The sequence below is a fragment of the Flavobacterium sp. HBTb2-11-1 genome, assembly GCF_009826975.1.
GTDB lineage: Bacteria > Bacteroidota > Bacteroidia > Flavobacteriales > Flavobacteriaceae > Flavobacterium.
In genome coordinates, this window is the sequence record NZ_WUMO01000003.1 from 461,374 (window position 1) to 576,716 (window position 115,343).

Genomic DNA, 115,343 nt, shown 5'->3' on the forward strand with positions numbered 1-115,343 from the left:
GTTTTATATTCTTTAAGTTGCGTTGCATTTTTTCCTAAAACTTTGCCTAGATAAATAGCAGAGTTTAAGGCATCATAATACAAAGATGAAGTATTAAGATTGGCTTTTCCTGCTGGAAGACGACCTTCCAATTCATCAGAATCTGAAGCAACAACGCCATCGGAGTTTATTTTTCTGTGGCAGTATTCTAAACACCATTCGATCAATGGCCATAATTGTTTTGCTTCATCTGCATTTCCTCTCGAAAGTGCATATCGAGCAGCTCCATAAGCAATCATAGCGCCATCACCACGATCACCTGCGCCAGCCCAAATATCTGTTCCTTCAGCAACAATCGAACTCGGAATAGGTTTGTATTCTTTGTTCATGAATTTTGCAAATTGTAGATAGGCATTTAAAGAAGCTTTATTTCCATATTCATATCCTAAATAAGGAAAAAATGGGCCAATATATTCTGCTTGATCGTTTGCCCAAATGGCTGCGTAATACGATTCTCCTCCCGGACCGTGCATTGGACCTCCTTTGGTTTCAAAAATACTTTCAGCCGCTCTGATTTTCGCGAAAGCAAATTCAGTATTTAGAACTTGATCAGGTGTTTCTAGAATCAATTTGCTCCATATTTCGCTAATCAATTCTAAACGTTTGTTTTTTTCCTGCTCAGCATTTACAGTAGGAACAGTTTCGTTTGCTTTAACGCCCGAATAGATAACAGAAAAGCTTACTGTTTCATTAGGTTTCAGATTAAAGCTTCCATTATTAGTAAGATCTGCATGTACGGCATAACTGCCTTCAGTTCCTTTTGCAGGATCTGTAGCATAAACAGTATTCGATTTTGGAATTTCTACAATGCAGTTTTTTTCTGAGCTGTTTTTAATGGTGTAAATTTCATTATAAACCGCCAAAGCTGTAGAAGGGAAAAATTGCCTTGTAAGCTCTAGATTGTCTGTTTTGCTTTTAACGAATAATGTACCGTTAAGTGTTAGTGAAACTGTTTTTTCAGCAGGAATTGGTTTGTAATTTACGGTTACCAAATCAAATGCATCTTGCGCAAACTGACGTGTTAAACTAGCATGTGTATTATTAGGAATGGTTCTCAGCATTGGCCAAACCAAGCTGCGTGTTGCATGAAATGAACCATCTGCTGCAACGCCATATCTTAGAACACATGAGATTCTTTTACCGCTCATTTCGATATGATCATCATGCGGAATGCTATTGTTTATTTGCCAAGAAATAGAACCGTCGGTATTAATTTGCCAACGCTGGTCGTTTTGCGAAAATGCTGTATTTGCTATAAAGCATAAAGCAATAAGGACAAATAAAATGGATTTAAGTTTTTTTCTAGAAGATATCTTCATAGCGTTTTAATTTTAAATTGTGTCCATTGTATTAGTAGTACATTGAACGAGTTGTTTTAGCGACAGGCCGCCGTTATTTTCTGTCCAGGATTAACACGAATTGTAATAGCAGTGTAGGGATTTCCCTTGTTGTCCTTTTCATGAATTACGGCAGCTTTTTTATTATTTATAAAGATAGAAGTATAATTCCCAGAGAACATAGCTTTCCACTCTATAAATTTTTCGCCTTTGTTGTGTAGTGTTGTAATGGTTTGTTTTTCGTGTTTTACAGCTAATGTTGTCTGTAACACAGGTAAATTGTCGACCTCAGAAATGCTGTCTTTTTTTCCTCGATGTATTGTTGTTATTATTCTTTTTGATGCATCTGGTTCTATTCCCATGCAGCCGTGTACGATGCCTTCAATTACGCCGTATGAAACTTCTGGATATTTTCTTCTTTTGGTTTCAGGAGCGGTTAAGTGCAAAATGTATTCGTAGGCTTTGTCTTCATGTCCATATTTATACAAAAGAAAAGGAAGATAAGAGGCATTTTCGACATTGCTTTTTTCTGAAAGAATGTGTTTAATTGTCTTTTCAGTTCTGTCTGCATCTATCAAAGCATCAAACCATAATAAAAATAGTTCGCCAAGATCTTTGCTGAATTTACCATCGGCGGTATAAATTACATTGTAAGCTGATGCATTTTGATCCCACCAGATTTGTTCGATCTGTTCTTGATATCTAATTGCCTTTTTTTCGAAAAAAGCGGCTTTTTCAAATTGCCCTTTTTCTTTTAAAATAGAAGAGTAGGTAAGCAATCCCCTGTAAATGGCTGCAACCAAATCGACTCCCATTTTTAAACCCGGAATGCCTTCAGAATAAGAAGCTAATCCTCGACATTTATGAAAATCGTCTTTAATATTGAAAGGAACAGGAATGTTTACAAATTCTGGTCTGGTTAATAGCGAATCGGCTTCTAAAATCCAGCGCTCAATATAAGCTGTTGATGATTTTTCGAAGAAATTTTCAAACTCAGGATTTTTGATATAATCTTCATCGCCTGTCCATAAGTACAATCTCCAACAAGCAAATATGACATCAAAATTGCTATTCAGGTTGTACCAAAATTCTTTATCATTTCTATAATCTTCAGGAGCTGGTTTCCCGTATTTATTGATTTCCCAATACGAACACCAATCTTTGCTTTCTGAAATATTTTTCGCAAAAAGCGAAAGCATGTTTTTGTTTTCCTTACTCAATCCAAGGATTTCTGCGCCAATGCTCTGATGAGATACGTCTCGCATGCAAAATGCAGATCGAGACGGTAGAGCCGCTTCGTACCATGGTCCAACAGGATCATTCGAATATCCTTTATAGCTCAGCGCCATACTTTTGGCACGCTCAAAAGCCAGCTGAAGTGCTGGATCTGAAGATTTAAAAGTAACAATTTCTTGACTATATGCGTTCAAAAAGAAACAGCAATGAGCCAGTAAAACTAAAAAATGATTTTTCATAAAGCTATTTTCGATTTGGATTGATCTAAATACAATTTTAAAGCAAACCCATCGCCCTTAGATGGGTTTGCTTAATTGCTTATAGTTTTTAATTATAACCAGGGTTTTGGGGTAAACCTGTTCTGTTAATTTCATCTCTCGGAATTGGGAGCAAATAATGCTGCGGTTTGAAAATCCTTTCTTGAACTTTAGCGTAGGTATAGGTTTTAGATCCGTCACTATTTTTGGTAATAATTACTCCCATTAAAGGTTTATTTTCAGTTTCTTCGGCTATTTTCCAACGGCGAACGTCATAGTAACGGAATCCTTCAAGACATAGTTCCACTTGTCTTTCGTTACGGATTTTATTCTCTAAAGCTGTTCCGGTCAAACCTACTAACGGATTTGTAATTCCTGCACGCTGTCTGATTAAGTTAAGATATTGAATGGCAGTCCCTTCATTTCCTAATTTAAATTGCGCTTCGGCATAGTTTAGATAAATTTCTCCTAAACGAGATATAATCCAAGCTTTATTAGTTTGTGTTTCATTATTGTAATTGTACGTTGTATCGCAATATTTACGGAAAGTGTAACGTGTTTTACTGGCATTCCAAGTATCCCAACCTTGTGGAGAATCTAAACCGCCTTCGTAAAATTCGGCTTTATTTGAACTTCCTGCATCGTAACGATCTTGAAAGAATTCAGGTTTTCCGTAAGCACGTCCGTCATAAACGATGTTTTTGTAAAAACGAGGATCTCTGTTTACATAAGGTTTTTGAGGATCATAACCAGATGTTGGATCTGTAATGTCTTTTCCGTCAGCTGTTCCATAAGCGTCAATATGGCTTTGACTTGGAGCAAAATTGGCCCATCCGTGAAAACCGCTTGGCGAATTAAACATTTCTACGCCATTAAAAGCACTCCATTGCGGATCTTTACTAGATAAACGGCAGAAGATAATTTCTGAATTGTTTGTAGTAAAAAGATCTTCGTACTTTTTGTCGTAAAGAGAATACATATTTAAATCCATAACGGCTTTTGCAGCATCTGATGCTTTTTTCCATTTTGTTAAATCATTAGACGGATTCCATTGCGGACTTGCTGCATAAAGTAATGTTCTTGATTTGATAGCTAAAGCTGCGCCCTTTGTTACTCTTCCTAAATCTTTAGCTGTTAAAGGAAGCAATTCAGCAGCTTTGTCTAATTCTGTAACAATAAAATCGACACATTGGTCATAAGTGCTGCGGTCTACTTTAAAATTACTGTTTAAGTCGAAAGGCGTAGTAACAAGAGGAACTCCTCCGTAATCACTAATTAATTTGAAATATGCATAAGCTCTTAAGAAAAGCACTTCACCTTTTAATCTATTTCTCCAAGCTTCGTCTCCTGGCACGTTATCAATTCGGGACAAAAAGATATTGCAGTTTTGAATGGTTGCATAAGTAGGTTTCCAAGTATTGAAATCTCCTGCGTTGTCTGGTGTAAGAGCTCCAGAATTTAAATTCCACACATCATAATCGTTAAAATTATTGAATGCTTCATCACAAGCAGTAGATAAAATCCAGCTGCGGTTGGTTCTGTCGTTCCAGTTGTGCTGCGTACTTGGTAAAACGGTATAGAGATTATTAGCAAAAGCTTCGGTAAGTTTTAAGTCATTCCACACATTTTCATCTGTATAAGAATCCAAAGGCGCTTTATCTAACGGGTCTTCACTACAAGATGTTACAGTGGTAACTGCGATAAAAAGAGCAGCTGCAATAAGAGCCTTCTTTTTTATATTTATTAGTTTATTGATTTTATAATTTTTCATGTCTTGATCTTTTTACCTTGTTATAATTCAATGCTTACACCGATTCTGTAAATACGGGTTTGCGGATAATTTACTCCTGTCGTATTATTGGTCTCAGGATCTAAATTGTACTGTTTCATGTGGTCGATAGAAAACAAATTGGTTCCTCCCGCATAAAATCTCGTATTTAATATTCCGAATCTAGACAAGACTTTTTCTGGTAATGTATATGAAATCTCCAAAGATTTTAATCTAAAGAATGAAGCGTCTCTTAACCAGAAGTCAGCTGGAATATTGTTTCTTGGATCAGAATCATTGAAGGCAACAGGGTATTTAGAATTTGGATTATCAGCAGTATATCGGTCTTCGTATAACCATCTTGGTGGTGCCACAATAGCTCCCTGAGCTTGCGGAAGAATCATTTGTCTCGCTTTTGCCTGACCTGTCCAAAGCATATCTACAGAAAAACCTTTGTATTCAGCTCTGATTGGAATACCATAAGCAATTTTTGGCGTTGCCGATTCAGGAATTCTCACTTTATCATTAGAAGTGATGCTTCCATCACCATCAATATCTTTTACCCAAAGATCACCTGGTTTTGCTCCTTCAAAATGAGGAGAATTGTCAACTTCTGCTTGAGTACGGTAAATTCCGTTTGTTTGATATACCATCCAAGAATCAATAGCTCTTCCAGTTGATTTTTGCCAAGCCGGAATGTTTGCCGCTTCATCGCGGAATAATACTTCACTTTGTGCATAAGTAAAATTAAAACCAACACTATATTTAAAACTATTAATATTATCAGCATAATTAACAGACCAGTCGGTTCCTCTGTTTACCGTTTTTCCAATATTTTCTTTTGGAAGTGATAATCCTGTGTATAATGGCACAGAAGCATTTCTCGCTGCAAGAATGTCAGATCTTTTATTGCTGAAATAGTCAAAAGTTGCTGTTAATTTATTTTTAAAGAATCCAAAATCAAAACCGATGTTTTTAGAGTCTTGCACTTCCCAAGTAATATTTGGGTTTGGAGTAGAAGAAAGATAAATGCTATTATTTAACGTATAATCTGATCCAAAGTAGCTGTAAAGTTGCTGATCTGTCGTTAACTGATATCTTGTTAAGAAAAGGTACTGATTAAGATATTCTACGCCATTAATAGTTTCTCTCAAATCGTCATTACCCATTCTTCCCCAAGAAGCTCTTATTTTTAGTAAATCAAATCCTTTAATATTGTTTTTAAAGAAAGGCTCTTCAGAGATTTTCCAACCTGCGCTTATAGCAGGAAACATACCCCAACGTGTTGAAGAAGGGAAATTGAATGATCCGTTATAACGTGCAGAAACTTCGGCAAAATATTTATCATCAAAATTGTAAGCCACTCTTCCAAGGAAACTTTCGCGTCCGTCCTGATAAGCGCCGCCAGTAGCGTTTTGTCCTTTGGTGCTTCCTGTAAAAATCTGATCCAATTGATCGCTTAGTAAATCTCTTCTGTAAGCATATGTTTGGGTTTTGTCCATTGTAGTCTGCTCGTAACCTACAAATGCATTTACCGAGTGTTTGTTGAATTTACGATCGTAAGCTAATTTTGCGAAATATGTATTTTGATTTGCAATTCGCTCATCCTGCATAACACTAGTTATACTGGTGCTGTTTTTTACGTTGTTATAACTATCGTTCGTTTTGTCATAAGAATAAGCATCCCAAGGTTTTGTAAATCTCTTTTCATTGCGAACATTGTAATCAAATGCAGCATATCCGCTTAATGTTAATCCTTCTGTTATTTTTGGCAATTTCAGTTCAAATCCAATTTTTGGGTTTACAATTAAGTTTACCACGTGATCATAACCTGCTGCTGACGAAGACATTAAAATTGGGTTTCTACCATTTGTAATACCAGACGACGGAAGTCCATTTTTCCAATATGCAGGAATAAAAGGATACATACTAACTGTCTCGTGCATAATGCTTCCAATGCTTACCGCAGGATAGTTTCTGTCTTCTTTACGAGTAGCAATGTCTAAGTTTACTTTAAAGTTTGAAGTAATATTAACATCAATATTTGATCTTAAATTGAATTGTCTGTATCTCTCGTCGCTATATCTAAGGTTACTTTCCTGATTTAAATATTGTCCAGAAAAGAAATATTTAACCTGCTCGTTACCTCCGTTAACAGAAAGAGAAAGATTAGCCTGTGGAGCATCTTTTCTATAAACTTGTTTTAACCAATCTGTACTGGTATAATTTGGGTCGTTTCCAGCTTTATATTTGTCAATTTCTGCCTGAGTGTAAGGAAGCGTAGTTCCTTTATGAGCATTCAGTTCGTTATAGTACGTCATGTATTCCCAAGAATTAACTCTTTCGCTCATTCTGGTTAACTGCTGAATACCATACGATCCGTCAACTTTAATCGTTGGAGCGCCTACTTTTCCTCTTTTAGTCGTTACTAAAATTACTCCATTTGCAGAACGAACTCCATAAATAGCTGCCGATGCATCTTTCAAAACCGTTACAGATTCAATATCGTCAGGGTTAATTCTGTTCAAATCACGGTCAGGAATACCGTCTACAACTACAAGCGGACTCGTACCTCCGCCAAATGAATTAAATCCTCTAATCAAAAGGCTTGAGCTGTCATCACCAGGTCTTCCAGAACGGTTATTGGCAATTACCCCAGACATACGTCCAGCAATTCCGTTTGATACGTTTGCAGATGCATTTTGAGTCAAAACACCTCCTTTGATAGAAGCAATTGCTCCCGTTGTAGAAGCTTTTTTCTGAGTTCCGTACCCAACGACAACTACTTCATTTAAAGTCTGATTCTGCTCTTCAAGCTGAATGCTTGCAGCGTCATCAGCACGAACTTCTTTTGTTAAAAATCCGGTGTAAGAAAAAACAAGAATACTGTTGGAGTCAGGAACCTCAATGGTAAAATTGCCATCAAAATCTGTTGTTGCCGTTATTTTTGTTCCTTTTACAAGAATGTTTACACCTGGAAGCGGTTCTCCTTGCGGGCCTGTTACTTTTCCTTTTACTAGTTTTTCTACGGCTAAAAATGTGTTTTTGTTCTTTGTTAGAGTTAAATCAGAAGACAATTTGTTGGAGAATTTTGTCTCTTTCAACTCAGCAGCAAAAGAACTCTGTAGAGCGAGTGCCAGTAAGGCTCCAGATGTTAGTTTGGTAATCTTCCATGTCTCAGAAGAAAGCCACTCTTTTGTCGGTTTTTGTTTGGTCATGTTTTAGTGGTTTTTGTTAGTTAGTAATTTATTCTCGTGGTCCGTTTTCATCTTTTTCATTTTGGAGAAACAAAATGCCTTGAGCTCGTGCAGATTGTTTATGAAAAAAGAGATAAATGTGAAATCCAAAAGTATAAATGTTTCGAAACCAACACATACCAGTACCTACCAGTTTTTTATGATATGCGTAAAAAACATGTCTTGTTTAAGATAATTTAAAAATTAAAGTGGGTAATATATGCATAAAGTTTAAGTTAAAGTCAATTAGACTAATAGATGTGAATTCTGTTGTTATTAAAAGCTTATTTGTTCTGTTCGATTCTTAAAATTAATTTTTGGAAAAAACAGTGGAGATTTTGAGAAGTCAAAAAGTGATTGTTTTTATTTTTAAAAGTGGATAATATAGTATCAGAATTTTTTTTGCAGAATAATTTTGAAATTTTTGGTCGATTTTATTTTTTCGACCATACCAGTGGCAAATTTGAGCTAATATGTAAGACTAAGCTTGCAGATATTTTAGCCAGTTTTATGATTAAGAACCTTTTTTAGGTAATAAAATATCATAATCGGTAAAAATTGGTAGAAAAATCATCAAGTTTCTATTTTTCGAAACATATTTATTCAATTCTAAAAAAAATAAAAGCAGTAGGAATAAATATATTTTCAATTATATTTTCCTATTTTTGAATTTCATTTCTTCATAACATAAAATGGTTGAATTAGAGCTCAAAAAACCTTTTTCTTATGAATTATACCAAATAGAACCTTTTATTTATGGGTATAATTAAATGAAATTTCTCTCGTGGTTTAATTGATAAATGTGATGTTCGGAGTTTTAAGATGAATTACAATTGATTGTATTGTAATCTTTTAAAATCTCCCCAAAAAACATTATTTATTATTAATCAAACTTTTATGAAAAAAGCACTTCTCATATTAGTCTTAACCATTTTGTTTTGGAAGACTAATGCACAAAATGATCCCATTGCCATTGAAACCCAGAATACAGCATTAATTCTAAAGGTGGCAAAAAACGGTTTGCTTTACCAATCGTATTTAGGCACAAAACTAGATGCTTCGGCATATAATGCGCTTTCAAAAGAAACCGAAAGAACCTTTGTTATCAACGATGGAAATCCGTTGCTAAATCTAAGACATCAGGTGTATCCAACTTACGGAACCAATAATTTGTTTGAATCGGCTATTCGAATAACGCATAATGATGGAAATCCTGCTTTAGAACTGGTTTATGTAAATCATCAAACAAAAAAGTTAGATAGCAATACGACTGAAACCAGTATAAAAATGAAAGATCCTGTTTATCCTGTCGAAGTGACATTATATTATAAAGCTTTTTATAAGGAAAATGTTATTGAACAGTGGACAGAAATTGTGCACCGCGAAAAGAAACCTGTAACGCTGTACAACTACGCTTCGTCTATGCTACACTTTGATGCCGATAAATATTGGCTGACTCAGTTTCATGGAGATTGGGCAAAAGAGGTAAGAATGCAGGAAAGCGAATTAACGAGCGGTGCTAAAGTAATCGATTCGAAGTTGGGTGTAAGAACCAATATGTATCAAACGCCAGTTTTCTTTTTAGGTTTAAATGAAAAAGCTAAAGAAAATATAGGGGAGCTTGTTGCTGGAACAATTGCATGGTCTGGAAATTTTAAGTTTACTTTTGAATTGGACAACAAAAACTCTCTTAGAATTAGTTCTGGAATTAATCCGTTTGCTTCAGAATATAACCTTCAGCCTGGAGAAGTATTTACAACTCCTTCTTTTATTTATACTTTTTCAAATAAAGGAAAAGGACAGGCCAGCAGAAATTTACATTCGTGGGCAAAAAATTATGGCGTAAAAGATGGAGACAAATCTCGCTTGACTTTATTGAACAATTGGGAAACTACTTTTTTTAATTTCGACGAAAAGAAATTAACCGAAATGTTTGAAGATGCTAAAACATTAGGTGTCGATATGTTTTTATTAGACGACGGTTGGTTTGGAAATAAATATCCGAGAAGCGGAGATAAATCTGGATTAGGAGATTGGCAGGCAACCAAAACAAAATTGCCAAACGGTTTAGGTTTTCTGATGCAGCAGGCAGAAAAAACAGGAGTTAAATTCGGAATTTGGATTGAACCCGAAATGGTGAATCCGAAAAGTGAGTTGTATGAAAAACATCCAGATTGGATTTTAAAAATGCCAAATAGAGAAGAAAGTTATTACAGAACTCAATTGGTTTTGGATTTATCGAATCCTAAAGTGCAGGATTTTGTGTTTAAAACAGTAGACGATATTATGCAGACCAATGGAGGAGTGGCATTCTTTAAATGGGACTGTAACCGAATGATGACCAACGCATATTCTACCTATTTAAAAAATCAGCAGTCACATTTGTTTATTGAATACACCAGAGGTTTGTACAAAGTCTTAGAACGAATAAAAACTAAATATCCGCATTTGCCAATGATGCTTTGCGCGGGAGGCGGAGGAAGAACAGATTATGCTTTCCTAAAATATTTCACCGAGTTTTGGGCAAGCGATAATACAGATCCTTATAATAGAGTATTTATTCAGTGGGGATATTCGCAGTTTTTTCCAGCCTTTTCGATTTGCAATCACGTAACTTCTTGGGGAAATCAGTCTATTAAATTCAAAACAGACGTTGCCATGATGGGAAAATTAGGTTTTGATATTAATGTAAAAGAACTGAAAGAAAAAGAATTAAAATATACTCAGGATGCAGTCGCCAATTATAAAAGATTAAGTTCTGTAATTTGGCACGGCGATATGTACCGAATGGTTTCTCCTTATGAAGACAGCCGTGCGGTATTAATGTATGTTGATGAATCAAAAGACAAAGCCGTTTTATTCTCGTATACGCTTCATCCACTTTACGATCCGCAATATAACTTGGTTCGTTTTCAAGGTTTAGATGCCAATAAAACGTATAAAGTACAAGAAATTAATTTAATGCCTGAAACCAAGAAAACGCTTGAAGAATCTGGAGAATCTTTTACAGGAGATTATTTAATGAATGTCGGTTTGAGAGTTTCTTCTTCGAAAGTTGAATCAAGCGTTGTGCTTGAAATAACAGCAGTTTCGAAATAAATAGATTTTACATGAAATAAATCAGCCGTCTGATCTCGTTTAAAACAATGAGATTAAACAGCTGATTTATTTTGGTTTCATTTCATGAAAATCTAATTTAATCTGCTCAATCTGCTAGATCTGCGTGAAATATTTTTGCGTCTAGATTTTTCTTAACAGATTTATAATCCTTTTAATATTAATAATCTGTGGCTAAAAAAACTTTGCGGTTTAGCGACTTTGCGAGCATTTTTCTCTCGCAGATTTAGCAGATTTTGGAGATTTTTTTTTGATCTGCTATAATCATTTATAATCTACGTGAAATATTTATGCGTATAGATTATAAAATCCTTTAAATCTTAATAATCTGTGGCAAAAAAACTTCGCGACTTTGCGTCTTTGCGAGCATTTTCTCTCGCAGATTATAAAATCCTTTAAATCTTTATAATCTGTGGCAAAAAAAAACTTAGCGACTTTGTGACTTTGCGAGTTAGACGCACTGCAGTGCGTCTCTACAGAAATTTGGAACGGAATTTCATTTATTAAAATCTAATTTAATCTGCTCAGATCTGTCAGATCTGCGTGAAATTATACAACCTACAAATTCAGTTTTCTATATTGTAAAGGCGAAAGCTGTTTTAATTCCTTAAATTTTCTATTAAAATTGGAAATATTATTAAAGCCGCACAATTCGGCAATTTCCAAAACGGAGAGTTCTTCATTATTAGATAATAATTTTGCAGCTCTCTCAATGCGGACTTCAATTAGAAATTGAAAAAAAGACTTGTTGGTCCGGACTTTAAAATACCGGCAAAAGGCATTTTTTGTCATACTGGCGATCGAAGCAATTTCATCAAGCGTGATATTTTTATGAAAATTGGTCATGACATATTCAAACACAATCTGCATCCTTTTGCCTTCATTATCCGTGATTTTCTTTTGATATAAATAATTAGAAAGCGGAGTATATTCAGATGTTGACAGCCATTTCAGAATATCTAGAAATAATATAAAACGAGTATAACTGTCAGCTTTTTTCAGCTTTTTAAAATACTTGACAACTTTCTTCGGTGCGTTATGAATAATGAATCCGTTTTTGCTGCTTTCTAAGATTGGTTGAATATTTCTAAAAGTAGAGAGTTCAAAAAAATCTCTTCCGAACGAATTGAAGGTAAAAAACAAAGTGCGCATTACAGAAATTACATTTTCCTGAACGTCGCTTCTAAAAACATGAGGCAGATTGCTTCCAATTACCAGTATATCGCCCTCACGATATTGCGAAATAGTATCGCCGGCAAAAACGGCACCTTCTCCTTTTTCTATAAAACTAATTTGGATTTCTTCGTGTTGGTGTAGTTTATCATAAAATGACACTTCGATATCTTCTTGATATATAAGGGGATCTTCTCCAGATTTTGGAATTTTAAATGGAAAAACTTTCATATAGTGGTTAGTTAGTTACAAATCAAATATATTGCATTTAATCAAAAAAATGATGCTATAATGTTCTGTTTTTTAAGTTTTATTTCCATACAGGGTAATATAGTATCATTTTGTGGTAATTTTTAAAGGGTGCGCTCTGCGGTTTCTAGATAATTTTGGCTTTGAAATAAAAAATTAAAATTATGAGTATTCAATGGAATGGCGTGATGCCGGCGGTAACCACAAAATTTACTGCAGATGATAAATTAGACTTCAACATGTTAGAAGTCAATATGAAAGCACAATTAGATGCTGGAGTTTCTGGAATTATTTTGGGAGGAACTTTAGGAGAAGCCAGCACACTTTTAGAAGAAGAGAAAAGAGAATTAGTAAAACATACCGTTTCGCTAACAGAAAATAAAGTGCCTGTAATTATGAACATTGCAGAGCAGTCTACAAAAAATGCCATTTTAGCTGCTAATAAAGCTGAACAAGATGGAGCAAAAGGATTAATGATGCTTCCTCCAATGCGTTATAAAGCGTCTGATTTTGAAACAGTAACATTTTACAGCGAAGTCGCAAAAAATACGTCACTTCCTATTATGGTTTACAACAATCCAGTTGACTATAAAATTGAAGTTACTTTAGATATGTTTGAGGAATTATTGAAATACGATAATATTCAAGCAGTAAAAGAATCAACTAGAGATATTTCTAATGTTACAAGAATGATCAACCGTTTTGGAGATCGCTTAAAAATATTATCAGGAGTTGACACATTAGCATTAGAAAGTTTATTCATGGGTTCTGATGGTTGGGTTTCTGGATTAGTTTGTGCTTTCCCTGAAGAAACAGTGGCAATTTACAAATTAGCAAAAGCAGGAAGATTTGACGAAGCTTTAAAAATCTACAGATGGTTCTTGCCTTTATTAGAATTGGATATTAATGCATTTTTGGTTCAGAATATCAAATTGGCAGAGGTTGCAATAGGAATTGGTTCAGAATATGTTCGTGCGCCAAGATTGCCATTGCAAGGAGCAGAAAGAGAAAGAGTTCTAGCCATTATCGCTGAAGGATTACGCACTAGACCAACTTTACCAGATTATAAAAATTTATAACAGCATACTCGCATGATTGGCTGTGGCTTTTAGTTTTCAGTCTCAGTCTCAGTTTCCAGTTTCCATTTACGGTCAGGGTTTTCGGTTACTGTGTTTACTGCGACTGCGACTGAAAACTGCACATCACTCATTCATAAACAAAAAACATGATTACAGGAAAAAATTATATCGGAAGCCAGCTAAAAGCAGGCGGAACAAAAACACTAAAGACGTTTAATCCAATATTGAACATAGAAAATCCGTGGGTTTTTACAGAGGCAACTCAAGATGAAATAGATGAGGCAGTTACCTTGGCCAATCATGCATTTGCGAGTTATAAAAACTATTCGGGTATAGAAAAAGCTAAATTTTTGAATGCCATTGCTGACGAAATTTTAGCATTAGGAGACGATCTTTTGGTTCAATACTGCACCGAATCGGGTTACCCGAGAGGAAGAGCAGAAGGAGAACGCGGAAGAACAATCGGCCAGTTGAAAGCTTTTGCCGATATGCTTACAGAAGGAAGTTGGGTGCAAGCTACAATAGATACTGCAATAACCGACAGACAGCCTGCACCCAAAGAAGACTTGCGCAAAATGTTAGTGCCTTTAGGGCCAATTGTGGTTTTTGGATCAAGTAATTTTCCTTTTGCATTCTCTACAGGCGGAGGAGATACAGCTTCAGCTTTGGCTGCGGGTTGTCCAGTTATTGTAAAAAGCCATTCTATGCATATCGGAACTGGCGAAATGGTGGCCTCAGCAATTATAAAAGCGGCTCAGAAAACCAATATGCCAGAAGGTGTTTTTTCTAACCTTATTGGTGATGGAAGAACTCTGGGAACGAGTTTGGTGAAACATCCATTAATAAAAGGAGTAGGTTTTACAGGAAGCATTAAAGGCGGACGTGCTTTGTGCGATTTAGCAGCACAGCGTCCAGAACCAATTCCGGTATTTGCCGAAATGGGAAGCATCAATCCAGTGGTATTATTACCTAATGCTTTGAAAAAAAATAGCCAAAAATGGGCAACAACTTATGCAAGTTCTATTACTTTGGGAGCAGGACAATTTTGCACGAACCCAGGATTATTGTTAGCTTTAAAAGGAGAAGAATTAAATGAGTTTGCAGAAAATCTAGATCAGGCAATCGAAAAAATTCAGCCAGGCTGTATGTTGCATCCTTCCATTTATGCCGATTTTAATAACGGAATTGCAAAAATAGAAGAGCAGAATGGAGTTTCAAGAATCGCTCAATTTAAAGGAGAAACTACTCCAAATCATGGAGCTTCAACTGTTTTAAAAGTTGATGGGAAAGAGTTCTTGAAAAATAAAGTATTGCACAATGAGGTTTTTGGTCCTTTTTCAATTTTAATTGAATGCGAAAATGAAGCCGAATTAATAGAAGTAATTTCTAAGCTGGAAGGACAGCTTACAGGAACAATTATCAGTGAGGAAAATGAAATTGAAATTCATAAAGGAGTAATTGCTGCTTTACAGAATCGCGTAGGACGCTTAATTTATAACGGTGTGCCAACAGGAGTAGAAGTTTGCGCTTCAATGCTTCACGGCGGACCTTACCCTGCATCTTCAGATTCGCGTTATACTGCAGTAGGAATAGATGCGGTTTACAGATGGGTGCGTCCGATTAGTTTTCAGAATTGGCCAGATCATTTGCTGCCATCCGAATTGCAAAACGAGAATCCGCTGCAGATTGTTCGTACCGTAAATAATAAACTAACACTATCTCAAATATAAAATGGTAAAGAAAACTTTTTTTTGCGTAGATGCTCATACATGCGGAAATCCAGTTCGAGTTGTTGCTGGCGGTGGGCCAAATCTGCAAGGCAATTCGATGAGCGAAAAACGGCAGCATTTCTTAAAAGAATATGACTGGATTCGTAAAGGATTAATGTTTGAGCCTAGAGGACATGACATGATGAGCGGCAGCATTTTGTATCCGCCAATTAATCCGGATAATGATTTTGGAATTCTTTTTATAGAAACTTCAGGCTGTCTGCCAATGTGTGGACACGGAACAATTGGAACTATTACAATTGCTGTCGAAGAAGGTTTGGTTACTCCAAAAGTTCCTGGAATTATCAAAATGGAAGCACCAGCAGGTTTAGTACATATCGAATATCAGCAAACAGGTAAAAAGGTAGATTGGGTACGTCTGACCAACGTTAAATCTTATCTGGCTGCGGAAGGACTGACCATTGATTGCCCAGAATTGGGCGAAATTGTTTTTGATGTGGCTTATGGAGGAAATTACTATGCCATTGTAGATCCGCAAAAGAATTTTTCTGGTGTTCAAGATTTTACAGCAAGCAAAATTGTTCAGTATAGCCAAGAAGTGCGCAAAAAGATTAATGAAAAATATCCAGATTATTTCATTCATCCAGAAAATGATACAATTCGAGATGTATCGCATATGTTATGGACGGGATCACCTATTGATTCAACATCATCTGGCAGAAATGCCGTTTTTTATGGCGACAAAGCGATTGACCGTTCGCCATGCGGAACAGGAACATCGGCAAGAATGGCGCAATTGCACGCTAAAGGAAAATTAAAAAAAGAAGAAGAGTTTATTCACGAAAGTTATATTGGAAGTAAGTTTATTGGAAAAGTCGTAGAAGAAACTTCTATTGGAGATATTCCAGCTATTGTTCCAAGCATTCAAGGCTGGGCAAAAGTGTACGGATATAATACTATTATAATTGATGAAAGCGACGATCCATATGCATTTGGATTTCAGGTTATTTAAAAATCAGTTTATAATATAATTAAGCTGTTGGTCAAATTAAATTATTGTTTTTTTGAATAGCCCTAGTTTTAACTAGGGGATTTTAGAAATTGTAAATAGGATGGCTTTAGCCAAATTAACGTGGTTGTTGTTGAAGCTAAAACCATCTTTTACAATTTTAATTCTTAATGGAACATATAATTTCATCCAACAGATTTAAAATATAATTAGTAGTTCAAAGAACTCTTAACGAATTAAAATTTATGAAAAAAGTTGCTGTTATTGGCGGTGGAATTATTGGCTTATGTTCAGCTTATTATCTCGCAAAAGAAGGTTACGAAGTAAGCATATATGATGAGTCAGATATGGACAATGGCTGTTCGTACGGAAACGCAGGTATGATTGTGCCTTCACATATTATTCCGCTAGCACAGCCTGGCATGATTGCACAAGGAATAAAATGGATGTTTGATAGCCGTAGCCCGTTTTATGTAAAACCGCGTTTAAGCAAGGATTTATTAAGATGGGGCATGCAGTTTTATAAACATGCCAATTTACGTCACGTAGAAAAAGCAATGCCTGCTTTACGCGATCTCTCTTTATTGAGCAAAGAATTATATCAGGATTTTGCCAAAGAAAATAATTCTTTCTTTTATGAAGAAAAAGGACTTTTGATGCTTTATAAAAGCGATAAAGTAGAAGAAGAAATGCACAACGAAGGTAAAGAAGCAGAACGTCTTGGTTTAGAAGTAGATTATCTATCCAAATCTCAAGTAGCACTTTTAGAAAAAGGAACGAATACCAATGTAATTGGAGGTGTTCATTATAAAAGCGACGCCCATTTGTATCCTCAAAAATTTATGGCTTTTATCAAAGAAGAATTATCTCGTTTAAAAGTGGAAATTCATTCTAAAACTAGTGTCAAAGATTTTGTTTTAGAAGGAAATAAAATAGAAAAAATTGTAACCGATAAAGGGCTTTTTAGAGCTGATGAAGTGGTATTGGCATCAGGATCTTGGAGTCCGTTTTTGGCTAAAAAACTAAATATTTCCATTTCTATTTTACCTGGAAAAGGATATAGTTTTACTTTAAAAGATAAGACTCAAAAGCCTAGTATTCCGTCTATTTTATGTGAAGGAAAAGTAGCGGTGACTCCAATGGCAAATGATATAAGATTTGGTGGAACAATGGAAATTACACACACCAAAGACCATAAAATAAACGCAAACCGACTTCAAGGAATTATAAACAGCGTTAATGATTTTTATCCTGATATGAAAGTGGAAATGCCAAAAGCAGAAGACACTTGGTTTGGATTCCGCCCATGTACACCATCTGGAATGCCAATTATTGCTAGAGACAAAAAAGTCGTAAATTTGACCTTAGCAACAGGTCATGCCATGATGGGATTAAGCCTAGCGCCAGCAACAGGAAAAATTATCACAGAAATTATTTCTGGTAAATCGACTTCTGTAGCAATTGACAGATTCCAAATATAAAATATGAGATACAACCAGATTCCGGTTTCTTTGTTTATTGAAAACCGAAAAAGATTTACCGAAAAAATGAAGCCAAACAGTTTGGCTATTTTGACTTCAAATGATGTAATGCCAAATAATGCTGATGATGTTATGGGCTTTTCGCAAAACAACGATTTGTTTTATCTGTCAGGAATAGATCAGGACGAAACCATTTTGGTGCTTTATCCAGATGCATTTAAAGAAGAAAACAAAGCTATACTTTTTGTCAAAGAAGCAAACGAACATACGCTCATTTGGGATGGTAATTTTTTAACCAAAGAACAGGCTACCGCTATTTCTGGAATCCAGAATATCAAATGGCTTCACGAATTTGAAAAGACTTTACAGCTTTTTGCCTTTGAATCTGATATATTTTATTTAGGACACAATGAGCATATCAAAAGGGTAACCGCTGAAATTGAAACCAGACAAGACCGAATGATAAAATGGTGTAAAGAAAAATATCCATTGCATCAATATGAGCGTGTGGCAAAAATAACCCGCGAATTGCGTCCAATTAAATCAGATTTGGAAGTTGATTTAATCAAAAAAGCAACTGCGATTAGCGTTGAAGGTTTTCAAAGAGTTTTAGGCGCAATTCGCCCTAATATAAAAGAATACGAGTTAGAAGCCGAACTTTTATATGCAACCGTAAAAAACGGAGGAACGAGACAAGCATTTAGATCTATTGTAGCGTCTGGGTTAAATGCCTGTTCATTGCATTATAACACTAACGATGATATTTGCCGAGAAAATGAAATGGTGCTGTTGGATTTTGGAAGCTGTTATGCCAACTATAATTCAGATACTACAAGATGTATTCCGGTTAATGGAACTTTCAGTGCTAGACAAAAAGAGGTTTACGAATCGGTTTTACATTGTTTGAAAGAAGGTTCAAAATTGTTGAAACCTGGAGTTTTATCAAAAGATTACGAACTTCAAATGGCTAAGTTAATTGAAGCTGAATTGGTGAAGTTAGGGTTAATTACAGAAGAAGAAATTAAATCTCAAGATCCAGAAAAACCCGCTTACAATAAATATTTCATGCACGGAACAGCGCATCATTTAGGATTGGATGTTCACGATGTTGGCTTGTATTCACGACCTTTTGAAAAGGGAATGGTGCTTACTTGCGAACCTGGAATTTACATTAGAGAAGAAGGAATAGGTTGCCGTTTGGAAAATGATTATTTGATAACAGAAGGCGGAAACATCAACCTGAGTGAAGCACTGCCAATAGAAATTGCTGAAATTGAAAATTTAATTAAAAATAAAAAGTAAGATGAAAAAGTATTTGTTGTTTCTTTTGTTTATATGCACTTCTGTTTTTGCCCAGAAGATTGATATCAACAATCTAAATTGGTTGCCAAATTCTCATTCGTTTTGGGTAAGCAAAGATAACAATGTGTCGGTTTACGATGTTGATAAACTCGATAAGCAAAACACGATTTTGTCTAAAGAACAATTAGCAGAAGCTGGATTTAAAGGAGAAATCGAAGATTTAGTATGGAACGACTTAAAAACAAAGGTTTTGGTTTATACTAATTCTAAAAAAGTATGGAGAGACAATACCAGAGGCGATTATTGGTATTTTGATTTGGCCACGGGAAAAGGAAAGCAATTAGGTAAAAACTTGGATGCGTCGTCATTGATGTTTGCTAAATTTTCAAGCGATAATGAAAATGTAGCGTATGTTTCAAAACACAATATTTATGTTGAAAACCTGAATTCTGGAAAAATTACACCAGTAACAACAGACGGAACAGATAAAATTATCAATGGAACTTTTGATTGGGTTTATGAAGAAGAACTGGCAGCAAGAGATGGTTTTAGATGGAGTCCAGATGGAAAAAGCATTGCTTTTTGGAGAGTAGATGCAACGTCTACCAAATTTCATTATATGATTAATAATACCGATTCGTTGTATCCGACAATTATTCCTGTAGAATATCCAAAAGCAGGAGAAAAACCGTCTTCTGTAAAAATCGGAATTGTGAATATTGATTCTTTGCAAACCAATTGGCTAAACATTCCGGGAGAGCCAGATAATAATTATTTGGTTCGAATGAAATGGATTAATAATGAGTCTGTTATGGTGATTCAATTAAACCGAAACCAGAATCAAGTTACGATGTATGATTGCAATGCAAAATCAGGATCGGCTAGAGTTATTTACAAAGAAGAATCAAATTCTTGGATAGATGTTTTTGATATTTCTTCGGGACTATATGATACTTTTCCTTGTCAATTTGTGGATAATGAAAAATCCTTTTTATGGAGTTCTGATGCCGACGGATGGATGCATATTTATAAAATAAGTTTGGATGGAAAATCAAAAGAATTGGTTACCAAAACTAATTTTGATGCTTATTATAAAGCCTACAACGAAAAAACAAAAACAATATATTTTATTGCCAGCCCAGATGATGCCACACAGCGTTATTTGTATGAAACCAATTTGAACTCTAAAAAGACAAAAAGAGTAACACCAGCTATTTTTGAAGGTTCAAACCGATATATCTTTTCTACTGACGCAGCTTACGCTCAGCATACCAATGCAAGCATTTCGAGAGATTATAATCAGAGATTGGTTGCTTTGTCTGGACATCAAAAGATTTATCCAAAAGAAGCAGATGTTTTTGCAGCTCCTCATAGAGATTATTCGTTAGAAAAATTTAAAGTGAAAACAGTTGATGGCATTGATATTGACGGAATCATGGCAAAGCCATTAGATTTTGATGCTTCAAAAAAATATCCAGTTTTCTTTTATGTGTATGGAGAACCAATGGCTACGGTTGCCAATGACATCCCTTATTTTAATGAATTTATCGCTGCGTTAATTCCGAAAGGATACATCGGAATTGCTATGGATAACAGAGGAACTCCTGCAATGAAAGGAAAACAGTGGAGAAAATCAATTTATAAAAATATCGGAATTATCAATACGCACGATCAGGCAATGGCGGCTAAAGAAGTTCTAAAATGGGATTTTATTGATGCCGATCGTGTAGCAATTCACGGTTGGAGTGGCGGTGGAGCTGTAACTTTAAATTTAATGTTTCAATACCCAGATATTTATAAAACGGGAATTGCGATTGCAGCAGTAACAGACCAGCATTTTTATGATAATATTTATACAGAACGTTATATGGGATTGCCTGAGGAAAATGAAGCAACTTATATTCAGGCTTCTCCTGTAACGCATGCTAAGAACTTAAAAGGAAATCTGCTTTATATTCATGGTACAGGTGATGATAACGTACACTATAAAAATGCGGAAGTCCTAATCAACGAATTGGTGAAGTACGATAAAATGTTCGATTTAATGATTTATCCAAACCGTTCGCATAGCATTGATGAAGGCGAAGGAACCTCACAACATTTAATGGATACTTTTGTGAGATATACAGAAAAAAATTGCCCGCCAGGAGCAAAATAAAAAAAGTAATATATTATAAAAAGAGGAGAATTTCATCAAGTTGAAATTCTCTTTTTTTTTTGGATTTATATTATTTAAAAGCAAACCAAGTCTTTGATTTTGAAATCTTTCAAAAAAGGTAATATAGTAAATGTGTAATTGCGAAATTGTTATTTACAGGGTAATATAATCAGGTTTTTCGGTAATATATTATCATAATAATTATCTAAAAAGCAAAATATTTGCCACATTAATTATAAAACCATTTTATGAAATTGAAGATTAATTTTAGAAAAATTGCAGTACTTTTTTTTGTGCTGTTGACTAAACTGACCTTTGCCCAAGATCGGGTTGTGTCAGGAATTGTTTCAGATGAGAATGGAGTGCCTTTGCCAGGCGTAAGCATACTGGTTAAGGGAACTCAGAATGGCTCTCAGACTGATTTTGATGGAAAATATTCAATAAAAGCTGAAGCAAATGCTGTGCTTGTGTTTAGTTTTATTGGAATGCAGACTAAAGAAGTTCAAGCACGCGATAAAAACGTAAACGTAAAAATGTCTGCAGGCTCTACGCAATTACAAGAAATTGTAGTTACAGCTTTGGGACTTAAAAGAGAGAAAAAATCTTTGGGTTATGCTACACAAGAAATAAATGGAGATCAGCTAACAAAAATAAATACAGGTAACGTTTCGAATAATATTTCTGGAAAAATTGCCGGTGTTGAAATTAGAAGAAATAATAATATTGGCGGTTCTACCAATGTTGTCATTCGTGGTACAACTTCCTTAACAGGTAACAATCAGGCTTTATGGGTTGTTGACGGAATTGTATTAAATAATGATAATACCAATTCTGCAGATCAAAAATCGGGAGGGAACGTAGGAGGTTACGATTACGGAAATGCCGCTTCAGATATTAACCCTGATGATATAGAAACGATGAATGTTTTGAAAGGGGCCGCAGCAACCGCATTATATGGTTCTCGAGCATCAAACGGTGTTATCATTGTAACCCTTAAAAAAGGAAGCAAAACAAAGGGCGGATTAGGATTTGATTTTAGTTCTGGAGTAAATGTTGGAGTCGTAGACAAGAAAACTTTACCAGAATATCAAAACCAATATGGGGGAGGTTATGGCGATTTTTATGGTACAGTTGATTTAGGCAGTGGAGTTCATCCTTACACAGCTACTGATGATGCGGCTTGGGGACCAAAATTTGATCCGTCATTGTTGGTTTACAACTGGAATTCGTTTTATCCAGAATTGCCAACTTATGGAAAAGCGACGCCTTACACCGCTGTAAAAAACAATCCAAATAGTTTTTATCAAAACAGTTTAACGTATATCAATAATATCTCTTTTTCGGCAGCAAATGATCAGGGAGACTTTAGATTTGGTTATACAAATTACAATCAGCAGCAAGGAATTCTTCCTAATAGCAATAACAGAAAAGACAATTTTAATTTTTCTGGAAGTTATAAAGTTACACCTAAAACGAGAATTTCAACTTCGGCCAATTATTTGACATCTAATGCTATTGGAATGAATGAAACAGGATACGGAGATGGAGGAAATAACTATTTGAGCAGTGTCAGACAATGGTATACGACTAATGCTGATTTTGGAGATCTAAAAGAGGCTTACGAAATAACAGGTAAAAACACAACATGGAACGTTGGTTCGCCAGACAATTTAGCAGTTCAGTTTCACGACAATCCTTATTTTCAACGTTATAATAACTACAATTCATTAAAAAGAGATCGCTTCTTCGGTAATGTTGTGGTAAAAACAGAAGTTACCAATTGGTTTGATATCATGGGACGCGGTGCAGTAGATTTTTACCATCAATTGCAGGAAGAGCGTATTGCTGTAGGTTCTAAAAGAACACCAAATGCTCTTGGCCAATATTCTAGATATGATAAAAATTTCCGCGAAATCAATTTAGATTTAGTATTGAATTTCAAAACAGCCATCACAGACGGAATCAATTTTAATGGTATGTTAGGAGGAAACACGAGACGCTCTGTTAATAATTCTATATACGCTGTAACAAATGGCGGATTGGTTGTGCCGGGAATTTATGCCTTGACTAACTCAATTGACCCAATTAACAGTCCAGACGAGATGCAGCAGACATTGGGAACCAATAGTGTTTATGGTATGGCAAGTTTTAATTTCTTAGATACTTATTTTCTTGAAGGAACTTATAGAATAGATCAATCATCTACTTTGCCAAAAGATAATGATACCTATTCTTACCCATCGATTACAGCGACTTATATTTTTAGCAATCATATTAAAGCAGATTGGCTTTCATTTGGTAAACTGCGTTTGAATTATGCTGAAACAGGAAACGATGCTCCGTTTGCGGTAACTTCTACGCTTTATCCTAAAAATACCAATTTTGGGCCAGGGGGAATCCGTTTTTCTACAGATAACAGCAGAAGCAATTCTGACTTAAAAAGTGAGTTGACCAAAGGAGTTGAAGCAGGTCTTGAACTTAAGTTCTTCAAAAACAGGTTAGGCGTTGATTTTTCATATTATAAGACCAATACAACAAACCAGATTCTTTCTATCGAAACTCCAACACAAACAGGATATACAAGAGCTTGGATTAATGGTGGAGATGTTCAAAATAAAGGATTTGAGGTTACAGTAAATGCTACTCCTATAAAAACTAAAGATTTCTCATGGCAAGCTACAGTAAACTGGTCAACCAATAAAAATGAAGTAATCTCTTTAGGTGGAGCAAGTCAGATTTCATTAGGATCATTCCAAGGAGTAAACTATGTGGCTGAAGTTGGTAAGCCAGTAGGGCAGTTGGTTGGTTCTGGTTTTACTTATTTAAATGGAGAAAAAGTAATTCGTTCTAATGGAAGATATCTTCAAAGTGCAGGAGTTGTCATCGGAAATGTAGCTCCAGATTGGATTGGCGGTTTCAATAACGTTTTGACGTACAAAAACATTGCTTTCAACTTTTTAATTGATGTGAAAAAAGGTGGAGATGTATACTCTTTAGATCAGCAATACGGACATACAACGGGGATTTACGAAAGTACAGTAAGCAATAACCATAATGGAGTTCCTCAGCGTGAACCAGTTGCTCAAGGCGGTGGTATATTGTTGGACGGTGTAAAACAAGACGGAACGCCAAATAATGTAACTGCTAGTGTAACTGGAACAGACGGATACTATTTTTACAATTCTATGCCACAGCAGCAATATGTATATGATGCATCTTATGTTAAGCTTCGCGAAATAGGTTTGAGTTATAAATTACCAAAAAGATTTTTAGAAAACACATTCATCAGCAATATGGTTTTTGCTTTAAACGGAAGCAATCTTTGGATCATCCATAAAAACCTGCCATACGCAGATCCTGAGGCAGGAGCATCTTCGGGTAATTTACAAGGTTTCCAGACTGGAGTACTGCCAACTACAAAGGAGTACAGTTTTACCATGAAAGTTCAATTCTAAAAATAATAAAACATGAGAATTATAAAAACAATATTTTTTGCAGGAGCCGTTTTATGTGCAGTAGCTTCATGTGATAACTTAGATGACATGAACAAAAATGAAAAGGCTTATGAAACCGCTTTGCCAAGTGCGTTGATGACTAATGCACAGGTTAATTATGCTTACTTTCTAACCAATGCTTCGGTAAATTCAAACAATTTTAGAGCCTATGCACAGCATTGGTCTACATCAACGTATACGGATGAAGCCAATTATAATCAGGCGAAAAGAAATTTAGGAAGTTCGCATGCTGTACTGTTATACCGTGATGTGCTTCAAGATCTAGTAAATGCACAAAAACAAATTCAAAATACAAAAGTATTAGGGCCAATTGAAGAAGGCATTAAGAAAAATCAGCTTGCTATCTTAGAAGTGCAAATTGTAATGGCTTATCAAACCCTAGTAGATTTGTTTGGAAATGTTGCATATTCTGAAGCATTAGATATTAAAAAATTTCCGCTTCCAAAATATGACGATGCAAAAAACATCTATTTTGATTTGGCTTCTCGCTTGGATGCTGCCATTGCGGCTTTAAATGATGAAAATGGAAGTTTTGGAAATGCCGATTTAATTTTTCACGGAAATGTGGCAAAATGGAAAACATTAGCTAATAGCGTAAAACTAAAAATGGGATTGCATCTTGCGGATGTTGATGCTGTAAAGGCAAAAGCAATGGTTGAAAGTGCTTTTAATTCAGGAGTTATGACGACAGAGGCTGATACGGCATTGTTTCAGTACTTTTCTTCAATAACGGATATGAATCCGTTGTATGACAGTTTGGTAAACGAAAGCCAGATTAATATTGCTGAATTTTTTGTAAATGAATTAAATGGAAAAGAAGATCCGAGACGCGATTTTTTCTTCAATCCAAATTCAAAAATAAACGGTGAATATAAAGGCGCTCCATATGCAAAACAGGTTAATTATGCAGATTATTCAAATACTGGAGCAAGACTAAGACAGAAAACAAATCCAGGAGTTATATTCGATTATACCGAAACTTGTTTTTTACTGGCAGATGCGGCAAGCCGAGGCTTTAACGTTGGAGCTGATGCTGCAACATATTATACTAAAGGGATAGAAGCAAGCATGAAATTTTGGGGAGTTTCTGATGCTAATGTTCAAATTTATCTTGCACGTCCTGATGTTGCTTTTGCTACTGCTTCAGGAACAGACAAGCAAAAAATTGCTTACCAGCTTTGGATCGCTTACTATAATCGTGGTTTTGAAGCGTGGACAGAATACAGAAGGTTAGATTATCCAATATTGGTAGCGCCTCCAACAGCTGTGCAAGAAGCAGAAGGTAAAGTTCCTGTTAGAAATATTTATTCCACATCTGACAAAACGCTGAATGCGGCAAATTATGAAGCAGCTTCAGCAGCAATAGGAGGAGATTTAATGACAACGAAGATTTTTTGGGACAAATTTTAATTTTGAGTTAGTTTAATTTGTTTTTTGAGACCAGCACTTTCTAAGCGCTGGTTTTTTTGTTTTAACAGTATTTGCAAGGGTACACTAATGTTTTTTAATATATTTTGTAAGGTTTGTTTTTAGTGTTTTATTATGAATGTTTTTTAATTATGTGTTTTTTTAAGGTTAAAAATATGATAATTATGTATTAATTCTGATTAAAATACTATCAGAAAGATAAAAGCTTGTGCGGTAATTTTGATTATTACTAATTAAAAAACCTAAACAAATGAAATTAAAATTACTAATCTGCTTTCTGATTTTCAGCTCATTGAAAGTTAGTGCACAGGGTTTGCCTTGTAGAACAAGCGAAGAAAATGAAAAAGTGTATCGGAATAATCCACATGCACTTCAAGAGAAAAAGAACTTTGATGTTTTCAGTAAAAATTTTGCGGCCCAGCGCAAATCTTCAACAGCAAAAACAGCTGCAACTACTTACACAATTCCAGTAGTATTTCATATTTATGGTGATGTACAAAGCGGAAAAACAGTTACGTACGAAAAAATCGTAAATCACCTAGCTCAGCTTAATGATGATTTTAATGGACGTAATGCCGATTTTCAGACCGTTGAATCGTTTTTTCAGGCACGACGCGGAACATTGAATATCGAATTTAAACTCGCTAAAAAAGATCCGAATGGTGGCTGTACGACAGGAGTAGTTTTTCATCCGACAAAAAATGGTTACGGAAATGGAGGCGGATATGATGACCAAATCGCTGCGGATGCTTGGGATAATACCAAATACATGAATGTCTATATACAAAATGATTTGTACAATGATGGTGCTACAAATAACTCTGGCGTTGCTTGGTATCCAAGTTCAGACATGACGGCAAACAATACAGCTCGTGTTGTTTTTAACGGAGCTTATTTATATGACAACTCTTATAGTAAAGAATTCTCTGCAACACTTACCCACGAATTCGGTCATTTCCTTAATCTGATTCATACTTTTGAAGGAGGATGTTCTGGAACAGATGAAGTTGCCGATACTCCAGCAGAAGACGGAAAACATACTTTAGGCTGTACTCCAGGAACAAATTGCAGTGGCGATAAAGTAAATTTCGAAAACTACATGGGGTACAATGGAGCGCAAGGCTGCTACAAAATGTATACTCAAGGTCAGATTGATAGAATGTTGGCTGCTTTAGAACACCCTGCGAGAAAATCACTTTGGCAGGCGCAAAACTTAATTGATACTGGCGTAAATGCTACAGGAAGCACGCTTACTGCTTTGGCTACAGCTTTTAAAGAAGCAATTATAAATGACGGTTCTTTTGACACTTCATCCATAATCAAATTAAACGGAGCCAAAACTTTTGCTGTTTCTTCTGGAGCAATGACAGCAGGAACTCATTTTACTCACACTTTTCCAGCAGGAATTACACCTGTGCTTACGGTAAACTCTAATAATCAAATTACGGTTACGTTAACAGGAAAAGCAACTAACCATGCTTTGAGCAATAATGCTTCAGGAGGCATTAGTTTTTTACCAGCCGCATTTACAGGAGGAACAGCTGATTTATCTTGTACTTCTCTATTCTTTAATTTCAAATTTTCAGATCCATACGGAATCTTTTTTGTAGACATGCCAGATGTGACGGTTTCGTCGGCATTGACATGGAAATATTTTGAAATTGCAAAAGGTGATGATCGTGCGTTTGGCGGCTGGCGTTATGCTGTGAATGCTTTAAAAATTGAAACTTATGCAAAGAGATTAGTTTGCGAAACAGGCACTAGAAATATTTCTCTATTGAACTCAAACACAGCCGTTGGCCCAGCAAGCAATATGACCGCTCCAGGCGCATATCCAAATCAGTTAGATTTAAGAACAGCGAGTTATACCGCTTGGGACGGAAAAACAGGTTACGTAGGATTTGATTACTTAATGGATGGTCTTACTTGTTACGGATGGTTTAAGGTAAAAGTAAATGCGGATGGAGATGGTTATACAATTTTGGAATATGCTTATAATACAAAGCCAAATACTCCAATTTATACGGGAATGACTGATAAAACAGCTACAACTTTATCTCCGGATACATTGTATGAAGCTGAAGTAAATGATGGAAGCATAACATCAACTGCGACAATCGCTTTGAGTACTAATAATGGTACATTTACAAAAAGCAGCGGTACTTTTACAGCAGGAACTGATTATACTATTACTGGCGTTCCAGCTGGTTTAACTGCAGTTTTAACTCTTGAAAGCAATACTAAAACAGTACTTTCTTTTACAGGAAAAGCTACTGCACACAATACAACAAACGATGCTGTTGTTACAGTTACGTTTAAAGATGCAGCAATTACTGGCGGAATAGCTACTTTGGATACCGCGAGTAAAACAATCAATTTGAAATTTGACGCGCCTTATGGAGTGTTTTATGTGAACAATCCAGATTACACGGCCAATGCAGCATCTACTTGGCAATATTTTGATTTGGGTATTGGAGATAATACTGAGTATGGAGCTTGGCAATATGCCGCAGCGGCTTTAAAAATGGAGACCTACGGAAAAAGATTAGTTTCTGAAGCTGGAACGAGAAATATATCATTCTTATCACAAGGTACTTCAATTGGAGCTTCAAGTAATTTTGCAGCGCCAGGAGCATATCCAAATCAATTGGATTTGAGAACAGTTACCTATACAGCTTGGGATAATAAAACAGGATATGTTGGTTTTGAATACACAAGTAGAGGACGTACTTGCTACGGATGGATGCACGTAAAAGTGGAAGCTGGTGGAGTAGGATATACCGTTTTGGATTTTGCTTATAACACCAAACCAAACGAACCAATTCTAGCAGGAGTACAAACTACCAATACAGTATTGGCGCCAACAAATTTAACAGCAACAGCCAATGCAGCAAATTTAGAAACCGTTCTTAATTGGACTAACAATGCTACGAATGCTTCAAATGTAATTATTGAGAGAGCAGGAGCAGATGATGTTTATGCCGAAATTGCTACGCTAGCTAATACTGCATCAACTTATACCAATACTGGTTTAACAGCAGGAAACACTTATAAATATAGAGCGAGAGCAAAATCTGGAACTGATTATTCTGCGTATTCTAATGTGGTTTCTGTAACGATTCCGGTTGCTCCACCGTGCACTGCGCAAGGAACAAACGGTTACGAATACATAAGTTCTGTTGCAGTAGGAAGTTTTGTAAATGCATCTGGAAAAGAAACAAACGGTTATGCCGATTATACTTCTAAAGTGATTACGCTGAATCCGAATGCAAATACAAGCGTTACTTTAACTCCAGGTTTTACAGGTTCTGCTTACACCGAATATTGGGGAGTTTGGATCGATTACAATAAAAACAATCAGTTTGAAGCATCTGAAAAAGTGATTAATAATATTTCATCTAATGGTGCGGTTACAGCAAGTTTTACGCCTCAATCACTTACAGGAACTACCAGAATGAGAGTGGTGATGAAATATAATGCTAATCCGTCTTCAACATGCGGAAATCTTGGGGATGGAGAAATTGAAGATTATACGGTTCAAGCAGGAACATCTGTTCCACCAAATCCAGCAACTTTGACAATTCCTGCTAATCTTGGAAACGCAGGAGTATATTCGTCAGGATTTTATGCTTCTTGGGCAACGTCAACAGATGCTGCGTCTTATGAAGTGCAATTAAATACTTCGTCAGGTTGGACAGCGGCAGGAACTTCTACAACATATTATTTATGGATTCCGAAACAAGGAACTCAAACTGTATATGAATTTAGAGTAAGAGCAATAAATGGAACGGCTTTTAGCGAATGGAGCGCTTCTCATACAATCGATTTACAATCTGGAAGCACTGGTTTGCCAGGCATAAATACAAATACGGCGAAAGCATTTACAATGTATCCAAATCCAGCGTCAGACGTTGTGAACTTTACTTTTGGTAACATTGATGTCAATAAAGTGAAAGTGTCAATTTACAATAGTACAGGTCATTTGGTAGATACAATTCATAATACAACTGTTTATTCTCTTAAATATTTAAATAAAGGAGTTTATATTGTTGTGGCTACTGATGGAAAGTTTGTAGAAAAGAAAAAATTATTGGTTGAGTAATAAGTTAATTTAGTTAAAATGAGAAGGGCTGTTTACGAAAATGGACAGCCCTACTTTTTTTACCCTTTATTAATGATTTAATATTTCGCCCCGCTGGGGCTTTTTTATATTTGGAAATTGTATTTTTTCTATAAATGTTCTGCTTCTCCAAAGTATTTAAACTATTAGAAAAAACTTTTGAGGAGTAGATATTTTATAAAAATCAAGTTTAAATTTAAACAAAGTCAATGGGTTTCAGCCATTGGAACGCAAAGAGAATCATCAATCATTTGTTTTCTAAGAACGAAAAATAGAGTTATGTTTAAAAATAATTGCACAAGAAAAGAAAATTCAATTTACCAAAAATTAGAAAGCTTCGGAGAAGCAAAATATTTATAGAAATTGCAATTCTCAGAGATGAAAAAGCTCCGGAGGAGCGACATATAATTTATAAAGAAAAAAAGCTGTCTAAACAAACAGCTCTTTCTAAAATATTAAATCAAAATTATTTTAAACCTCTAATCCAAAAGGATTATCAATGCTCTGCATCGGTTCAGTAAACCATTTTGGACCTTCAGCTGTCATGTAAAAATGATCTTCATGACGAATACCAAATTGACCCGGCATACAGATCATAGGTTCATTACTAACCACCATTCCTTCTTTTAAAATGGTTTGATTGCCTCTTACTAAATAAGGATATTCATGAATATCTAAACCTGTACCATGACCTACACGATGTGGCAAACCTGGAATTTCATAATCACCGCTTAAACCCGCTTCTGCTAGGACTTTACGTGCGGCATCATCTACAGATCCGCATGTTGCGCCAATTTGCGCAGCATCAAAAGCTGCTTTTTGAGTTGCTTTTTCAAGATTCCAGATTTTTCTGTGCTCCTCATTTGGAGTTCCATATACATAAGTTCTGGTGATATCAGACAAATAACCTTCCAAGCGGCATCCAGTATCAATTAAGACGACATCATTATCGACTAGATTTTGGGGAGAAGTAACTCCATGCGGATATTGCGAATCTTCTCCAAAAAGAACAATGCAGAAATATGAACCTGACGGAATACCAGCTTTAATGTGTGCCTTATGTATAAAATCAACAACAGTGCTTACGGCAATTCCGGGATGCAAAATACGAGCCGCTGCTTTTTGCACGGTCATAGTTATATCTTTTGCTCTCTGAATGATAGCAATTTCATTTGCCGATTTATGCATTCTGCAACCCGCAGTTATAGGCTGAGCGTTTACAAAATTAAAATTTGTATTTGCTTTTGAGATGGCATCAATTAGAAAAAAAGCAGCCGATTCATCTAAAGCGATATTGCCTTCAATACTATTTTTGTTTTTTAGGATATTTCCAAACAATTCAGAAGGGCTTTCATGTTCTTCCCAGAAATTTAAGTTTCCTTCGATTTTCATGAAAGTTTTAAAAGTTCCCTCTTCAAATTTCGGAACAATATATTCAACAGTTTCGTCTTCAAAAATTATAGCGCCAACCATACGCTCGGACGGATTCCATTTTGTTCCTGTAAAATAATACAGATTAGTTCCAGCATTTGCATAAAGCGCTTTACAATTGAGTTCTTTCATTAAAGAAACCGCTTTTTTAATGCGCTGTTTATACTCTGGAAGTGCGATTGGCACAACACCAAGCGTCATGTTTTGTATTTTTTCTAATTCGATGTCTACAGTTGATCCGCCAACTCCAATTGCCATTTTTTATTTTTTTTAAAGTTATTATTTAATGCACCGTAATTCGTTAAACTGATATAAAATTCAATTTTTCAATAAAAGTAAAGCATTATTTGGATTTTGTTCTATGTTAATGTAAACTAGATAAAATATTACATTTTAAGGGTAATATAGTATCAGTTACTGCTTTGTATTGCACTTACTTTTAAAAACTCAAATAACAAGATTAAAAATGAATCGAAAATCCTTTTTTATTACGCTGTTCCTTCTTTGCTTGAACTATTTTGAAGTTTCTGCTCAGGAATCTTCAGTAAATCTACAGCAAAAACTAACCGAATTATTTCCAAAAGCCATTATAACGCGAATCGATAACTTAGAAAATTATACCGAATCGTACCAACTTATTTTAGACGAACCTCTTGATCATAAACACCCAGAAAAAGGCACTTTTCAGCATTATATTTATTTGTCACATTTAGGTTACGATAGACCGACTGTAATTGAGACTCATGGTTATAATACAGAAAATATTAAAAGCGAAGTGAGCAGTTTATTGCAGGCCAATCAGGTTGCTGTTGAATATCGTTTTTACGGAAAATCAAGATCAAATCCGATTCAATGGGAATATTTGACGAATGATCAAGCTATTGAAGATTATCATAACATTGTTACGAAACTGAAAAAAATATACACAGGAAAATGGATTTCTACCGGAATCAGTAAAGGAGGGGAAACGGCTTTAATTTATAAATCAATCTATCCAAACGATGTTGATGTGGCAATGCCGTATGTTGCACCGCTAATTAATACCTGCGAAGATCCGAGAACTATAGTGCATACAAGAACCGTTGGAACGCCTGAATGCAGAGCAAAAATAACAGCGTTTCAAAGAGCTCTCTTGCAAAATAGAGAAGCTGTCTTAGACGTTTTTAAAGGTTTTTCAGCTGAGAAAAAGATGCAATTTACGGAAGTTCCTTTCGCGGAAGCGTTGGAATATGCTGTTCTAGAATTTCCTTTTTCGTTTTGGCAATGGGGTGGCAAATGCGATGAGATTCCGCCAGTAAACGCTTCAGCAAAAGAGCTTTTTGATTATTTGAATAAAATTGTTGGAGTAGGAACTTACAATGATAAAATGTCATTTGTCTATCTGCCGTCTTATTATCAGCATTTATGCGAATTAGGTTATTATGGTTTTGATCTTGAACCTGTTGCCGATTTGTTAACTATTGTCAAAAGCAGTTCTAATGCACGATTTGCACCAAAAGACGTTACAATAAAATATAATCCAAAGTATATTAAGAAAGTGCGCAAATATGTTGAAAACAAAGGCGATAAAATACTTTACATTTATGGAGGCTATGATACTTGGTTTTCGTGTTCTCCAACTCCGAAGCCTAATGTTAACGCTTTAAAAATGGTGCTTCCAGAAGGAAGTCATTCAACCAGAGTCAAAAATTTTCCTGAAAATGATCAAAAACTGATTATGGATACATTAAAAAAATGGCTCGATTAGAAGGCTCAAAAAAATTACTAATTGCGTTTTTGTTTCTAATAATTTCTGTCAAGTGGCTTTCCCATAACAGATTTTTTTTAAGGCTTATTCGCAATAAATTTGAAGAAAGAAAGTTACATTGAGATAATATTAACACGTTTTAGCATGAAATGTGGTCTGTTAATCGAATTTTAACATATAATATTGTAGTTTTCAGATATTTATAATATCTTTAACTTATGATATGGGAATTGTATAAGATTTGTGTATAATTTTGCAACAGAAAAAATTATCAATGACCCCAAGTCATAACTATTAACTTAACATTTTGCCTGGTATGAGAGTATTTTTATTGGCACTGCTTTTTTCCTTAAGTTCGTTTACCTCATTAAGTATGTGGGACGAAGATGAAATTTTAGATGAAGTTGAATTTGCGAGACTCAATGAGCACGTAAATGAAATAAAGGCTTTTACAGCATCAAATCACAAGTATAACAATAAAATTGCTTTTCTTGTGGACATGAAAATTAAATCTGGGAGAAATCGCTTTTTTGTTTACGATCTTCAAAATAATCAAATTCTCGATCAAGGTTTAGTGGCACACGGAAAAGGTTCTGAAACTGGAATAAAAGGAGACATCTTACAATTTAGTAATGCTCCGGAATCTAACTGCACTTCACTTGGAAGATACTCTGTAGAAAAACCATACAAAGGTGTGTTCGGAAAAGCTTTTAGATTGGCGGGATTAGACGAAACGAATAATAATGCCATGAAACGTGCCATTGTATTGCATTCTTATAAAGAAGTCCCATCTGATGAAAAAGAGTATTATATCATTAACAGTCACGGTTGTCCAATGGTTAATCAAGAATTTTTAACTAGACTTTCAAAATATATAGAAAGTTCAAATTCTAAAATCTTATTGTCTGTTTATTATTAAATAGAATCAGCAAAATATAAATAAAAAGAGAGCCTAGGCTCTCTTTTTTATATCAACACATTAGATTTTACATTTTTTGCTTACCCCAATTATTACCGCTTTCTATATAAAAGCCTGTTATTGGCTATAAATTAGGATAAACTTAACTTGTCTGATAAAACTTATAAAAGATACAAGTTGTAAATTAGTAGAATAGTAATTAAAAGTTTATTTTATGAAAGCAGTACGTTTTTTTGGGCACAAAGATGTCCGCGTTGTTAATGATATTGAAAGACCTGTTCCTAAAGGTGATGAAGTTTTGTTAAAGATTGGCGGAGCTGGTGTCTGCCACTCAGACTTGCATATTATAGATGAAGGGACAGTAGTGGGAACCGTTTTTACGTTGGGACATGAAAATGCTGGATGGATAGAAGAAATTGGAGAGAATGTCGAAGGGTATAAAAAAGGAGATGCAGTTTTAGTTTATGGTCCGTGGGGTTGTGGACATTGCAAACCTTGCCAACAGTCCAAAGAAAATTATTGTGATCATCAATCTGAACAGGCATATGGTGGCGGACTAGGACTGGACGGCGGTATGGCCGACTATATGCTCGTGCCATCTTCTAGACTTTTGGTGCCTATATTTGACTTAGATCCTGTTATTGCAGCGCCGTTAACAGACGCTGCGCTTACACCTTATTCTGCGATAAAACGTTCTCTTCCTAAATTAATGGCTGACGAATATGTGGTAGTAATTGGTGTTGGGGGATTAGGTCATGTTGCTTTACAGATATTGCGAGAAATAAGCGGAGCCGAAATTATTGCTTGCGATGTAACAGAAGATAAATTGGCTTTTGCTAAACAATTGGGCGCAGCTTATGTAATTAATTCTAAAGATGCTGATGCGGCAGAACAAATCCAGAAGATCACGGGAATCAAAAAAGCTAAAGTGGTTCTAGACTTCGTAGGAGCAACTTCTACCATAGATTTGGGAACAAAAGTAGTGAGTCTTGACGGAGATCTTACCATTGTTGGCCTTGGCGGAGGGCATTATCAATACAGCATGAATGGTTTGCCTTTTGGGGTAAGCATGACGAATCCGTACTGGGGATCAAGAACAGAACTGATGGAAGTTGTGGGTCTGGCAAGACAAAAGAAAATCCATATCGAAATTGAAAAACATAAACTTGATGATGCCAATGAAGTTTACGATCGAATGAGACAAGGTAAAATAAAAGGCAGAGCCGTCTTAGTGCCTTAAAATTTATAAAGCAAATAAATCCCGTTCTCAGAGACGGATTTTTGTTTGTTAGAATAATAGTTTGCAGATTAAAAAATATCAATATATTTGCGCATCAGATCAAACAAATGAAAAACATCATTAACATCGCGGTTATTATTATCATTATTATCATTCGATAGTGGTGAAGGGATGTTATATAAATAAGTGAAAATAAATTTAGAAAAACCTCCCCTCAGCGGAGGTTTTTTTGTTTACAGCAAGTATGAAAAATTCAATTCAGAATAGCATTATTATTTCAATTATCATTATTCGCATCACATGACGAGTCAGGATTCTATTGTCTATTCATAAAAGCCTTTCTCAGTCAAAATGTGAAAGGCTTTTTTATTTCTCAGCAACTCATTCAAACACAAATAAAAATCAACAATGAAAAACGAATTTACTCTAACCATTTATTCAGAAGATCAAATCAGATTAATAAGCAAATTATCGAGTATGTTTTTAAGAAAACAAATTCAGATTTTGAGCCTTAATATGTCTATTTGCGAAATAGAAAATATGTATAGACATACCATCGTAATAAATGGAACGTTGGATCAAGTCATCAATTTAACTGCGCAAATAGAGAAAGTCATTGAAGTTTATAAATGCTATTATTCGTTGAATGAAGAGATTGTTTTTAAACAAACCGCATTATTTAAAATTCCTACCGCATTAGTTATGCAAGACCCAGAAACGGAAGTATTATTTAAAGAAAATGACCTTAAAATTTCAGAAATTCAAAAAGAGTATACTGTATTACAAGCCACAGGAACAGATGAAGAAATAGTATACTTGACTGAAAAATTAAAGCCGTTAGGATTAATTGAATTTGTGAAAAGCTCAAGAATTGCTCTTTCAAAATCGGATAAAGGTTTTTGTGTATAAATTAAAGAATAACGGAAGACCTATTGTTGTCTGTTTCTGTTTTTTCTAATGTAAAAGCTTTGTTTTTCTTCAATATTTCTTACTTTTAATAGTCATTACTAAAGCAGATAGCGTATGATTTCAGGTACAAAGCGGTTATTGTTTTTTTTCTTGTTGATTTTGGTTTTGATAAAACCCTTCACAGCAGAAGCACAGCTTTTAGGAGGCGCAAAGACTACAACAGAAGAGCCAGTTAAGATTCCAGATGATTCACTAGGAAGAAGGACGCCTCAAGGAACCGTCAACGGATTCATCAAAGCACTTGGCGATCAGAATTATCTGCGTGCAAGCCAGTATCTTGTTCTAAGCAAGCGTTCTTACCGTAAAACAGCAGAAAGAATACAGATAGCAAAAACTTTTCAGCAGTTACTGGATCAAGGAGGTAATTTCTCGCCATCATCTATTCTAAGCAATAAAGAATTAGGACGTTTAGATGATAATCTTACAACAGGCATAGATTTGGTTGGAAATATATCTACAGATAAAATAGACATCCAGCTTTATTTGGAAAATCAGTCCGATGACAACGAACCTGCACTATGGCTTTTTTCTGCAGAAACGGTAGAAGCAATTCGTGCCGCAGATGTTAGCGGAGAAAAAACATTCTTAGATAGAGTTTTGCCTAAATTTTTGATAGAAAGAAAATTAGGAAATGTTCCTATTGGGCATTGGGGAGTCGTGGTAATCATGTCAGTTGTCACGTACCTGCTTTCTAGGCTGCTCATTTTTGTGCTCATTTTTCTGATTCAAAAAATATGGAAGAAAGCAGATACTGAAAAAGGAACTGCGATTATAGATGCATTTACACTGCCAGTTCAGATGTATTTGACGGTAATTTTGTTTGTAGCTTCGACCCAGCGAATGGGAATTTCAATAATTGTCCGTCAGCGATTTAGCATTATAATAATTACGATTGGAATTGTAGCTTTTTTAATCTTGCTTTGGCGAATGACCGATTTTGTCAGCATGTATACCCGAAGCAGAATGAACAATCGAGGACGTGCTTCTGCAGTATCTGCAGTTTTATTTTTGAGTCGTACTATGAAAGCGGCGATTGTAGTAATCGGAATCATTGCCTTATTAGGAATTATTGGAGTTGATGTTACGGCCGGTCTTGCTGCGCTAGGAATTGGGGGGATTGCATTGGCGCTGGGAGCACAAAAAACGATAGAAAACTTTGTGGGAAGCGTAAGCCTTATTGCAGACCAGCCATTGCGTGTTGGCGATTACTGCCGAGTTGATGATATAAAAGGAACCGTAGAGGCTATAGGTATGCGCTCTACAACATTGCGTACTGCAGCGCGAACTATTGTCACAATTCCAAATGGACAATTATCGGCTAGTAAAATAGAGAATTATGCACATCGCGACCGTTTTATTTTCAATCCGATTTTAGGTTTTAGAATGGAAACAAGTCCAGATCAGATGCGTTATCTGCTTGTAGAAATAAAATCTTTGCTGTATGCACATCCCGCTGTTTTAAATTCTCCTCCAATTGTTCGTTTTACTGGTATCACAGCTGACGCTTTAAAGGTCGAGATTACCGCTTATATTGAAGCTGTAAATTTTGAAACATCGCAAGAAGTCCAAGAAGATCTTTTATTGCGAATGATGGATATTATAGAAAAAAGCGGTACAGCTTTGGCTTATCCATCACAGACGCTTTATATGACAAGAGATACTCCTGTTTCTGATGAAAAAAGAAATGAGGTTGCAGAAACAGTTAAAAAATGGAAAGAAAGTAATGAGTTACAGCTTCCGAAATTTGACCCAAAACGTGTGGAAGAATTGAAAGGAAGTATAAAATACCCTGACGACGGTAGTTTTAATCCTGAAGACCGGGAAACTTTATTATAAAAGAAATGAGCTTCAAATTTTTTGAAGCTCGTTTTATTTTATGAGAAATATAAATTAACCTTTAGATTCTCTCACAATTTCCATATTTCCATCATCTTGTTTTACAATTTTCCAGTCTGGATTTAGTTCTATTTCATAAAATTCGTTTATAACTTTTCTCCCTTCAATTTTGGAGGGAAGCGGAAAAACAAAATACGTTTTCCCTTCTTTATCATAACTCAAAATGCCAGCTTTCCCCAATTGATTTTTACCTTCAATTGTGGTAAAATTGCCAAAGTTGTTTCCTGATTTATCTCGTCCTTTAATACTAGAATACACAATTCCTTTTTCATTTAAAGTTAGCGTTCCATTCATATTGAAAGTGCGTCCATAATGTTCAATATCGGTGAGTGCGACCTTTAAAGTTGGTTTAGTCAAAAGCAGATCACTGTAATAAACAATTAGCTTTTTTTGTTCTTCGGCTCGAGCAATTTCTTCTTTGTTTATTTCATCAAAATTATTTCTGGATTTTACTAATTCTAATTGCCTTTTATTGATAGTTAATTTTGATTTTAAAATCATAACTTCATAAATATCAGTAAAATTATAAACATTATCTAAACCTTTTCTCCAAGCTATATGTAAGTAATCAAAAAGCAATCCATAAGCTGGACCCGTGGCATAAGGAAAAGGTCTAGTGTAGGTTTTAGCTTGTTCCCGCTGATTAATTTCTTCTATTGCCTTTTCATATTTATTGTCATAAGAAGAGAGAACAAAACCAGTATAATTTGCCAAGCCTTCCAAAGTTTCAATTTCCAATTCATCATTCAAATATTTTGGATACTGCTGTTGTCTTTCTTTTCTAAAAATTACAGCATCTTTCAAATAATTTTGAACCTCATTCATTTTTCTTTTTTCGATTACCGCTTTCAAAGCATTTTTTAATGCCTGATATTCCAAACGCAATAAAATACGTGCATTGGTTTCGTCGAGATACTCAATCGGATTTCCGTTAAACTTTCGGGATTTCATTTGCAGTAAATGGAATAATTCATGAATAATCGTAGCACCTTTATCGTCTAGATAATTATTGAGAACAGTTGCATATTCTTTCCCTTCATATTTCTGAGTGGTATTAACAAAAACAAGCGAATTAGGTTCCATAGTTTTAGAAAATAAAATACTATTGTCGGTTTTGCTATTAGGTAGCTTTACCAAACTATAAATTGAATTGTCAAAGTCGATTACAATGATGCTGTCGTTCCAGATTCGTTTTCCCCAAAGCTTCCCATTATCTTTTTCTAAAAGTTCTTTTGCTTCCAAAAGGCAAGATTGAATATTTTGCCTGTTTTTAAGAGCTTTTTCTGATTCTTGGGCAGTAGTAAATTGCAGAATGGTGATGAAGATCAGCAATAAAAAATTTTTTTTCATTTCCGATTGATTTAAGATTTCGGAAACAAAATTAGATTGGACAATTTTGAAAATCAGTTATGCAGAGGTTGAATTTGGGACTAATCCCAAGGATGATTTTTCAGTTTAGCAGCCAGTTCATGACGGTTTGCAACATCCAATTTAGCATAAAGATTTCGAATATGTGTTTTTACCGTACTCAGCGAAATAAAAAGTTCATCAGCGATTTCTTTGTTTGCTTTATCTTCTAAAATGAGCTTGGCAATTTTTTCTTCCTGATTGGTCAGAGTTAAATTTGAAACCCCAAATTGATTTTGTTTTGGCTTAAGCAATTTTAATCGTTTAAACTGTAAAGCTGAAATAACAGCCAAAACCAATAGTAGAAAAACTAAAAAGTAATTCAGCGTTCGCTGAAAGGCATATTTTTGCTGTAAAATGACATTAGAAATTTTTGAAAGTTCGTCTTGATATTGAAGATAGTATGATGCCTCACCATAATAGTTTTTCAGTGAGTTTGAAACAGCATCGTAAAACGCTTCATCTTTTTCAAAATCGTTTTTAATGTTATAATCATTTCGTTTAATGTCCGAAAAAGCCAAAAGTTTGAGCAGAGGATGTTTTATGCTTTTCTCGGTATATGATTTTACTTTTTCTGCAAAATCATTTACGGCCTGTTGCTGCGCTTCCTTGTTTTTGATTTGAGCATTATTTTTCTCTAACTGTGCTTCAAAAGATTTTAATTTTCCCCATTCTTTATCGGCCAAATTACTGTTTTGGGATCCGCTAAACCAATTGTTGCCAGATTTTGGAAAATAGATCGTATCTTGATTAGAAAAAATAAAGTTATGATAATTGCTTTTCTCATTATCGCTAACCAATTGCAGTCCTTTGATCGTATTGATATTGGAATGGATGCGGTACAGTTTGTCTTTTTCGGATAAAAGCTGTCCTTTAAATTCAAAATAACCATTTTCATCTGTTTCTGTTGAAAAAAGAATCTGATTTTCGGTAATCATAGTTTCTTCATCATATTTCAGCAGACTTAAATAAACTGTTTTGTTTTTCTGCTCAGCATCAATATATCCCGAAATCTTGTACTGTCCGTAGCAAGTCGGAAAAGAAAAGATGATAAAGATTACTAAGAATAAAATCTTAATTGTTTTTTCTTTTGGCATTTTAAATCAGTAATAGAAAAGCTTATCAATGATTAAAAATACGAAAAAAAGATTACGGTTAAAGATTGGTCTTTTAATTATGCAAGCATAGCTATTAGCATTTAAAGCTTAGGCGGAACCAAATTGTCTAAATCTGATAGACGATAGAATTTAAGATCATTCAATTTCATGTATTTGCAAATGAATTCTAAAGTTTCTATTTTGACTTGATAGTTTTCAGTAATTTCTTTTACAGGTTTATGTCCGCATAAAAGCAGAATTTTATTGTTCTTTTTGGCGTAATCTAATAATTCAAGTACATACGGAATGCTGAAATGAATATGGCTGTTGTCAATATCAAAAGCAAATACAATTTTTGAATTATTGAAGTAACTGTCCTGTTTCTCTGGAATTTCACCGCCAAACGCTCTTCCTCTAATAATTTTGAACAGAGGAGATAAAGCCTGATCTAACGAATCTGATCTTTCTCCGTACGGATATGCAAAAGAAGTAACGTTGAAACCTTTCTTTTTCATGGAAACAATCATAGGATCGATTTCTTGTTTCAGGTATTCTTTAACGCTAAATTGCTTGGTAAACTTAACAGCATTGTAATGATGATAACCATGACCGGCTATTTCATGGCCATATTTTTGCATTTCTAAAAGCGTTTTAATTTCAGGTGCTCCAATAGAATCTATTCGGCAGACGTTAAAAGTAGCCTTCCAGGAATACTTTCGTAAAGCTTGGTCTGCTTCAGACCATTCATCAACATAAGCATCATCAAAAGATAAAATTACACCGGCTTTATATGCTGGTTTTGGCGCTGGATTCTGTTTTTTATTTTCACAAGAAAATAAAGATAAGAACAATAAAAATAATACAGTTTTAGTAAAAAGTCTTCTCATAGATTTTTGATGCTAGCGAATGAGATTTAGAATATAATTTTACTCAAAATTAAGGATTTTTCTTATAATAAATATTATCATTCAAAATAAAAAGAAGATTTTTTAGATTCTCGTAGTTACCCATTTTTCAAACCTTCCGTGATGACTGATTGAAACATCTTGAAGTGATTGCGATATTTTTAAATACGGAATACCATTTTCATCCTTTATTATTTTTCCTCCCTCAACTTCAATTATATTCTTTATGTTTTTTAGATTGTTTACTGCAATGGTATGAATGCTTTCAAAAGAAAATATACTTTCGGTATAATATACATTTTCGTTACAGCAGACCTTTCCAAAAGCTTGATTGGCGTTTATAAAATCCAAAGTGCAGGACAACTTTTTCGGGCTATATTCCCTTATTTTGGTCTGCCGATTATAAATTTTATAAGCGGCCTCTTTCATGCTCCATAAAAGCCAAACCATAATTTCAGGCTTATCATAATCTTTTATATACTGCTGTTCTTCGGCTATAAAAAGCTTTTCTATAAAACCTTTTCTTTGCCAATTGCTTTCTATACGCGACTGGGCAAGATCTATAATGTCATTGCCAATCATTTTTCGGCAAGTTTGGTTTCAATGATTTCAACAGCAGTTTTTACATCGAGCATGCGTTCCATATCTGCATTATCGATCACGACATCAAAATTTTCTTCAATGTCCAGCACAATATCAACCAAATTGGCCGAATTGATATTCAGATCTTTAATAAAATCCGTTTCTTCAGTAAGATTTTCAAAAGCTTCTTTGTTAGTTGCAAAAGGTTTGATAATTACTTTTAATTCCTTGATAAGTTCGGTTCTGTCCATATTAGTTTTCAAATTTTTTAAATAATATACATGCATTTACATCGCCAAAACCAAAGCTGGCTTTTGCAATTATTTTTGGGTTGATTTTTATAGTTTCTAAAAGCACTTTTGACGGGTCAATAAGCGCCGCAATTTCAGGATGAAGATCAGAACAGTTTGCATTTCCAAATAAAAATCCTTCATGTAATTCTAAAACCGCAGCAACACTTTCGATACTTCCAGAAGCACTCAAACAATGCCCAGTTAAGCTTTTTAGAGAATTAATGTATGGGAAATCATTACCGTTACGGTTCAATGCTTTTGTCCAATTCTCAATTTCAAGACTGTCTTTTGTTGTGGCTGTCAAATGTCCGTTGATAGCATCAATTTCATTTGGATGGATTCCAGCATTTTCGATAGCCGTTTTAATGCATCTTTGTACCGCTGTGCTGTTGGGAGCGGTCATAGTTCCGCCCTCTCTTTGTCCGCCAGAATTAACATTTCCGCCCAATATCTCGGCATAAATTACCGCTCCTCGGTCTAAGGCTGTTTCCAAATCTTCAATAACAAAAGCGCCAGCACCGCTTCCAGGAACAAATCCTGCTGCCGAAGCACTCATGGGTCTTGAACCTTCTTCGGGTTTATCATTAAATTTGGAAGAACAGACACGAAGCGCATCAAAACCGCCCCAGATATAAGGACCACTATCAGATGTGCTTCCAGCCAAAATTCGTTTTGCCTGCCCAGATTGTATTCGATCATAAGCCATCAAAATAGCTTCAGCCCCAGTCGTACAAGCCGAAGAATTGGTTGTAACTTGATTCCCTAATCCGATTTTGCCGCCAAGATAGGCGCTCACACCGCTGTTCATAGTTTGTGCAACAACAGTGCTCCCTAATCTCCGTACTTGCAGTTCATCAATTTTATAAATGCTTTCGCGAAATTTATCTATTCCTGATGTTCCTGAGCCAAAAATAGCACCGCTGTCCCAATCCGGATTTTCATTTAATGGCAATCCTGCGTTATGCCAAGCTTCTAAGCCTGCAATAACGCCATATAATATTCCTGTACTGTTAAATCCGCGGAGTTCTAGTTCTGTAAAATATTGCGCTTTCAGTTCCTCAGTTATTTGGGGCTGACCTGCAATCTGACAAGAAAATTGCAGTTCTTCAAGCTGAGCATCATGTCGAATACCAGAAATGCCGTTTTGCAGCGCATGAGTAAATGCAGGAATTCCAACACCATTTGGCGCAGCAACTCCAAGACCTGTTATTACAACTCGCTTTTTCATAATCTTTTTGTTATCATTCCAGCCAGAACACCTCTGCAAACTTCTTGTCCAGCTTCGTTTTTCATTACTGCATTGCATTTTAATTTTCCAAAACGAAAGAACAATTTCTCAGAAGTTACTGTTACTTTTTCATTTGGATAAACAGGTTTCAAAAATTCCATGTCGGCAGAAGTAAAAGCGATTACGGTATTTTCTCCCAAATCATTTCCTAAAAGAAATATTCCTAAGCAAACCATTCCGATCTGTGCCATCGTTTCAGTCAGAATAACGCCAGGAGTCACAGGATTATCTCTAAAATGCCCTTTATAAAAGTCGAGATTTTCGCTAAAGGTGTACGTTCCTGTCACGCCGTTTTCGTCAGCATAAAGCAATTCATCCACAAACAAAAAAGGTTCGCTGTACGGAAGCTGCGCGATAATATCATTTAATTTCATAAACTTTCAAATTACCATTGCAATAAAACTCTTTGTGCCGAAAATCCTGGGCCAAAACTTAGCATTAAGCCTTTTTCTCCTTTTTTTGGATTTCGATTCATAATATTTTCCAGAACGTACAAAACGGTAGCGCTCGACATATTGCCATAATCTCTGAGAATTTCTTTTGTATCATCAATATTTTTCTCCAATCCGGCGAAAAGTGCTTCAACCGTTGTTACGATTTTTTTTCCTCCAGGATGAAATATCATATGGTCAATATCTTTTATGTCTAGATTATTCTGCTTTAGAAAAGGATGAATAATATCTTCAAAATGAGAAGCAATTGTATCTGGAACTTCAATATCTAAAACCATCTGCAATCCGCTGTTGGTTAGTTTGAAACCCATCATATGCTCGGCATCGTAAAAATGATACATCTGTTCGTCAAGAATTTCGGGGCCAGAATCTTCTTCTTTTGATGATAATAAACAACAAGCAGCACCATCTCCAAAAATAGCAGCGCTTACAATATTTGGCATCGAGAAATCATCGAGCTGAAAAGTGGCTGTTGGTGATTCTACAGCAATTACAGCAGCACGTTTGCCTGGATTTGATTTGAGGAAATTCTTGGCATAAATAATTCCAGATATTCCAGCTGCACAGCCCATTTCGGTTACAGGAAGACGAACAATATCTTGTCGTAATTTCATTTTATTAATCAGATAAGCGTCAAGCGAAGGAATCATAATTCCGGTACAGCTTACCGTAATAATGTAATCTAAACTTTGTGGATCCCAGCCTGTTTTTTCTAATGCTTTTTGTAGAACCTGATGTCCTAAAATGATCATTTCACGGCTATAAATATCATTTTTTTCTTCAAATGAAGTGGCAGTAAAAACCTCCGAAGGCTCCATGATAGAATAACGTTTATCTACAGAAGCACCTTCAAATATCTTTTTTACTTTTTTGATGAAACGTTCTTCCTGACCTTCAAGCCATACATCGACAAGCAGAAGAATTTCTTCTGTTGTTCTCGAATATTGTGGAAGCTGTTTTACAGCTGTGATTATTTTGACACTCATATTTTTGTAATTATCCACTGGTAGCGAAAAGCCCATTTCCAGTTTATGGAATAGTTTTTTAAATTTAATTTTTTGGATAAATGTTCTAATTCTTTCTTTTTGAATCCTTTAAGAATAGAGATTAATCCGTCATTGCGAGACATATTATTGAGATTGAAGACAAAACCAATCAGTTCAAATAATCGATAAGCCAATTTGCTTCTATGCAGATCGTTTACTACAATACCTATTGATGCATTTTGGTTTAAAACATCCATTACTTTTGCGATCTGGATTGTTGAAAAATGGTGCAGAGTAAGCGTACACAAAACAATGTCATATTTTAAAAGGCCAAATTCTTCACTAAAAATATCCATACAGAGATATTCAATGTTTGGAAAATCTTTTGACAATGTTTCGGCGTAACTAATGGTAAAAGCATTGGCATCGATACCAATTAATTTAAAGTTGAGATTACGCTTTTTTCCGTAGTTTGCAAGCATTCTCAGCATATCTCCATTTCCGCAACCAATATCGGCAATGGTAATGGTCTTAGAACTATCAGTCTTTTTTAAAAGCGCTTTTATTCCATGAAGCGTTAATCTATTGCCCCCAAGCAATTGATTGATAGAAGCAATCTGATCTAAAGCGCCAATCAATTCTTCGCCTTCAAGCGAAAAATCGTCCATTATTTCAATTTCTTCGGTTCTATATTTAGTATTTACACTCATTATTCAACTGTTATCGGGCGGCCGTGTGTTTGTTTTATAATGACTGAAAGTAACGACGGAATCGACGCCGCAATGGTTGTCATTACATGCGTGAAATTTTTGTGCGTCAATGCTTTGGCTAACAATCGGCCAAAAAATAATCTCTTACTGAAATGCTTTTTCCATTCTTGAATGTACTTTTTTTCCAATTCGCTTCTTGATTCTATTTTTCCATAATAGAAATCCAATACCAATTCAGAGGCTATTTTTGCGCTGTGAATTGCCATTGCCATACCGTTGCCGCACATAGGGTGAATTAATCCTGCAGTGTCGCCAATCATTATAATATGATTTTCTACAGGTTCTTTTTTGTCAAATGAAATCTGGCTTATCGTGATGGGTTTCTCAAATAGGGAAGTGCTGTTTTCAAAAACTGCTTTCAGTTTCTTATTTTTATAAAGTACAGATTTCTGATACTCTTCAATGTCTTTATATTTTTTAAAGGTTTCAAAATCGGCTAGATAGCAAATGTTTATAACGTTATTTTCAACTTTTGAAACACCGCAATAACCGCCTTGAAAATTGTATAAAGCGACAAGATTTTCGTCAAAATTTCCAGAATAATGCCCTTTTACAGCCAGCCACGGTGATTTTTTAGAAATAAAATCTCTTGACAAAACCTGATCGATATTGGATCTTTTGCCATAAGCGCCCAAAACGATTTTAGCAGAAATAATTTCTTCTGAAGTGGTAATGGTAAAAATGTCGTTTTCAAAATAAATGTTTGTAACTGTTTCTGTTATAATGGTACAGCCATTTTCTACAGCTTTTTGAAATAGAAAATGATCCAACTCATAACGGCTAACTCCAAAACCGCCCAAAGGGAGTCTGGTTTTTGCAGTTTTACCATTTTGTGCCGTAAATTCGAATTTTGAAATACTGGTGGGATGCAATTTTGAAACATCAATATCAAGCCATAATAAATAGGGGAGAATTTCATTTGAAATATATTCTCCGCAAACTTTATGTTTTGGATAGGTGTTTTTTTCGATAAGAACAATCTTCAATCCTTTTTTGGACAAGTGTAAAGCGCCTGCAAGACCAGCAAGACCGCCACCAATAATAAGTACATCAGGATTTGTTCTCATACAACCAATTTAGTCATAAAATCTTAAACGGACTTTACTTAATTCGATAAGAAATTAACAAAATTTCAACCTTTATCTTAAAAAGTTGAAACAGTTTTTGTCTTGTAAAAACACGATAAAAAATTCATTTAATAGATAATTTTTACTTTTGCCAAAAAATAACAGCATTTCATAAATGACAATACAAGATCTAGTAGGCATTTTTTCGGTTTCGGGAAGCAATCAGGACGAAAGCAATGAGATAACATACAAAGGTGTTTTGACGTTGACTTTAGACAAAAATAACCGAATTAAAGCAAATTGGCTCATCAATTCGCATCAGCAAAAAGGTACAGGTTTCTTTAAAGACAATATTTTAGTAATTAATTTCAATTATAAAGGTCACGACAACAAAACGTACAAAGGCGTTGTGGTGTATAAATGTATCACAAAAGATGTTTTAGATGGATTTTGGTCAGAGAAACATGGAAATCCGCTCTATTTGGGAAGTGAGCATTGCTTAAGAATGGAGACTACAGAACGATTAAATTAAAATTAAGAATATTTAATTTAACACATAGAAACATAGTGTTGCTTTCTAAAATAAAGTATACAAAAAGAAACTAGTTTCTAACACATAGTAAACTAGAAGCCAACTTTGTCAAAGTTCTAAACTTTGACAAAGTTTATTTTTTACCACAGATTAAGGATTGCGATAGATTAAAAATGCTCTCTTAGAAAAATTTACTCTCGCAGATTAAGCAGATTTTATAGATTTTTCTGCTCAATCTGCTTAATCTGCGGGAAAAAATAATCTTGCAGGTCAGGTTCAATCTAATCGAATCTTAAATATTAGTTGGGATTTGTTTTGGCATCTATCTGCATAATTCTATTATAATCAATGGTGTATTTTTCAGGATCAGATGCTGCATATTCATTTTCTGGTTCTGGAATGACATGAATTTTAGAATCGCTTATCGAAATTACTGCCGAACAAACGTAGATTCCCACTTTTCCCTCGCTGTATTTGAAATCTAGTAAAGTGAGTTTTACAATGTCATTAATCGAGAGTTCGTAATAGTTTCCGTAACGGATAATCTTAAAAGAAATTTGTTTTTCTTCGCTTATTTCAAACTGATTGGTTTGAATGTTTTCGAAGATAAAATTATTCTTAACGTCTTTTTCATTAAATCCCCAAGCCCTAAATTGCACAAAACCGTTCATGAAGTCAATCGAAATATAATATCCCGTTCCTTCCTTGTCACATTCAATTACAAAACCCGTTTTTCCCATTCCCTCAACAGCAAGAGTACCATCCCAGACAAAATCGCTGGATGGTTTTTCGAAACCGTATATTTCGTAACCGCTTCGACAGCTAAAACGCCATTTGCTTTCATTTTCCAAAACAAAATCGGCAGTTGGATTTCCTAAAATGGGCATGGGTTGAGGCAAGTCTTTTTGAAGAATGGTTTTCTGATACAGTTTCTGCCAGTAATAATAACTTTTCAGTAAAAGCCTTCCGCTTTTATCTATATCGAGTTCTTTTGGAGGCGGAATTACTCGATGCGTATTAACATTTCCGTCTGCGAAATAGAAATTATAAACCAGAAAGTGTTTTCCTTCTTTGACCACTCTTGCGGCATAATTTCCCTGAGGCATTAAAACGTTATTATGAAAAGCGCAATACTCGCCTCTAAATTCAGGTGCCGACCAATAACGGACTTTAACATCTTCTCTGATGGATCCTAAAAGATAATTTGTGCCTTTAATTTCAAAAACACAAGGGCATTCGACATCATCATACACATATGGAATATGAAGAGGTCTCTGCAAAACAAAACCTTCTTTCTCTCTTTTGGCAACACCAATACAGCCTCTACGGTATGTTGGTCCAGAGGCGCTTCGGGCGCAAATTAGCAAATAATCATCGCCTTTGTATTGGTATTTAAATGGGTCACGAAAACTAATCCATTGCCGCGGATTATTGTTTGGACCTTCATAATGCGGAGCTTCACTTTTAAACGGAAGTCCATATAGATTTTCTTTCTTCCAAGTAATTAAATCAGAAGATACTGCTCGTCCTACCTTTTGTTCAATCCCTTTATCTTGGCGTTTTAGACCAGTGTAATACATTTCATAACCTTCGCCATCTGATTTTTTGCTGACATGCATAGTCCATAACATATCATCGTCCCATTCTCCTGGATCGCCTACAAAAAGGGCGTTTTTTACTCGTTTCCACGAAAGACCGTCTTTTGAAACGGCATGCGCAATATAATCGTGATTGGGAATAATCAAATGAAATAAATGATGAACTCCTTTTTCATCTATAAATACGTCAACATCTCCAATTTCCCAATTGCTAAATCCTGAACCTGAATACATTTTATTATTTATTTAATGATTGTATATTTTTTTTTTCCACTAATTGCACCAATTTTCTCGAATTTTAAATCTCATGAACTTTGTCAAAGTTTTAAACTTTGACAAAGTTGTCGCTGAACTATTTTTAAATTCACGCTAATTCATGTAATTCGTGGCTTATTCTTTTTATTTAATGATTTTATAATATTTTAAACCTTCTAAAATTCCTTCCGAAGCAGAAGTTTTTGCTACATAGATGCTTTTTGTGGTTTCGTAAGCCATGAGTTCTGCGCTTCGGTTTCCAACAATGATTCCTTTTACTGGACCTCTAAACATATCAACATCGTTTCCAGAATCTCCCGCGGCAATTACATTTCCTAGCGGAATAGACCACTTTCGGCATAAGAATTTAATTGCATTTCCTTTGGAAGCTCTTTTTGGGATAAAATCCAAAAACTGACCATGGCTCGGAATAATATTCACTTTGTACCAGCCTGTTCCTAAAACAGTGATTAACTCGTCATGATTGTATTGCTCCTTATCATAATAATATGAGATTTTATAAGGATTCTGGGCTTCTTCTTCCTGCAGTTTGATCCATTTGATGGCTTTGAGTTTATTTAAAATTTCTTCTCTTTTCCACCTTCCAGCTAGGAATTTTGCCCAACCTTTATCCAAAATATAATCTTTTCCGTTGGTGTAATAGATTTCGGTTCCGACCGAACAGATTATGAAGTCGGGGAGAGGAAACTCCTCTTCGTCAATTACTTTTTTTACTAAAGCTAAGTTTCGTCCAGAAGCCATTGCAAAAGCCATTTTATCGGTACGATTGATTAAGTGTGTTTTGAGTTCTTTTAAACCAGGATTGGACAGTTTAGGTTCAATCAATGTTCCGTCAATATCTGAAACCAACAAATGATCGATTTTTCTTTTTAATCGGCTAATATTGATATTCGGATAATGCTGTTTTTTGATTCCAGCTCCGGATGAAAGAGAAAGGTTTTCTTTAACCAATTCGACATAATGATTAACATGGCTAATCCAACTGTAATATTTCTGAATATTGATGGCTCCATTATTCGAATAATATTTCCACTGATTTTCATCGGTTAAAATATTTAAAAGGGCTTTTTTAATCTGGCTTTCTTCCTGAGGATTGACTAATTCTCCATTTTGGCAAACTGGAATGATTTCTGAAGGGCCGCCGTTTTTGGTCACCACAACAGGAAGTCCAGAACTAGCGGATTCTATAACGGTCAAGCCAAAATTTTCATGCAAAGCTAAATTGACAAAAACACCTCTTTTTTCGGCAGCATAGCGATAGATAATCGAAACTTCATTTTCAACGTCATGTTTTTTCGGAATAGCCATTTTTCCGTACAAATCGTATTTATCCATTAAAAGAAGCAAATCGGTCAGAACATTTTTTTCAGATTCAGGCATTTTGGCAATGTCTTTTCGAATGCCAGCAAAAATGACCAGATTGGCAATGCTTTGTAGCTCTTTGTCTTTTCCGTAAACTTCAATTAAAGTATTCAAGTTTTTGTGACGGTCAGGCCGTGAAAGTGCCAGAATAATAGGCTTGTGCGGATTGGTAAGAAATTTAGAAATGGATTCGGCAACCCAGTATTTTCGCTGTGCTTCTTCCATATGTTTATCAGAATCGTTTTCTTGATAATAATAAGGAACAAATTTTCGGGTATCGATTCCTGGAGAAATAGCATGGTATTTTCCTAGTTCAAAATTTTTGTAGGCTTTGTAGGTTTCAATTTCCTGTTCGGTAGAAGTAACGATGAATTCTGCAAGTTCTAAGGTTCTCTCTTCAGCCGCAATTCGGGCTTTAAACTTAAATTTTTTCTCTAGCTCTTCTTCTGTTTCACCACTTTCAACTAGTTTTTTCTTTTTGTAGAATCCTAAAGAATGTCCCGTATGGGCAAAAGGAATATTTAAAACGGCTGATAATTCGGCTGCCGCATAACCGGCATCTGCATAATGCGAGTGAATCCAATCGGGGAAAATATTGTGCTGTTTGATATGCTGCATCGCGCCATTTACAAAAAGATCAAGACCCTCCCAAAGCTGTTCTTTGGGTTTGTACTTTTTTCCCAGAAACGGAATTCTTCTAATGTCTAATTTATCATTGATAATTTCGACAGGCACTGCGTATTCAGGCGAAAGGGCAGGATCATCTATTAATCTGGTAAAAAGATGAACGTGTTCTACATCTTCATGCTGCGATAAAAATTCGGCTAATTCGTATATGTATTTGGTCTGGCCTCCGTTGTCTGCATCTCGTCCAATCTCTAGACCAGAACCTTTCAAGAGTCCGTGAATATTGATAAGTGAAATTCGTAATTTTTTCATCATTCTTCCTTAAATTATTTGAAAACACAATTTACTGCGCCCATATTGATTAGGAAGAAATAATTCCATTTTAAATTTACATAGTTCCCATGTTTGAAGAATGAAGGTAATGTTTTAACTATAAAAAAAGAGCCTGATGCTTATAATATACCAGGCTTTGCAATTTTCTTTTAATTTTTATTAATTAAATTTTCAATATCAAATATTGAAATTTTAGGATTTCCGCCCGCCGACCCAGCGACTAAGGCACCAGTTGCACAGGCAAAATTGAGAGCGGCTTGCGGTTCTTTTCCGTTTAAAAGTGAAGTGACTAAAGCGCCTAAGAAAGAATCTCCTGCACCGACAGTATCCTCAACTTTTACGGTATAACCTTCATTTTCGTAAAGATGTTTATCCCACAATAATAAAGCGCCATCTTTCCCTCTTGTCACGCAAATCGCAGTAGCATTACTCAAAGAACAAATGAAGTTCATGTTCTCCTCTAAAGTTTTATAAGGAGAATTAAAAGCGTCACTAATTTCCATAATTTCTTCATCATTAAATTTGATGAAATTGGCAGACTGCATTAGATGTTGCAAAGTTTCGTAATCATAATGTGGTTTTCGAAGATTAACATCAAAAACTTTGTAAGTGTGGGTGTGAAGCAACTCGTCTAAAGCTTCTCGAGAAACTTGATCTCTGCAGACCAAACTTCCGTAAATTAAAACATCTGAGTTTACTACTAATTCTCTCGCTTCTTCATTTAGAACAATTTTGTCCCAAGCAGAAGGATAAATAATTTCATAAGTAGCAGATTTACTTTCGTCTAATGTTACGTTCACCAATCCTGTTGGGAAATCGTCAGATTTGAGAATAGTGCTGGTATCCAAGCCTAGTTTGTTGACTTCGTTTATAATTGCTTCTCCGTCTACATCATTTCCTACACAGCTAATCATATTTGATTCAACGCCAAGAGCTTTCATGCGAAGCGCCACGTTCAAAGGTGCTCCTCCAATTTTTTTTTCATTGCCAAAAATATCCCAAAGTACTTCTCCGAAAGCGACAGCTTTTAGTTTTTTGTCGTTGCTCATTTTAATTTTTTCTTGTTTTTAAAAACTTTACATCAAATGATTAGGGTTTCATCAGATTTTCATAAAAATAAAAAAGAATAACGGCTTATGCAACCCCTTTTTTGCATAAAAAGTATTGGTTAACTTTTAAACAACTGAAAATTAAAGCAAAAAGAAGTAACAAAATTCACGTTGAATTATGTCGCTTCGATAGAAATAGGATTCTTTTCAGCGTTTATTCAGATGTTTTTAATTTTTTTTTAAGAAAGTTTTAATCTTTAACTAAGAAGTCAGTTCTCGTTTATATATTTGTATCCAGTCTAAATAAGCATAAAATATAAATTTTATATGAAAACAATTTTAAAAACACTTAAAGACAATGTTTTATGTCAAGTGTTTGTTGCTTTTTTGATCATTTTTATGTGTTCAGAAAAGACCTTTTCTCAATCAGCTGTTGGTACAATTTCGGGTACGGCTGTCGTTAAAGACGGAAATTATTTACAAGGAGCAACTGTTAAAATTTCAGAATTAAATAAAACCACTACAACCGATTCTGATGGGACTTATCAATTAAAAAATATCCCTTTTGGGACGTATCTGGTTGAAATAAAACTAAACGGTTATGAATCTTCTCCGGCTTCGGTTATTGTTGACCAGAATAATACAGAAGTTGCACTAGATTTTGAACTGACGTATACTTCTCAAAAATTAGAAGAAGTGATTGTAAGTTCTGGAGGAAACCGATTTGCGAGAAAAGAAAGTGAAGAGGTTTCTAAAATGAAACTGAAAAACATGGAAAATCCACAGGTTTATACTATTGTGAGTAAAGAATTAATGAAAGAGCAGGTTATAACAGATTATAATAGCGCTTTTAAAAATGTTCCAGGTGCTGGGATTGCCGAAGTGAGAAATCAGGGGAGAACGACTAATATTTCTCGAGGTTTTGCTACGCCTCAATTGGTAAGAAATGGTGTTGGAAGTTTTACCTTTAACTCGATTGATCCATCAAATCTAGAGCGTATTGAAGTGATAAAAGGTCCTTCGGCGACTTTGTTTGGAAGTACCATTTCTTCTTTTGGCGGATTGTTTAATAGAGTAACCAAAAAGCCTTTTAATTTCTTTAAAGGAGAAGTTTCTTTCTCAGCAGGCGATTGGGATTTGAATCGTTTAACAGCAGATATCAACACACCTTTAAATGAAGAGAAAACTGCTCTTTTCAGAATCAATACAGCTTTGCATAGTGAAAGAAGTTTTCAGGATGCAGGTTTTAATAAAAGCTTTTTTATTGCGCCAAGTTTTTCTTATGAGGTAAACGATAGATTGACTTTATTAATTGATGCCGAATTTAGTGCTTCAAAAGCAACATCGCCAACTCGATTGACGCCTTATACAAAAGCAGATGCCACGGCTCATAGTGTAGAAGAATTGGGAATTCCGTACAAACTTTCATTTGCTAATAATACAGTAAATTACACAGGTCAGCAATACAATATTTTTGCGCAATTGAAATATAAAATTTCAGACGAATGGACTTCACAAACTATCGTTTCCCGTACAAGATCTTCATCTGAAGGTTATGTTGTAGCACTGACGATGTTGAGCAATGAAACTTTGAGACAGCAAGTTACCAATCAGGATTATCCGTATTACGGAACAGATATTCAGCAGAATTTTAACGGAGATTTTAAAATCGGAAAACTGCGTAATAGAGTAGTGGCTGGATTAGATTTTTACAGTCTTCGCGCAACACGTAATGATGCAATAGTAAATATGCCGGCACTTAATTTTAGAAAACCTGGCGATGCATACAACAATTTTACGATAAATAAAATAGAGCCTTTATTTGCAAATGCTACTTATACTAATATGGTATCGAATAACGAAAGAACTTATAGTGCTTATGTTTCTGATGTGTTGAATGTTACTGATAGATTATTAGTAATGGGAGGGGTTAGAGCCGATCGTTATATCAATAAAGGCGTGTATTATCCTAGTCGCGATTCTATTGCAGGAAATTATAATCAGACGGCATTTTCCCCTAGATTTGGAGCAGTTTACCAAGTGATAAAAGATAAGGTTTCTGTTTTTGGAAATTACATGAACGGTTTCAATAATGTTGGCGGATCTGATTTTTACGGAAATACTTTCAAGCCAAATCAGGCGAATCAGTTAGAAGGAGGCGTTAAACTTGACTTTAATAAAATCAGTGCGACGTTTAGTTATTATGACATAAAAGTGACGAATATTACTCGCGATGATCCAGACCATGTAAACTTTCAGATTCAGGACGGAACTCAATTGAGTAAAGGTTTTGAAGCTGAGTTGATTGCCAATCCGATTAAAGGTTTAAACGTCGTGGCAGGTTATACGTATAATGACAGTAAATACACAAAAGCCAATCCGAGTATAAATGGTTTACGACCAACAACAGCTGGTTCTCCAACAACTGCCAATCTTTGGGCAAGTTATAGATTGACAGAAGGAGCAGCTTCTGGACTTGGATTTGGTGTTGGAGGAATTTACGGAAGTGAGTATTATCAAACTAACACTTCAACATTTAAATTTACGATTCCTTCTTACACCGTTTTAGATGCTTCTGTATTTTATGACAGACCAAAATTTAGATTAGGGTTAAAAGTAGACAATCTTACCAACGAAAAATATTGGTCATATCGTTTGGCAGCTCAAAACCCAACGAGAATTACGGGAAATATTACATTTAAATTCTAAAAATACAATTCGTCATTTAAAATGATATTTCTACATTTGGATTTTATTGCACAGTATGACCAAAGGTTTTAAAAAGACTATCAGACAAATACATTTGTGGCTCGGTTTAGCATCGGGCCTCATTGTTTTTATAGTGAGCATTACAGGCTTTCTGTATGTTTTTGAAGAAGAAATTCGTGATTTTACAAATAAGGAATATCTGCATGTTCCCGTTCAGGAGAAGCCTTTTATAGGTTTAAAAACTATAATAGAAAACTATGAACATCTAGAACCTAAACAGAAAATAACGGCTTTAAAAATAAATAAAGCAGAACCTAATGCGGCAGTTCAAATTTCTACCAAAAAGAAAAAGACCTATTATTTCAACCCGTACAATGGAACTTTAATCAATCAGCAGGGAGCAGATTGGCTGAATACGGTACTAGAAATACATCGCACTTTATTATTAGGAGAAGTTGGCGAGATTATTCAAGGCTGGTCGGTTGTGATTTTTATCATTATGCTCATAACGGGATTAATTTTATGGTTTCCAAAAAAGAGACGTCAGCTTAAACAATCTTTAAAAATAAAATGGAGCGGTTCGTCTAAAAGAATCAATTTTGATTTGCATCAGGTTTTAGGATTTTATGCTTCTATTTTTTTGCTTTTAATTGCGTTTTCTGGAATATATTTTAAGTACGATGCTGTCAAAAAAGGAGTTAGTCTGGTAACAGGAAGCAAACTTAGAAAAGGAGATGAAGTGGTTTCCAACGCCAAAATTGATTCGACTACAATTCCTGTTCGTTATAACAATATTTACGAAAATGCAAATGCGAAATATCCAGGCGCAACTTCAGTTTCATTTTCAGTCAGAAAAACGGGAGAACTTCGATTAAGAATGACATATCCGAATGATTGGGCAAGAAAACAGAACACTATTTTCTTTGATGGAAAAACAGGGAAGATGCTCAGAACCAAATTATACAAAGACAATAATGCTGCTGATGTTTATGAAGCAAGTAATTACGATCTTCATACAGGAATTTTCTTTGGACTTACAGGAAAAATAATCTGGAGTCTGGTAAGTTTGATTGGCGCTTCTTTACCTATAACTGGATTTATTATTTGGTGGAAGAAAGGGAAGAAGAGTAAGAAAATTAAAAATTAAAGATTTTATTAAAAGAAAAAACGGGATTGTTTGAGCAAACAATCCCGTTTTTTGTAAATAGTTTGTTCCGTAGGAACATTTCATTGGTAGAAATTATGTTGTTGTTAACGTTTTACGTTCCGTAAGGAACGTTTTTACCAATCAAACATTCCTACGGAATGATAATGCACGCGTTTATCTTTTTTTTCTACCAATGGAACATTCCTAGCGGAATGAAAATTAACCATGCGCTTCAACAGAAACATCATTCCATTTTTCCCAGCTTTCCAATCTTTGTTCGTAGCTTTGTTTTACAAATGGGAACGCCACTTTTCCAAGTAATAAACGTAAAGGAGGATTTTCATTTTCTACCAAGTTCACCACTGCTGGAGCTGTTGCTTGTACTTTTCCAAATATGTTTTCTCTTTCAGCCAAAGCTTTTTTGATTTCGTCATAATATGGTAAACTTTTGCTGGCAATTCCAGTATGCCAGATGTTAGACTCATATCCGTTTGGTTCTAATAAAGTAACGTTGATTCCAAATTGTTTTACTTCTGAGGCTAATGTTTCGCTTAAACCTTCTATAGCAAATTTAGAAGCGCTGTAAAGTCCCATTCCTGTTGGTAAAGTTGCTAGCCCCAAAATAGAAGAAACCTGAATAATATGACCGCTTTTTTGCTCTCTCATGATTGGAACAACAGCCTGTGTCAACCATAAAGTTCCAAAGAAATTCGTTTCAAACTGTTCTCTCGCTTCTTGTTCGCTTGCTTCTTCCACGGCACCTGTAAGCGCATAACCCGCATTGTTGATTAAAACGTCAATTCTTCCAAAATGCTGTTTTACTTTCTGAATCACTTCTAGAGATTCTTGACGATTGTTGACGTCTAATTTTAAAGGTAAAATTGAGTTTCCGTACTTTTCTTTTAAATCGTTTAAAGTTTCAAGATTTCTAGCTGTAGCAGCTACGTTGTGTCCTTTAGCTAAAAATGCTTCTGTCCAAGCTCTTCCAAATCCTTTTGAAGCTCCTGTAATTAAAATTGTTTTTGACATGGTATTTGTTTTTATAATTATTAATTAAATTTAAAAATGACCAATCGGTCATTTTTATGGTAAAAAAAATTATATCAATTTTTCAGATATAATTTTTTTAAGCGTTTTTTCTATCGTATTCATATTGTTATTGTTGCCAGACATTCTTGACATTAAATGTCCTCCTTCAAGCATCGCAAAAAGGGCAGTGGCAAATTCTGATGCATTCCAATCAGGAATAAATTCTTTATCGGCAATTCCTTTTTCTATAATCGAAGTTAAAAGAGACTGACCTCGCTTGATAGCATTGTTAACTTTCTCTTTTACAATTGGATTGGTATCGTCAGCTTCTGTTCCAAAGTTTAGTAAAGGACATCCGCCAATTACTGGTGGATTTATCGGATTACTAAAAAAATCAATGTAAGCAAAAAGTTGCTCTTTAGCACTTTTTCCGTCCCTAAGTGCTGCTTCCAGTTTAAAGCTTAATATTTTCATGTTATAATCTACAGCAGCGCAGGCCAAAACATCTTTGTTTTCAAAATGCACATACATACTTCCTTTAGACAATTTAGTCGCTTCCATAATATCGCTCATAGAAGTAGCTGCAATTCCTTTTGTATTGAAAATAGGGGCGGCTTTTTCTATAATAAATTGTCTGGTTTCTTCACCTTTTGTCATGATAGATTGTATTTAACGATGCAAATATATGACCGATTGGTCATATGTGCAAATTTTAGTTGATTTTTTATTTAAAATTTAATGGTTTGTGGAGTTATATTTAATATGATTGGATTGTAATTAACTGTTTATAAGTTGTTTAATGTCATATTTATTCTTTTTTTGATTAAATTTATCTGAAAAAAAGTAATATGGTTACAGCTATACTTAGAGAACATCCTGAACTGGCACTTTTTTTATGCTTGGCTCTTGGATTTTTAATTGGACGCATTAAAATAGGGACATTTAAAATTGGTGTAGTATTAGGCACTTTATTTGCTGGAGTGCTAATTGGCCAATTGGTTATTGAAATTCCTGATATTGTAAAAACTATTTTCTTTGATTTTTTCTTGTTTTCAACAGGATACAAAGTTGGTCCACAATTTTTTCAAGGTTTTAAAAAGAATGCATTTCCGCAATTGTTGCTCACTTTGGTAATATGTTTAGCTTGCTTATTAGTTGCATATTCTGTTTCTGTTTTTTTAGGTTATGATGTAGGAACAGCAGCAGGATTATTAGCAGGAGCGTTTTCTGAATCAACTGTAATTGGTACTGCTTCAGATGCTATAAGCCATTTAAATCTTGATGATGCAGAAAAAAGCAGATTAATCAATAATATTCCGGTAGCCTATTCTGTAACTTATTTGGTAGGTGCAGCTTCTTTTGTTTTTTTCCTGACTGCAATTGCCCCAAAATTGCTTGGTATTGATTTAGTTAAAGAAAGCGATAAACTGGCTGAAAGTATCTCTGGAGAAAGTGAGCAGGAATATGGTCCAGGAATGAAAAGCGCCTATCAGAGATGGATTATCCGTGCCTATAGAATAACCAATGAGAAATGGATTGGAATCAGTATAAGCGAGTTTGAAAGATTAATATCCAACAAGAATATCGTTATTCAGAGGGTACGTCATAGAAATCAATTGCTAGATCCCAAACCCGACACCATAATTCATAAAGATGATGTGATGGTTATAATGGCACAACACGGAATCATTTTAGAAAGTCTCTTTTCTATTGGGCCAGAAGTCTTGGATGAAGAGTTGTTGAATTTCCCGCTTGCACATTTAGATGTTACCATCACCAATAAAGCAATTGAAGGAATGACAGTAAAGTCTCTTCGAAAAAGCAGTTTTTACCATGGGCTAATGCTAAACAAAATAACGAGAGAAAATCATGAAATACCACTTGAATCAAAGACGGTTTTAAATAGAGGCGATATTTTGAATCTTTCAGGCAGACCTGCAAAACTAGAAGAAGCAGCGAAAGAAATTGGTTATCTAGATCGTTTAAGCCCTGAGACTGATATTATTTTTGTTGGTCTGGGTATTGTCCTTGGTGGACTTTTAGGTTTGCTTTCGGTAACATTATTTGGAGTTTCAGTAACTTTAACGACAAGCGGTGGTGCATTGGTAATGGGACTGATTTTTGGCTGGTTGCATTCAAGAACTCCTGTTTTTGGCAGAATTCCAGAGCCCGCCTTGTGGATTTTTGACAACGTTGGTCTCGCAACGTTTATCGGACTTGTTGGCCTCGCTGCTGGTCCAAGTTTTATTTCAGGTCTTAAAGAAACTGGTTTTGGTATTTTGCTTGCAGGTGTTGCTGTTGCTTTAATTCCTCATATCATCGGACTTTATTTTGGAAGGTATATATTAAAAATAAATCCAATAATTTTACTTGGCGCACAAACCGGCGCAGGCACCTCAACAATAGGATTAAAAGCGGTTCAAGATGCATCAGGAAGCAAGTTTCCAGTTTTAGGCTATACGATTCCGTATGCATTAGCCAATATATTATTGACTGCTTTTGGACCAATACTTGTCGGCATGATGTCTTAATCCGATCAAATCAAATGTACTAAATTTCAATTGGTATTTTATGGCTTGAAACTTCAAATCCTTCAAATGAAGTCCAATAGTTAACATTTAAGCTTTATTAAAGTAATAGATGAAATAATGATTGCCATTTTTTTGCTATTCTACAGATTAAGACTTGTATATATTACTCTCTAAAAATAACTTTTATTTTGGGAGTGGAGAAGTTTTTGAGTTGTATCTCTTTAGTAGAATTATCTAGATTTGAAAGTGTTGGCACATTATTCATAAAGTGTTGCACATAATAATTGCCTTCAAAATTTTGACTTTCAAGATATTTGATCATTTGAATAAAATCACTTTCTGTAATTAAAGAAGAATGAAAAGTAGTACGAACTTCAAACGGAATATTAGATTGAATCAAAAGAGAAAGAGTTTCTTGAAATTCAGAAAATAAGCCTGATTGCGTTAGTTTTTTAAAGGTATGAGGAAGACTTTTATAATCTAACGCGACATAATCAATTAATTGATCACGAATCAGGCTATTCAATATTTTTGGGTTGGAACCGTTGGTATCAATTTTAACCGCAAATCCCATTGCTTTGATTTCTTTTATAAAATCAATTATTTTTTTGTGTAAAGTACATTCGCCACCGCTTAAAACCACTCCATCTAGCAATCCTTTTCGCGTTTTGAGGAAAGTTAGAACTTCATTAAAATTTATTTTTCCTTTTCCCAGAACAATATCAGGATTGTAGCAGTATAAACACCGCATGTTACAGCCCGCAAACCACACAATGCAGGCTGTTCTATGCGGATAGTCTAATAAAGTAAAAGGTGTGAGGCTAAATATTCCTTTATTAGATAATGGTTTCTTCGAAATGTGTACGCTGTTGGTGTTCACCTTTTTTTCCAATATTAAAACTTTCTACAGGTCTGTGATACCCCATTACACGGGTGTAAACCAAACATTTGCTTCTTTGCGATTTGTTTTCTTCTAGAATTTTATGCGTTTTCGTTTTCATAAGCCAAGTGTTTTTGATTGTTTTTATTGAGTAAAATTTCGTCGCATTTTGGACAATATTCATGTTCACCGTCTAAGTAGCCATGAATAGGGCAGATGCTGAAAATTGGTGTTACGGTTATATAGGGCAATTTAAAGCAGGTTAGAACTTTTTTTACGAAGTTTTTACAGGCTTCTGGACTGCTTATTTTTTCTCTCATATAAAGATGCAAAACTGTACCGCCAGTATATTTGCATTGTAATTCATCTTGAAGCAATAAGGCTTCAAAAGGATCGTCTGTATGATCAACAGGTATTTGTGAACTATTCGTATAGTATATGTTTTCATTTTGTCCTGCTTGCAAAATCTCTGGAAAACGCTTTTTGTCTTCTTTTGCAAAACGATACGTTGTTCCTTCTGCCGGAGTCGCTTCTAGATTGTAAAGATTTCCTGTTTCTTCCTGAAATTCTTTCATTCGCAGTCGAATGTGATCGAGAATTTCGGTTGCAAAATGTATTCCCGAAGTGGCGGTTATATTTTGTTTTCCTTCAGAAAAATTTAGTACCATTTCATTCATTCCGTTTACGCCAATTGTAGAAAAGTGATTTCTAAAATGTTTCAAATAGCGCTGTGTGTACGGATAAAGTCCGCGGTCGTACATCTGCTGAATAAACATTCTTTTTTTCTCTAAAGTCGATTTTGCTATTTGGAGTAATTCATCTAAATGCTCAAATAAAGTAATGATGTTTCCTTTATGAAGATATCCAAGGCGCGCCATATTGATGGTTACTACGCCAATGCTTCCCGTCATTTCGGCACTTCCAAAAAGACCGTTTCCTCGTTTTAATAATTCTCTTAAATCGAGCTGTAATCGGCAGCACATACTGCGAACAGCATTGGGTTTATAAGCGTCTGGATTTTCTATGCGCTTACCATTTTCATCCAAAAGATATTGGCTTCCAATAAAATTCTGGAAATAAGACGAGCCAATTTTGGCAGTATTTTCAAAAAGCAAATCGACATTTTCTCCGTTCCAATCAAAATCTTCGGTAATATTTACTGTCGGAATCGGGAATGTAAACGGCTGTCCGTTTGCATCGCCTTCAGTCATAATGGTATAATATGCCTTATTGATGAGATTCATTTCTTTTTGAAAATCAGCATATTTTAAATCTATCAATTTTGAAACGCCTCTTTTTTTAGCTTCTTCAATCAGATTTTCATCAGTAACTTTTAGAAATAAGTGCTCATCATTTAGAGTCGGAATCTGTTCTTTTAAATCTTCTGGTACATTCCAATCTAAAGTGATGTTTGTAAAAGGCGATTGTCCCCAACGTGCAGGCACATTTAGATTGTAAACAAAACTTCTAATTCCTTTTAGCACTTCTTCATAAGAAAGCTGATCTTTAAAAACATAAGGAGCCAAATAGGTGTCAAAAGAACTGAAAGCCTGAGCGCCTGCCCATTCGCTTTGCAGAATTCCCAAGAAATTGGCCATTTGACCTAATGCTTCTCTAAAATGAGAAGGAGGTCTGCTCTCGACACGGCCACGCACGCCGTTAAAACCTTCATTTAACAGCACACGCAAGCTCCAACCAGCGCAGTATCCGGTAAGACAATCCAAATCATGGATGTGTATGTCGCCATTCCTATGAGCAGAACCTTCTTCTTTATTATATATTTTATCTAACCAGTAATTGGCGATTACTTTTCCCGCGGTATTACTGACTAGTCCCGCGTTTGAATACGAAATATTCGCATTTGCATTAATTCGCCAATCTGACTGGTTGATGTATTCTTCAACAGTTTGTGTACTGTCTATATAAGTAGTGTCGTCGTTTAAACCATTAATATGTTCTCTTTGTAATTTTCTTGTATGGCGATAAATTATAAACGAACGCATGGTTTGGAAATATCCATTCTCAAAAAGCACTCTTTCTATCATGTCCTGAATTTCCTCTACAGGCCACGAGTATTTTGCCTCAAGACCAGAAAGAACGATTTTGAAAATTCTTTTGTCTACAGGCTGGATAACGCTCTGAAAGGCTTTTTGAATGGCATCCTGAATTTTATAAGCTTCAAATGGCTTATAATCTCCGTTGCGTTTGATTACATATTTTTCCATGGTTCTGATTTTATTTAAGACACTTTTTCAAATGTTTTTTCAAGCTCAATGGCTTTTGGAAACAGAATATTGTTTTCCAGATGAATATGCTTCTTTAAATCTTTGTCAAATTCTTCTAGCATGAGAAAAGCCACTTTATAGGTGCTGCATGAGTCAATAGGCGGTGTATAATTATTGGTTAAAGCTGCAATTCTTATAAAGCGTTGTCCTTCTGTAATATGATCATCTTTTAAGGTTACAATTGGAGCTTCAATAGATAAAAAAGGCGGTGTTTCCAGTTCTGTACCTTTACTGTGTGCGGCTTTCATTTTTTTAATAAAAGGAAAAACAACCAACTCTTCTCTTTTCATATGAGCCGTCAAGTCCAAAAACGATTTTGAAAAAATAGTATGGATTTCATGAAGCTCAGGATGAATCGCACCGTGAACACCGCATAATTTATCTAAATATTCTAGAATAACAGGAGCTTTTTCTGCAACATATCTATGGTGAGTTTTGGTAATATAATCTGCAATCATGTCTGCAGGCCAATTTTTATAATCAAAAGACTGATTGGCAGAACTGTTTCTTGCTTTTTCAATATGGTCAATAAGAACACTTTCTTCAATATCTCTTTTTCTGCAGACTTCTTCGATAGTTCGATGCCCTTTGCAGCAAAAATCAATATGGAATTTTGTAAAAATGGCTGCTGTTTTGAAATCATCTGCTACGATTTCGCCAACTGTGGTTTTACTTGTTAGTTTCATAATGGTTGGGGTATATGGATTAATTCTGGTTTCAGCACATTTGTTTGTCTGTAGTTGCTTTACATTGTTTAATAATCAATAGTGAAGCAGCTATCATATTTGAAAATTCGATAAACGGAATCGTGATTTCGTATGATTTTGTAAGCGAAACAGCATAATTATGAAGCTCTTTTATTTTTGCAAAAGCAAAATCGGCATCGCGTTCTTCACTCGTATAAAACGAAGTGACCCATTTTTGCAATTCTTTTTTAAGTATTTCAAAAGCAAGATAATCATCTACATTATGTGCTTTTGGAAACTTGGGAATCAATATTTTGGATGAATAAATAAACTCAGCTATAGTTTTATCAACATTTTCCGAAGCTTGGTGTGCATATACTATAGCTTCTAGGAGTGAGTTGGATGCCAGACGATTTTTACCATGAAGTCCTGTTCTCGCACATTCCCCAATAGCGTAAAGATTTTTAATTGATGTAACTCCGTTTTGATCGACTTTAATGCCGCCACATTGATAATGTGCAGCAGGAACAACTGGGATTAAATCTTTTTCAGGATAGATTCCTAGTTCATTGCAATGTGCTGTGATGACAGGAAATTGATTTGCAAAAGCTTTCGGATCTAAATGCCTGCAGTCTAAGTAAACATGATTTTTGCCACTCAATTGAAGTTCTTTACTTATGGCATTTGAGACCATATCGCGTGTAGACAATTCGCCTTTAATATCATATTTAAACAAGAATCTTTTTCCTTCGTCGTTTACTATATGAGCACCAAAGCCTCTAACGGCCTCAGAAATTAAGAATAACGGATTCTCTTTTTCTGTAAACAAAGCTGTTGGATGAAACTGAATATATTGCATGTCGACAATTTCTGCTCCTGCACGTGCTGCGATTGCCAATCCGTCTCCTGTTGCTATTTTCGGATTTGTTGTATTTTCAAAAAGCTGTCCGCATCCGCCAGTACTTAAAACGATTGTTCTGGCTCTAATATATTTAATTCGGTTGTGTTTTTTTTCAAAGAAAAAGGCTCCGGTACAAGTAGTTTTAGCTTTTTTTGTTTCGGTATTTAAGTCAATGACCATATGATTTTCTAAGAGTTCAATATTGGGCATTTTCTTGATCATTTTGAGCAGTTTCTGCTCGATTTCTTGTCCGGAGCTATCTTTATGGTGTAATATTCTATGTTGTGAATGCCCACCTTCTAAACCTAAATCCCATTGGCCTTTTTCATTTTTATCAAAACATGCCCCAATTTCAATTAGTTCCTGAAGTCTTTCTGGAGCTTGTTTAATAACCATATTAACCACTTCTTTATCGCACAGCCCTCCACCTGACCGAAGCGTATCATGTATATGTTTGTTAAAACTATCTTTTATGAGATCAGTCACCACTGCAATACCGCCTTGTGCCAGTCTTGTATTGGTGTTTTTAGCTGTTTCTTTCGTCATTATAACAATTGATAAATCTGGCCGTTTTTTTGCGATTTTCGTTGCAAAAAATAATCCCGAAATACCAGAACCTACGATAAGTATATCTGTTTTAAGCATGTTATTTTGATTTAGAGTTGTTGCATTTTTTTATGATAGTTCAAGCATCCTTTCAATAGGCTTTAGCGCTTGTATTCTCAGTTCATCTTTAATTAGCATTTCTGGCCTTTCATTTTTAAGGCACAAATACAATTTTTCGAGTGTATTCATTTTCATGAAAGCACATTCACTGCAGGCACAGCTATTGTCATCTGTGGTAGGAGCCGGAATCAGCGTTTTATAAGGTACAGCTTTCGTAAGCTCATGCAGGATACCGGCTTCTGTGGCCACAATGAAAACGGTAGTAGGATCCGTTTTAATGAAATTAATAATTCCCGAAGTTGAGCCGATGTAATGTGCTGCTTTTAAAATATGCTCTTCAGATTCAGGGTGTGCTGCAATTTTTGCAGTTGGATTTCTGTTATATATTTCAATTAGTTTGTCTAATGAAAAGGCTTCATGCACAACACAAGAGCCTTTCCATAAGACCAGTTCGCGTTTGGTTTCTTTTTGTAGATATCTGCCCAAGTTTTCATCTGGAGCAAATATGATTTTTTGTTCTACCGGTATCGACTCAATTATTTTTTTGGCATTTGCCGACGTGCAGACCAAATCGCTCATGGCTTTTATTTGGGCAGAGCAGTTGATGTAAGTAACCACAATATGGTCTGGATGCTGATCTTTAAACAATTTAAAATCTTCAGGCGGACAACCATCAGCAAGAGAGCAGCCAGCGTTCCAATCAGGTAATACTACTTTTTTGTTTGGGTTTAAAATTTTTGCTGTTTCTGCCATAAAATGAACTCCCGCAAAAACAATAATATTAGCATTGGTATTTTGAGCTTTTTTAGCCAATTCAAGACTATCACCAATAAAATCTGCAATTTCCTGAATCTCCTCATCTTGATAATAATGAGCCAGAATAATAGCATTTTTTTCTTTTTTCAATTGGATTATTTCCTGTACTAAAAAGTTCTTGTTCATGTTAATTTTTGAATTTTCTACTATATAGCTATATGAAAGCTGATGCTATTTATCTTTTAAACCTGTTTTTAAAATATATTTAAATACATAATTTTAATAGGGTAAATATATTATCATCATTTTTTTCAAAACATGATTCTAATCATACTGTTTTATATTTGTTTGTATATGTTAACCTTGATAATCGAATCTTAATTTAAATTGAGAGTGAGATTAACAAATATATTTCGGCCCATTCTTGGAATCTTGTTCCAATCGGCATAAGTCGTGTAATACTTATCAAAAATATTCTCAATTCCTGTTTGCAGTTTTAAGATGTTTTGATTCCAATGAAAAGCATAACCTGCATTAAGTCCAAAAATGAGATAATCTGAAGTTTTAGTTTGCCCATAAGTTTTTGCAAATTCATTTTGTGCCAGATTTCCTAAAGCGTTAATTCCTGCATTAAATTTTTCTTTTTTAAAATCGATTCCTGCGCTGTATTTAATCGGACTTATAAATGGGAGATTATTTCCTTCATTATCTTTTCCCGAACTATAAGTAAGCTGAGATTTGAATTGCCAATTTTCCAGAAAATCATAAGTCAGATTAAAATCGGTATTGAAAATTTTGGCATTGTCTATAGCCTCATATCTTTTTACTCCAGAAGCGCCAATAGTCATAGGGAGCGTATTAGGATCAATTTTACCTATTATATAATTTGAGAAGCAGAAATAAGAACCTGTAATTTTTGCTGTGATTTGAGATGTTTTATATCCAACCGAAAAGTTTCCTTCGAGGGCATTTTCATTTTTTAGATTTGGATTTCCTATATAATCATAAAAGTCACTGCTGTTATACAAGTAGAATCCGTAGCCTTCAGATACAGATGGCGCTCTTTCGGCGTAAGCCAAACCAAATCCAAATTCAAATTGATCGATATTTTTGGTATAATTTGCAGCAAAGCTTTTTAGAAAACGGTTTTTTGAAGCATCCATATCAGGATAAAAAATGCGAAGACTTGCTAATCCGAAATCATTTGCTACAGTATTATTCTGGAATCCGAGATTAGTACTAATTCTCAAATGATTTTTTTCAGAAATTTGTATGTTATCTTCTAAGGACAATCCGTTGTACAAAGTTCTGACATCTGGCCATGTGTACATAAACATCAGATTTTCGTTGGGATCTGATGGATACATCGTCATTTCAGCAATTGACTTATTGTAAAAACCGTTTAAGTCAGCTAGAAAATTATGTTTTTTAATTTTTCCTTTAATTCTCGAATAATAACCATAAGTATCAGACCATCCCGGCATATCCATGTGTATCGGTACGCTTGGTCTTTTGGTATCGTCCATTTTGTGGGTGATGGAATTAAAATATCCTTTTGTTTCCCAATTTTTTACGAAGCTTGATTTAGGCAAGTATTTATAACTTAGCGATACAATTTTAGCTTCGGCTAAAGAAACATCCATAGGAAGAGCAGGGTAGCCGACATTTGATGCTTTGTCATAAATTACAGAAGTTTCCAAAAGGTTTTGTTTGTTTATAAAATAACCTGCAGTAGCGGAAATATTGTATTTGTTAAATTGAGAAAAACTCACTTCTTTGTTTCCACCTGCTTTATAATTATCGGCATCACGATGCATAAAATCGATATGGGTATGAAATCGAGTATCATTATATCCTAAAGAAGCACCAATAATTTTTTGCAGATTATTACTTTCAATACCTGAATTTAAACTGCCGTTCCATCCAGTGTTTTTATCACTAAACTGATTTCGTTTTAAATCGACAGATCCGCCAATTCCTGCTCCATGACAACTAGCTTGTTGTCCAGATGCTACGCTGGCTTCAGCTAAATTTGAAACCTCAACATAAGACGTAATCGGATCCATTTTATCGGTACACGCACCAAATATGCGCATTCCGTCAATAGTAATCACGGTGCGCTCTGTAGCCATGTTGTTTATAATGGGTTCCCATGCATAAGCACCTCTTTTAATCATATTTACTTTTGATGATTTTGAGAGATATTCTTCTATAGATGTCAGCGATTTTGATTGTTTTAAGTGTAAAGAAGGTTTACTTCCAATGACAATTATTTCATTAAGTTTTACGGTTTCAAGACTATCATTTGGTTTTTCCTGCGCCCAGCATATTGTTGAAAATACAGCCAAGAAGGTTGCTGCTAGATTTTTCATCATTTTATACTTTAATAGAAAGAGACAAATTGTGTTATGCCTCTTTCTTGTTGTTTTTTAGATTTAAAATTCAATCTCAAAATAAAGACTGCTTGATGAATTGTCTGCCGTAACAGGCTCTCCTTTCAAAACTTCGTTATCAGTATTTAAAACTTGAAGGTTTATTCTCCAATATCCTGTCATTGTAAGAGAAAGTTTTCCTTTATAAAAACCATTAGTTTCAGATTGAAGCAAATCTGTATTGTTTGGTGAACCATGATTACCCATGCTCGGCATTCTTGGATCGATTTTGATTTTGAAATTATTTACAGCTTCAAAAGTCATCATATCTTTCATTTTGTAAATTCCTACTGCCATGTCGTTTAGCGCCACTTTTGGAGAAAATGGTGCGATATAGGCAATTACATAATTGTTTCCATCACTTCCCATAAATGAGCTAACCGTGCGTTTTGTCGATGCTGGTACGCTTATTTTATCGGTCGCGGTATAACTTACATTATTGATTTTGTAAGCTATTGTTAATTCCCAGTATTCTGTTTCGTTTTGTGCCATCTGAAAGATGATATCTCCTTCGTATACTGTTTTTTTATCTTTTTTTTCTACCTGAGATCTTGGACAAGAATGCTGCATCATGGCCATGTGCATTAACGGTATCCATTCTATTTTGGCATCTGTAATATAATTGTTGGTTTTCTTGTCTTTTATTCGAAGTGAAATACGATTGTAACCCTGCACCAAAGAACCTGTTGATGAGAATAATTCGATTACATGAGTATCATTGGTCATTTCCTGTATTTTATGAAGTCCGCTTGTTTCATCAATTGGAATTGAAGAAGAATCGTCATCAGAAGAGCAAGAGAATGAGATAATTGCTAGAAGTAAGAGCACTGTATATTTTAAAATTTTCATGAGATTTTAATTTAAATAATGATAATAAAAGGTCTGTCGAATGAATTCGAAAGAAGGAAGAATGAAATAAAAATCAAATGAAAATTGGAGGACGGAAGATATTGACGGCCTCTAAATGAGAATATAAGTTGTTGTAAAATGCATTTACTATAAAAGTAGAAGCTCTATTTTTTTCAAAAGAGAATACTGGGATTTTGACAATAAACAAAACCACGGTTTCTGCTGTTTCACTTTTCTTTTCGTTAGAAGCTGGCGTATCATTTTTATAGCTTTTTGCTAATTCTTTTTTCAAATGACATTTTCCATTACAATGCAATTCTGGAGCATTTTTGTTTTCGCATAATTCAGTTGTAATGTAATGGTAGTTGACCACATAATCCAAAAATGGAAATGCAGGTCTGAATATTACCGCAAATAAAAATATGTAAATACAAAGCTTCATTGCTTGTGATTTTTGAGAATACGAAGGTATTATGAACTTTTTTTTGACGATATGATTGTAATCATACTTTTTGAAAAACATGTTTTAGAATTTTGATCAAAAGTTTAACAAGTAAAAAACAAAGTAATGAACAAACTATTCTTATTAACAATGTTTGGTTTTATCCTGCTCACATCATGCGGGAAAGAAAAGTCAAATAGCGATCAGGATTTTTCTACTCCAGCTCCAGCTGAGAAAACAGCTGATGCAGAATCTTACGATCCAAAAAGAGGTCTTGGGAAGTATGAAACCGTTGAATTAGGAGCTTCTTTAGATAAAGCAATGGCTGAAAAAGGACTTAAAACTGCTGAAGTAAAATGTACTTCCTGTCATAAACCAACAGATGAAAAATTAGTTGGCCCGGGATGGAAAGGGGTAACAGAAAGAAGAACGCCGCAATGGATCATGAATTTTATTACCAATCCTGACCCAATGATTGACAAAGATCCAGAATTGCAGGCACAACTTGAGCTTTGCATGATTCGTATGCCTAACCAAGGATTAACAGAAGATGAAGCAAGATCTATTTTGGAATATATGCGCCAGAATGATGGGGTTAAATAATTGAAAGGAATCAAAATCTAAATAATAGCCTTATGAAAAATAAATTTTTAAAATCGATTTTCGTTGTTACGTTAGGGTGTGCTTTGTTTGTTTCGTGCAAACCAAAAGATTCTACAGATGCTGTTGAAGGCGATGCAGCCCAAAAAGTGTATGTGGCACCTGGAAAGTATGATGAATTCTACAACTTTGTATCTGGCGGTTTTAGCGGTCAGGTCAGTGTTTACGGACTTCCTAGCGGAAGATTGCTAAAAGTAATGCCTGTATTTTCTGAAGATCCGCAGAGCGGTTACGGTTACAGCGAAGAAACAAAACCAATGCTGAATACTTCACACGGTTATGTGCCTTGGGATGACCAGCATCACTTGGATTTGTCACAAACAAATGGAGAAGTAGACGGACGATGGATTTTTGCTAATGCGAATAATACGCCACGTATTGCACGTATTGACCTGAAAACGTTTAGAACTGCCGAAATTATTGAGCTTCCAAACTGTGCAGGTAACCACTCTTCACCATTTATTACTGAGAATACAGAATATGTAGTAGGAGCAAGCCGTTTTAGTGTGCCGCCAGATAATGATAATGGCGATGTGCCTATTAATACGTACAAGAAAAATTTTAAAGGATATCTTAGTTTCGTGAAAATTGGTAAAGAAGGTCAACTGGATCTTTCTTTCCAAATCGTTGCTCCGGGTGTGAATTTTGACCTTAGCCACCCAGGTAAAAAAGAATCGCACGGATGGTTTTTCTTCTCATGTTATAATACGGAACAAGCCAATACCTTATTGGAAGTTAATGCTTCCAAAAATGATAAAGATTTTATCATGGCTGTAAACTGGAAAAAAGCAGAGGAATATATTAAAGCTGGAAAAGGAAAACGAGTTCCTGCAAAATATGCCCACAATACTTGGGATGAAAAAACTCAAAGTGCTAAATCTGTAATCATTAATGAGGTTTTAACTCTAGATGCTTCTGAGTTGAAAGATATCTGTTATATGATTCCATGTCCGAAATCGCCTCATGGCTGTGATATTGATCCAACAGGAGAATATATTATTGGAAGTGGAAAATTGGCAGCTTTGATTCCTGTGTTTAGTTTCACAAAATTAAAAGATGCAATTGCTAAAAAACAATTTGATGGTGCTTACGCTGGAATTCCAGTTGTAAAATATGAAGCAGCACTTTACGGTGAAGTTCAAAAACCTGGTTTAGGACCTCTTCATACAGAATTTGATGGAAAAGGAAATGCTTATACCACAATGTTCGTTTCGTCTGAAGTGGTAAAATGGAATATCAAAGACTTAAAAGTTTTAGACAGAAAAGCAACTTATTATTCTCCTGGACACTTGATGGTTCCTGGTGGAAATACAGAAAAGCCATTTGGTAAATACATGGTGGTTTACAACAAAATTACCAAAGATCGTTATCTGCCAACTGGTCCAGAATTAGCACAAAGCGCTCAATTATTTGATATTAGCGGCGATAAAATGAAATTGCTTCTGGATTTTCCAACTATTGGAGAACCTCACTATGCACAAGGTATTCCAGCAGATAAAGTTAGAAATAACGGACAGTTGAAATATTATGATATTGCGACCAACAAACATCCTTTTGCAACTAAAGGTGAAAAAGAATCTAAAGTAGTTCGCGAAGGCAATAAAGTTCATATTTACATGACTTCTATCCGTTCTCACTTTGCACCAGATAATATTGAAGGAATTCGTGTGGGAGATGAAGTGTATTTCCATGTTACAAATCTTGAACAAGATTGGGATGTTCCGCACGGATTTGCCATTAAAGGAGCCAATAATGCAGAATTGCTAATTATGCCAGGAGAAACCTTAACATTAAAATGGGTGCCTGAGAAAAAGGGAATCTACCCATTCTATTGTACAGATTTTTGTAGTGCATTGCATCAGGAAATGCAAGGATATGTGCGCGTTTCGCCTGCAGGAAGCAACGTTCCGATTACTTACAGTGTAGGTACCAATTTACCAAAAGAATAGTCAGTAACCATAAGGGAACAAAGTATTCTTTGTTCCCTTTTATTTTGAATTATTATGAGAAATAAAAAACTATCCTCTTTTTCTAAAGTCATGCTGTTTTTATCAGGGCTTTTATTAATCGGAGCTGTATTTTTTCCTATCTGGAAAATTGAACTTAGGGCACCCCAATATCCTGAAGGTTTGGTGTTAAAACTTCATGCTTCCAAGATTGCAGGCGATGTTGATATTATAAATGGATTGAATCATTACATTGGAATGAAAACATTGCATACAGAAGATTTTATTGAATTTAAAGTTTTGCCTTTTATCCTAGTAGGTTTAGGTATTGTTTCGATTGTTTGCGCATGGAAATCAAATAGAAAAGGGCTCTTTATTTTCTTCTTTTCTTTTGTGCTTTTTGGAATATTATCTGCTTGCGATTTCTACAGATGGAATTATGAATATGGACATAATCTAGATCCGAATGCTGCTATTAGAGTTCCTGGAATGGCTTATCAGCCGCCAATGCTTGGATACAAACAATTATTAAATTTTGGTGCCTATTCAATCCCTGATATTGGTGGATGGATGCTGATTGCAGTTGGAGTTTTGCTTTTTGTTGCTATTGCAAAAGAAAAATTTGCCAAACCATCTAGTCGGCTCTTGGGCATACTGTTGGTTCCTGCTTTTCTTTATTCATGTTCCAATGATAAACCTGTTCCAATAAAACTAAATGCAGACAATTGTGATTTCTGTATGATGGGAATTAGCGATGGCAGACATGGAGCTGAAATCATTACTGAAAAAGGAAGGATATACAAGTTTGATGATATTGCCTGCATGGCACATTATTGTAAAGATCACAGAGATACTAAAATCAAGAAATATTATGTACACGACTACACTAAAAATAATGAACTGATTCCAGCAGAAAGTGCTTTTTTCGTTTCAGGAGGAGCAATCAAAAGTCCGATGAATGGAAACATTGCAGCCTTTACCAATAAGAGTGAGGCAAAAGCATTTGAAGCACAAACAAAAGGAGAAGTAAAAGAATGGACTGCAATTTTGAATAAATAAAATGCTATCTTAATTAAAATCTTAAATCATGAAACTGCATTTTTGCCTTTCACTTCTATTATTGTTTAATTGTCTTTGGTCACAGAAAATTGAAGTTGGTCAAAACAAAGCAGTAAAAACAATCAAAAAAGCAATAGAACTTGCCAAGTCTGGCGATACTATTATAGTTGATAATGGTATTTATCGAGAAGGCAATATTAGTATAGATAAAAAATTAGTTGTTAAAGGAAAAAACTTGCCAATTCTGGACGGACAGCTAAAATATGAAGTAGTTTCGATAAAAGCCGATAGTGTAGTTTTTTCTGGATTTAAAGTGATCAATTCAGGTTATGCGTCTCTGAATGATCCTTGTGGAATTAAAATATACAATAAAACAGGGGTTGTTGTAAAAGATAATTTTTTGGAGAATAATTTTTTCGGAATCTATGTCCAAAAAGGAATAAGCTGCATTGTAAAAAATAATGTCATAAAAGCCTATCAAAAAAAAGAACAGCGCATTGGAAATGGAATTCATTGCTGGAAAAGTGAGAACATGCAGATTATAGGAAATAGGATTTCTGGCCATCGCGATGGAATCTATTTTGAGTTTGTTTCTAATTCTGTAATCTGGCGAAATGTTTCTAAAGCTAATATCCGTTACGGACTGCACTTTATGTTTTCTAATGATGATGCTTATATAGGTAATGTTTTTAAAAATAATGGGGCGGGAGTAGCGGTTATGTTTACTAAAAATGTAAAAATGTTCAACAATTATTTTGAAGAGAATTGGGGCGATGCGGCTTATGGTTTACTGCTCAAAGAAATTTCAGACAGTTACATTATTGGAAATAAATTTATCCGCAATACTTCAGGAATTTATATGGAAGGAACTAGCCGTGTAAAATTGGAGAAGAATATTTTTAAAGATAATGGTTGGGGAATGAAAGTGCAGGCGAGCTGTATGGATAATGTGATTTCGTTTAATAATTTTCTTTCTAATACTTTCGACATCAGTACTAACGGAAGTTTAGTTTTGAATCATTTCAATAATAATTATTGGGATAAATATGAAGGTTATGATTTGAATCGGGACGGAATTGGCGATGTGCCGTTTCATCCGCTTAGTCTTTTTGCTGTTATTACTGAGAATAATCCGTCGGCTATGCTTTTGTTCAGAAGTTTTATGATTACGCTTTTGGATAAATCAGAAAAAATCCTTCCGAGCATAACTCCTGATAATTTTGTTGATGAATCTCCCGAAATGAAATCTCTTGTATTATGATTACTTTAAAAAATATAAATAAAAAATTTGGAAGACTACAAGTTTTGCAAGATGTAAACCTTGAGTTTAAAGCAGGAGAATGCATTGCACTTATTGGCCCGAATGGATGTGGAAAAACAACTTTGATCAAATCGGTTTTAGGGATGGTTCTGCCCGATAGTGGAGATATTATGCTGGATGATGAATCTATTTTAAAGCAGTTTGAATATCGAAACCGAATAGGGTATATGCCTCAAATTGGGCGTTATCCCGATAATATGACAATCGCTCAGATTATAGCCATGATCAAGCAAATTAGAAACTCGAAAAATGAGTTGGATGAAGATTTAATCAAAGCTTTTAAATTGGATAAAATGAGTGACAAACAAATGCGAACGCTTTCTGGCGGAACAACACAGAAGGTAAGTGCTACATTGGCTTTTCTTTTTAATCCCGACGTTTTAATTCTAGATGAACCTACTGCAGGACTGGATCCGTTGGCTGCAGAAATTTTGAAGGAGAAAATCATTAAAGAGAGAAACAAAGGAAAATTAATCTTGATTACCTCACATTTGTTAAGTGAACTAGACGATATGATTACTCAGATTATTTTTATGCAGGACGGAAAAGTTCATTTCCATAAAACTATTAAAGATCTTTTGGAATCAACAGGTGAAACCAAAATTTCAAGATCTATCGCTACCATATTAATAGAAAAACAGCATGAACAGAATAATTAAAATTGTCTTATTGGATATTCTTAAAAATAAGATTATTGTGAGTTATGCCTTAATTCTGGCATTGCTTTCTTGGGGATCTTTTATGCTTGAAGACAATACGGCAAAAGGTTTACTGACGATTTTGAATGTCATTTTATTTACAGTTCCGTTGGTATCTATTCTTTTTTCGACTATTTATATTTACAATAGTTCAGAATTTATAGAGCTTTTGCTAAGCCAGCCTATTAAAAGAAAGAAAATCTGGATTAGTCTGTTTGCTGGTCTTGCAATTGCAATGTTTCTAGCTTTTTTTCTTGGCGCAGGAATTCCGCTTTTACTAAATGCTCCAGGTATGGCAGGAGTGATGATGCTTTTTGCGGGAAGCTTAATTTCTATAGTTTTTGTATCACTGGCTTTTTTGAGCTGTATTTTAACTCGTGATAAAGCAAAAGGAATAGGTTTGGCCATTTTATTCTGGATGTATTTTGCCATTTTGTTTGATGCATTAGTGTTGTTTCTTTTGTTTCAATTTGCAGAATATCCGATTGAAGAAATGATGGTAACCTTGACCGCTTCGAGCCCGATTGATTTAGCTAGAATTCAAATATTGCTGCATTTAGATCAATCTGCCATGATGGGATATACAGGAGCTATATTTAAAGATTTTTTTGGAACCGCTATTGGTTTGTTTGTTTCTTTTTTATTACTCGTTTTATGGATTGCTGTTCCGTTTCTAATTTCGATTAGGAAATTTGACCGCAAAGATCTTTAATGTTTTATTTTCACTCAGAATCAAAAAAATATGAAAACAGATATTAGAAATAAAGATGATATAACGATATTGGTCGACGCCTTTTATTTAAAAGTAAAAACAGACGCGACTATAGGATATTTGTTTACAGAAATTGCGATGACAAATTGGGAGAAACATCTTCCTATTATGTATGATTTTTGGGATAATATTATTTTTCATACCGGAAATTTTGACGGAAATCCTATGTTGAAACATCGTATGCTAGACCAGAAAAGTTCGCTTACAGAAGTTCATTTTAAACATTGGACCCAACTTTGGAAAAAAACAGTAGATGATTTGTTTGAAGGAGAAAAAGCAGATGAGATAAAAGTTAGGGCAGAAAATATTTCAAAATGGATGATGAATAAAGTTATTTCTTAATATAAAAACGGGAACTCAAAAAAGTTCCCGTTTTTAGTTTTTAAAGATATTAGAACTGAATTAATAATTTCTTTTAACCTTATGCAAAAGAAGAAAAAATCGTCCTGTTTTGGTATGATTCAAATCATAAGACATGAAATTAATAAAATAATTTATGATCTATAATTTCAATTTTTCTGTTCTTGCTCATAAGCGATAATGTACGTATTACGGTTTCTACCCGAAGGCCTGTAAAATCTGCAATTTCTTGTCTTGTATACGGAATTTTCATTTTTATTGAATTGGCTATATTGTTTTGTTTTTTTAAATTATCTAAAAAATACTGAATACGATATTCAGGTTTATGATTAACTATATTTTTAGAAAAAACAATCTTGTTATAGATTTTCCATGCAAATAATTTGAGTATTTTAAATTGCATTTCTGGATTTTCTTCAAGAAAAGAAAAAAAGTTGTTTTTGGACAATTTTAGAATAACACAATCCGTTTGAGCAATAGCAGTAGCAGGGTAAGGCTGTCCTATAAAAAGCGGCGGTTCGCCAAAACTGTTTCCTTCATTAAAAATACCAACCGTCAAATCTTTGCCATCTTCGTTGGTGTAACACATTTTTACAGTTCCTTCTAAAATTTGATAATAAGAAATAGCTGCGTCATTTTCGAAGAAAATAATGGAGTTTTTGGCAACTTTTTTTGCTACGGCTCCCCAAGTGTAAAGTAAGTCAGTATCAATATGCATGGCAAAACAATTAATACGTTGCGAAGAATTGGTAAAGTGTCTGGATTAGTTTTAATTAAAACAAAGAAAGACATTAAGCAAAAAAGAAAACATGATATTTGTTAGCTTTTGAAATGTTTTTAAATCAAAAAAGAAAAAAGCATGAAAAAGAGAGCTAAACTCTTTATCATGCTTTAGAATTGTAGAATTAAAAAAATTATTTTGCGTCTATCAGAGTAAGTGAAACTCTTCTGTTTTGCGGTTTATTTTCTGCTGGAGTATTTGGAACTAAAGGTTCGCTTTCTCCTTTTGAGAATAAATGCATACGGTTAGACTCTATTCCTTTGTTCTGTAAATAATCTGAAACTGCCTGAGCTCTTTTCATTCCAATTTCAAGATTGCGTTTTTCAGTTCCTATATCACAAGTATATCCAGTAATATTTAGATCTGTGTCTTTGTTTGATTTTAGAATTTTAGCAATTTCATCCAATCTTGTTGCCAATTCTGGAGTTACGCTAGTATTTCCAATTTCTTGGAATGCAAGAGGTTGTTTCTCAATATAGTTTCTTTCCTCTATAGTCAGTTCTTTTTTAGCAGGCGGAGTTTCTACAGCTTTTTGCTGTACAGGAGCTTCTTCCTGAACAGGAGCTCTTTCTGTCTGAGTAAAAGTTTCTTCTTTCGCCTTTACGGGTTCTGATTTCTCTTTAGCTAATGAAAAACCTAATTTTAATTGAATACCAGCAGATAGATAACGGCTTTCCTTAACGATTCTGCTATTTCCAATTGTACCGTTTGCCTGAATATTGTCAAGTCCGTTTGGATTGTAAGCCACAATATTGGTATTTGGAGTTTCTTTTGCCAAATCTGTTAAACCGTAATCAACGTATAAGCCTGTATAAAGCTTTGTTTTTTCTGCTAGTTTGAATGTTAGACCAGTTTCAAAACTTAACATAAAAGCAGGATCTAAGCTTACAGTTGTTTTATCCTGCCAGTTGGTTACTTTTCCGAATCCGTGAGATGGTAAATCGTCAACCAAAAGATTTACATCTGGATAATAGCCGCTCAGCTGTAACTCAGAAGCTGAAGCTTTTACAGTTTGCTTTTCTGGAAACATAATTTTTCCTCCGAATCCAAAGTACAGTTGTGTCTGAGAAGCAATTGATGTTCTGTATTGAAGAAGAAGCGGAATCGCGAAACCAATAAAATGTTGATCTTCTTTATAGTTGGTAGGAGTGACCCGATACTCAAATGCAGAAGTTTGGTCATCGACTTCATAGGTTGAAATTGTCGTTCCGTTATTTAATTCAAAACTATTTTGATTATAAGTAACATCAACACCTGTCGAAATTCCCCAGTGATCGCTGAAGAAATAGGTGTATCCAACACCTATTCCTCCGCCAAATTTTAGTTTACCGTCTCCGATATTGCTATCGTATAGAATTCCAGACGGACCGCCGTTAATTTTAAAATTAATTTCCTGTGCTTTTATCGTGACGCTAAACAGTGTAAGTATAGCTATGGTGGCTTTAATTTTCATTGCTTGTAATTTTAAATTAAATCTCATTTTTATTTAACCAATAAGTTGATTGTTTTTAACTGACCGTCAGCCAGTTTAAGAACAACAATGTATAAGGCTGTCTGTGATGGAGCGATAATTTGATTTTTGGCTTTTACATTTGAAATAGTCTGCACTAATTTCCCTGCAATGTCATAAATAACCACCTCAGATCCATTTAATTGAGATTCGCTAAAATCACACTCTAAAGTAAATTCTCCTCCTGGCTTAACTGGGTTTGGATAAATTTTGATTTTCTTGGTGAAAACTGTTCCAGTAGCCTCAATTGGACAAGATTTGATAGAATTTCCATTTTTATCTTTTGCAATTACATGATAAGTACCGTTTAGTGGCAGAATTTCACTATAATATTGCTTAGTTGCTCCAGAAATAGCCGCTCCGTTTTTGTACCACTGCCAAGCGACATAATTATTTGAACTATTATCAAAGAATAGAACATTAGCCCATTGCTGTATAACAAGTCCAGATTGGCTTATTTCAATTGGTTTAACAACGGCTGTTGCAGCATTATGATTCTGATCTCCAATTTGAGTTGCAGTAATGGTTGAGCTTCCTGAACCTGTAATGTTTAAAGTAGATCCTGAAATTGTTCCCAATGCTGGATTTGCTATTGCATAAGAAACTGGCAAACCGCTATCAGTTGTTGCAGTTAAGGTAACATTTTTAGAATCTGAACAGCCAAATTCTAAAGTCTGATTCCAAGTAATTGTTTGATTTGCTTTAGTAATTTCAAATTCTGCACCAGTAAAGGCAATTACGTAATCTGCCCCAGCATTGACTGTTCCCAAGTTAATGTTGTATTTTCCAACATTTTCGCCAGCATCTCTTGTAAGCAGACCACTAAGTATTGAGTTTGTATCTCCGTTAGCAAAACCTAAAGCTGTATAATTGAATACTGGATCGGCTGTACCATATACTTTGGTATGTCCTGTTGCGGCAGTTATAGTAAGAGTATATTTTTGAGTAGTAAAACTTACTTCGTTTCCATAATTAACAAAACCGTTACTGTTTATAGCATAAGTTCTAACATAATACGTTCTATTTCCTCTAAGTCCAGATAAAGAGTTTGTAAATGTTCCTAATGCAGCAGTGACATTAATTTTAGTATCAGCTGTAGTAGGGTTAGCATGCTGAGCATATACAAAACCAACTTCTGTTAAACACGATCCACTGTCAGTATTTATTCCGTCAGAAGATGCTGTACCAGATAATGAAGCAGTTGTTGTAGTTATTCCAGATACGACCGCCGTATTTAAATTAACAGGATTAACAGGCTGAACTACTTCAACGGTTGCAGTAGCTGTACAAGAATTAGCATCTGTAACTGTTACAGTGTAAGTTCCGGCTGCAAGACCAGTTGCTGTTGCTGCATTTCCTCCAGATGGAGACCAAGAGTAGGAGCAAGCACCTGTACCACCTGTTACGCTAACTGTAGCCGACCCGTTATTTCCGTTATGGCAAGATACTGCTAAAGGAGTTGCAGTTAAGGTTAAAGCATCTGGTTCTGTAATGGTAATGGTATTTGTTGTAGAACATGAATTTTCATCTGTAACCGTTACGGTATATATTCCTGCTGTAAGGCCGGTTGCAGTCGCTGCACTTCCGCCAGACGGAGCCCAAGAATAAGTATAAGCTCCAGTTCCTCCAGTTGCAACTACAGATGCTGTACCGTTATTGCCTCCGTTGCAAGACACATTAGTATGTGTGTCAGTTGCTGAAAGTACTGTCGGCTCGGTAATTTGTACAGACTCTGTTACAAAACATCCGTTTTCATCAGTTACAGTTACAGTATAAGTATTTGGACTTAATCCTGTAGCTGTTGCAGCAGTTCCTCCAGATGGTGACCAAGAATAGGTATAAGATCCGGTTCCTCCTATAGGAGTTACAGTAGCTGTTCCGTTATTTGCCTGATAGCATAAAACGTCTGTTTTAGCTACCGTTGCTGTAAGAACAGGAGGTTCAGTAATAGTTACGCTTGCCGTAGTCTGGCATAGGTTGGCATCTTTGACAGTAACTGTATATGTTCCTGCTGCTAAACCAGAAGCAGTTGCGGCAGTTCCTCCAGAAGGAGACCAAGAGTATGTATAAGCTCCAGTTCCTCCTGTAACATTTACAGTTGCAGTTCCGTTAGAACCTCCGTTACATGAAACATCAGTTTTAGATGTCGTTGCTATAAGTGCATCAGGTTCTGTTATGGTAACACTTTGTGTTTTAGAACATGAGTTGGCATCTGTTACAGTTACAGTGTAAGTTCCTGCTTTAAGACCAGTTGCGGTAGCTGTTGTTTGAGCAGGTGTTGTATCCCATGAATAGGTATAGCCACCAGTTCCTCCAGTTACTGAAATACTTGCCGAACCATTGTTTCCGGCATTGCAGCTAACATTTGTTTTAGCGCCTGGTGTTATTACAATAGCTGATGGCTCAGTGATTGTAAAGTTTTTGACAATTGAACATCCATTGCTGGCAGTGATTGTTACAGAATAGTTTCCGGCACTAAGGTTGTTTGCAGTGTCAGAAGATCCTCCAGAAGGAGACCAACTATAAGTAAACGGTCCAGCGGCTCCTGAAGGAATTACTGAAGCAGAACCAGTGTTGTATCCATTGCATAGCACATTAACTTGATAAGTAGCAGCTACTAGTGTATTAGTTGTATTGATGATAAAGTTTTTAGTGACCGTACATCCATTTCCATCTGTAATGAGGCAGCTGTAATTGCCTGCTGCCAAGTTGGTAATATTTTGCGTGGTAGCACCTCCTGGTGTCCATAAATAGCTATAATTACCAACACCGCCAAATGGTGTTACAGAAGCTTCTCCACCCACAGAACAAGTTGCATTTGTCTGCGAAGTAGTAGCGCCTAAAACTGAAGGCTGATTGATCGTAAAATTTTTAGTAATAGAACATCCATTAGCATCTGTAATTAGACAGCTATAATTTCCTACGGTTAAGCCAGTAGCAGTAGCAGCTGTACCTCCGGATGGAGACCATAAGTAGGTATAATTTCCAGTCCCACCTGATGCTGTAACTGTAGCAGTTCCTGTTGCTCCGCCATTACATAAAACATCTGTTTGAGATTGTATGGCGGTTAAAACTGGCGGTTGTGTAATTTCAAAAGTATGCGAATCTTGGCAATTATTCTCATCAATTACGGTTATAGTGTAAATACCAGCCATAAGACCACTTATTGATGTGCTATGGGCTCCAGTACTCCAATTATAAGTGTAAGCACCAGTACCACCTGTAACAGTTACAGAAGCTGAGCCATTCGATCCTCCATTGCAAGAAACATTGGTTTGACTCGGAGTTATTGTAAGTGCAGGTGGCTCAGTTATAGAGAAATCTAGTGTTTTTACACATTGGTTTGCATCTTTTACAGTTACAGTATAAGTTCCAGTAGAAAGCCCATTTGCAGAGGCAGTTGTTTGGATAGGATTAGTATTCCAAGAGTAAGTATAATTTGGTGTACCACCAGAAGCAATTACCTGTGCAGTTCCATTACCTCCTCCATAACAAGAAGTATTTGATACAGTGCCTTTCGTAAGCGTAAGAGGAGCTAAAGGTTGTCCTATTGTTACATTTGCAGTATTAGAACATAAATTTTCATCCGTTACAGTTACGGTATAAGTTCCTGCTGTCAATCCTGTGATAGTAGCAGTATTTGCTCCATTAGACCATAAGTATGTATAGTTTCCAGTTCCTCCATTTGGAGTTGCAGTTGCTTGACCTGTTGAATCACCAAAACAGGCTACATCAACTTTAGAAGTGAGTATGTTAATATGATTAACGGTTAGTGTTGCACTGCTTGAAGTAGCAGACGGAGTACATGTTCCGCTTGCGACAGCTCTATATTTGTATCCGTTAAATGCAGCAGGAGCACCAGTTATAGTCAAAGTAGAAGTGGTAATGCCAGAATAAGGAGCACCATTTGGCACATCAACAAATCCTCCACCTTGACCATTATCTACCTGCCATTTGAATGCAGTTGCATTGGATGCGGTTATTGAAAAAGTAGTATTACCACCAGAACAGATAGCTATTGATGAAGGATTTGATGTAATAGCAGTAGCTGAATTTACAGTAAGAGTAGCACTATTTGATGTAGCTGGTGGAGTACAAGTTCCAGATGCAACAACTCTGTATGAATACCCGTTCATTGCCACTGTTGCTCCAGTTATTGTAAGAGTTGTGTTAGTTGCTCCAGAATAAGGGGCACCGTTTGTTATATCGACAAATCCTGCACCATCACCTTTGTCTACCTGCCATTGATATCCTGTAGCATTAGAAGCATTAGCTGTAAAAGTAGTATTAGCTCCTTGACATACAGAGCTTGCAGAAGGCTGTGCAGTTATAGAAGGCGAAGAATTTACAATTAAGGCAACATTATTTGAAGTAGCAGTTGGCGTACAATTTCCGATTGCCATAACTCTATATAAATATCCACTTAAAGCAGCAGTTACTCCAGTTATAGTTAGGGTCGCAGTATTAACTCCAGAATAAGTAGAATTAATTGGCACAGGATTAAAACCTGCGCCTTGATCTATATACCATTGGTAGCCTGTTGCATTTGATGCTGTAACAGATATCGTAGTGTTGTCTCCAACACAAACTGGTGCAACAGATGGTTGCGTTGTTATAGAAGGAGCAGGGTTAATAGTAAGAGTAGCACTATTTGAAGTAGCATTTGGAGCACATCCCCCGCTTACTATAACTTGATATTTATATCCGTTAAATGCAGAAGTTACGCCAGTTATAGAAAGCGTAGCTGTTGTTTGGCCAGAATAAGGCGCACCATTTGGCACATTAACAAATCCTCCACCATTATCTACTTGCCATTGATATCCTGTTGCATTTGATGCAGTTACAGAAAAAGTAGTATTTGAACCTGAACAGACAGCTATTGATGAAGGATGTGCTGTTATGGTAGGAGCAGAATTTACTGTTCCTGTTAATGCGATATTTTTTGTAGTTATTCCTGTGGAAGATACTGTTAGATTTCCTGAAGGAGATCCTGTAGCATTTGCTGCCATGCGAACATATAAAGTCCGACTCACACTTCCAGAACTAGGAACTATATCTAAAAATGGAGTATAGCTTCCCCCCGCAGAAGTAGCAATTTCAAAGCCTGTTGGAAGAGCTATTGATAAATTTGCTATTAGCCCTCCTGCATTTACACTAAAAGATTGTGGACTAGATGCTGAACCAGAACAAGCCGAGAATCCGCTTAAAGAGCTTACACTTACACTTGCTCCAGGTGGTTCTGTTATGGTTACTTGTTGAGTTGTATCGCAGCCACCAAAGCCATCTGGCGTATTATCTCTGACAGTTACAACATAAGTTCCCGCCACAAGACCTGTTGCAGTAGCACTTGTACCCCCAGAAGGAGCCCAAGAATAAGTGTATGGTGAATTCCCGCCACTTACAGAAATTGTTGCAGAACCATTAGCTAAACCATAGGCACTAACATTAGTTTGAGCAGAAACAGAAGTCGAAATTGCTGTTGGTACTGTTAATGTTGCGGCATTAGAATTTACAGATCCTGATAAATTTGTTGCAACACAGCGATATTGGTAACCATTCATGCTAGACGTAGCTCCTGTAATTGATAGTGTATTAATCGTAACTCCAGAATAAGGAGCAGTATTTGAAATATTTGTAAACCCGCTCCCTGTGTTAACTTGCCATTGATAGCTTGTTGCATTTGATGCTGTAATAGAAAAGCTAGTATTGTCTGAAGGACAAATGGTTTTGCTAGTAGGGTGAGAAGTAATTGTTGGTATAGTACCAATATAAGTATATGCTGTCGGTAGTGTTTGTGCAGTTGTTGCTTTTATCCAGTTCGCCTGATTCATTAAAGCGGTTCTGGCTGATGCTGCATTAAGAAATGGAGCTCCAGTACCATTAAATTTAGCTGAAGTTGCTATAGTAGTACTAGATACAGTTCCAACATAAAAGGCACTAGTTCCATTCACGAGTCCAGGAGGAATAGTGGAAGAATTTGGCCCCGATGGGCAAGTAGGGGGAGGAGCTTCCCACCCAGCTTCGGTTGTGTTTCCATTACAAAAGGAATAGGAAATTCCAGAAATTAAAGTTACTCCTCCACCAGTGATTGAACCTCCGCCTCCTTGAAAGGCAATAATTTGATCGCCACCAGCTGATAATGATAATCCAAAAGTAATATTGCTTTCCGCACTATTGTATGCTACGGTTCCATTAGCATTTGAAGTAGAAGTGGATGTATCGTACGCAGAAGCGCTTAATCCAGTGATAGTGACTTCTGTTCCAGCAGCGAGTGCACTTGAGCATGTCCATGTGATAGTACCTTCTGTTGTACTGGTATTGGGAATGGCTAACCAGCCCGATCCAGTATATCCTCTATCTGTAAAACTAATTGTTGTAGTTGCGGAAATATCCTTAAGTAAAACAAAGGAAAATGAGTCACTAGAAGTAGGTGGAGTTGGATTAGCATCATAACCTGAAAAGGCAATATCTCCCGCACTCAAAGTAGTCTGAGAATTACCTAAGTAACTCTGCGTAAATATCCCTAAAAATAAGGCAATATTTAAGATTTTTTTAATTTTAGAGTAAAAATGTTTCATAATAAGTTAGTTAAATTATAGAGGCAAATTGCTCACCGTTTTTAAGACCAAAAGCGAGCAATTTATGCCCACTCATAAAACCTTCATCGGTATAAATAGTATTTATACGTAATTGTGTATTATTGTAACATTGTATAATTAGACCATTATTTTCATTAATTTCTAATACTGTTCCTGGTGCTTTTGTAGTATTTACAGCTTCTTGTGTTTGCGAAACTTCCAAAAAGCGAATATTTAAACCGTTCCATTGTGTATAAGCTCCTTTATTCCAAGGATTGCAAGCATTTACCAAAGCTTGTATAGATTTAGAATCTTGTTTTTCCCATTGTATGGATACGTCAGTTATGATTGGTTTTTTATAATATTTGGCAAGTGTTTCATCTTGAGATAAACCTTTGTCATTTAGTTGTAATTGTACAAAAAGTTCAGGCAATATATAAGAGGCCAAATACGACAAATGAGTGCAAAGCATACCATGGGTTAAATCAGCATGAAGCGGAAGCGTTTTCTTTAAAATAATTTTTCCTTTATCTATTTCTTTTTCAATCGCATGTATAGAAATTCCAGTTTCATTTTTCTGGCTTCTAATTGATTCAAAAACCGGGTCGACGCCACGCATTTCTGGTAAGAGTCCGTAATGGAAATTATAAAATAAATTTGGGTTCTGATCAATAATTTCATCTGGAACTTTCCAAGGAAAAGTCATTGTAAAAATATATTTTAAGTGATTTATTTTTAAAATTTCTTTTATTTGAGGTATTAGTTTTGCTTTTTCAAACCAAATTATATTGACATCAACGTTTGCTGCAAAAACAGAACAGAAAGCTTTTACTTCTTCATTTTCAATTGGCACGCCAATTGTGTGTAACCTTCCAAGACTATATAATGTTTGTATAGCTGGAAATGCCATTCGGTTGTTACATAATACTACTATGTCTCGTATTGGACTCATGAATCTAAACAAGCATAAGAGTTAAACCATGAATTGGTAGTCGTGTTTTGAAGCGCCAGAATATGATGATAGAGACGATTGCGTTCTTCTTCCAGATTAGGAACTTCTTTTATATCCGTCAATATGCAATTTTCTGTTTCTTCATTTTTAGCTACTGTTGCGTAATATATTGGGGCTTCAGAGAATCCGGTATCAGGATTCATATAAACTCTTCCTCTAGGAGAATCAATAGTAATATTATCTAACGATAGGCCATTTGAGTTAACTATAAATAAGGCAGCTTCCCAGCCTAAAAGAGAAAATACATTGGCCTTGTGCATTTTAATGCCATTTAAGGTAGTATTAAAAACGTCATTCTCTTTGGAGATTATGTTCGTTGACCACGGTACAGCACAACTCCATTCATATTGAGGATAAGGAATTTTAGACAGCCAGATTTCTTCAGCAGTAAAACCGCTTCCATAAGTTTTGCTTGATGCAAGATTTTTTAATTTAGCAGATTCTCTAAAAAAATCTTCCGCCATATCGCCACAAAATGATGCTAAAATAGTTGTGTTATTATTATTTTCAAGAAACTCTTCTAATGGTCCCAGATTAAAGTCAGATCTTTGAAGAGCAGTCACATGATTGTACGTAATTTTCGCTCCCTTGTCTTCAATTGCAGTAGCAAAAGAATAGGAAGGACGATAACCTGCATCGTAGAAAGAACAGGTTATAGCAAAATTATTTTGTCCATCTTCAATAGCCTTATTTACTATTGCGCGTGAACATAAACTACCCTGCAATGAGATAAAATAAACATTGGATAGTTTTTTTTCAGAATTTTGAAAATGATAACCACTGTCTAATACAATTAGCAATTTACTAGAACTTTCAAAGAGTGGATGTATGTATGAAGCTGCCTCAGGATTGATATAAGCAATAATAATGTCTACACCATTTAACAGCAGTTGTTCACTGCAAGAATAAATGTCTTTATTATTTGCGCCAACACCTATACTAGCTGTTACGATTTCATGTTTATCATCTTGTCCCATTTTTTTTAATGAATATTTAAAACCATCCATTATATCAAATGACATAGAAGGATAAATAACAGATCTAGGCAAGAGTAAAGCTATTTTCATAAAGATTATTTTTAAAATAAAAATTACCCATTAGAAAATCTAATGGGTATAATAAACTGTTAGTTTCTTGAGGGAAACACTCCCTGAAGGCATATTATATAATTCATTCCCAAATAAGGTTGTTGAACTGAAATAGGCTGATTGTTGCCCGTCAAATTTACTGTTACTGTAGGAGCAACAGGTTTTAAAGCCGCATTGGCTGCTTTATTTGAATACAAACCTTGTAGGATCGCGAGAGTATTATTTGTTGCTGATGAACTGTCTCCTGTATCTGAGTAGGATGGCATTTCAAAAGATCCGCTTGCACTATGATTATGAGCAGGTAGATTAGATAAGAGAGCTGTTACAGAATTACTTCCCATTACAGTACCTAATTGAAATTGCGCAAGACCTGCGGGATTACCAGTTCCAGCAGGAATTCTTCCTCTAAAATCAGGCAAGCAAAAAGTGTTAATGCCATTGCCTCCAAATGTTGTTCCTAATAGGCTGAATAAAGCCTGGTTTGTACTTATGTTAAGGATTTGACCATAACAAAATGCCCAAGTTTTTGGCGCAAAGTTTGGTGCAAATAAACGAATTTCGGATATTGTTCCTTCCATGGTTCCTTTTTTTAGTTAGTTTCTACTTGGAAAAATACCTTGTACACAAATAATATAATTGGTAGCAAGGTATGGTTGAATTATGCTGAAAGGAATAGAACTTCCCGCGTTTTGAACTGCCACTGTTGCATTTTCAACTTTTAGATCTGTGTCAAAACCTTGTGTTGAGTAAGCCTGTGGTAGTCCCGCTAATATGTTGCCAGTAGGGGAAGCTAACTCTCCATTTGCATTATCAGCAGGAATAGCCAATGAACCTGCAGCAATATGTGTATGTGATGGCATTTGATTAATAGTCATCGTAACATTTTCTGTACCGCCAATTTGACCAAGTATTATATTGGGTAATCCTGTACCTTGACCTGTACCTACTGGAACTCTGCCTTGAAGATCAGGTAGTTTAAATGTATTTTGACCATCACCGCCATATGTAGTGCCAAGTAAAGCATAAAGTGCGTCGTTGTTAGCAATGTCTATTGTTGCTCCATTGCAAAAAGCCCAACCTCTTGGAGCAAAATTCCCTCCAAATAAACGGATCTCTCCTAAATATCCTTCCATTATATACTTTTTTTAGGTTATAAATTGTTTGTCTTTTGAAGATTAATTACGAGCCGGAAATGTACCGTCTAAACATATAATGTAATTCATCCCAATAGAAGGTTGCATAATAGACAGTGGTAGATTTTGACCTGTAAGGCCTGTGGTTACAGTAAAACTAGCTGTTTTCAAAGTCGTATCACCTGGAAGTGTAGAGTACATGGAGGCTTTAGCCGCTAAAACATTACCATCTGGAGTACCAGAATCACCCGTGTCAGAGTAAGCGGGAATCTTAATAGTTGCAGCGGCGGTGTGATTATGTATTGGCAGATTTGAGAGTGTTAAGGTAACCCCATTTGTTCCTGCCATTTCTCCAAGTGCATATGGACTTAGACCATTTCCGTTTCCAAAGCCTATAGCTACTCGTCCTCCAAAGTCAGGTAAACCAAATGTTGTAGAGCCATTTCCACCATATACAGTGCCAATTAAAGAAAATAGTGCAGTATATCTTTGTATGGGTAAAATTTGCCCGTTGCATGATGCCCAAGATCTGGGTACAAAATTTGCGGCAAAATGCCGAATTTCTCCAACTGTTCCTTCCATAATTTTTAAGATTTAATAAGTTAGTATTAGTTTTTTGATCGTGTTTTACTTAAGTGCTAAATTACTCTATAACTAAATTATGGGTACAAGGGTTTATACGTGTTTTTGCTAAAATGCTATTATTTAATATCTTACCTTAAAAGTAAGAAAATAATTTCAATATTTTTATTCAAAGAGAAATGTTTTGGGCAATAAAAAAGGCAGTATTCGATACTGCCTTTTTCTGTGTTTTAACTTGAGAATGTCAAGCCTTTATTTTTGAAGCTTACATAAAGCTCTTGCCTTGCGGAACTTATCGTTTCTTCGGTTCTGTAAATACTGCACCAGAACTTGATTAGAAGTTTATATTTTCCATCAGAAATTGAGCTGTAATATATTTGTGATGGTTTTGAATTGTTTACCAACGGAAGGTTGGAAAGTGTGTCATTTACAATCGTATTAATTTCCTCTGGAATGGTTTTTCCGTTAATTTCAAATGTAATTTCTACTAACTTAAAATTATCGGTATACGTCCAGTTCGTGATATTTTGAGACAATAAGTTACCATTCGGAATAATGATTTCGGCACCGTTTGGAGCATTGATCTTGGTTGTTCGCAATCCCATTGATTTGATGCGGCCAGATTCTGAACTAATTTCAACCACATCGCCAACTTGAATCGGTTTGTCAAAAATCAAGATAATTCCCGATACAAAATTGTTGACAATGTTTTGAAGCCCAAGTCCGACACCGACACCAAGAGCGCCTAGAAGAATGCTCAATTTGTCTAAAGGCATTCCAGAAGCCGCAACTGCAAGCAAATAACCGCTTATAAGAACCACCAATCTAGTGATAAGCAATTTTGAATGCTGTCTTTTATTGATGTTTTCTTCGTTTTCATCATCAATTTCTCCAAAGAAATAAGCAACATATTTCTGCAATAAGTGCGCAGCCCAGATAATAATAAAGAATAAAACGATATTACCTAGAGTAAACGTAATACTTCCAATTGTATTTGGATGGCTTAATAGTTTTGTCAAAGCAGCACGAAGCGACTCCCAAATATTCAAATTAGAAGCAATTACAATTAGCCACATATAGCTAATCACAATGATAAAAGGTCTTTTTAAAGTATCTGATAAACTTTCGTAATCAAACATTTTTTCAATTCCTCTTTTTACTCTAGTGGTATAAATTTGAAGTAAAATAATTTCCAAAATAATCTTCAAAAGCACACTTAAAGCAACAATTTGAGTAAGCGATATAAAAGCTGTAAGACTTAACATATTAGAAAGAGAAACTCTTCCGAATAAATTATAAAGAATAGACAAAACATTTAGCCCAATAAAAATGATACTTGCCCACTTAAAAAAGCCTTTTATATAAAGTTCTTCTTTAAGTGTTTTAATCTGAACTAAACCGTAGCGGATTCCTAAAATATTGATCGCAACAAAAGCAAAACGCTGCAATAATCCGATTGTGATAAACAAGTCCAAAAAGCAAAGTGCAAAGAATAATCCTAATAAGAAAAGCCAGTTTCTCATAGCAACGCCAGACCACTGATTTTTGAAAAGAAAGATTAAAACGCCAAGTAAGGAAAGCTGAATTAACTCTAAAAATAGAGCAGGAGCATATAAATTGGTAACCACTGCAATGTTTAATGCAATCACTAAAACTGGCAATAAAACACCTCGATTTAAATATTTAAAATTTAAAAGCTTCAAGTTTTCGGCATAACCATTTGTTTTAAGGTATTTGATGTTTTTGGAAATGTACCAAAACAAAAGCCCCATAAAAAAGCACAAAGTGATAAGTCCGCCAGCTTTATAACTTAGATAGTAAGCGGCGACATTTTCTTCAATTATAATTTTGGCTTTAATGTTGTGGGTCACCCTTTTCTTTACGGCAGAATCACTAATTTGCCATAGAGAAGGATATTCTTTTTTGAAAATGCTGATTCCAGATTTCTCCAATTTGCTTTCGACGGTTGCCAAGGCATTAGAAACAGCAATTTTTCGTTGTACAGTTAGTCTCTTTTTGTTGTTTAGCGTCGTCTGGTTTTTAGTCATTAGACTATCAGTGGCAACATATCTTTTTCTAAGGTTCCCGAATTCTTTTTTAAATTGCTTACGGCGTATGGTATCTTTTAATAAAGTAATTAAAGTTTTGTCTTTACGAAGATCAATTACGCGTTTCTTGATGTTTTCAAGATTTTGATTTTGATCATTGATAGCTTTGTTCTGTTCTTCCAATTCTTGTTGAATTTCCTGAAGAACAACTCGGTACATCTGTTGGTTTCTCACATTAGGATTGGCTCCTTTTAAACTGGCTAAGATTAAATCCAGTTTGCTTTCGGTACGTTTCATATCGCCAAAAAGATGACGCGTATCTCCTGCAAAATCAATGTCGTTATAAGCAGATTCTAAAACTTCTCCGGCTTTCTCAATTGCCATTAAGTAATCGCTATCTGTTGCTGTAGTATCGTTAAATAGTCTTCCGCGGCTTTCTTTTTTTGCAGTTTTTTGTTCTTGACTGTAATTGAAATGTGAGAAGAAAAGGAATAAAAATAAAGAGAAAAAATAAAGTGTTCTTTTTTGAATAGTCATAGTATTAAAGGCTTATTTGGGAGCTCAAATTTAATTTTTTTTGAAAGATTTTCAGTTAAGAAAAATTAAATTTAAAACTATAACTTCATATTTGGAAAGAGATTTTTATTCCAGATCTCTTGAAGTAATTTCTTGCTCAATTTCTTTAAGAGAATTCGAATGGTTAATCATAATGAATGCCAAAATAAAAGGAAATAGTATTAAAATTAGAAATCCCTTTTTTAGAAGTAGCAACACAATAAGAATGAATAATAGGATGGCAACTAGAATCAAAATTGTAATTGTGGTCTGAATTGTTTTTTGAGCTTTTAACAGCTCTTCAATACTCATGTCGCTTGGTTTCTTTCCTTTCATTTTATATTTTTACTTTAGAATTACAACAAATTTTATTTAAAAAACTTTTCAAAACAATAAGTCAGTTTTTTTTGACTACCACCAATTATTATGGAAGAAACAGAAACTTGTCCAGCACAAAGACTTTTAAAAATGTTATCTGGAAAATGGAAGGCAGAAATTTTTCGCCTGGCTGTAGAATCGCCTTTACGTTTTAATGCTTTACTGCGCCAGATTCATGGTTCAAACAAACAATCTTTGGCTACAGCTTTAAAGGAATTGGAAGAAGAAGGACTTTTGGAAAAAATTACAATTAAACTAAAACCACTGCATATTGAATATAATTTGACTGAAAAAGGAAAAGCTTTAATTCCTGTTTTTCAGCATTTGGAAGGATTGTCCCAATAATTCTAAATTGTTAAAAGATATATTCAAACTATTTTTCATAGTGAAAAATTATATTATTTGGGTTAAATTTGCCTTGTGCGAAAATTGATTGTCTACATATTCATCTTTTTAATAGCTTCCAACAGCAGTTTTGTACAGCAGTTTTATAAACTGCCGATACTAATTGAACACTATCAGGAGCATAGACAATTAATGGATCTTAGTTTTATCGATTTCTTGTCTATGCACTATTGGGGAGAAGATTTGAAAGACAATGATGCTGATCGCGATATGCAGCTTCCTTTTAAAACAATCAGCAGCAGTGCTTTTCACTTTGTTTTTATTTTAGACGACAAAGATTTGCTTCCAGTTCCTTTTAATCTGGAATTGCCTCAATCAAAAATTCCTACTTACAGATCAGATCTTTTTTCAGATCCAAATCTGCTATCTCTATTTAGACCTCCAATCGCATAGTTATTTTTTTAAATTTTTATTGAAGCAGCTGAAACATTTCGTTTTCCAGCCGTTCATTTATTATTTTTTAATTAATACACTATGCTTAATAAAGTAATTCAGTTCTCAGTTAAGAACAAACTGGCAATTGGAATCTTTACATTGCTGTGGATTGTCTACGGCGTGTACGAGGTTACCCAATTGCCGATTGATGCCGTACCAGACATCACAAATAATCAGGTTCAGATTATTACTACAGCGCCATCTCTTGGAGCTGAAGATGTAGAAAGATTAATCACTTTCCCGATTGAACAAGCTATTAGCAATATTCCGCATCTTAAAGAGAGCAGAAGTATTTCGAGATTCGGACTTTCATTAGTAAGTGTTGTTTTTGAAGATGATGCCGATGTGTATTGGGCTAGACAGCAAATTACTGAAAGACTGCAGCAAGTAGAAATAGATCGAAATACCAACAGGCCAGAAATGGCGCCAGTAACCACTGGTTTGGGAGAAATTTACCAATATGTTTTAAAGCCAAAACCAGGTTTTGAAGAAAAATATTCTTTGGAAGATTTAAGAACCATTCAGGATTGGACAATAAGGAGACAGCTTTTAGGAACAGCAGGAATTGCTGATGTTTCTACTTTTGGCGGAAAATTGAAACAGTATGAGATTGCTGTAAATCCTGCCAGATTGAAAGCTCAAAATCTAACTATTAGCGAAGTTTTTACAGCTCTAAATAGCAGTAACGAAAACACTGGAGGAGCTTATATTGAGAAAGGACCAACAGTATCTTATATTAGAAGTACTGGTTTAGCTAAAAGTATTGAAGATATTGAAAACATTGTGGTTAAAAGCACACAAGGCGGACTTCCTATTTTAGTTAAAGATGTTGCTGATGTTAAGATTTCTTCAGCAATTCGTTACGGTGCATTGACGACAGACGAATATGGTGAATCTGTCGGCGGAATTGTTATGATGCTGAAAGGAGAAAATGCTAATAATGTTATTGTCAACGTAAAGGACAAAATTGCCGAAATTGAAAAAATTCTTCCAGAGGGTTTAAAAATTGAACCATTTTTAGACCGAACAAAAATGGTAGACAATGCTATTGGAACTGTAGAAAAAAACTTAATTGAAGGGGCACTAATTGTTGTTTTAATTTTAGTTTTATTTCTCGGAAATCTTAGAGCAGGTTTTATCGTGGCTTCAGTTATTCCGCTGGCGATGCTTTTTGCTATCATTATGATGAATACTTTTGGCGTAAGCGGAAACCTAATGAGCCTCGGTGCCTTAGATTTCGGATTAATTGTCGACGGAGCCGTTATTATTGTGGAAGCCATTCTGCACCATCTTCATAGTTCAAAAAAATACAAAGCAATAGATTCTATTTCGCAAGAAGAAATGGATAAAGAAGTAACAGGTTCTGCCGCACGTATGATGAATGCAGCTGTTTTTGGACAGATTATTATTTTAATTGTTTATCTGCCGATTCTTTCTTTACAAGGAATAGAAGGCAAAATGTTTAAACCAATGGCGCAGACTGTTGCTTTTGCCATTTTAGGAGCTTTCATTTTGTCATTGACTTATGTGCCAATGGTGAGCGCTTTATTCTTAAGTAAAAAAATAAGCCATAAAAAGAATCTTTCAGATCGTATTATGGAAAGATTGGAAAATGCTTATGAAAGATGGTTAACTAAAGCACTGCGTATTAGAAAAGCAATTGTTATAGGAGCATTTGTTCTTTTTGGAATTGCAGTTTTATTGTTTGGAAGAATGGGAGGAGAGTTTATTCCGCAATTGGAAGAAGGGGATTTTGCTGTCGAAACCCGATTATTATTGGGAACAAATCTTTCTTTGACAACAGAAACAATTACAAAAATATCTAAGGAGTTAAAGAAAGAATATCCAGAAGTAGAGCAAATAGTTTCCAGAATTGGTAGTGCTGAAATTCCAACCGATCCCATGCCAATTGAAGGAGGGGATATGATTATTGTTCTAAAAGACAAATCGGAATGGACAAGCGCTTCTTCGTTTTCTGAATTAGCCGATAAAATGACCAAAACGGTTAAAAGAATTGCGCCAGGAGTTACAACAGGGTTCCAATTTCCTGTTCAAATGCGTTTTAACGAATTAATGACGGGGGCCAAACAAGATTTGGTTTGTAAAATTTATGGAGAAGATCTTCAGAAGCTTTCCGAATATGCTGAAAAACTCGGAAACATTAGCAAAACCGTTGAAGGCGCTGCGGATCTTTATGTAGAAAAAGTTACCGGAATGCCCCAAATCGTAATTGATTACAATTGGGCTGAAATGGCCAAATATGGTTTACGTGTAGCTGATGTAAACAGCACTATTAATGCTGCTTTTGCGGGAGCCGTTGCAGGAAGCATTTATGAAGGCGAAAGACGATTTGATATGGTTGTTCGTGTAGAAGATAATGAAAGAAAAGGCATCGAAGACGTCAAAAATCTACTAATTGCGACACCATCAGGAATGCAAATTCCGTTGTATCAAGTAGCTAATGTTGATGAAGTAGAAGGGCCAAACCAGATTCAGAGAGAAAATGCAAAACGTAGAATTATTGTCGGATTCAACGTTCGAGGAAGAGACGTGGAGTCTATTGTTGAAGAATTGCAGCTAAAGGTAGATCAGCAAATCAAATTTGATCCGGGCTATTATGTCACTTATGGCGGCGCTTTTGAGAATCTTCAGCAGGCAAAAGCCAGACTCGGAATTGCTGTTCCAGCTGCTTTATTGATGATTTTTGCCTTGCTGTATTTTGCTTTTAGGTCATTTAAAGAAGGAATTATCATTTTTACAGCCATTCCATTATCGGCAATTGGTGGTGTGTTTGCTTTAGTCTTGCGAGATATGCCTTTTAGTATTTCTGCTGGAGTTGGGTTTATTGCTCTTTTTGGAGTTGCTGTACTGAACGGAATCGTATTGATATCTGAATTTAACCGAATTCAGAAGCATGGTGAAATCACAAATCCTTTTGACATTATTTTATTAGGAACTAAAAACAGATTGCGTCCAGTTTTAATGACAGCAGCTGTAGCTTCATTAGGGTTTCTTCCTATGGCGCTAAGCAACGGAGCAGGAGCAGAGGTGCAACGCCCGCTCGCGACAGTAGTAATCGGCGGATTGGTGACAGCTACTCTTTTAACGCTTTTTGTGCTTCCTGCGATTTATTTAATGACTTTTCACGCTAAAGGATTTTCTAAAAAAAGAAAAAAATATATGAATAATCTAACCATTTTATTGAGCATCTTTTTTATTGGTAACATGGCAAATGCACAAGAATTGCCAATTTCGCTTGACGAATCGATATCAATTGCGATTGAGAATAACAGAACGATAAAATCGGCTAAATTAAATGAAAAGTCTAAAAGCCATTTGCAGAAAACGGGTTACAATCTTCCGCAGACGCAAATCGATGCAGATTACGGACAGTTTAACAGCGCACAAAAGGACACGAGATTTGGAATCAGTCAGACTTTTGCTTTTCCAACTGTTTACAGCAATCAGAAAAAAGCATTACAAGCTGATTTTAATAAAGCAAAGGCTGAAGTTCAGCTGACTTCTCAGGAAATTAAAACCAGAGTCAGAAATGTTTATTATGATTATTTATGGCTTCAAAGCAAAAAAGAACTTTTGGTTTACGCTGATTCGATTTATAGAATTATGGAAAAGAAATCGGATTTGAGATTTAAAGCGGGAGAAGCGAATGTTTTAGAAAAAAGCGCTTCGCAATCTGCGAGACAATTCTACAGCAATCAATTGGTAATGGTAAACAGAGATATAGAAATTGCTTTAAATTCATTCAATGCCATTCTTCAAGATAAGGTTGAACATACTCCTAAAAAGCAAAAACTAAAAGCAGTTTTAAATCGAGCGTCAATCGAAAATTTAAAGACGGAAAATCTTCCTGCCGTTCAGCGTTCTCAATTTGAATCGGAATCTGCCAAATGGAGATGGAAGACAGAAAGTGCCAAAATGCTTCCTGAAATTACTTTAGGTTATAATAATTTAAGTATTATTGGAAGTCAAACTAATGCTTTAGATGATGAAGTTTATTATGATAGTTCACAAAGATTTAATTACATAAATGCTGGACTTTCAATCCCTATTTTTTTTACCAGTCAGTCTGAACGAAAAAGAGCCGCAAAGGCAGAATATGAAAGTTATGCAGAGTTGTCTGAAGCTTTAAAAATAGAGGTGAAAACTAATATTGAAAATGCAGATCGCGAGCTGAAAAAATACGAAGAAAGCTTGGCGTATTATGAAACGGACGGATTGAAAAATGCTCAAACCATTATCGAAGCTTCAAGTAGCCAATTGCAGAATGGAGATATCGATTATTTGCAATGGGTTTTAGTAGTAAATCAGGCCATAACAATCAAAAGTGAATATCTAGACGCGTTGAATGCTTATAATAAAGCAGTAGTGACACTTCAAAATCTCAGTAACATCTAAAATGAAAAAATATATTGCAGCGTTTATAGGCGCTATATTTCTAATTTCTTGCGGAAATAAGAAAAATGAGGAAACTAAAAGTGCTGAAAATAAAAGCATTGATATTATCAAATTAAGTCCTGAACAAGTAAAAAACGCTGGACTAGAAAGCGGTAATCCGACTATGAAAAATGTCAAAGAGGTTTTACAGCTTCAAGGAACTGTAACGGTTCCTCCAAAAAGTGTTATCAGTATTAGTATTCCGCTGGGAGGTTATGTAAAAAGCACAAATCTTATTGCGGGAATGAATGTGCAGAAAGGTCAGGTTTTGGCGATTTTAGAAGATATGCAGTTTATCGAATTGCAGCAGGATTATCTTATGGCAAAAGAAAAGTTTGAACTGGCTCAGAATGAATATAAAAGGCAGAAAGAACTTAATGCAAACAAAGCGAGCAGCGATAAGGTTTTGGAGCAGATTACTACCGAAATGAGAACACAACGCATTACCATGTCTTCTTTGGATCAGAAATTAAATTTATTAGGAATTAATGCTAAAACATTAAATGTCAACAATATTAGCAAAACCATAAAAGTAGTTTCACCTATTAATGGTTTGGTTTCCAAAGTAAATGTCAATATCGGAAAATATGTAAATCCGACTGATATGCTTTTTGAACTAATCGATAAAAAAGACATTGTTTTAACTTTAAACGCATTCGAAAAAGATGTTACTTCTCTTTCGATTGGGCAGAACGTTACGGTTTATGCAAATGCTTCTGAAACTAAGAAATACGGAGCTAAAATTGCGTTTATCAATCAAAGTTTGAACGGAGATCGTGCGGCTGAAATTATCTGTAAAGTAAATGCATACAATCCGGCTCTTCTGCCAGGTTTATTTATAAATGCGGAAGTTGAAGTTGAAAATCAAAAAGCGCTGACAGTTCCAGAAGATGCTGTTGTGCGTTGGGAAGGTAAATTTTACGTGTTTACAGAACTTGGCAATAACCAGTTTCAAATGGTAGAAGTGAAGTCTGGAGTTAAAAACGAAGGTTACAATCAGATTGTTTCTAATGCCATTTCGAGTTCTTCAAAAGTGGTTATAAAAAATGCTTACACTTTATTGATGTCTGCCATGAATAATGATGAACAATAATGTTTAATTCCTGATTACAATTTAGATTAAACATGAAAACCCAGTAGATTTAGTTTTGCTGGGTTTTTTAATTTTAAATATTTTTCATTCTTGAATTGCCTCGAGCTTTAGCTGGGGGATTTTAAATTAAATTCTTAAAAAGTCTTTAGCCAAAATTGCGATTTGGCTAAAGCCCTTCTGTATTCCAAATCATTTAACCTCCAGCTAAAGCTGGAGACAATTCAAATTTAATTTTGTTGCTAAAATCGATAGGTTTTTTAAAACCTGTCGGGTTTTAGATTATATTTTAAATAAAAACTTTAAACGGATTTTTTTTAATATTTGTAAATAAAAAGATTGTATAATTTTTAATTGTTTTTATTTATCAAAATAATTTCATCTCCAGCAATAGCAAAAATAGTATGGTCTGATTCAGGTTTCATAATAAATTTTCCTGTAAATTCTCCAAAAGCCGGCAGTATCATTTGATTGTTTTTTTGAAAAAAACATCTCAGCTTTAAACTTTGAAGTCCTAATCCGCGTAAAATTATTCCAGGATGAATATGCCCAGAGAAGTTAAAGAAATCTTGTTTTTCTGTCGGATGATGGGTAAAAAGGAAATGATCCAATTCCAAAGAATCAACAACTAGAATTCCGATTTCATAATAATGCTTCTGGTCAATTATATCGTGATTTCCTGCTATTAAATATGTTTCTTGGTTATGATTGGAAATCCATTCTTCAAATAAATCCCATTCTGCGTTTTTCGAACTATGAAATAAGTCTCCTAAAAAGATAATTTTTTCGGGTTCAAAATAATCCAATACTTCTGTGATTTTTCTAAAATTTTCTGAAACGGCACTTTGTGGAACTGCGATTCCGTGTTTTCTAAAATGCGTTACTTTCCCTAAATGCACATCAGAAATAATAATCATTTTTTTCGATTCCCAATAAACAGCTCCGCTTGGATGAAGTATAAAATTTTCGTTTTTGATCTGAACTTTCATAAGCTGTTATTTCATATAGGAAGCGGTCATTTTTTGAATTCTTTCTGCGAGAGTTTCACTCGAAAGTTTTTCTCTTAATCGATCTGTAATGATTGGAAAACTAAAAGGCGTTGGCTTTAAACATTGTTTCCAAATGATTTTCTGATTGGCAATTCGTTCTAATGCTAAAATCAAACGGCCTTCTTCTAATTGATGTTCAAAGGTTTCTCGATAGGCTTGATGCAATAATAAATTATCGGGTTCAAAATCTCTGAAGACTTCAAAGAGCAATTGCGAACCGCTTTGTAAATGTTTGGTCCTAACCATTTTTCCAGGAAAACCTGTAAAAACTAATCCCGAAATTACTGCGATATCTCTAAATTTTCTTCTAGCCATTTCGGTTGAATTTAAGCTTTTCTGCAAATCATGATGTACATATTCAGTTGAAAATAAATTATTGTCTAAAACCGCTTCAATATCAATTTCCTGATCCGAAAGCAATTCAAATCCGTAATCATTATACGCCAAAGAAAAAGTGATGGACTGCAATAAACTAATTCTAAATGCCAATAAACTGGCTAAAGCTTCATGTACAAATCGTCCTTCAAACGGATAAAAAATAGCATGGAATCCTTCTCGGGTTTTAAAAGTTTCAATTAAGAATTCATCAGAACTTGGCACAATAGACTCTTTTCGCTGTCTTTTGAATAAAGGCTGTAAAGCTTTTAGTTCTGGCGAAAGATTATCGGTGTTGGCTCGATACAATTCTTTTCGAAGCAATTCGCTCATCTGTGAAGATAATGCCAAACGCCCACCCATCCAACTGGCAATTTTGGATTCTTTTTTCGGACTTGCTTTCTTAACTAAAACTTGCATGTTTCTGATTTTGAACAATTCCAGTTTTTTTCCTGCAAAAATAAAAGTATCTCCAGGTTTTAGTTTTGAAATAAACCATTCTTCAATAGTGCCAATATAACCGCCGCTAACGTATTTTACATTCATAACGGCATCTCCTACAATTGTTCCGATCTGCATTCTGTGATGCATGGCAATCATTCTGCTGTTTATTTTGTAACAGCCGTTTTCATCAATTTCAACTTTTTTGAATTCGTCATACGCGTGAAGGCTTTGGCTTCCTTGGGTAATAAAATTTAAAATCCAGTTCCAATTTTCGTTGCTTATTGTTTGATAGCTAAAAGTCCCTTGAATTTCTTTGAAAATTTCGTTTGGATAAAACCCGTCAGAAACAGCGAGCGTGTTTAGATATTGAACCAAAACATCCCAACTGTTCAAATACGGAACACGATCTTCGATCACGCTTTTTTCAACCGCTTTTTTCAAGGCAGAAGCTTCTATTAATTCAATAGCGTGAGTAGCAAGAAAATAAATAACGCTTTCTTTTCCAGGCTGATGTCCGCTTCGTCCGGCACGCTGCATAAAACGGGCAACACCTTTTGGACCGCCGACCTGAATAATTGATTCGACAGGCGCAAAGTCAACTCCCAAATCTAAACTCGAAGTGCAGACCACCACTTTTAATTCTTCATTTCGAATGGCGTTTTCTACCCAAAGTCTGGTTTCTCGGTCAATGCTTCCGTGATGCATCGCCATTTCGCCTGCAAATTCGGGATATTTTTCTAATAATCTTTGATACCAAATTTCGCAAGCTGAACGAACATTGGTAAAAATAAGTGTCGTTTTGCTGGCTTTTATAATTTTTGCCGCTTCATCAATCAGATGTAATCCCATGTGTCCGCGCCACGGATAAGTATCCATTTTTTCAGGAATAATGGAAACAACTTTTATTTTTTTATTAATGACGGCTTTGATTAAGACAGAATTATGGTAGGCCTCAGAATCAACCCCAAGTAAAACCTCTTGAGCTTGCTGTAAATTTCCAATTGTGGCTGAGATTCCCCAAATGCGAATGTTTTTAGAAATTGCTTTTAGCCTCGATAATGCCAATTCCACTTGGACGCCCCTTTTTGTTCCTAATAATTCGTGCCATTCGTCAATTACAATTGAACTGCAGTTTTTAAAAATATTAGCATAACCTTTCGTTGCTAAAAGTAATTGTAGACTTTCGGGAGTTGTAATCAGCAAATCAGGCATTTTGTTTTTTTGTTTGGCACGTTCGGCAGAAGAAGTATCTCCTGAACGAATTCCGACAGTCATTGGAATATCTAAATCTGTAAGTACTCTTTCTGCTGCTTGTTTTATTTCGACAGATAAAGAGCGTAAAGGTGTGATCCAAATCGCTTTTAATCCTGAGTTATGTTTGGTTTTATAATTCGGATTTTCTTTGATGTAATTTAAAATGATAGGAAGCCAGAGCGCATACGTTTTTCCACTTCCGGTTGGAGCATTTAACAAACCATTTTTTCCCTGCAAAAAAGCAGTCCAAGTCTGTGTCTGAAACGGAAAAGGTTTCCATCCCTGACTTTCAAACCAATTATTGGCTATGGTAAATAACTGCTCTCTGTTCATTATGAAATCATATTTTTTAAATCTTCAATAGAATTCGCGTCTTCAATTTTTTTGTCGTGCCTCCATCTTAAAATTCGTGGAAAACGGGTTGCAACTCCGCTTTTATGCCTTTTAGAAAGTGCTATTCCTTCAAAACCAATTTCAAAAACCAATTGTGGCGTAACGCTTCTTACTGGACCAAATCGTTCTAAAGTATTTTTTTTAATGAAGTCGTCTACCATTCTAAATTCGGCATCAGTTAAACCAGAATACGCTTTCGCGAAAGTGACGAGTTCGCGTTCTTTATTTTCATTTTCCTGCCAAAGGGCAAAAGTATAATCGGTAAATAAATTGGATCTTCTTCCGTGTCCACGCATGGCATAGGTGAGGACCGCGTCTATGGTTAAAGGTTCGATTTTCCATTTCCACCAATCGCCTTTTTTTCTGCCCACCAAATACGCAGAATCTTTCCGTTTCAGCATCAATCCTTCGCTTCTCATTTCGCGTGATTTTAATCTTTCTGCTGTAACATCTTCCCAAGTAGAAAAATGAATTCTTTCTGAAAGTTGTAACGGAATTTCTTTTCCGATTAAAGTCGTAAATAGTTCTTCTAACAATGTACGACGTTCTTCGTAAGGCAGATTTCGAATATCATTTCCCTGCCATTCCAATAAATCATAAGCTTTAATGATAACAGGCGTATTTTTTAAAACCGAAGCCGATACATTTTTACGCCCAATTCGGGTTTGCAAATCATTAAATGTTCCAATTTGATTGTCTATAAAAGGAAGAATCTCACCATCAATAACAGTTCCGTCAGGAATGTTTCCGATGAAAGATTGAAATTCTGGATATTTATCGGTTACCAATTCTTCTCCACGGCTCCAAACGTAAATCTCGTTGTCGCGGATAATAGTCTGTGATCGTATTCCGTCCCATTTATGTTCGGCGCTCCAATCTTCTGGATTTCCTAGATTTTCTAATTCTCCTTCAATTGGATAAGCCAAATAAAAGGGATAAGGTTTCGATAAATAATCGCTGCTTTTTTCATCCAAAATCAATTCTTGAAATGTAATTGTATTCGGATTCCAATCGCCCATTAATTTGTAAGCGAGTGTATCTTCGTCAATGTTTTCAGCTTTAGAAAGCGCTCGTGTCATCAACTTCTGACTTAAACCAATTCTAAAACTGCCTGTAATTAATTTAGTGAAAACGAATCTTTCGTAATAATTTAAATTCAGCCAATTGGTTTGTAAGTATTCTTTTTTCTCTGAATCAGTTTTCTTTTTTAAAGCGATGATTTCCTGTAAAAATTCGGTCAAGCTTTTATCGGAATGTTCTTTTGTAGTCGGAATAACCAACGCAATAGTTTCTGCCAAATCGCCCACAATATGATAACTTTCTTCAAATAGCCAAAGCGGAATATTTGCCAATTCATTTGCCCATAAACGCAATAAAGTAGTATTGACAGGCCGTGGCGGACGACGATGCGAAAGAATAGCAATTGTCCAGACTTTGTCTTCGTCACTTGCCTTTAAAAAATAATTAGTCAACGCATCAACTTTTACCGATGTTTTATTAGAAGTATCTAAGGTTTTTATAAGCTCGGCAAAGTTTTTCATTTTAAATTTAGTTGAGGGTTGAAAGTTGTTTGTTGATGGTTTTTGGAATTTGGAATTTGTTTATTTTGGAATTTAACTTTCATCGGTATCATTCGTTTCTCCTTCGTATTGCGTGTGAGCCGTTCTGGCATCATAGCCTAATTCTCTTAGATATTTTGAGAATATATCTGAATATCCGTGAGTGCAGATTACTTTTTCTGCGCCTGTGGCTTTTATGCTTTCCAATAGACCTGTCCAATCGCAATGGTCGCTTAGGACAAAACCGCGATCCACGGCACGTCTGCGTCTGGCTCCGCGAAAAGTCATCCAGCCGCTCGCTGTTCCAGTTACAAAAGGAGTCATTTTTCTAATCCAAGTGCTTCCATGTGCGCTTGGCGGAGCAATTACAATGCTGCCGAGTAAATTTTCTTTCTTGGTTTCAGCAGTGACTCTAATCGTAGGAGGCAAATCGATTTGCGGACGTACAATATTGGTCATATTTTCGATAGCGCCATGTGTGTATATTGGTCCAATGCTTGTATCTAGATTTTTTAATAATCGCTGTGCCTTTCCTAAAGAATATCCAAATAGAACAGAAGTTTTTCCTTCTGCACGATTCTCGGCCCACCAATTATTAATTTCTGTCATGACATCAGCTTGCGGACTCCATTTAAAAGCAGGAAGTCCGAACGTGCATTCAGTAATAAAAGAATGGCATTTTACTACTTCGTACGGGACAGAAATTCCGTCATCTTCAGTTTTGTAATCACCAGTAAAAACCCAAATTTCACCTTTGTATTCAACCCTTATTTGGGCAGAACCAATAATATGGCCTGCAGGATGAAAAGAAAATTTCACTCCATTTATCGTAAAAGTTTCATTCCAATTCTTTCCTGAAACGTTTATTTCTCCCAATCGATGCTTAATAATTGGAATATTTGAGTAATGGGTAATATAGTTTTGATGCCCCCATCTGGCATGATCAGAATGTCCATGGGTAATAATGGCATTTTTTACTGGTCGCCACGGATCAAGATATACGTCGGCCTGCTGGCAGTAGATTCCTTTGTCGTTAAATTGCAATAGTGGCGGATTCATTTATTTAATTGGATAATTAGAAAATTTAGCAATTAGATAATTTTTTTTATGTGCTTGCTGCAATAATTAGATAAGCTATAAGTGATATGCTCAGTACAAAAAGCATCATTGTTATAAAGGTAAGCATTGCGGTTGAATATTGATACTTTCCTTTTTTTAATAATTTGATAGTCCGAACATAACGCAAATAGGAGAGCAGAATAGTCATTGCGCCGGCAATCAACAAACCAATGCCTAAATAAATAGTGAAATTGCTATTTGGCGGAACAGTTTCGGCAATATATTTTGCTGGAAGCTGTTTTAAAAACAATGAAAATTTTACCGCGACAAACCCGAAAACCATAATCCCAATTCCTGTACGAATCCATGCTAATAAGGTTCTCTCATTAGACAGGTATTCATTCATAACTTCTTGATCATTTTTTGGCGACATAGTTTTTAGGGAATTTTTTAATGTTCAAAATTTCTGTAAGGAGGACAGTTATATTTACCGTCTTCGTTGTCTAAATTATAACTGTTATAAGGATTAGCATCATCGTATGTAGGATAAGGAGTATTGTCTTCAGCCAGATTAAGTCCGCTTTCTATGATTTCATAGGAGCCTTCAAAATGACTGCAAAATTTTCTGTAATTCGTATCAGGATTTTCTCCCGAAGTAAATTCATCATCCATTGCTTCATTTTCATGCGCTGTATCAACATGATCTGGTTTACTGCATTTATAATCATTTAATCTTGCAGTTTTTCTGCTGTCTTTATCTTTTTTCATGGCTGCTAATTTTAAATTAGTAAATGGCTATCATAAAATGATATATACAAATTTGAAAATTAGAAGCTTGAAAAATTTATATGATTCGATTTTATTTTTATATGATTTATTTTAAAGAGGATTTTTTCTGTGCTTCTCATTTTGTAAAAATCAAATATAATTCTGTAAAATAACGACTTACACATTTTGCAAATTTGTGTATATTAATTATTTAAAAAATTATTTATCATGGAAACTTCAAGAAAAGATTCGAAATCTGGAATGAAAGATTCTGGAAAAACTCAAAAATCAACTTCTGGTTCTAGAGGAAAAAGCACTACAAAGTCTAACGATTCTAAAGGTAGAGGTGGGCATTAATTTTTAGTTTACGGAAAAAACTAAATAATAAAAGCGTGCTGTTTAAATATAAACAGCACGCTTTTAGGTTATATAATGTTTATAGTTTATTTCAAAACTTCCTGAATCGTTTTTACAAATGTTTCTACAGGTTGTGCTCCGGAAACAGCATATTTTCTATCGAATACAAAGAATGGAACTCCTTGTACGCCGATTTCAGCTGCTTCTTTAATATCTGACTCAACTTCTTTTAGAAATAAAGAATCACTTTCAAGAATCTCCCTAATTTCTTTTTCTTCCAAACCAGCTTGAATTCCAAGTTCTATTAAAGTTGGACCGTCGTTTAAATCTCGTCCATCAGTAAAATAGGCTTTAAAGAAAATCTCTTCCATTCTGTCGCCTATATTTTTAGTTTTAGCCAATTGAATAATTCTGTGGGCATTTAAAGAATTTGAAATAACAGCTTTATCAAAATTATAATCTAAACCAACACTTTTAGCGCGTTCTGCAACTCCTTTGTGCATTTCTTTAGATTGTTCAATCGACATGCCTTTTCTTTCTGCTAAGAACGTATAAACATCCATATCAGGCTGGGATGTGATTGTTGGATCTAGCTGAAAGCTTTTCCATTCAATTTCAAATTCGTTATTAGGAAATATAGCAAGCGCCGTTTCCAATTGTCTTTTTCCGATATAACAAAACGGACACATGATGTCCGACCAAATTTCTATTTTCATATTGCAAAGATAGGGAAAATTGTTTGTTTCATGTTTCAAGTTTCAAGTTTGATATGCTTTGTGTTTTTCTTACCGCAAAGCACGCAAAGGTTTACGCAAAGTTCGCAAAGTTTTTTTTTAAGCAAGATGAGATAATCTCGCAAAGTCGCGGAGTCGCAAAGTTTTACATAAAGCTTTGCGAACTTTGCGTTTACTGTAGATTCAGCATATTATAATACCTTGCGGTCTTTGCGTTAAAATCAACACAAAGTATATCAACTTGAAACTTGAAACAAAAAAACAACCTCAAATAAAAAACCGCAACTCTTTATGGGAATTGCGGTTTCTAGGTATAAAAAATGGTTGGTTAATAGCGATATCTTTTTTTTTACAATGATATATCTTTTATTTAGAATTAAAAAATATCCCTGTAACAGAAAGAAACTTTAATGTTAACTATTTAACATTACAGGCATTACAAGCATAGTAACTGTTTCTCCTTCTTCTAAACCATCAACTGGAGTTAAAATACCAGCTCTGTTTGGTAATGACATTTCAAGCATAATCATATCAGATTGAAGATTAGTCAGCATCTCTGTTAAGAAACGAGAGTTGAAGCCAATTTGTAAATCATCTCCTTGATAATCACAAGTCAATCTTTCTTCTGCTTTGTTTGAGTAATCGATGTCTTCTGCAGATACGTTTAATTCTGCTCCTGCAATTTTTAAACGAATTTGGTGTGTAGTTTTGTTAGAGAAAATCGCAACACGTTTAACTGAACTTAAGAATAAAGAACGGTCAATCATTAATTTGTTCGGATTTTCTTTAGGAATTACCGCTTCGTAGTTCGGGTATTTTCCATCAATTAAACGACACATTAAGATATAGTTGTCAAATGAGAAAGTCGCATTTGAATCGTTGTATTCAATTTTCACTTCAGCATCAGAAGTTCCTAAAATACTTTTCAAAATATTTAAAGGTTTTTTAGGCATAATAAAATCTGCAACTTGAGATGCTTTTACATCTGTACGTGCATATTTTACCAATTTATGAGCATCTGTAGCTACGAAAATTAATCCCTCTGGCGAGAACTGGAAGAAAACTCCAGACATTACCGGACGTAAATCATCGTTTCCAGCAGCAAAAATAGTTTTGCTTACCGCAGTTGCCAAAACTTCTGCAGGAACAAGCGTTACAGATGGATCTTCAAGACTTACTGCTTTAGGAAATTCTTCTCCAGCTGCGTAAGCCAGTGCATATTTACCTGAATTTGAGCTAATTTCTACTGTATTGTTGTCTTCAACAGTAAAAGTTAACGGCTGCTCTGGGAAAGTTTTTAAAATTTCAAGTAAAAGCTTAGCTGGAACCGCCACACTTCCTTTACTTGTAGAATCGATCGATAATGTAGCCGACATTGTCGTTTCAAGATCTGAAGCCGAAACGGTCAACTCATTATTGTTTAGTTCAAATAAGAAGTTGTCTAAAATAGGCAACGTATTATTACTATTGATTACACTACCTAAAACTTGTAATTGTTTTAATAAGTACGAACTCGATACTATAAATTTCATCTGTTTTATTTTATTTTTTGATGGATGCTTTAGCAAATAAAGGGCTAAATATACGGATTACAAATATATCTTAAACTATCCAAAGTATTACATTTTTTTATTAACATCTATTTGCTGTATTTTCTTTTTCTTACAAAAGTAAATACAAGTCCAAAAACGGTTAAAATTAGAATTGGTACTCCGATAGTTATGAATTGAGTCTGAGTATAGCTCTCGTAAACTTTTTCTTTGTCTAATAATGGTAGTTCTACATCTTTGCTTCTAATGTTAATAAGTCCTGTATCATCAAGAAGATAATTGATGCAATTCATGATAAAGTCTTTATTGTCGTATAAATTTCCAGTTCTTTGGTCGTAACCTAGTTCGACTGGCATCATGTTTTTGTCCAATTGGTTTTTTGCAATGTCTCCGTCAGCAATAACAATCATCTTGTTCGGTTTTCCTTTTGCTGTAAACGAATTGTCTTTGAAGGGCAAAACTCGGTTTTCAAAAGCAGAATGGAAAGAGCCTTCTAACAAAACGGCAAGATTTTGGTTTCCTTTATTCAAATAATCTTGCGGAGTTGATTTTTCAGTAACCATATTCAGATTGATTTCTGCTGGTGTTCCGATAGTTTTGGAATATTGAGAAGACTGCAATAAAACTGTTTTTTTGATTCCGTTTTTCAACGTATCAATTGGGTTGGCAAAATCAAACTTAATTCCGCCAAGATTTTTAACAATAGGATGCTGGCTCTTTGGATAAACCTGAGGAGCAAATTTCCAAATAAAATCTTGATATTGCGTTGCGCTTCCTTGTTCGCCGGTTGCCAATTTTATTGGACTTCCATATTCATCTTTTATCAAATCGGGATTAATTCTGAATCCATATTTGAAGAACATGTCGTTTAGATTCAAATCTCTTGGGTAAGCTAAAGTTGCTCCTGCATCGTTGTATAAACTATCCATATCGGCCGCAACTTGATCAATCAGCCAAATGGTTTTTCCGCCATTCATAATAAACTGATCCAGAACTTCTTTTTCTTCATCGGAGAATTTTTCTGTTGGTTTAGAAATAATGGCTAAATCATATTTTTTCAACGCATTTAAAGTTCCGTTTGGATCTTTTGCAACAGAATCTAAAGTAAAAGGTCCGATAAAATAACTTTCACGAATCTGCATCAGCATTTTGGCGATATGAATTTCGTTTAATTCGCCATTTCCTTTTATGATGGCAACTTTTTTCTGTTTATTTTTAGTCACTTTATTTACGGCATCAGCAATTGAATATTCTAAATGCTGAATAGATCCAATTACTTTTTGCGTAGTAGAAGCTCCCATTATGTTTTTTAATAATGGAATATTAACTTCTTTGTTATTGTAAACTGCAACAGCCCATGGGAAAACCATAGCTTGAGATTGTTTTCCTTTATCGTCAACTGTAATGTTTACAGGAGTTAATCCTTTTTGGAAAAGTGATTTTGTAAGTTCTTCGCTTTCATCTTCATTTTCTAGCGGATCAACAAATTCGAAAACAATATTACTGTTGTAAGCTTGAAATTCTTCCAGTAATTGTTTGGTTTCCTGCTGTAAACGTCTAAAATCGGCTGGGAGATCTCCAGCCATATAAATCTTTATAGAAAGTGGGTTTTGAACTTGTTTTATAATGCCCAACGAAGTTGGAGATAACGTATAACGTTTGTCTTTCGTTAAATCAAAACGATGGGAAAATAGAGTTCCAAGTACATTTAAAACTACTAAAATGAAAATAGTAATACCTAATGTTTTTAAATTTTGCTTTATAGATGGTTTCATTAGGCTTTATAAGATTTTAATTGGTAAACAGTAAAAGACAAAAAAGCAATGGCAATGCTTAAAAAGTAAATAATGTCGCGAGTATCAATTACACCACGACTCATACTTTTAAAATGATTTTGCATCCCTAAGATTGAAATAAAATTGTTTGAACCTGGAATTAGCGAACTCAAACCTTCAAAACCAAAATAAAAGAAAAAACACAGAAAAACGGCCACAATAAAAGCCACAATCTGATTTTCTGAAAGGGTAGAAGTGAAGATTCCAATTGCTGAATATGAAGCAATTAAAAATAATAATCCGAAATAAGAACCAATTGTGCTGCCCATGTCAATATTGCCTTCTGGCGAACCTAAATCTGAAATTACTTTTACGTAAATTAACGTTGGAATAATCGCTAGAATAATCAGCAAAAATGAGCCAAAGAATTTACCATTTACGATTTCCCAGATTGATAAAGGTTTTGTTAGAAGCAATTCTAAAGTTCCTTGTTTTTTTTCATCAGAGAAACTTCTCATCGTTACAGCTGGAATTAAGAAAATCAGAATCCATGGCGCCAATGTGAAAAACGGAGTTAAATCGGCGTAACCTGTATTTAGAATGTTATAATCTCCTTCGAACACCCATAAAAATAGTCCGTTGCTGATTAAAAAAACAGCTATGACCAAATAGCCGATTGGAGAGCCAAAAAAGGATTTTATTTCTCGTAATATTATAGACTTCATATATTTTGTTTCAAGTTTTTTTTAACCGCAAAGAACGCAAAGTTTTACGCAATGTTCGCAAAGTTTTTTACTTAAAGCTTTGCGAACTTAGCGTTTTATATAAAGCTTTTTAGAAGAAAACTTGCGTTCTTTGCGGTTAAATATCATTTTAATTTAAGCTCATCAATTTATCAACGCTCCACGCTTCTGGTTTTGCATTGAATAGTTTTTTTGTAAAATCCCAAACCGTATTAAAAAGTTCAGATTTTCTGTAATTTTCTAGATCTTCTTCAGTTTCCCAATAACTGTAGGTGAAAAAGATGCATTTGTCATTTTTATCCTGATACAATTCTAAAAAACGATTTCCTTCTGCATTTCGTATTTTTTCTTTCACCGATTCAAAATTCTCCAGAAAATCAGGAATTTTTTCTTCGTGAAAACTCATTTTTACTATTCGAACAAACATCTTATTATTTTAGATTTTAGACTGTTGATTTTAGATTTTTGAATTGTCTAAAATCTTACAGGTGCGCAAAAATACCAAAATAGATTATTGTTTTAAACAAAAAATGAAATATTATAAATGTCGATTTTTAAATTCTATTTTCACAGTATTTTTAAACATAGCCCGTGGTTTCAACCACGGGAAACGTTGAGTGATATGCGTTGTGTTCCCGTGGTTGAAACCACGGGCTATATTCATGATCAAAAACAATAAAAAATCTGCTCAATCAGCGAAATCTGCGAGCTAAAAAATCTAAAATCTAAAATTTTTCTAAGAAAACTTAATCGTAATCACATCACGATAATTCAATCCCAACAAACTATTTGCAGAACCCACTTTAGAAGGATTGCTTCTGAAAATAGCAATTTCTAGAAATCCAGCTTCATTAAAAATAGCTAGTTTTTCTCCTTCATAGGTTTTAATCGGATATTTGTCAGAAGTGGCAATAGCCGAATAATTTGGCAGAATTGTTTTGATGCTCTTTGGTTTCATCACAATTTCGTAAGGACGTCCGCGCGAAACTTCTAAGAATTGTTTTTTAGAAATATTGGTTACAACGTTTCCAAAATGATCAATATATATGATGTTTCCTTTTATAGAATTTCCGTCATCTGCAACAAGAGCCTGCAATTCGGTAGCTTCTTTAATAGACGAAATTTCTTTTCCGATAACATTCAATAAACCGCCTCTAGATAAGTGAGAAGCAACCTGAATAAAGATATCCAAATCTGTAGCTTCAATTGGGAAACGATCGTGAATATTAATTGCCACAATCTTTTGCGGAACAATTTTCTGGGTAAGCATGCTTAAGATTCCGTTATCGGCACAAATAAAGTAATGATCGTTCCATTGCATAGCGATATGCTGGTTTTCTTTATTACGCTCGATATCGACACCAATTAAGTGCACAGTTCCTTTTGGGAAACTCAAATAAGATGCTCCAATAATATAACTTGCTTCGGCCGTATTAAAGGGATCAATGTCATGAGAAATGTCAATGATTTGAACCTCTGGATTTTCAGAAAGTATTTTACCCTTCAGCGACCCCACAAAGTGATCTTTCAAGCCGTAGTCTGTAGTAAGGGTAATTATTGACATATTTTTGTTTATAACTATTGATAGTATTTAAATCTAATTTTCATTAAATTTGAGAAATGCAAAGCTAATAATAGTAAACACAAATTGAAAGAAAGTAAAGACAATTTGTATTTTTTAAAAGTTTTTGCCTGTTACAATATTCAGAAACACAGATTTAAGTTCAAGAAAAGAAAAGCTGAAAACTGCGATCGGATACTGTGACTAAAGAAAGACCCGACAGCCACTAAATATTAAAAGGAATTATTTTAATTTAAAACAACTTCATTTGAACGAAAGAATAATCGAGCTAGTAGATATTGCACCAAAAGAATTTTGGGGCGCACAGGATAGCCATTTAGAAATTATTAAAAAGTATTACCCAAAGCTTAAAATCGTAGCACGAGGGACAACTTTAAAAGCATTTGGCGAAAAAGAAGTTTTAGACGAATTCGAAAAAAGATTTCAAAGATTAATGCTTCACTTTACACGTTACAACAATATTGACGATAACGTAATTGAGCGTGTGATAATGAGTGATGGTCAGGATGAAAAGAGAGCTTACGATCATGATAAAATCTTAGTTCACGGTGTTGGCGGTAAAATTGTAAAAGCAATGACCCCAAATCAGCAATTGCTGGTTGATACCGTTAAAAAGAACGATATGGTTTTTGCAGTAGGCCCCGCTGGAACTGGTAAAACATATACAGGAGTCGCTATGGCGGTAAAAATGCTGAAGGACAAAGAAGTAAAAAGAATTATTCTGACGCGTCCAGCGGTAGAAGCGGGTGAGAATCTAGGTTTCTTGCCTGGAGATATGAAAGAAAAACTTGATCCTTACATGCAGCCACTTTACGACGCCTTGCGAGATATGATTCCGAATGAAAAACTCGAAGATTATATTTTAAAAGGAATTATTCAGATTGCTCCTTTGGCTTTCATGCGCGGACGAACTCTTGACAATGCTTTTGTAATTCTTGACGAGGCTCAGAATACCACACACTCACAAATGAAAATGTTTTTGACCCGTATGGGGAAAAATGCCAAATTTATGATTACCGGCGATCCAGGCCAAGTCGATTTGCCACGAAGAACCATTTCTGGTCTTAAAGAAGCGCTCTTGGTTCTAAAAGACATTGAAGGCATCGGAATTATTTATCTGGATGATAAAGATATTGTTCGTCATAGATTGGTTAAAAAGGTAATCGATGCTTATAAGCAAATAGAAAACCACGATTAAGTTTCTTAAGTGAAATGTTATATGTAAATCTTGAAATGAGTTTGGCCACAGATTAAAGGATTTGACAGATTTTAAAAAAGACATTTTAATTTTTTAATCTGTGGCTAATAACAAATAATATTCCTTTTGTACGTTTTATATAAAGGTGCAAAACGAATATTATTTTAGTATCATTGAAGAAAGAATTAGCCGATGGAAAAAAATGGAAAGTAAAATTACATAAAACAGGAATTGTTAAGATTTAAATTATTTATATAGCAATATTCAATGGAATAGTTAAATAAATAATAAACTTACCTCAATTTTAAACTTCAGAGATTGTAATCTATGGCTAAACGGTCTTAAAACTTTAAATTTGCATTCATCGATATTTGATAATTATGAGAAAACTTAAAAATATAAAAGTTATAGTAAGCGACCTTGACGGAACTTTACTTAACCCGCAACACACAATTTCAGATTATACTAAATCAATTTTTCAAGAACTTCACAATCAGGGATATTTAATTGTCGTAGCCACAGGTCGTCATCATTTAGATGCAATGGCGATTATCGATAAATTGGAAGTTCCCGTTTATTTGGTAAGTTCTAACGGAGCCCGAATCCATTCGCCAAACAAAGAGCAGCTTTTCGCTTTCAACTTAGATAACGATGTGGTTAAAGCCGCTTTGAACGTTGAAATTGACCCAGAAATCACTGTAGTTTTATTCAAAGAAAATGTTTGGCAAACCAATAAATGGAACGAAAAGCTGAATTCTTTTCAAACCGAACTAAAATATCGCCCAGAATTGGTAGATTATAAGAATTTAGAGGATTTTGGAGCTATTAAAATTTTCTTTTCTTGTAGCGATCACGAAAAATTAGTCAAATTGAAAGATGCCATTTTAGCCAATTCTTCAGAACATTTGCATCATGCCTTTAGTTTGCCGACTTGTTTGGAATTTATGGACAAATCTATAGATAAAGCAGTTGCAATTGAGCAGGTGTTGGAAAGAGAAGGATTTACATTGTCTGAAGCAGTTTCTTTTGGAGACGGATTTAATGATGTGCAAATGCTGTCTTCATCAGGAAAAGGATTAATTATGGGAAATGCTCCATCTATTTTGAAAGAAACTCTGCCAGATTTAGAAGTAATTAAAACAAATGCCGAGGATGGCGTTGCAAGATATATTGCGTCTAAAATTTTAGATAAAGAGTTTGCAACAAGTTAATTAAAGTATTTTTACATTCAGTTTATTGCTGAATAGCAAATAATGGTTATTTT

At 35.0% G+C, this 115,343-nt stretch carries 85 protein-coding genes (1 of these 85 running past the window's edge); 33 read left to right on the forward strand and 52 right to left on the reverse strand.

What is annotated here, in order from left to right; genetic code table 11:
- From GR162_RS08940 to GR162_RS08955, 4 genes are all read right to left on the reverse strand, one after another.
- Positions 1–1,358 carry the 5' portion of a hypothetical protein gene (locus GR162_RS08940; RefSeq protein ID WP_160781856.1) on the reverse strand. 652 nt of this gene lie to the left of the window's left edge, so only the first 1,358 of its 2,010 coding nucleotides appear in the window; it begins with the start codon at positions 1,356–1,358; the stop codon falls past the left edge of the window.
- Between the two features lie 56 nt (positions 1,359–1,414).
- On the reverse strand, positions 1,415–2,851 hold the full coding sequence (locus GR162_RS08945) for a hypothetical protein (protein WP_160781857.1): 1,437 nt from the start codon (positions 2,849–2,851) through the stop codon (positions 1,415–1,417).
- A gap of 88 nt (positions 2,852–2,939) precedes the next feature.
- On the reverse strand, positions 2,940–4,640 hold the full coding sequence (locus GR162_RS08950) for a RagB/SusD family nutrient uptake outer membrane protein (RefSeq protein WP_160781858.1): 1,701 nt from the start codon (positions 4,638–4,640) through the stop codon (positions 2,940–2,942).
- 20 nt (positions 4,641–4,660) lie between these two features.
- On the reverse strand, positions 4,661–7,855 hold the full coding sequence (locus GR162_RS08955) for a TonB-dependent receptor (protein WP_160781859.1): 3,195 nt from the start codon (positions 7,853–7,855) through the stop codon (positions 4,661–4,663).
- 915 nt (positions 7,856–8,770) lie between these two features.
- Between GR162_RS08955 and GR162_RS08960 the strand changes: the two genes are divergently transcribed.
- Positions 8,771–10,972 (forward strand): alpha-galactosidase, encoded by a 2,202-nt coding sequence (locus GR162_RS08960; RefSeq protein WP_160781860.1) that lies wholly within the window; start codon positions 8,771–8,773, stop codon positions 10,970–10,972.
- Between the two features lie 576 nt (positions 10,973–11,548).
- Here GR162_RS08960 and GR162_RS08965 read toward each other — a convergent pair.
- The gene (locus GR162_RS08965) at positions 11,549–12,394 is read right to left on the reverse strand and encodes an AraC family transcriptional regulator (protein ID WP_008469133.1); all 846 of its coding nucleotides are present in this window, start codon (positions 12,392–12,394) and stop codon (positions 11,549–11,551) included.
- A gap of 182 nt (positions 12,395–12,576) precedes the next feature.
- Here GR162_RS08965 and GR162_RS08970 point away from each other — a divergent pair, with 182 nt between their 5' ends.
- From GR162_RS08970 to GR162_RS09010, 9 genes are all read left to right on the forward strand, one after another.
- Complete coding sequence (locus GR162_RS08970; protein ID WP_160781861.1) at positions 12,577–13,491, forward strand: dihydrodipicolinate synthase family protein; 915 nt, start codon at positions 12,577–12,579, stop codon at positions 13,489–13,491.
- 146 nt (positions 13,492–13,637) lie between these two features.
- Positions 13,638–15,221, forward strand: a complete 1,584-nt coding sequence (locus GR162_RS08975) for an aldehyde dehydrogenase (NADP(+)) (protein WP_160781862.1) — start codon at positions 13,638–13,640, stop codon at positions 15,219–15,221.
- Between the two features lies 1 nt (position 15,222).
- On the forward strand, positions 15,223–16,233 hold the full coding sequence (locus tag GR162_RS08980) for a 4-hydroxyproline epimerase (RefSeq protein ID WP_160781863.1): 1,011 nt from the start codon (positions 15,223–15,225) through the stop codon (positions 16,231–16,233).
- 242 nt (positions 16,234–16,475) lie between these two features.
- Complete coding sequence (locus GR162_RS08985; protein ID WP_160781864.1) at positions 16,476–17,711, forward strand: FAD-binding oxidoreductase; 1,236 nt, start codon at positions 16,476–16,478, stop codon at positions 17,709–17,711.
- A gap of 3 nt (positions 17,712–17,714) precedes the next feature.
- On the forward strand, positions 17,715–19,013 hold the full coding sequence (locus GR162_RS08990) for an aminopeptidase P family protein (RefSeq protein ID WP_160781865.1): 1,299 nt from the start codon (positions 17,715–17,717) through the stop codon (positions 19,011–19,013).
- Position 19,014: 1 nt separating this feature from the next.
- Positions 19,015–21,171, forward strand: a complete 2,157-nt coding sequence (locus GR162_RS08995; RefSeq protein ID WP_160781866.1) for a DPP IV N-terminal domain-containing protein — start codon at positions 19,015–19,017, stop codon at positions 21,169–21,171.
- Positions 21,172–21,419: 248 nt separating this feature from the next.
- Entirely contained in the window at positions 21,420–24,626 is a 3,207-nt protein-coding gene (locus GR162_RS09000; protein WP_160781867.1) for a SusC/RagA family TonB-linked outer membrane protein, read from the forward strand.
- 12 nt (positions 24,627–24,638) lie between these two features.
- Positions 24,639–26,096, forward strand: coding sequence for a SusD/RagB family nutrient-binding outer membrane lipoprotein (locus GR162_RS09005; RefSeq protein WP_160781868.1), 1,458 nt, complete (start codon positions 24,639–24,641; stop codon positions 26,094–26,096).
- A 268-nt stretch (positions 26,097–26,364) separates the two neighbouring features.
- Positions 26,365–30,216: a M43 family zinc metalloprotease gene (locus tag GR162_RS09010; protein ID WP_160781869.1), complete on the forward strand. Its 3,852-nt coding sequence runs from the start codon at positions 26,365–26,367 to the stop codon at positions 30,214–30,216.
- Positions 30,217–30,705: 489 nt separating this feature from the next.
- Here the strand turns inward: GR162_RS09010 and GR162_RS09015 are convergent, their stop codons facing one another.
- Positions 30,706–31,923 carry a Xaa-Pro peptidase family protein gene (locus tag GR162_RS09015; protein WP_160781870.1) on the reverse strand — a complete coding sequence of 406 codons (1,218 nt, stop codon included), beginning with the start codon at positions 31,921–31,923 and terminating at the stop codon, positions 30,706–30,708.
- Positions 31,924–32,131: 208 nt separating this feature from the next.
- On the opposite strand from GR162_RS09015, the gene GR162_RS09020 reads away from it, so the two are divergent.
- From GR162_RS09020 to GR162_RS09040, 5 genes are all read left to right on the forward strand, one after another.
- Positions 32,132–33,412, forward strand: a complete 1,281-nt coding sequence (locus tag GR162_RS09020) for a S28 family serine protease (protein WP_160781871.1) — start codon at positions 32,132–32,134, stop codon at positions 33,410–33,412.
- 316 nt (positions 33,413–33,728) lie between these two features.
- Positions 33,729–34,331, forward strand: a complete 603-nt coding sequence (locus GR162_RS09025) for a murein L,D-transpeptidase catalytic domain-containing protein (RefSeq protein WP_162927221.1) — start codon at positions 33,729–33,731, stop codon at positions 34,329–34,331.
- A 214-nt stretch (positions 34,332–34,545) separates the two neighbouring features.
- Positions 34,546–35,571, forward strand: coding sequence for an NAD(P)-dependent alcohol dehydrogenase (locus GR162_RS09030; protein WP_160781872.1), 1,026 nt, complete (start codon positions 34,546–34,548; stop codon positions 35,569–35,571).
- Positions 35,572–35,979: 408 nt separating this feature from the next.
- Complete coding sequence (locus tag GR162_RS09035) at positions 35,980–36,480, forward strand: acetolactate synthase small subunit (RefSeq protein WP_160781873.1); 501 nt, start codon at positions 35,980–35,982, stop codon at positions 36,478–36,480.
- 114 nt (positions 36,481–36,594) lie between these two features.
- Positions 36,595–38,376 carry a mechanosensitive ion channel family protein gene (locus GR162_RS09040; protein WP_160781874.1) on the forward strand — a complete coding sequence of 594 codons (1,782 nt, stop codon included), beginning with the start codon at positions 36,595–36,597 and terminating at the stop codon, positions 38,374–38,376.
- A gap of 54 nt (positions 38,377–38,430) precedes the next feature.
- Here the strand turns inward: GR162_RS09040 and GR162_RS09045 are convergent, their stop codons facing one another.
- The 10 genes from GR162_RS09045 to GR162_RS09090 all read right to left on the reverse strand — a co-directional run bounded on the left by GR162_RS09045 (position 38,431) and on the right by GR162_RS09090 (position 47,283).
- The gene (locus tag GR162_RS09045) at positions 38,431–39,786 is read right to left on the reverse strand and encodes a hypothetical protein (protein ID WP_160781875.1); all 1,356 of its coding nucleotides are present in this window, start codon (positions 39,784–39,786) and stop codon (positions 38,431–38,433) included.
- 80 nt (positions 39,787–39,866) lie between these two features.
- A complete protein-coding gene (locus GR162_RS22345) occupies positions 39,867–40,940 on the reverse strand; it encodes a response regulator transcription factor (RefSeq protein WP_305069195.1) in 1,074 nt (357 codons plus the stop codon).
- A 101-nt stretch (positions 40,941–41,041) separates the two neighbouring features.
- Complete coding sequence (locus GR162_RS09055; RefSeq protein ID WP_160781876.1) at positions 41,042–41,827, reverse strand: polysaccharide deacetylase family protein; 786 nt, start codon at positions 41,825–41,827, stop codon at positions 41,042–41,044.
- Positions 41,828–41,929: 102 nt separating this feature from the next.
- Positions 41,930–42,427, reverse strand: coding sequence for a 4'-phosphopantetheinyl transferase superfamily protein (locus GR162_RS09060; protein WP_160781877.1), 498 nt, complete (start codon positions 42,425–42,427; stop codon positions 41,930–41,932).
- Positions 42,424–42,678, reverse strand: a complete 255-nt coding sequence (locus GR162_RS09065; RefSeq protein ID WP_008469108.1) for an acyl carrier protein — start codon at positions 42,676–42,678, stop codon at positions 42,424–42,426. The genes GR162_RS09060 and GR162_RS09065 overlap by 4 nt, the downstream gene beginning before the upstream one ends.
- Before the next feature lies 1 nt (position 42,679).
- A complete protein-coding gene (locus GR162_RS09070) occupies positions 42,680–43,948 on the reverse strand; it encodes a beta-ketoacyl synthase (RefSeq protein ID WP_160781878.1) in 1,269 nt (422 codons plus the stop codon).
- On the reverse strand, positions 43,945–44,382 hold the full coding sequence (locus tag GR162_RS09075; RefSeq protein ID WP_160781879.1) for a 3-hydroxyacyl-ACP dehydratase FabZ family protein: 438 nt from the start codon (positions 44,380–44,382) through the stop codon (positions 43,945–43,947). The genes GR162_RS09070 and GR162_RS09075 overlap by 4 nt, the downstream gene beginning before the upstream one ends.
- Positions 44,383–44,393: 11 nt before the next feature.
- A complete protein-coding gene (locus GR162_RS09080) occupies positions 44,394–45,446 on the reverse strand; it encodes a type III polyketide synthase (protein ID WP_160781880.1) in 1,053 nt (350 codons plus the stop codon).
- Positions 45,443–46,156 (reverse strand): methyltransferase domain-containing protein, encoded by a 714-nt coding sequence (locus GR162_RS09085; RefSeq protein WP_160781881.1) that lies wholly within the window; start codon positions 46,154–46,156, stop codon positions 45,443–45,445. The genes GR162_RS09080 and GR162_RS09085 overlap by 4 nt, the downstream gene beginning before the upstream one ends.
- A complete protein-coding gene (locus GR162_RS09090) occupies positions 46,156–47,283 on the reverse strand; it encodes an NAD(P)/FAD-dependent oxidoreductase (protein WP_160781882.1) in 1,128 nt (375 codons plus the stop codon). Before GR162_RS09090 ends, GR162_RS09085 begins: the two co-directional genes overlap by 1 nt.
- A 175-nt stretch (positions 47,284–47,458) precedes the next feature.
- Between GR162_RS09090 and GR162_RS09095 the strand changes: the two genes are divergently transcribed.
- Positions 47,459–47,815, forward strand: a complete 357-nt coding sequence (locus GR162_RS09095; protein WP_160781883.1) for a hypothetical protein — start codon at positions 47,459–47,461, stop codon at positions 47,813–47,815.
- A gap of 299 nt (positions 47,816–48,114) precedes the next feature.
- Here the strand turns inward: GR162_RS09095 and GR162_RS09100 are convergent, their stop codons facing one another.
- From GR162_RS09100 to GR162_RS09110, 3 genes are all read right to left on the reverse strand, one after another.
- Positions 48,115–49,647 (reverse strand): glycosyl hydrolase family 32, encoded by a 1,533-nt coding sequence (locus GR162_RS09100; protein WP_160781884.1) that lies wholly within the window; start codon positions 49,645–49,647, stop codon positions 48,115–48,117.
- Between the two features lie 165 nt (positions 49,648–49,812).
- Positions 49,813–51,993: an HAD-IIB family hydrolase gene (locus GR162_RS09105; protein ID WP_160781885.1), complete on the reverse strand. Its 2,181-nt coding sequence runs from the start codon at positions 51,991–51,993 to the stop codon at positions 49,813–49,815.
- A 167-nt stretch (positions 51,994–52,160) separates the two neighbouring features.
- Positions 52,161–53,060: a carbohydrate kinase gene (locus tag GR162_RS09110; protein WP_160781886.1), complete on the reverse strand. Its 900-nt coding sequence runs from the start codon at positions 53,058–53,060 to the stop codon at positions 52,161–52,163.
- A 327-nt stretch (positions 53,061–53,387) separates the two neighbouring features.
- On the opposite strand from GR162_RS09110, the gene GR162_RS09115 reads away from it, so the two are divergent.
- Together GR162_RS09115 and GR162_RS09120 are read left to right on the forward strand one after the other, a co-directional pair.
- On the forward strand, positions 53,388–55,769 hold the full coding sequence (locus tag GR162_RS09115) for a TonB-dependent receptor (RefSeq protein ID WP_160781887.1): 2,382 nt from the start codon (positions 53,388–53,390) through the stop codon (positions 55,767–55,769).
- Positions 55,770–55,824: 55 nt separating this feature from the next.
- A complete protein-coding gene (locus GR162_RS09120) occupies positions 55,825–56,916 on the forward strand; it encodes a PepSY domain-containing protein (protein WP_237421339.1) in 1,092 nt (363 codons plus the stop codon).
- Positions 56,917–57,135: 219 nt separating this feature from the next.
- Here GR162_RS09120 and GR162_RS09125 read toward each other — a convergent pair whose 3' ends face one another.
- Both GR162_RS09125 and GR162_RS09130 read right to left on the reverse strand, forming a co-directional pair.
- Entirely contained in the window at positions 57,136–57,945 is an 810-nt protein-coding gene (locus GR162_RS09125) for an SDR family NAD(P)-dependent oxidoreductase (RefSeq protein WP_160781888.1), read from the reverse strand.
- A 69-nt stretch (positions 57,946–58,014) separates the two neighbouring features.
- Positions 58,015–58,602, reverse strand: a complete 588-nt coding sequence (locus GR162_RS09130) for a TetR/AcrR family transcriptional regulator (protein ID WP_160781889.1) — start codon at positions 58,600–58,602, stop codon at positions 58,015–58,017.
- A gap of 191 nt (positions 58,603–58,793) precedes the next feature.
- Here GR162_RS09130 and aspT point away from each other — a divergent pair, with 191 nt between their 5' ends.
- Positions 58,794–60,476 (forward strand): aspartate-alanine antiporter, encoded by a 1,683-nt coding sequence (aspT, locus tag GR162_RS09135; RefSeq protein ID WP_160781890.1) that lies wholly within the window; start codon positions 58,794–58,796, stop codon positions 60,474–60,476.
- A 163-nt stretch (positions 60,477–60,639) separates the two neighbouring features.
- Here aspT and GR162_RS09140 read toward each other — a convergent pair whose 3' ends face one another.
- The 9 genes from GR162_RS09140 to GR162_RS09180 form a co-directional block, all read right to left on the reverse strand.
- Positions 60,640–61,356 carry an anaerobic ribonucleoside-triphosphate reductase activating protein gene (locus GR162_RS09140; RefSeq protein ID WP_370516236.1) on the reverse strand — a complete coding sequence of 239 codons (717 nt, stop codon included), beginning with the start codon at positions 61,354–61,356 and terminating at the stop codon, positions 60,640–60,642.
- Positions 61,313–61,477: an anaerobic ribonucleoside-triphosphate reductase gene (gene nrdD / locus GR162_RS22350; RefSeq protein ID WP_008469083.1), complete on the reverse strand. Its 165-nt coding sequence runs from the start codon at positions 61,475–61,477 to the stop codon at positions 61,313–61,315. The genes GR162_RS09140 and nrdD overlap by 44 nt, the downstream gene beginning before the upstream one ends.
- Complete coding sequence (locus GR162_RS09150; protein ID WP_160781891.1) at positions 61,458–63,581, reverse strand: ribonucleoside triphosphate reductase; 2,124 nt, start codon at positions 63,579–63,581, stop codon at positions 61,458–61,460. The genes nrdD and GR162_RS09150 overlap by 20 nt, the downstream gene beginning before the upstream one ends.
- Before the next feature lie 14 nt (positions 63,582–63,595).
- The gene (gene ric / locus GR162_RS09155) at positions 63,596–64,327 is read right to left on the reverse strand and encodes an iron-sulfur cluster repair di-iron protein (RefSeq protein ID WP_160781892.1); all 732 of its coding nucleotides are present in this window, start codon (positions 64,325–64,327) and stop codon (positions 63,596–63,598) included.
- 31 nt (positions 64,328–64,358) lie between these two features.
- Positions 64,359–65,873 (reverse strand): L-aspartate oxidase, encoded by a 1,515-nt coding sequence (nadB, locus tag GR162_RS09160; protein ID WP_160781893.1) that lies wholly within the window; start codon positions 65,871–65,873, stop codon positions 64,359–64,361.
- A 30-nt stretch (positions 65,874–65,903) separates the two neighbouring features.
- Positions 65,904–66,836, reverse strand: a complete 933-nt coding sequence (gene nadA / locus GR162_RS09165) for a quinolinate synthase NadA (protein ID WP_160781894.1) — start codon at positions 66,834–66,836, stop codon at positions 65,904–65,906.
- Positions 66,837–67,027: 191 nt separating this feature from the next.
- Entirely contained in the window at positions 67,028–69,025 is a 1,998-nt protein-coding gene (locus tag GR162_RS09170; protein ID WP_237421341.1) for a TonB-dependent receptor, read from the reverse strand.
- Between the two features lie 60 nt (positions 69,026–69,085).
- Positions 69,086–69,931 (reverse strand): FixH family protein, encoded by an 846-nt coding sequence (locus GR162_RS09175; RefSeq protein WP_160781895.1) that lies wholly within the window; start codon positions 69,929–69,931, stop codon positions 69,086–69,088.
- 73 nt (positions 69,932–70,004) lie between these two features.
- Positions 70,005–70,373: a hypothetical protein gene (locus tag GR162_RS09180; RefSeq protein WP_160781896.1), complete on the reverse strand. Its 369-nt coding sequence runs from the start codon at positions 70,371–70,373 to the stop codon at positions 70,005–70,007.
- Between the two features lie 126 nt (positions 70,374–70,499).
- Between GR162_RS09180 and GR162_RS09185 the strand changes: the two genes are divergently transcribed.
- From GR162_RS09185 to GR162_RS09215, 7 genes are read left to right on the forward strand one after another with little or no spacing between them, the layout of a single operon-like run.
- Complete coding sequence (locus GR162_RS09185) at positions 70,500–70,976, forward strand: c-type cytochrome (RefSeq protein WP_160781897.1); 477 nt, start codon at positions 70,500–70,502, stop codon at positions 70,974–70,976.
- Between the two features lie 32 nt (positions 70,977–71,008).
- Positions 71,009–72,982 carry a Sec-dependent nitrous-oxide reductase gene (nosZ, locus tag GR162_RS09190; RefSeq protein ID WP_160781898.1) on the forward strand — a complete coding sequence of 658 codons (1,974 nt, stop codon included), beginning with the start codon at positions 71,009–71,011 and terminating at the stop codon, positions 72,980–72,982.
- 54 nt (positions 72,983–73,036) lie between these two features.
- Entirely contained in the window at positions 73,037–74,038 is a 1,002-nt protein-coding gene (locus GR162_RS09195; protein ID WP_237421342.1) for a nitrous oxide reductase accessory protein NosL, read from the forward strand.
- A gap of 28 nt (positions 74,039–74,066) precedes the next feature.
- Complete coding sequence (locus GR162_RS09200; RefSeq protein ID WP_160781899.1) at positions 74,067–75,299, forward strand: nitrous oxide reductase family maturation protein NosD; 1,233 nt, start codon at positions 74,067–74,069, stop codon at positions 75,297–75,299.
- Positions 75,296–76,018 carry an ABC transporter ATP-binding protein gene (locus GR162_RS09205; RefSeq protein WP_160781900.1) on the forward strand — a complete coding sequence of 241 codons (723 nt, stop codon included), beginning with the start codon at positions 75,296–75,298 and terminating at the stop codon, positions 76,016–76,018. Before GR162_RS09200 ends, GR162_RS09205 begins: the two co-directional genes overlap by 4 nt.
- On the forward strand, positions 76,002–76,769 hold the full coding sequence (locus GR162_RS09210) for an ABC transporter permease subunit (RefSeq protein WP_160781901.1): 768 nt from the start codon (positions 76,002–76,004) through the stop codon (positions 76,767–76,769). Before GR162_RS09205 ends, GR162_RS09210 begins: the two co-directional genes overlap by 17 nt.
- Positions 76,770–76,799: 30 nt before the next feature.
- Positions 76,800–77,171: a group III truncated hemoglobin gene (locus tag GR162_RS09215; protein ID WP_160781902.1), complete on the forward strand. Its 372-nt coding sequence runs from the start codon at positions 76,800–76,802 to the stop codon at positions 77,169–77,171.
- A 139-nt stretch (positions 77,172–77,310) separates the two neighbouring features.
- Here GR162_RS09215 and GR162_RS09220 read toward each other — a convergent pair whose 3' ends face one another.
- The 10 genes from GR162_RS09220 to GR162_RS09265 form a co-directional block, all read right to left on the reverse strand.
- Positions 77,311–77,907, reverse strand: coding sequence for a Crp/Fnr family transcriptional regulator (locus GR162_RS09220; protein WP_160781903.1), 597 nt, complete (start codon positions 77,905–77,907; stop codon positions 77,311–77,313).
- 196 nt (positions 77,908–78,103) lie between these two features.
- Positions 78,104–79,423, reverse strand: coding sequence for an OmpA family protein (locus GR162_RS09225; RefSeq protein ID WP_160781904.1), 1,320 nt, complete (start codon positions 79,421–79,423; stop codon positions 78,104–78,106).
- A 29-nt stretch (positions 79,424–79,452) separates the two neighbouring features.
- On the reverse strand, positions 79,453–86,058 hold the full coding sequence (locus GR162_RS09230; protein ID WP_160781905.1) for an MBG domain-containing protein: 6,606 nt from the start codon (positions 86,056–86,058) through the stop codon (positions 79,453–79,455).
- Positions 86,059–86,068: 10 nt separating this feature from the next.
- Positions 86,069–87,010 (reverse strand): formyltransferase family protein, encoded by a 942-nt coding sequence (locus GR162_RS09235; protein ID WP_160781906.1) that lies wholly within the window; start codon positions 87,008–87,010, stop codon positions 86,069–86,071.
- A complete protein-coding gene (locus tag GR162_RS09240; protein WP_160781907.1) occupies positions 87,007–88,137 on the reverse strand; it encodes a hypothetical protein in 1,131 nt (376 codons plus the stop codon). Before GR162_RS09240 ends, GR162_RS09235 begins: the two co-directional genes overlap by 4 nt.
- A 59-nt stretch (positions 88,138–88,196) precedes the next feature.
- Positions 88,197–88,736 (reverse strand): phage tail protein, encoded by a 540-nt coding sequence (locus GR162_RS09245; protein WP_160781908.1) that lies wholly within the window; start codon positions 88,734–88,736, stop codon positions 88,197–88,199.
- Positions 88,737–88,751: 15 nt separating this feature from the next.
- Positions 88,752–89,291 carry a phage tail protein gene (locus GR162_RS09250; protein ID WP_202393922.1) on the reverse strand — a complete coding sequence of 180 codons (540 nt, stop codon included), beginning with the start codon at positions 89,289–89,291 and terminating at the stop codon, positions 88,752–88,754.
- Between the two features lie 42 nt (positions 89,292–89,333).
- On the reverse strand, positions 89,334–89,873 hold the full coding sequence (locus GR162_RS09255; RefSeq protein ID WP_160781909.1) for a phage tail protein: 540 nt from the start codon (positions 89,871–89,873) through the stop codon (positions 89,334–89,336).
- Positions 89,874–90,103: 230 nt separating this feature from the next.
- On the reverse strand, positions 90,104–92,458 hold the full coding sequence (locus GR162_RS09260; RefSeq protein WP_160781910.1) for a mechanosensitive ion channel family protein: 2,355 nt from the start codon (positions 92,456–92,458) through the stop codon (positions 90,104–90,106).
- 105 nt (positions 92,459–92,563) lie between these two features.
- Positions 92,564–92,812 (reverse strand): hypothetical protein, encoded by a 249-nt coding sequence (locus GR162_RS09265; RefSeq protein WP_160781911.1) that lies wholly within the window; start codon positions 92,810–92,812, stop codon positions 92,564–92,566.
- Between the two features lie 90 nt (positions 92,813–92,902).
- Between GR162_RS09265 and GR162_RS09270 the strand changes: the two genes are divergently transcribed.
- The 4 genes from GR162_RS09270 to GR162_RS09285 all read left to right on the forward strand — a co-directional run bounded on the left by GR162_RS09270 (position 92,903) and on the right by GR162_RS09285 (position 99,242).
- Entirely contained in the window at positions 92,903–93,199 is a 297-nt protein-coding gene (locus GR162_RS09270; RefSeq protein WP_160781912.1) for a helix-turn-helix domain-containing protein, read from the forward strand.
- Positions 93,200–93,274: 75 nt separating this feature from the next.
- Entirely contained in the window at positions 93,275–93,652 is a 378-nt protein-coding gene (locus GR162_RS09275; RefSeq protein ID WP_160781913.1) for a hypothetical protein, read from the forward strand.
- Positions 93,653–93,733: 81 nt separating this feature from the next.
- Positions 93,734–98,110, forward strand: a complete 4,377-nt coding sequence (locus GR162_RS09280) for a CusA/CzcA family heavy metal efflux RND transporter (RefSeq protein ID WP_160781914.1) — start codon at positions 93,734–93,736, stop codon at positions 98,108–98,110.
- A gap of 1 nt (position 98,111) precedes the next feature.
- Complete coding sequence (locus GR162_RS09285) at positions 98,112–99,242, forward strand: efflux RND transporter periplasmic adaptor subunit (RefSeq protein WP_160781915.1); 1,131 nt, start codon at positions 98,112–98,114, stop codon at positions 99,240–99,242.
- Between the two features lie 347 nt (positions 99,243–99,589).
- Here GR162_RS09285 and pdeM read toward each other — a convergent pair whose 3' ends face one another.
- The 6 genes from pdeM to GR162_RS09315 form a co-directional block, all read right to left on the reverse strand.
- A complete protein-coding gene (gene pdeM / locus GR162_RS09290) occupies positions 99,590–100,228 on the reverse strand; it encodes a ligase-associated DNA damage response endonuclease PdeM (RefSeq protein WP_160781916.1) in 639 nt (212 codons plus the stop codon).
- 6 nt (positions 100,229–100,234) lie between these two features.
- Complete coding sequence (locus GR162_RS09295; protein ID WP_160781917.1) at positions 100,235–102,694, reverse strand: ligase-associated DNA damage response DEXH box helicase; 2,460 nt, start codon at positions 102,692–102,694, stop codon at positions 100,235–100,237.
- Positions 102,694–104,295: an ATP-dependent DNA ligase gene (locus tag GR162_RS09300; protein WP_160781918.1), complete on the reverse strand. Its 1,602-nt coding sequence runs from the start codon at positions 104,293–104,295 to the stop codon at positions 102,694–102,696. Before GR162_RS09300 ends, GR162_RS09295 begins: the two co-directional genes overlap by 1 nt.
- A gap of 72 nt (positions 104,296–104,367) precedes the next feature.
- The gene (locus GR162_RS09305) at positions 104,368–105,372 is read right to left on the reverse strand and encodes a ligase-associated DNA damage response exonuclease (protein ID WP_160781919.1); all 1,005 of its coding nucleotides are present in this window, start codon (positions 105,370–105,372) and stop codon (positions 104,368–104,370) included.
- A gap of 46 nt (positions 105,373–105,418) precedes the next feature.
- Positions 105,419–105,805 (reverse strand): YidH family protein, encoded by a 387-nt coding sequence (locus GR162_RS09310; protein ID WP_008469038.1) that lies wholly within the window; start codon positions 105,803–105,805, stop codon positions 105,419–105,421.
- Between the two features lie 17 nt (positions 105,806–105,822).
- Positions 105,823–106,140 carry a hypothetical protein gene (locus GR162_RS09315; protein WP_160781920.1) on the reverse strand — a complete coding sequence of 106 codons (318 nt, stop codon included), beginning with the start codon at positions 106,138–106,140 and terminating at the stop codon, positions 105,823–105,825.
- Between the two features lie 228 nt (positions 106,141–106,368).
- On the opposite strand from GR162_RS09315, the gene GR162_RS22355 reads away from it, so the two are divergent.
- Positions 106,369–106,497 (forward strand): hypothetical protein, encoded by a 129-nt coding sequence (locus GR162_RS22355; protein WP_255459844.1) that lies wholly within the window; start codon positions 106,369–106,371, stop codon positions 106,495–106,497.
- A gap of 86 nt (positions 106,498–106,583) precedes the next feature.
- Here the strand turns inward: GR162_RS22355 and GR162_RS09320 are convergent, their stop codons facing one another.
- The 6 genes from GR162_RS09320 to GR162_RS09345 form a co-directional block, all read right to left on the reverse strand.
- Positions 106,584–107,213, reverse strand: a complete 630-nt coding sequence (locus GR162_RS09320) for a DsbA family oxidoreductase (protein ID WP_160781921.1) — start codon at positions 107,211–107,213, stop codon at positions 106,584–106,586.
- Between the two features lie 431 nt (positions 107,214–107,644).
- Positions 107,645–108,763 carry a DNA polymerase III subunit beta gene (gene dnaN, locus GR162_RS09325; RefSeq protein WP_008469033.1) on the reverse strand — a complete coding sequence of 373 codons (1,119 nt, stop codon included), beginning with the start codon at positions 108,761–108,763 and terminating at the stop codon, positions 107,645–107,647.
- Positions 108,764–108,870: 107 nt separating this feature from the next.
- Entirely contained in the window at positions 108,871–110,556 is a 1,686-nt protein-coding gene (gene gldG, locus GR162_RS09330) for a gliding motility-associated ABC transporter substrate-binding protein GldG (protein ID WP_160781922.1), read from the reverse strand.
- Positions 110,556–111,281: a gliding motility-associated ABC transporter permease subunit GldF gene (gene gldF / locus GR162_RS09335; protein WP_066034539.1), complete on the reverse strand. Its 726-nt coding sequence runs from the start codon at positions 111,279–111,281 to the stop codon at positions 110,556–110,558. The genes gldG and gldF overlap by 1 nt, the downstream gene beginning before the upstream one ends.
- Positions 111,282–111,429: 148 nt before the next feature.
- Positions 111,430–111,726 carry a putative quinol monooxygenase gene (locus GR162_RS09340; protein WP_160781923.1) on the reverse strand — a complete coding sequence of 99 codons (297 nt, stop codon included), beginning with the start codon at positions 111,724–111,726 and terminating at the stop codon, positions 111,430–111,432.
- 309 nt (positions 111,727–112,035) lie between these two features.
- Entirely contained in the window at positions 112,036–112,863 is an 828-nt protein-coding gene (locus tag GR162_RS09345) for an S-adenosyl-l-methionine hydroxide adenosyltransferase family protein (protein WP_066034541.1), read from the reverse strand.
- A 265-nt stretch (positions 112,864–113,128) separates the two neighbouring features.
- On the opposite strand from GR162_RS09345, the gene GR162_RS09350 reads away from it, so the two are divergent.
- On the forward strand, positions 113,129–114,079 hold the full coding sequence (locus tag GR162_RS09350; RefSeq protein WP_008469028.1) for a PhoH family protein: 951 nt from the start codon (positions 113,129–113,131) through the stop codon (positions 114,077–114,079).
- A 380-nt stretch (positions 114,080–114,459) separates the two neighbouring features.
- Complete coding sequence (locus GR162_RS09355) at positions 114,460–115,290, forward strand: Cof-type HAD-IIB family hydrolase (RefSeq protein WP_160781924.1); 831 nt, start codon at positions 114,460–114,462, stop codon at positions 115,288–115,290.
- Positions 115,291–115,343 lie beyond the last annotated feature (53 nt).

Bases quoted from the DNA above. Each gene is read 5' to 3' on its own strand.
- GR162_RS08945 (WP_160781857.1), bottom strand. From the start codon at position 2,851: ATGAAAAATCATTTTTTAGTTTTACTGGCTCATTGCTGTTTCTTTTTG.
- GR162_RS08950 (WP_160781858.1), bottom strand. From the start codon at position 4,640: ATGAAAAATTATAAAATCAATAAACTAATAAATATAAAAAAGAAGGCT.
- GR162_RS08955 (WP_160781859.1), bottom strand. From the start codon at position 7,855: ATGACCAAACAAAAACCGACAAAAGAGTGGCTTTCTTCTGAGACATGG.
- GR162_RS08960 (WP_160781860.1), top strand. From the start codon at position 8,771: ATGAAAAAAGCACTTCTCATATTAGTCTTAACCATTTTGTTTTGGAAG.
- GR162_RS08965 (WP_008469133.1), bottom strand. From the start codon at position 12,394: ATGAAAGTTTTTCCATTTAAAATTCCAAAATCTGGAGAAGATCCCCTT.
- GR162_RS08970 (WP_160781861.1), top strand. From the start codon at position 12,577: ATGAGTATTCAATGGAATGGCGTGATGCCGGCGGTAACCACAAAATTT.
- GR162_RS08975 (WP_160781862.1), top strand. From the start codon at position 13,638: ATGATTACAGGAAAAAATTATATCGGAAGCCAGCTAAAAGCAGGCGGA.
- GR162_RS08980 (WP_160781863.1), top strand. From the start codon at position 15,223: ATGGTAAAGAAAACTTTTTTTTGCGTAGATGCTCATACATGCGGAAAT.
- GR162_RS08985 (WP_160781864.1), top strand. From the start codon at position 16,476: ATGAAAAAAGTTGCTGTTATTGGCGGTGGAATTATTGGCTTATGTTCA.
- GR162_RS08990 (WP_160781865.1), top strand. From the start codon at position 17,715: ATGAGATACAACCAGATTCCGGTTTCTTTGTTTATTGAAAACCGAAAA.
- GR162_RS08995 (WP_160781866.1), top strand. From the start codon at position 19,015: ATGAAAAAGTATTTGTTGTTTCTTTTGTTTATATGCACTTCTGTTTTT.
- GR162_RS09000 (WP_160781867.1), top strand. From the start codon at position 21,420: ATGAAATTGAAGATTAATTTTAGAAAAATTGCAGTACTTTTTTTTGTG.
- GR162_RS09005 (WP_160781868.1), top strand. From the start codon at position 24,639: ATGAGAATTATAAAAACAATATTTTTTGCAGGAGCCGTTTTATGTGCA.
- GR162_RS09010 (WP_160781869.1), top strand. From the start codon at position 26,365: ATGAAATTAAAATTACTAATCTGCTTTCTGATTTTCAGCTCATTGAAA.
- GR162_RS09015 (WP_160781870.1), bottom strand. From the start codon at position 31,923: ATGGCAATTGGAGTTGGCGGATCAACTGTAGACATCGAATTAGAAAAA.
- GR162_RS09020 (WP_160781871.1), top strand. From the start codon at position 32,132: ATGAATCGAAAATCCTTTTTTATTACGCTGTTCCTTCTTTGCTTGAAC.
- GR162_RS09025 (WP_162927221.1), top strand. From the start codon at position 33,729: ATGAGAGTATTTTTATTGGCACTGCTTTTTTCCTTAAGTTCGTTTACC.
- GR162_RS09030 (WP_160781872.1), top strand. From the start codon at position 34,546: ATGAAAGCAGTACGTTTTTTTGGGCACAAAGATGTCCGCGTTGTTAAT.
- GR162_RS09035 (WP_160781873.1), top strand. From the start codon at position 35,980: ATGAAAAACGAATTTACTCTAACCATTTATTCAGAAGATCAAATCAGA.
- GR162_RS09040 (WP_160781874.1), top strand. From the start codon at position 36,595: ATGATTTCAGGTACAAAGCGGTTATTGTTTTTTTTCTTGTTGATTTTG.
- GR162_RS09045 (WP_160781875.1), bottom strand. From the start codon at position 39,786: ATGAAAAAAAATTTTTTATTGCTGATCTTCATCACCATTCTGCAATTT.
- GR162_RS22345 (WP_305069195.1), bottom strand. From the start codon at position 40,940: ATGCCAAAAGAAAAAACAATTAAGATTTTATTCTTAGTAATCTTTATC.
- GR162_RS09055 (WP_160781876.1), bottom strand. From the start codon at position 41,827: ATGAGAAGACTTTTTACTAAAACTGTATTATTTTTATTGTTCTTATCT.
- GR162_RS09060 (WP_160781877.1), bottom strand. From the start codon at position 42,427: ATGATTGGCAATGACATTATAGATCTTGCCCAGTCGCGTATAGAAAGC.
- GR162_RS09065 (WP_008469108.1), bottom strand. From the start codon at position 42,678: ATGGACAGAACCGAACTTATCAAGGAATTAAAAGTAATTATCAAACCT.
- GR162_RS09070 (WP_160781878.1), bottom strand. From the start codon at position 43,948: ATGAAAAAGCGAGTTGTAATAACAGGTCTTGGAGTTGCTGCGCCAAAT.
- GR162_RS09075 (WP_160781879.1), bottom strand. From the start codon at position 44,382: ATGAAATTAAATGATATTATCGCGCAGCTTCCGTACAGCGAACCTTTT.
- GR162_RS09080 (WP_160781880.1), bottom strand. From the start codon at position 45,446: ATGAGTGTCAAAATAATCACAGCTGTAAAACAGCTTCCACAATATTCG.
- GR162_RS09085 (WP_160781881.1), bottom strand. From the start codon at position 46,156: ATGAGTGTAAATACTAAATATAGAACCGAAGAAATTGAAATAATGGAC.
- GR162_RS09090 (WP_160781882.1), bottom strand. From the start codon at position 47,283: ATGAGAACAAATCCTGATGTACTTATTATTGGTGGCGGTCTTGCTGGT.
- GR162_RS09095 (WP_160781883.1), top strand. From the start codon at position 47,459: ATGACAATACAAGATCTAGTAGGCATTTTTTCGGTTTCGGGAAGCAAT.
- GR162_RS09100 (WP_160781884.1), bottom strand. From the start codon at position 49,647: ATGTATTCAGGTTCAGGATTTAGCAATTGGGAAATTGGAGATGTTGAC.
- GR162_RS09105 (WP_160781885.1), bottom strand. From the start codon at position 51,993: ATGATGAAAAAATTACGAATTTCACTTATCAATATTCACGGACTCTTG.
- GR162_RS09110 (WP_160781886.1), bottom strand. From the start codon at position 53,060: ATGAGCAACGACAAAAAACTAAAAGCTGTCGCTTTCGGAGAAGTACTT.
- GR162_RS09115 (WP_160781887.1), top strand. From the start codon at position 53,388: ATGAAAACAATTTTAAAAACACTTAAAGACAATGTTTTATGTCAAGTG.
- GR162_RS09120 (WP_237421339.1), top strand. From the start codon at position 55,825: ATGACCAAAGGTTTTAAAAAGACTATCAGACAAATACATTTGTGGCTC.
- GR162_RS09125 (WP_160781888.1), bottom strand. From the start codon at position 57,945: ATGTCAAAAACAATTTTAATTACAGGAGCTTCAAAAGGATTTGGAAGA.
- GR162_RS09130 (WP_160781889.1), bottom strand. From the start codon at position 58,602: ATGACAAAAGGTGAAGAAACCAGACAATTTATTATAGAAAAAGCCGCC.
- aspT (WP_160781890.1), top strand. From the start codon at position 58,794: ATGGTTACAGCTATACTTAGAGAACATCCTGAACTGGCACTTTTTTTA.
- nrdD (WP_008469083.1), bottom strand. From the start codon at position 61,477: ATGAAAACGAAAACGCATAAAATTCTAGAAGAAAACAAATCGCAAAGA.
- GR162_RS09150 (WP_160781891.1), bottom strand. From the start codon at position 63,581: ATGGAAAAATATGTAATCAAACGCAACGGAGATTATAAGCCATTTGAA.
- ric (WP_160781892.1), bottom strand. From the start codon at position 64,327: ATGAAACTAACAAGTAAAACCACAGTTGGCGAAATCGTAGCAGATGAT.
- nadB (WP_160781893.1), bottom strand. From the start codon at position 65,873: ATGCTTAAAACAGATATACTTATCGTAGGTTCTGGTATTTCGGGATTA.
- nadA (WP_160781894.1), bottom strand. From the start codon at position 66,836: ATGAACAAGAACTTTTTAGTACAGGAAATAATCCAATTGAAAAAAGAA.
- GR162_RS09170 (WP_237421341.1), bottom strand. From the start codon at position 69,025: ATGATGAAAAATCTAGCAGCAACCTTCTTGGCTGTATTTTCAACAATA.
- GR162_RS09175 (WP_160781895.1), bottom strand. From the start codon at position 69,931: ATGAAAATTTTAAAATATACAGTGCTCTTACTTCTAGCAATTATCTCA.
- GR162_RS09180 (WP_160781896.1), bottom strand. From the start codon at position 70,373: ATGAAGCTTTGTATTTACATATTTTTATTTGCGGTAATATTCAGACCT.
- GR162_RS09185 (WP_160781897.1), top strand. From the start codon at position 70,500: ATGAACAAACTATTCTTATTAACAATGTTTGGTTTTATCCTGCTCACA.
- nosZ (WP_160781898.1), top strand. From the start codon at position 71,009: ATGAAAAATAAATTTTTAAAATCGATTTTCGTTGTTACGTTAGGGTGT.
- GR162_RS09195 (WP_237421342.1), top strand. From the start codon at position 73,037: ATGAGAAATAAAAAACTATCCTCTTTTTCTAAAGTCATGCTGTTTTTA.
- GR162_RS09200 (WP_160781899.1), top strand. From the start codon at position 74,067: ATGAAACTGCATTTTTGCCTTTCACTTCTATTATTGTTTAATTGTCTT.
- GR162_RS09205 (WP_160781900.1), top strand. From the start codon at position 75,296: ATGATTACTTTAAAAAATATAAATAAAAAATTTGGAAGACTACAAGTT.
- GR162_RS09210 (WP_160781901.1), top strand. From the start codon at position 76,002: ATGAACAGAATAATTAAAATTGTCTTATTGGATATTCTTAAAAATAAG.
- GR162_RS09215 (WP_160781902.1), top strand. From the start codon at position 76,800: ATGAAAACAGATATTAGAAATAAAGATGATATAACGATATTGGTCGAC.
- GR162_RS09220 (WP_160781903.1), bottom strand. From the start codon at position 77,907: ATGCATATTGATACTGACTTACTTTACACTTGGGGAGCCGTAGCAAAA.
- GR162_RS09225 (WP_160781904.1), bottom strand. From the start codon at position 79,423: ATGAAAATTAAAGCCACCATAGCTATACTTACACTGTTTAGCGTCACG.
- GR162_RS09230 (WP_160781905.1), bottom strand. From the start codon at position 86,058: ATGAAACATTTTTACTCTAAAATTAAAAAAATCTTAAATATTGCCTTA.
- GR162_RS09235 (WP_160781906.1), bottom strand. From the start codon at position 87,010: ATGAGTCCAATACGAGACATAGTAGTATTATGTAACAACCGAATGGCA.
- GR162_RS09240 (WP_160781907.1), bottom strand. From the start codon at position 88,137: ATGAAAATAGCTTTACTCTTGCCTAGATCTGTTATTTATCCTTCTATG.
- GR162_RS09245 (WP_160781908.1), bottom strand. From the start codon at position 88,736: ATGGAAGGAACAATATCCGAAATTCGTTTATTTGCACCAAACTTTGCG.
- GR162_RS09250 (WP_202393922.1), bottom strand. From the start codon at position 89,291: ATGGAAGGATATTTAGGAGAGATCCGTTTATTTGGAGGGAATTTTGCT.
- GR162_RS09255 (WP_160781909.1), bottom strand. From the start codon at position 89,873: ATGGAAGGAACAGTTGGAGAAATTCGGCATTTTGCCGCAAATTTTGTA.
- GR162_RS09260 (WP_160781910.1), bottom strand. From the start codon at position 92,458: ATGACTATTCAAAAAAGAACACTTTATTTTTTCTCTTTATTTTTATTC.
- GR162_RS09265 (WP_160781911.1), bottom strand. From the start codon at position 92,812: ATGAAAGGAAAGAAACCAAGCGACATGAGTATTGAAGAGCTGTTAAAA.
- GR162_RS09270 (WP_160781912.1), top strand. From the start codon at position 92,903: ATGGAAGAAACAGAAACTTGTCCAGCACAAAGACTTTTAAAAATGTTA.
- GR162_RS09280 (WP_160781914.1), top strand. From the start codon at position 93,734: ATGCTTAATAAAGTAATTCAGTTCTCAGTTAAGAACAAACTGGCAATT.
- GR162_RS09285 (WP_160781915.1), top strand. From the start codon at position 98,112: ATGAAAAAATATATTGCAGCGTTTATAGGCGCTATATTTCTAATTTCT.
- pdeM (WP_160781916.1), bottom strand. From the start codon at position 100,228: ATGAAAGTTCAGATCAAAAACGAAAATTTTATACTTCATCCAAGCGGA.
- GR162_RS09295 (WP_160781917.1), bottom strand. From the start codon at position 102,694: ATGAACAGAGAGCAGTTATTTACCATAGCCAATAATTGGTTTGAAAGT.
- GR162_RS09300 (WP_160781918.1), bottom strand. From the start codon at position 104,295: ATGAAAAACTTTGCCGAGCTTATAAAAACCTTAGATACTTCTAATAAA.
- GR162_RS09305 (WP_160781919.1), bottom strand. From the start codon at position 105,372: ATGAATCCGCCACTATTGCAATTTAACGACAAAGGAATCTACTGCCAG.
- GR162_RS09310 (WP_008469038.1), bottom strand. From the start codon at position 105,805: ATGTCGCCAAAAAATGATCAAGAAGTTATGAATGAATACCTGTCTAAT.
- GR162_RS09315 (WP_160781920.1), bottom strand. From the start codon at position 106,140: ATGAAAAAAGATAAAGACAGCAGAAAAACTGCAAGATTAAATGATTAT.
- GR162_RS22355 (WP_255459844.1), top strand. From the start codon at position 106,369: ATGGAAACTTCAAGAAAAGATTCGAAATCTGGAATGAAAGATTCTGGA.
- GR162_RS09320 (WP_160781921.1), bottom strand. From the start codon at position 107,213: ATGAAAATAGAAATTTGGTCGGACATCATGTGTCCGTTTTGTTATATC.
- dnaN (WP_008469033.1), bottom strand. From the start codon at position 108,763: ATGAAATTTATAGTATCGAGTTCGTACTTATTAAAACAATTACAAGTT.
- gldG (WP_160781922.1), bottom strand. From the start codon at position 110,556: ATGAAACCATCTATAAAGCAAAATTTAAAAACATTAGGTATTACTATT.
- gldF (WP_066034539.1), bottom strand. From the start codon at position 111,281: ATGAAGTCTATAATATTACGAGAAATAAAATCCTTTTTTGGCTCTCCA.
- GR162_RS09340 (WP_160781923.1), bottom strand. From the start codon at position 111,726: ATGTTTGTTCGAATAGTAAAAATGAGTTTTCACGAAGAAAAAATTCCT.
- GR162_RS09345 (WP_066034541.1), bottom strand. From the start codon at position 112,863: ATGTCAATAATTACCCTTACTACAGACTACGGCTTGAAAGATCACTTT.
- GR162_RS09355 (WP_160781924.1), top strand. From the start codon at position 114,460: ATGAGAAAACTTAAAAATATAAAAGTTATAGTAAGCGACCTTGACGGA.